This is a genomic window from Paenibacillus sp. Paensp111 (genome assembly GCF_059492195.1).
In genome coordinates, this window is the sequence record NZ_CP168527.1 from 1156200 (window position 1) to 1271542 (window position 115343).

At 48.4% G+C, this 115343-nt stretch carries 109 protein-coding genes, 4 tRNA genes and 1 other annotated feature (1 of these 114 only partly in view); of the genes, 88 read left to right on the forward strand and 25 right to left on the reverse strand.

Annotated elements, in window-relative coordinates:
• The first annotated feature begins 116 nt into the window (after positions 1–116).
• Together recQ and ACEN86_RS05385 are read left to right on the forward strand one after the other, a co-directional pair.
• Positions 117–1991 (forward strand): DNA helicase RecQ, encoded by a 1875-nt coding sequence (gene recQ, locus ACEN86_RS05380; RefSeq protein ID WP_495633316.1) that lies wholly within the window; start codon positions 117–119, stop codon positions 1989–1991.
• A 266-nt stretch (positions 1992–2257) separates the two neighbouring features.
• Positions 2258–4030, forward strand: a complete 1773-nt coding sequence (locus ACEN86_RS05385; protein WP_495633317.1) for a B12-binding domain-containing radical SAM protein — start codon at positions 2258–2260, stop codon at positions 4028–4030.
• Between the two features lie 156 nt (positions 4031–4186).
• Here ACEN86_RS05385 and ACEN86_RS05390 read toward each other — a convergent pair whose 3' ends face one another.
• The 4 genes from ACEN86_RS05390 to mnmL are packed head-to-tail and all read right to left on the reverse strand — an operon-like array spanning position 4187 to position 7135.
• Complete coding sequence (locus ACEN86_RS05390; RefSeq protein WP_495633318.1) at positions 4187–5128, reverse strand: alpha/beta hydrolase; 942 nt, start codon at positions 5126–5128, stop codon at positions 4187–4189.
• 26 nt (positions 5129–5154) lie between these two features.
• Positions 5155–5553, reverse strand: coding sequence for a VOC family protein (locus ACEN86_RS05395; protein WP_495633319.1), 399 nt, complete (start codon positions 5551–5553; stop codon positions 5155–5157).
• Positions 5554–5598: 45 nt separating this feature from the next.
• Entirely contained in the window at positions 5599–6180 is a 582-nt protein-coding gene (gene mnmM / locus ACEN86_RS05400) for a tRNA 5-(aminomethyl)-2-thiouridylate-methyltransferase MnmM (RefSeq protein ID WP_495633320.1), read from the reverse strand.
• Position 6181: 1 nt separating this feature from the next.
• Positions 6182–7135, reverse strand: coding sequence for a tRNA modification radical SAM protein MnmL/YtqA (gene mnmL, locus ACEN86_RS05405; protein ID WP_495633321.1), 954 nt, complete (start codon positions 7133–7135; stop codon positions 6182–6184).
• A gap of 435 nt (positions 7136–7570) precedes the next feature.
• On the opposite strand from mnmL, the gene trmB reads away from it, so the two are divergent.
• Complete coding sequence (gene trmB / locus ACEN86_RS05410) at positions 7571–8278, forward strand: tRNA (guanosine(46)-N7)-methyltransferase TrmB (protein WP_495633322.1); 708 nt, start codon at positions 7571–7573, stop codon at positions 8276–8278.
• A 46-nt stretch (positions 8279–8324) separates the two neighbouring features.
• Here the strand turns inward: trmB and ACEN86_RS05415 are convergent, their stop codons facing one another.
• Both ACEN86_RS05415 and ACEN86_RS05420 read right to left on the reverse strand, forming a co-directional pair.
• Entirely contained in the window at positions 8325–9464 is a 1140-nt protein-coding gene (locus ACEN86_RS05415) for an MGDG synthase family glycosyltransferase (protein WP_495633323.1), read from the reverse strand.
• 52 nt (positions 9465–9516) lie between these two features.
• Positions 9517–10044: a phosphatase PAP2 family protein gene (locus tag ACEN86_RS05420; protein ID WP_495633324.1), complete on the reverse strand. Its 528-nt coding sequence runs from the start codon at positions 10042–10044 to the stop codon at positions 9517–9519.
• 695 nt (positions 10045–10739) lie between these two features.
• Here ACEN86_RS05420 and ACEN86_RS05425 point away from each other — a divergent pair.
• The 5 genes from ACEN86_RS05425 to ACEN86_RS05445 all read left to right on the forward strand — a co-directional run bounded on the left by ACEN86_RS05425 (position 10740) and on the right by ACEN86_RS05445 (position 13853).
• Positions 10740–11978 (forward strand): glycosyltransferase family 2 protein, encoded by a 1239-nt coding sequence (locus ACEN86_RS05425; RefSeq protein WP_495633325.1) that lies wholly within the window; start codon positions 10740–10742, stop codon positions 11976–11978.
• A 298-nt stretch (positions 11979–12276) separates the two neighbouring features.
• Positions 12277–12771 carry a translation initiation factor IF-3 gene (infC, locus tag ACEN86_RS05430; protein ID WP_127200582.1) on the forward strand — a complete coding sequence of 165 codons (495 nt, stop codon included), beginning with the start codon at positions 12277–12279 and terminating at the stop codon, positions 12769–12771.
• Between the two features lie 34 nt (positions 12772–12805).
• On the forward strand, positions 12806–13006 hold the full coding sequence (gene rpmI, locus ACEN86_RS05435) for a 50S ribosomal protein L35 (protein ID WP_127200583.1): 201 nt from the start codon (positions 12806–12808) through the stop codon (positions 13004–13006).
• A gap of 30 nt (positions 13007–13036) precedes the next feature.
• Positions 13037–13396 carry a 50S ribosomal protein L20 gene (gene rplT, locus ACEN86_RS05440; protein ID WP_127200584.1) on the forward strand — a complete coding sequence of 120 codons (360 nt, stop codon included), beginning with the start codon at positions 13037–13039 and terminating at the stop codon, positions 13394–13396.
• A gap of 130 nt (positions 13397–13526) precedes the next feature.
• Positions 13527–13853 (forward strand): hypothetical protein, encoded by a 327-nt coding sequence (locus ACEN86_RS05445; protein ID WP_495633326.1) that lies wholly within the window; start codon positions 13527–13529, stop codon positions 13851–13853.
• Positions 13854–13860: 7 nt separating this feature from the next.
• Here the strand turns inward: ACEN86_RS05445 and ACEN86_RS05450 are convergent, their stop codons facing one another.
• The gene (locus ACEN86_RS05450; protein WP_495633327.1) at positions 13861–14319 is read right to left on the reverse strand and encodes a GNAT family N-acetyltransferase; all 459 of its coding nucleotides are present in this window, start codon (positions 14317–14319) and stop codon (positions 13861–13863) included.
• Between the two features lie 558 nt (positions 14320–14877).
• On the opposite strand from ACEN86_RS05450, the gene ilvB reads away from it, so the two are divergent.
• The 16 genes from ilvB (at position 14878) to ACEN86_RS05530 (ending at position 32648) form a co-directional block, all read left to right on the forward strand.
• A complete protein-coding gene (gene ilvB, locus ACEN86_RS05455) occupies positions 14878–16623 on the forward strand; it encodes a biosynthetic-type acetolactate synthase large subunit (protein WP_495633328.1) in 1746 nt (581 codons plus the stop codon).
• On the forward strand, positions 16623–17108 hold the full coding sequence (gene ilvN, locus ACEN86_RS05460) for an acetolactate synthase small subunit (protein WP_495634223.1): 486 nt from the start codon (positions 16623–16625) through the stop codon (positions 17106–17108). Before ilvB ends, ilvN begins: the two co-directional genes overlap by 1 nt.
• A 197-nt stretch (positions 17109–17305) precedes the next feature.
• Positions 17306–18298: a ketol-acid reductoisomerase gene (ilvC, locus tag ACEN86_RS05465; protein ID WP_495633329.1), complete on the forward strand. Its 993-nt coding sequence runs from the start codon at positions 17306–17308 to the stop codon at positions 18296–18298.
• A 110-nt stretch (positions 18299–18408) separates the two neighbouring features.
• Positions 18409–19935: a 2-isopropylmalate synthase gene (locus tag ACEN86_RS05470; RefSeq protein ID WP_495633330.1), complete on the forward strand. Its 1527-nt coding sequence runs from the start codon at positions 18409–18411 to the stop codon at positions 19933–19935.
• A gap of 195 nt (positions 19936–20130) precedes the next feature.
• Positions 20131–21207 carry a 3-isopropylmalate dehydrogenase gene (gene leuB / locus ACEN86_RS05475; protein WP_495633331.1) on the forward strand — a complete coding sequence of 359 codons (1077 nt, stop codon included), beginning with the start codon at positions 20131–20133 and terminating at the stop codon, positions 21205–21207.
• Between the two features lie 190 nt (positions 21208–21397).
• On the forward strand, positions 21398–21943 hold the full coding sequence (locus ACEN86_RS05480) for a peroxiredoxin (RefSeq protein ID WP_495633332.1): 546 nt from the start codon (positions 21398–21400) through the stop codon (positions 21941–21943).
• A gap of 225 nt (positions 21944–22168) precedes the next feature.
• The gene (locus ACEN86_RS05485; protein WP_495633333.1) at positions 22169–22594 is read left to right on the forward strand and encodes a hypothetical protein; all 426 of its coding nucleotides are present in this window, start codon (positions 22169–22171) and stop codon (positions 22592–22594) included.
• Between the two features lie 275 nt (positions 22595–22869).
• Positions 22870–23982, forward strand: a complete 1113-nt coding sequence (locus ACEN86_RS05490; RefSeq protein WP_495633334.1) for an ATP-binding protein — start codon at positions 22870–22872, stop codon at positions 23980–23982.
• A 198-nt stretch (positions 23983–24180) separates the two neighbouring features.
• Positions 24181–25143: an aldolase catalytic domain-containing protein gene (locus ACEN86_RS05495; RefSeq protein WP_495633335.1), complete on the forward strand. Its 963-nt coding sequence runs from the start codon at positions 24181–24183 to the stop codon at positions 25141–25143.
• Between the two features lie 119 nt (positions 25144–25262).
• Positions 25263–27383 (forward strand): putative bifunctional diguanylate cyclase/phosphodiesterase, encoded by a 2121-nt coding sequence (locus ACEN86_RS05500; RefSeq protein ID WP_495633336.1) that lies wholly within the window; start codon positions 25263–25265, stop codon positions 27381–27383.
• 77 nt (positions 27384–27460) lie between these two features.
• Positions 27461–27537: transfer RNA gene (locus tag ACEN86_RS05505), tRNA-Pro, on the forward strand.
• A gap of 10 nt (positions 27538–27547) precedes the next feature.
• A tRNA-Gly gene (locus tag ACEN86_RS05510) sits at positions 27548–27621 on the forward strand.
• Between the two features lie 284 nt (positions 27622–27905).
• Positions 27906–28934, forward strand: coding sequence for a BMP family lipoprotein (locus ACEN86_RS05515; protein ID WP_495633337.1), 1029 nt, complete (start codon positions 27906–27908; stop codon positions 28932–28934).
• A 149-nt stretch (positions 28935–29083) separates the two neighbouring features.
• Positions 29084–30619, forward strand: a complete 1536-nt coding sequence (locus ACEN86_RS05520; protein WP_495633338.1) for an ABC transporter ATP-binding protein — start codon at positions 29084–29086, stop codon at positions 30617–30619.
• Positions 30612–31688 (forward strand): ABC transporter permease, encoded by a 1077-nt coding sequence (locus tag ACEN86_RS05525; protein WP_495633339.1) that lies wholly within the window; start codon positions 30612–30614, stop codon positions 31686–31688. Before ACEN86_RS05520 ends, ACEN86_RS05525 begins: the two co-directional genes overlap by 8 nt.
• Positions 31689–32648 carry an ABC transporter permease gene (locus ACEN86_RS05530; protein WP_495633340.1) on the forward strand — a complete coding sequence of 320 codons (960 nt, stop codon included), beginning with the start codon at positions 31689–31691 and terminating at the stop codon, positions 32646–32648.
• 167 nt (positions 32649–32815) lie between these two features.
• On the opposite strand, the gene ACEN86_RS05535 is transcribed toward ACEN86_RS05530, so the two are convergent.
• Complete coding sequence (locus ACEN86_RS05535; protein ID WP_495633341.1) at positions 32816–33010, reverse strand: YwbE family protein; 195 nt, start codon at positions 33008–33010, stop codon at positions 32816–32818.
• A 493-nt stretch (positions 33011–33503) separates the two neighbouring features.
• Here ACEN86_RS05535 and pheS point away from each other — a divergent pair, with 493 nt between their 5' ends.
• The 3 genes from pheS to zapA all read left to right on the forward strand — a co-directional run bounded on the left by pheS (position 33504) and on the right by zapA (position 38669).
• Positions 33504–34538, forward strand: coding sequence for a phenylalanine--tRNA ligase subunit alpha (gene pheS / locus ACEN86_RS05540; RefSeq protein WP_495633342.1), 1035 nt, complete (start codon positions 33504–33506; stop codon positions 34536–34538).
• A 25-nt stretch (positions 34539–34563) separates the two neighbouring features.
• Positions 34564–37011, forward strand: a complete 2448-nt coding sequence (gene pheT, locus ACEN86_RS05545) for a phenylalanine--tRNA ligase subunit beta (protein WP_495633343.1) — start codon at positions 34564–34566, stop codon at positions 37009–37011.
• A 110-nt stretch (positions 37012–37121) separates the two neighbouring features.
• Entirely contained in the window at positions 37122–38669 is a 1548-nt protein-coding gene (gene zapA, locus ACEN86_RS05550) for a cell division protein ZapA (RefSeq protein ID WP_495633344.1), read from the forward strand.
• Between the two features lie 50 nt (positions 38670–38719).
• Here the strand turns inward: zapA and ACEN86_RS05555 are convergent, their stop codons facing one another.
• On the reverse strand, positions 38720–39094 hold the full coding sequence (locus tag ACEN86_RS05555) for a cupredoxin domain-containing protein (protein WP_495633345.1): 375 nt from the start codon (positions 39092–39094) through the stop codon (positions 38720–38722).
• Between the two features lie 211 nt (positions 39095–39305).
• Here ACEN86_RS05555 and ACEN86_RS05560 point away from each other — a divergent pair, with 211 nt between their 5' ends.
• Positions 39306–40382: a GGDEF domain-containing protein gene (locus ACEN86_RS05560; protein WP_495633346.1), complete on the forward strand. Its 1077-nt coding sequence runs from the start codon at positions 39306–39308 to the stop codon at positions 40380–40382.
• Between the two features lie 76 nt (positions 40383–40458).
• Here the strand turns inward: ACEN86_RS05560 and ACEN86_RS05565 are convergent, their stop codons facing one another.
• Positions 40459–40806: a phage holin family protein gene (locus ACEN86_RS05565; RefSeq protein ID WP_495633347.1), complete on the reverse strand. Its 348-nt coding sequence runs from the start codon at positions 40804–40806 to the stop codon at positions 40459–40461.
• Positions 40807–40986: 180 nt separating this feature from the next.
• Between ACEN86_RS05565 and ACEN86_RS05570 the strand changes: the two genes are divergently transcribed.
• The 13 genes from ACEN86_RS05570 (at position 40987) to ACEN86_RS05630 (ending at position 51604) form a co-directional block, all read left to right on the forward strand.
• Complete coding sequence (locus tag ACEN86_RS05570; RefSeq protein WP_495633348.1) at positions 40987–43353, forward strand: endonuclease MutS2; 2367 nt, start codon at positions 40987–40989, stop codon at positions 43351–43353.
• Between the two features lie 19 nt (positions 43354–43372).
• A complete protein-coding gene (locus ACEN86_RS05575; RefSeq protein ID WP_495633349.1) occupies positions 43373–43792 on the forward strand; it encodes a DUF350 domain-containing protein in 420 nt (139 codons plus the stop codon).
• A 147-nt stretch (positions 43793–43939) separates the two neighbouring features.
• Positions 43940–44473: a hypothetical protein gene (locus ACEN86_RS05580; protein ID WP_495633350.1), complete on the forward strand. Its 534-nt coding sequence runs from the start codon at positions 43940–43942 to the stop codon at positions 44471–44473.
• Positions 44474–44604: 131 nt separating this feature from the next.
• Positions 44605–44838, forward strand: a complete 234-nt coding sequence (locus tag ACEN86_RS05585) for a hypothetical protein (RefSeq protein ID WP_495633351.1) — start codon at positions 44605–44607, stop codon at positions 44836–44838.
• 17 nt (positions 44839–44855) lie between these two features.
• Positions 44856–45200, forward strand: a complete 345-nt coding sequence (locus ACEN86_RS05590) for a spore coat protein (RefSeq protein WP_495633352.1) — start codon at positions 44856–44858, stop codon at positions 45198–45200.
• A gap of 185 nt (positions 45201–45385) precedes the next feature.
• Entirely contained in the window at positions 45386–45886 is a 501-nt protein-coding gene (locus tag ACEN86_RS05595; RefSeq protein ID WP_495633353.1) for an Lrp/AsnC family transcriptional regulator, read from the forward strand.
• Positions 45887–45899: 13 nt separating this feature from the next.
• Positions 45900–47114, forward strand: coding sequence for an aminotransferase class I/II-fold pyridoxal phosphate-dependent enzyme (locus tag ACEN86_RS05600; RefSeq protein ID WP_495633354.1), 1215 nt, complete (start codon positions 45900–45902; stop codon positions 47112–47114).
• A gap of 138 nt (positions 47115–47252) precedes the next feature.
• Positions 47253–47519, forward strand: a complete 267-nt coding sequence (locus ACEN86_RS05605) for an aspartyl-phosphate phosphatase Spo0E family protein (RefSeq protein WP_495633355.1) — start codon at positions 47253–47255, stop codon at positions 47517–47519.
• An 85-nt stretch (positions 47520–47604) separates the two neighbouring features.
• The gene (locus tag ACEN86_RS05610; protein ID WP_495633356.1) at positions 47605–48171 is read left to right on the forward strand and encodes a cob(I)yrinic acid a,c-diamide adenosyltransferase; all 567 of its coding nucleotides are present in this window, start codon (positions 47605–47607) and stop codon (positions 48169–48171) included.
• Entirely contained in the window at positions 48168–49130 is a 963-nt protein-coding gene (locus tag ACEN86_RS05615) for an RluA family pseudouridine synthase (RefSeq protein WP_495633357.1), read from the forward strand. The genes ACEN86_RS05610 and ACEN86_RS05615 overlap by 4 nt, the downstream gene beginning before the upstream one ends.
• A 13-nt stretch (positions 49131–49143) precedes the next feature.
• Complete coding sequence (locus ACEN86_RS05620) at positions 49144–49509, forward strand: arsenate reductase family protein (RefSeq protein WP_495633358.1); 366 nt, start codon at positions 49144–49146, stop codon at positions 49507–49509.
• A gap of 76 nt (positions 49510–49585) precedes the next feature.
• Positions 49586–50494, forward strand: a complete 909-nt coding sequence (locus ACEN86_RS05625; RefSeq protein ID WP_495633359.1) for a 5'-3' exonuclease — start codon at positions 49586–49588, stop codon at positions 50492–50494.
• Positions 50495–51604 (forward strand): phosphodiester glycosidase family protein, encoded by a 1110-nt coding sequence (locus ACEN86_RS05630; protein WP_495633360.1) that lies wholly within the window; start codon positions 50495–50497, stop codon positions 51602–51604.
• A 209-nt stretch (positions 51605–51813) separates the two neighbouring features.
• On the opposite strand, the gene ACEN86_RS05635 is transcribed toward ACEN86_RS05630, so the two are convergent.
• Positions 51814–52368 (reverse strand): phosphatidylglycerophosphatase A family protein, encoded by a 555-nt coding sequence (locus ACEN86_RS05635; RefSeq protein ID WP_495634224.1) that lies wholly within the window; start codon positions 52366–52368, stop codon positions 51814–51816.
• Positions 52369–52518: 150 nt separating this feature from the next.
• Between ACEN86_RS05635 and ACEN86_RS05640 the strand changes: the two genes are divergently transcribed.
• From ACEN86_RS05640 to ACEN86_RS05650, 3 genes are all read left to right on the forward strand, one after another.
• Positions 52519–53595: a GerMN domain-containing protein gene (locus ACEN86_RS05640; RefSeq protein ID WP_495633361.1), complete on the forward strand. Its 1077-nt coding sequence runs from the start codon at positions 52519–52521 to the stop codon at positions 53593–53595.
• A gap of 136 nt (positions 53596–53731) precedes the next feature.
• Positions 53732–54490 (forward strand): ribonuclease PH, encoded by a 759-nt coding sequence (gene rph, locus ACEN86_RS05645; protein WP_495633362.1) that lies wholly within the window; start codon positions 53732–53734, stop codon positions 54488–54490.
• Positions 54487–55116, forward strand: coding sequence for an XTP/dITP diphosphatase (locus ACEN86_RS05650; RefSeq protein WP_495633363.1), 630 nt, complete (start codon positions 54487–54489; stop codon positions 55114–55116). Before rph ends, ACEN86_RS05650 begins: the two co-directional genes overlap by 4 nt.
• A 140-nt stretch (positions 55117–55256) precedes the next feature.
• On the opposite strand, the gene ACEN86_RS05655 is transcribed toward ACEN86_RS05650, so the two are convergent.
• Entirely contained in the window at positions 55257–56024 is a 768-nt protein-coding gene (locus ACEN86_RS05655; RefSeq protein ID WP_495633364.1) for a class I SAM-dependent methyltransferase, read from the reverse strand.
• Between the two features lie 128 nt (positions 56025–56152).
• On the reverse strand, positions 56153–57997 hold the full coding sequence (gene asnB, locus ACEN86_RS05660; protein WP_495634225.1) for an asparagine synthase (glutamine-hydrolyzing): 1845 nt from the start codon (positions 57995–57997) through the stop codon (positions 56153–56155).
• A 140-nt stretch (positions 57998–58137) separates the two neighbouring features.
• On the opposite strand from asnB, the gene ACEN86_RS05665 reads away from it, so the two are divergent.
• Positions 58138–58446 (forward strand): hypothetical protein, encoded by a 309-nt coding sequence (locus ACEN86_RS05665; RefSeq protein ID WP_495633365.1) that lies wholly within the window; start codon positions 58138–58140, stop codon positions 58444–58446.
• A gap of 28 nt (positions 58447–58474) precedes the next feature.
• Positions 58475–58831: a hypothetical protein gene (locus ACEN86_RS05670; RefSeq protein WP_495633366.1), complete on the forward strand. Its 357-nt coding sequence runs from the start codon at positions 58475–58477 to the stop codon at positions 58829–58831.
• A 56-nt stretch (positions 58832–58887) separates the two neighbouring features.
• Here ACEN86_RS05670 and ACEN86_RS05675 read toward each other — a convergent pair whose 3' ends face one another.
• Positions 58888–59196: a magnetosome magnetite crystal formation protein family gene (locus ACEN86_RS05675; protein ID WP_495633367.1), complete on the reverse strand. Its 309-nt coding sequence runs from the start codon at positions 59194–59196 to the stop codon at positions 58888–58890.
• Between the two features lie 138 nt (positions 59197–59334).
• Between ACEN86_RS05675 and ACEN86_RS05680 the strand changes: the two genes are divergently transcribed.
• Positions 59335–59408, forward strand: a tRNA-Arg gene (locus ACEN86_RS05680).
• A gap of 248 nt (positions 59409–59656) precedes the next feature.
• Here the strand turns inward: ACEN86_RS05680 and ACEN86_RS05685 are convergent.
• The 8 genes from ACEN86_RS05685 to ACEN86_RS05720 form a co-directional block, all read right to left on the reverse strand.
• Positions 59657–60172 carry a DinB family protein gene (locus ACEN86_RS05685; protein ID WP_495633368.1) on the reverse strand — a complete coding sequence of 172 codons (516 nt, stop codon included), beginning with the start codon at positions 60170–60172 and terminating at the stop codon, positions 59657–59659.
• An 82-nt stretch (positions 60173–60254) separates the two neighbouring features.
• Positions 60255–61172, reverse strand: a complete 918-nt coding sequence (locus tag ACEN86_RS05690) for a helix-turn-helix transcriptional regulator (protein WP_495634226.1) — start codon at positions 61170–61172, stop codon at positions 60255–60257.
• Between the two features lie 39 nt (positions 61173–61211).
• Entirely contained in the window at positions 61212–62576 is a 1365-nt protein-coding gene (locus ACEN86_RS05695; protein ID WP_495633369.1) for a sensor histidine kinase, read from the reverse strand.
• Complete coding sequence (locus ACEN86_RS05700) at positions 62573–63271, reverse strand: response regulator transcription factor (protein ID WP_495633370.1); 699 nt, start codon at positions 63269–63271, stop codon at positions 62573–62575. Before ACEN86_RS05700 ends, ACEN86_RS05695 begins: the two co-directional genes overlap by 4 nt.
• 102 nt (positions 63272–63373) lie before the next feature.
• Entirely contained in the window at positions 63374–63724 is a 351-nt protein-coding gene (locus ACEN86_RS05705; RefSeq protein ID WP_495633371.1) for a hypothetical protein, read from the reverse strand.
• A gap of 94 nt (positions 63725–63818) precedes the next feature.
• Positions 63819–64481, reverse strand: coding sequence for a TetR/AcrR family transcriptional regulator (locus ACEN86_RS05710; protein WP_495633372.1), 663 nt, complete (start codon positions 64479–64481; stop codon positions 63819–63821).
• Between the two features lie 66 nt (positions 64482–64547).
• Complete coding sequence (locus ACEN86_RS05715) at positions 64548–65576, reverse strand: ABC transporter permease (protein WP_495633373.1); 1029 nt, start codon at positions 65574–65576, stop codon at positions 64548–64550.
• A complete protein-coding gene (locus tag ACEN86_RS05720) occupies positions 65573–66304 on the reverse strand; it encodes an ABC transporter ATP-binding protein (protein WP_495633374.1) in 732 nt (243 codons plus the stop codon). The genes ACEN86_RS05715 and ACEN86_RS05720 overlap by 4 nt, the downstream gene beginning before the upstream one ends.
• A gap of 239 nt (positions 66305–66543) precedes the next feature.
• Here ACEN86_RS05720 and ACEN86_RS05725 point away from each other — a divergent pair, with 239 nt between their 5' ends.
• Complete coding sequence (locus tag ACEN86_RS05725) at positions 66544–67644, forward strand: DUF1648 domain-containing protein (protein ID WP_495633375.1); 1101 nt, start codon at positions 66544–66546, stop codon at positions 67642–67644.
• 240 nt (positions 67645–67884) lie between these two features.
• On the opposite strand, the gene ACEN86_RS05730 is transcribed toward ACEN86_RS05725, so the two are convergent.
• Positions 67885–68265 carry a PilZ domain-containing protein gene (locus ACEN86_RS05730; RefSeq protein ID WP_495633376.1) on the reverse strand — a complete coding sequence of 127 codons (381 nt, stop codon included), beginning with the start codon at positions 68263–68265 and terminating at the stop codon, positions 67885–67887.
• Between the two features lie 296 nt (positions 68266–68561).
• Between ACEN86_RS05730 and ACEN86_RS05735 the strand changes: the two genes are divergently transcribed.
• The 4 genes from ACEN86_RS05735 to pstA all read left to right on the forward strand — a co-directional run bounded on the left by ACEN86_RS05735 (position 68562) and on the right by pstA (position 72831).
• Complete coding sequence (locus tag ACEN86_RS05735) at positions 68562–70001, forward strand: stalk domain-containing protein (protein WP_495633377.1); 1440 nt, start codon at positions 68562–68564, stop codon at positions 69999–70001.
• A 35-nt stretch (positions 70002–70036) separates the two neighbouring features.
• Positions 70037–70900 carry a phosphate ABC transporter substrate-binding protein gene (locus ACEN86_RS05740; RefSeq protein ID WP_495633378.1) on the forward strand — a complete coding sequence of 288 codons (864 nt, stop codon included), beginning with the start codon at positions 70037–70039 and terminating at the stop codon, positions 70898–70900.
• A gap of 93 nt (positions 70901–70993) precedes the next feature.
• Positions 70994–71953, forward strand: coding sequence for a phosphate ABC transporter permease subunit PstC (gene pstC / locus ACEN86_RS05745; RefSeq protein ID WP_495633379.1), 960 nt, complete (start codon positions 70994–70996; stop codon positions 71951–71953).
• Positions 71950–72831: a phosphate ABC transporter permease PstA gene (pstA, locus tag ACEN86_RS05750; protein ID WP_495633380.1), complete on the forward strand. Its 882-nt coding sequence runs from the start codon at positions 71950–71952 to the stop codon at positions 72829–72831. The genes pstC and pstA overlap by 4 nt, the downstream gene beginning before the upstream one ends.
• 60 nt (positions 72832–72891) lie before the next feature.
• On the opposite strand, the gene ACEN86_RS05755 is transcribed toward pstA, so the two are convergent.
• On the reverse strand, positions 72892–73368 hold the full coding sequence (locus ACEN86_RS05755; protein ID WP_495633381.1) for a glutathione peroxidase: 477 nt from the start codon (positions 73366–73368) through the stop codon (positions 72892–72894).
• Positions 73369–73570: 202 nt separating this feature from the next.
• Here ACEN86_RS05755 and ACEN86_RS05760 point away from each other — a divergent pair, with 202 nt between their 5' ends.
• Genes ACEN86_RS05760 through ACEN86_RS05770 form a run of 3 tightly spaced genes read left to right on the forward strand, consistent with a single transcriptional unit; the run spans position 73571 to position 75806 of the window.
• Positions 73571–74350: an amino acid ABC transporter substrate-binding protein gene (locus tag ACEN86_RS05760; RefSeq protein WP_495634227.1), complete on the forward strand. Its 780-nt coding sequence runs from the start codon at positions 73571–73573 to the stop codon at positions 74348–74350.
• A gap of 26 nt (positions 74351–74376) precedes the next feature.
• Positions 74377–75045, forward strand: coding sequence for an amino acid ABC transporter permease (locus ACEN86_RS05765; RefSeq protein WP_495633382.1), 669 nt, complete (start codon positions 74377–74379; stop codon positions 75043–75045).
• 11 nt (positions 75046–75056) lie between these two features.
• Positions 75057–75806, forward strand: a complete 750-nt coding sequence (locus ACEN86_RS05770) for an amino acid ABC transporter ATP-binding protein (RefSeq protein ID WP_495633383.1) — start codon at positions 75057–75059, stop codon at positions 75804–75806.
• A gap of 335 nt (positions 75807–76141) precedes the next feature.
• On the opposite strand, the gene ACEN86_RS05775 is transcribed toward ACEN86_RS05770, so the two are convergent.
• A tRNA-Arg gene (locus ACEN86_RS05775) sits at positions 76142–76215 on the reverse strand.
• A 236-nt stretch (positions 76216–76451) separates the two neighbouring features.
• Between ACEN86_RS05775 and ACEN86_RS05780 the strand changes: the two genes are divergently transcribed.
• The 33 genes from ACEN86_RS05780 to ACEN86_RS05940 form a co-directional block, all read left to right on the forward strand.
• The gene (locus ACEN86_RS05780; RefSeq protein ID WP_495633384.1) at positions 76452–77279 is read left to right on the forward strand and encodes a hypothetical protein; all 828 of its coding nucleotides are present in this window, start codon (positions 76452–76454) and stop codon (positions 77277–77279) included.
• A gap of 180 nt (positions 77280–77459) precedes the next feature.
• Positions 77460–78818, forward strand: coding sequence for a trigger factor (tig, locus tag ACEN86_RS05785; RefSeq protein WP_495633385.1), 1359 nt, complete (start codon positions 77460–77462; stop codon positions 78816–78818).
• 283 nt (positions 78819–79101) lie between these two features.
• Positions 79102–79692: an ATP-dependent Clp endopeptidase proteolytic subunit ClpP gene (clpP, locus tag ACEN86_RS05790; RefSeq protein ID WP_495633386.1), complete on the forward strand. Its 591-nt coding sequence runs from the start codon at positions 79102–79104 to the stop codon at positions 79690–79692.
• A gap of 17 nt (positions 79693–79709) precedes the next feature.
• Entirely contained in the window at positions 79710–80966 is a 1257-nt protein-coding gene (clpX, locus tag ACEN86_RS05795) for an ATP-dependent protease ATP-binding subunit ClpX (RefSeq protein WP_127200986.1), read from the forward strand.
• Positions 80967–81074: 108 nt separating this feature from the next.
• Entirely contained in the window at positions 81075–82187 is a 1113-nt protein-coding gene (ispG, locus tag ACEN86_RS05800) for a flavodoxin-dependent (E)-4-hydroxy-3-methylbut-2-enyl-diphosphate synthase (RefSeq protein WP_495633387.1), read from the forward strand.
• 164 nt (positions 82188–82351) lie between these two features.
• Positions 82352–84061 (forward strand): ATP-dependent protease LonB, encoded by a 1710-nt coding sequence (gene lonB / locus ACEN86_RS05805; protein ID WP_495633388.1) that lies wholly within the window; start codon positions 82352–82354, stop codon positions 84059–84061.
• A gap of 159 nt (positions 84062–84220) precedes the next feature.
• Positions 84221–86560 carry an endopeptidase La gene (gene lon / locus ACEN86_RS05810; protein WP_495633389.1) on the forward strand — a complete coding sequence of 780 codons (2340 nt, stop codon included), beginning with the start codon at positions 84221–84223 and terminating at the stop codon, positions 86558–86560.
• Positions 86561–86575: 15 nt separating this feature from the next.
• Complete coding sequence (gene yihA, locus ACEN86_RS05815; protein WP_495633390.1) at positions 86576–87214, forward strand: ribosome biogenesis GTP-binding protein YihA/YsxC; 639 nt, start codon at positions 86576–86578, stop codon at positions 87212–87214.
• Positions 87215–87418: 204 nt separating this feature from the next.
• Positions 87419–88006, forward strand: coding sequence for a non-ribosomal peptide synthetase module (locus ACEN86_RS05820; protein ID WP_495633391.1), 588 nt, complete (start codon positions 87419–87421; stop codon positions 88004–88006).
• A gap of 228 nt (positions 88007–88234) precedes the next feature.
• Positions 88235–88636, forward strand: coding sequence for an adenosylmethionine decarboxylase (speD, locus tag ACEN86_RS05825; protein WP_495633392.1), 402 nt, complete (start codon positions 88235–88237; stop codon positions 88634–88636).
• A 250-nt stretch (positions 88637–88886) separates the two neighbouring features.
• Positions 88887–90275 carry a glutamyl-tRNA reductase gene (gene hemA / locus ACEN86_RS05830; protein ID WP_495633393.1) on the forward strand — a complete coding sequence of 463 codons (1389 nt, stop codon included), beginning with the start codon at positions 88887–88889 and terminating at the stop codon, positions 90273–90275.
• Between the two features lie 119 nt (positions 90276–90394).
• Positions 90395–91117, forward strand: a complete 723-nt coding sequence (gene ccsA / locus ACEN86_RS05835) for a cytochrome c biogenesis protein CcsA (RefSeq protein ID WP_495633394.1) — start codon at positions 90395–90397, stop codon at positions 91115–91117.
• An 8-nt stretch (positions 91118–91125) separates the two neighbouring features.
• Positions 91126–91776: a precorrin-2 dehydrogenase/sirohydrochlorin ferrochelatase family protein gene (locus ACEN86_RS05840; RefSeq protein ID WP_495633395.1), complete on the forward strand. Its 651-nt coding sequence runs from the start codon at positions 91126–91128 to the stop codon at positions 91774–91776.
• A gap of 21 nt (positions 91777–91797) precedes the next feature.
• Positions 91798–92751: a hydroxymethylbilane synthase gene (hemC, locus tag ACEN86_RS05845; protein ID WP_495633396.1), complete on the forward strand. Its 954-nt coding sequence runs from the start codon at positions 91798–91800 to the stop codon at positions 92749–92751.
• Between the two features lie 7 nt (positions 92752–92758).
• On the forward strand, positions 92759–94306 hold the full coding sequence (gene cobA / locus ACEN86_RS05850) for a uroporphyrinogen-III C-methyltransferase (RefSeq protein WP_495633397.1): 1548 nt from the start codon (positions 92759–92761) through the stop codon (positions 94304–94306).
• Positions 94307–94363: 57 nt separating this feature from the next.
• The gene (hemB, locus tag ACEN86_RS05855; RefSeq protein ID WP_495633398.1) at positions 94364–95368 is read left to right on the forward strand and encodes a porphobilinogen synthase; all 1005 of its coding nucleotides are present in this window, start codon (positions 94364–94366) and stop codon (positions 95366–95368) included.
• A gap of 44 nt (positions 95369–95412) precedes the next feature.
• A complete protein-coding gene (hemL, locus tag ACEN86_RS05860; RefSeq protein WP_495633399.1) occupies positions 95413–96714 on the forward strand; it encodes a glutamate-1-semialdehyde 2,1-aminomutase in 1302 nt (433 codons plus the stop codon).
• Complete coding sequence (locus ACEN86_RS05865; protein WP_495633400.1) at positions 96711–97616, forward strand: RluA family pseudouridine synthase; 906 nt, start codon at positions 96711–96713, stop codon at positions 97614–97616. The genes hemL and ACEN86_RS05865 overlap by 4 nt, the downstream gene beginning before the upstream one ends.
• A gap of 111 nt (positions 97617–97727) precedes the next feature.
• Complete coding sequence (locus ACEN86_RS05870; RefSeq protein ID WP_495633401.1) at positions 97728–99170, forward strand: LysM peptidoglycan-binding domain-containing protein; 1443 nt, start codon at positions 97728–97730, stop codon at positions 99168–99170.
• 112 nt (positions 99171–99282) lie between these two features.
• Positions 99283–99547: a binding site (T-box leader), on the forward strand.
• Between the two features lie 125 nt (positions 99548–99672).
• A complete protein-coding gene (locus tag ACEN86_RS05875) occupies positions 99673–102318 on the forward strand; it encodes a valine--tRNA ligase (RefSeq protein WP_495634228.1) in 2646 nt (881 codons plus the stop codon).
• A gap of 436 nt (positions 102319–102754) precedes the next feature.
• Positions 102755–104119 carry a bifunctional folylpolyglutamate synthase/dihydrofolate synthase gene (locus ACEN86_RS05880; RefSeq protein WP_495633402.1) on the forward strand — a complete coding sequence of 455 codons (1365 nt, stop codon included), beginning with the start codon at positions 102755–102757 and terminating at the stop codon, positions 104117–104119.
• A 5-nt stretch (positions 104120–104124) separates the two neighbouring features.
• Positions 104125–105504, forward strand: a complete 1380-nt coding sequence (murC, locus tag ACEN86_RS05885; protein WP_495633403.1) for a UDP-N-acetylmuramate--L-alanine ligase — start codon at positions 104125–104127, stop codon at positions 105502–105504.
• 128 nt (positions 105505–105632) lie between these two features.
• Positions 105633–106790, forward strand: a complete 1158-nt coding sequence (locus tag ACEN86_RS05890; protein WP_495633404.1) for an SPOR domain-containing protein — start codon at positions 105633–105635, stop codon at positions 106788–106790.
• 142 nt (positions 106791–106932) lie between these two features.
• Entirely contained in the window at positions 106933–107535 is a 603-nt protein-coding gene (locus ACEN86_RS05895) for a Maf family protein (RefSeq protein WP_495633405.1), read from the forward strand.
• A 50-nt stretch (positions 107536–107585) separates the two neighbouring features.
• Positions 107586–108275 carry a RadC family protein gene (gene radC, locus ACEN86_RS05900; RefSeq protein ID WP_495633406.1) on the forward strand — a complete coding sequence of 230 codons (690 nt, stop codon included), beginning with the start codon at positions 107586–107588 and terminating at the stop codon, positions 108273–108275.
• A 38-nt stretch (positions 108276–108313) separates the two neighbouring features.
• Positions 108314–109348, forward strand: a complete 1035-nt coding sequence (locus ACEN86_RS05905) for a rod shape-determining protein (protein WP_127201008.1) — start codon at positions 108314–108316, stop codon at positions 109346–109348.
• Positions 109349–109399: 51 nt separating this feature from the next.
• Positions 109400–110272: a rod shape-determining protein MreC gene (gene mreC / locus ACEN86_RS05910; protein WP_495633407.1), complete on the forward strand. Its 873-nt coding sequence runs from the start codon at positions 109400–109402 to the stop codon at positions 110270–110272.
• Positions 110272–110799, forward strand: coding sequence for a rod shape-determining protein MreD (gene mreD / locus ACEN86_RS05915; protein ID WP_495633408.1), 528 nt, complete (start codon positions 110272–110274; stop codon positions 110797–110799). Before mreC ends, mreD begins: the two co-directional genes overlap by 1 nt.
• A 78-nt stretch (positions 110800–110877) precedes the next feature.
• Entirely contained in the window at positions 110878–111540 is a 663-nt protein-coding gene (gene minC, locus ACEN86_RS05920; protein WP_495633409.1) for a septum site-determining protein MinC, read from the forward strand.
• 3 nt (positions 111541–111543) lie between these two features.
• Positions 111544–112338 carry a septum site-determining protein MinD gene (minD, locus tag ACEN86_RS05925; RefSeq protein ID WP_495633410.1) on the forward strand — a complete coding sequence of 265 codons (795 nt, stop codon included), beginning with the start codon at positions 111544–111546 and terminating at the stop codon, positions 112336–112338.
• A 208-nt stretch (positions 112339–112546) separates the two neighbouring features.
• The gene (locus tag ACEN86_RS05930; RefSeq protein WP_495633411.1) at positions 112547–113332 is read left to right on the forward strand and encodes a peptidoglycan DD-metalloendopeptidase family protein; all 786 of its coding nucleotides are present in this window, start codon (positions 112547–112549) and stop codon (positions 113330–113332) included.
• Positions 113325–114179 carry a M50 family metallopeptidase gene (locus ACEN86_RS05935; RefSeq protein ID WP_495633412.1) on the forward strand — a complete coding sequence of 285 codons (855 nt, stop codon included), beginning with the start codon at positions 113325–113327 and terminating at the stop codon, positions 114177–114179. Before ACEN86_RS05930 ends, ACEN86_RS05935 begins: the two co-directional genes overlap by 8 nt.
• 62 nt (positions 114180–114241) lie before the next feature.
• On the forward strand, positions 114242–115343 hold the 5' portion of the coding sequence (locus ACEN86_RS05940) for an Rne/Rng family ribonuclease (protein WP_495633413.1). 128 nt of this gene lie beyond the right edge of the window; the window shows 1102 of its 1230 coding nt (coding positions 1–1102); its start codon is at positions 114242–114244; its stop codon lies beyond the right edge, outside the window.

The window sequence follows — 115343 nt, forward strand, 5'->3', positions numbered from 1 at the left end:
GAGCGGTTGCCCAATCGTACAAACCCCGTTACACTATATGGAATGGAGCTTAAAGAAACGTCAGTTCTTGCTCCATTCCATAGATGGAATGAACAAAGAGTAAGGAGATTTCTTACATGAATACTGAAATTTATACTATAGAGCAAGCACAGGAAGTACTTCAGAAGTATTATGGTTATCCGGATTTCCGTGAAGGGCAGAAAAGAATCGTGGAGAGCCTCCTGCAGGGGGAGGACACGCTTGGAATTATGCCTACCGGGGGCGGTAAATCGATCTGCTATCAGATCCCCGCACTGTTACTGCCAGGCCTTACTTTGGTAGTGTCACCGCTCATCTCCCTGATGAAGGATCAGGTTGATGCACTGACTACGATGGGAATTTCCGCCGCTTATATTAACAGTACTTTAAGTGGAAAAGAAGTAAATGATCGCATCCGCGCAGCAGGGCGGGGCGAGCTCAAGCTCTTGTATGTAGCTCCAGAGCGGCTTGAGCTGGACTGGTTCCAGAACGAAATGGCCGACCTGTCCATTTCATGCGTTGCAGTAGATGAAGCTCACTGCGTGTCCCAATGGGGACATGATTTCCGGACAAGCTATCTGTCGGTGGCTCCATTTGTCTCATCCCTGCCTCAGCGTCCAATTCTTGCCGCGTTTACAGCAACTGCGACACCGGAAGTCATGGATGATATGCTGCGGCTACTTCGCCTCAAGGATCCCGCTGTATTCGTAACCGGACTTGGCCGTGATAATCTGGCCATGTCGGTTCTGCGCGGGGAGAACAAGCGCGAGTATGTCATGAATTATACGGCCTCCCATTCGGCCGAACCCGGGATTATTTATGCGGCGACCCGTAAGGAGGTCGACGATCTATATGAACGGCTGCGCCAAGCCGGAATCCAGGCGGGAAGATATCACGCCGGCTTATCCGATCAGGAGAGAGCCGACAATCAGGAGGCTTTTCTCTATGATGATATTCGGGTGATGGTCGCTACCAATGCGTTTGGGATGGGGATTGATAAATCCAACGTAAGGTATGTCATCCACTATAATATGCCGAAAAATATGGAGGCTTATGTTCAGGAGGCTGGCCGCGCAGGGCGGGACGGCGAACCGAGTGACTGTATTCTTTTGTTTAGCGCTCAGGACATCATGACCCAGAAGTTTCTGATTGAGCAGAATCCCCAGGAAGGGGACCGGAAGCGCAATGATTACCGGAAGCTGCAGCAGATGATAGAATACTGCTACTCCAATCGCTGTCTCAGGTTCGCCATGCTGGAGTATTTCGGGGAAGAGCATGATCAGAAGCCCTGCGGGATCTGCAGCTCCTGCCGTGACGAGAGGGAGCTTACCGACATGACGAGAGATGCCCAGGTGATATTCTCCTGCATCTACCGGATGCGGGAACGCTTTGGGGTCTCCATGGTGGCCTCAGTGCTTAAAGGATCACAGAACAAAAAGGTGCTTCAGTACGGGTTCGATAGTCTGCCTACCTACGGCATGATGCGGACAAGAACCGAGAAGGAGATCTCGGAGCTAATTAATACCTTTGTTGCAGATGGTTACTTGAGCCTATCGGAGGGCCAGTACCCCGTCGTGCGTCTCCAGCCCGTAGCTGCGGATGTCCTGAAAGGGAATCACCAAGTGATGATGCGTGCACCGCTGCCTTCTGCTTCTGCCGCTGCTTCTGGCAGCTCCCGCCGCAGAGGCTCGTCTTATGATACAAGCCCATCGGCGGTGAATGAGACCGTGTTCGAGCAGCTTCGGCTTATTCGCCGTGAGCTGGCCGAGCGCGAGAGAGTGCCATCCTACATTATTTTCAACGATGCCACGCTGCGTGAGATGAGCGTGGTCTGCCCGCAGTCGGAAGCGGCAATGCTGAAGATTAAAGGCGTAGGTGAATTGAAATATAAGAAATACGGCCAGCCGTTCCTTGATTTCTTCCAGAATCAGGGCGGCGCGCCGGATATGGATACAGACGATTATTTTGAATAAATTGTTCTTGTGCAAAGCTTGCACATTTTTTTGAATCATTAGCTCTGTGCTCCAGCACCAGCGGAGAGGGCGGAATCGTCCTGAAGAAGCGAAGCGTTCGCCTTTGCTCCCGGATTCCATCACTAAAGTGATGATCATAAGGAATCTGGGAGCAACAGCGATCGTAAGGACGATCCGCCCACGGAGCGCTGCACCATGCACCCAAGGACGATCTGCCCACAGAGCACTGCACCATACTTTTTCAAATCAAAAGAAGGTTGTGAACCATGAAAGTTATCCTGTCAACGCTCAACGCCAAATATATTCATACCTCCCTGGCCATCCGCCTGCTCAAGGCGTACAGCGATCATGAATTCGATATTCAGCTAGCCGAATACACCATCAAGGACCCGGCCATGAACATTGTGTCCGATCTGTTCAACAAGAAGCCCGATGTGGTCGGATTCTCTTGTTATATCTGGAACATTGAAGAAACGCTCAAAGTTGTAGAGATCTTGAAGAAGGTCATGCCGGAAGTCACAGTCGTCCTGGGCGGACCCGAAGTGTCCTACGATACGGAGTATTGGATGAACCGGGCGCAGCATGTTGATTTTATCGTGATGGGCGAAGGGGAAGAGGTGTTTCACCGGCTGCTTCAGGAGCTGAGCGGAGAACGGAAATTCCACTTTGTCTATGGCATTGCCTACCGCAAAGATCACGAAGTCGTTCTCATGCCTGGTCATCCCAAAAGCGATCTGAACACACTCCCGTCCCCACATCGGTTCCAGGAGGACATTCCGAATTTGGGCAAGCGAATTGTGTATTTTGAGACAAGCCGGGGATGTCCATTTAACTGTCAGTTCTGTCTGTCGAGTATCGAGGTCGGAGTGCGTTATTACGATATTGAGCGTGTGAAATCGGATATTCTCTATCTGATCAGTAACGGAGCCAAGATTATTAAGTTCCTGGACCGGACTTTCAATATTAACAGGGCCTATGCCATGGAGATGTTCCAGTTCCTGATTGAGAATCATCAGGGCTGTGTTTTTCAGTTCGAGATTACGGCCGATATCATGCGTCCCGAGGTCCTCGAATATTTGGCCGAGAATGCGCCTCCTGGGATCTTCCGGTTCGAAATTGGGGTTCAATCCACCAATGATGACACCAATGAACTGGTTAAGCGCCGCCAGAACTTTACCAAGCTGACACGGACCGTCACTACGATTAAGAACAGCGGGAAGATCGATCAGCATCTGGATCTGATCGCAGGTCTGCCTGAAGAGAATTATGATTCGTTCCGCCAAACCTTTAACGATGTATTTGAACTAGGGCCGGAGGAGCTGCAGCTCGGCTTCCTCAAGATGCTTCGGGGGACTGGACTCCGGAATGATGCCAAGAAATACAACTATACTTATATGGACCATGCTCCCTATGAAATTTTAGGCAATGATGTGCTTCCTTTCTCTGACATTGTCAGACTCAAGCGGCTGGAGGATGTACTGGAGAAATACTGGAATGCCCATCGTATGGACAATACCTTGAACTATCTGATGAAACACGAATTTGACTCTCCGTTCGATTTCTTCCAGGATTTCGGCAACTACTGGGAAGAGCAGGGCTGGCAGCGGATTGGACATCAGCTTGAGGATTTGTTCACGAGACTCCAAGCCTTTCTGGATTACCGGGGACTTAAGCGTCCTGAAGTCGTAATGGGGCTGATGCAGCTCGATTACTTCCTGGGTCACAAGTATAAGCCGCGGAAGATCTGGTGGGAGACCGGTGTGGATAAAGACCGCAGAAGTGCCCATTTTAGAGCACTGACTGAGAGGGCAGACCAGGTCTCCGGTGATTTTGCGAGCCTTGGAGTTCAGGACCGGGAACTGCAGAAATTTGCAGTAGTCGAGGAGCTGCTGTTCCCGCTTGATAAGGTACTCGGGGACGAACCTATCTCAGGTTCCGAGAACGAGAAGACACTGCTAATTGTTCTGTATCAGCAAAATGATGCAGAGATTCCGGTGTTTTACACGATGCCGCTGCTTGAGACAGCTGCGCTTGACTAGGAACTGATACAGAAGCGGTCATTTTAGTGAATAGCAAGAAGACAGCCTATGCTCGGTTCTCTCAGGATCCATGCATAATTAAAAAAAGCAAGTCGCCCGGATAACGGGAGACTTGCTTTTTGTTTTTCTTTTACAGCAGCCTGGCTACAAACGTTATCAACTCGTATGATCGTTAATCCACCTTAGCAGATCATTCGTCACTTCATCCCGGTTAATTTCGTTCAGCAGTTCATGGCGTGCACCGGGGTACAGCTTGAGCTCCACGTCCTGTATGCCCAGATTATGATACTGTCTGTATAGACGACGGACCCCATCGCCTTTAAGGCCGACAGGATCTTCTTCGCCGCTGAACAAATAGATCGGCTTATCCTTCGGGATCAGGGCCATTCGCTCAGGCTTATGAATTTCCTGAAGAAGACGGAAGAAATCCCGGAAGAAGCCCGTACTGCTTATTGCGCCGCATTCAGGATCCTCGATAAATTTGTCTACTTCCTCCTGATCGCGGGTTAACCAGTCAAATGGAGTGCGAATCGGCTTGAACGAACGATTATAAGGGCCAAACACCACAGCATTAAGCAGGAGACTCGGATGGCGTTCGCCCTGCAGCATAATTTGCAGCATAGCCAGCTTCTCGCCGATTTCCAGCATTCCCCGCTTCCCGCAGGTCCCTGAGAGCATAAATCCTGAATAATATTCATGTCCTGTGTACATGACCTTTTGGGTTAGGAAAGAGCCCATGCTGTGACCGAGGAGCAGGACCAGCAGATCTGGATGTCTGTCTCTGATCACACTTCCGAGTAAAATCATATCGTTCACCATGGCATTGAAGCCGTCTCTGCCGAGCTTACCCAGTTCATCCAGACTGCCTGCTGTACGGCCATGCCCGCGATGATCGTTGGCATAGACAATATAGCCCTGCTTGGTAAGCTCACCTGCAGCACGCTCATACCTCCTGGCGGATTCAGCCATGCCGTGTGCAATCTGGATCACCCCGCGGGGGCGCTCCTCGTTTGCAATGGACGGAAGCCAGTTATAGACATAGATATCCTTGCCGTCAGAGCTGAGCAGATTGAAATGATTCGATTCTATAGAGGCCATCCTCCTTCAGCAGTAGCTTGAATGGTTCACAAAGTGCGCGCAGGTTCAAAGAACTCAATACGTTCCCCATCCGGTCCATTAAAGAAAAAGAAACGGTTCCCATTAGGAAGTGTGCGAATCTCCGGGTCGCGTCCGGATAATCCAAGCTCAGCGATCCGGGCGTACTCTCTATCGATATAGCTTACCGTAAATGCCAGGTGATTCACACGCCCTTCACTGGCGAGTTCAGGAGCATCCTTGATGTAGACCAGCTCAATCTCTACACTTTCCTGTCCTGGGAAGGAAAGAAAAGCAAGACGAAGGTCCTCTCCAACCTCACCTATAGTATATAGCAGCTTCAGTCCCAGCACTCGTTTATAAAATTCAATAGAATCCTCAAGGACCGATACCCGAATTCCAATATGTTCAATCTTGTGTACACTCATGGATAAGCCTCATTTCTTAATTGGGTTGAATCTTCCGTTATTGTGTTATTTCTTCTCAATCGCAATTAGATACGGTGCGGCAGCTTTCTGCAGCTGCCTGTATATTATGGACTGCCCTTTGGCCAAGGGCAAGGAAGCGGCCCAATCCTGAACTGCAGCGGCTTCATCTCCTCCGCCAGGGTGACCGGGATAGAGAACGGCCGTTATGATCCCCTTCGGGCGAAGTAGCTCCATAGCGGCTTCAAGAGCAGCCAGGGTACTGCCGGGCTCGGTAATCAGCGAGGGATCGGCACCTTCTGCCGGAAGATAGCCCAGATTGAACATCACGGCCCCAAGGCGGCCGTGAAAGCTCGTGGGTATGGCCTCTGCCATCTCAGCATGACTGCGCTGCAGCAAAGCTACCTGGGCCAGCTTTCCCTGCTCCTCCTTGGCCAGACGCTGCTCCGTTAATAAGAGCGCCTCTGCTTGTACATCAAAGCTGAAGACCTGACCCTTGCGCCCGCAGGCAAGCGCCAGGAACAGGGTGTCTGCACCGGTGCCGGCCGTTGCGTCAATAGCTGTGTCTCCAGGCTGAAGACGGGCAGCTGCCAGCTGATGGGCCATACTCAGCACGGATTGAAAGCCCATTCTAACGCCCCCTCCAGAACTTGCCCTGCCAGGTATCGCGGGCCTTGAGTTCATCATCTATCGCGTTCAGAACTTCCCATTTCTTCAGACTCCAGAGCGGCCCAATCAGAAGATCTCTCGGAGCATCTCCGGTTAGCCGGTGGACGATCATTTCCGGAGGGAGGAACTCCAGCGTGTCCACGATGAGCTTCACATATTCATCCTTCTCCAGAAAGCGGAGCAGTCCTGCTTCGTATTGTTTCACCATGGGTGTCTTTCGCATCAGGTGAAGGAGATGGATCTTAATTCCTTGTACGTCCATGGCCGCCACAGCTCGTCCTGTGTCCAGCATCATTTCATGAGTCTCAAGCGGCAGCCCGTAAATAATATGCGCACAGACTCTGATGTTTCGTTTGCGAAGCTTCTCAACAGCCTCAAGGTAACACTGGGTATCATGGGCGCGGTTGATTAACTGCGAAGTGGATTCATGGACGGTTTGTAGGCCCATCTCAACCCATAAATAAGTCCGCTCATTTAGTTCCGCAAGGTAATCAATGACATCATCAGGGAGACAGTCCGGCCGCGTAGCAATCGATAGGCCCACTACACCGGGCTGCTGAAGGATAACCTCGAAGTACTCCCGAAGCTCCTCTACCGGGGCATACGTATTGGTGTAGGCCTGAAAATATCCGACATACTTAGCGTTAGGCCATTTCAAGTGCTGTTTGTCCCGAATCGTGTTAAATTGGGTGACCAGATCGTCCCGGCGGCTTCCTGCAAAATCGCCCGAGCCTCGCGCGCTGCAGAAGGTACAGCCTCCTTTGGCAATGGAACCGTCCCGGTTCGGACAGGTGAATCCTGCATCCAACATGACTTTGAACACTTTCCCGTCAAAAACTTCTCGCATTTCCGTGTTCCATGTATGAAATCTTTTACCCCCCCACGAGGTTGGGGGCGAAGGCATTTGTATGCTCATGTTAACTCCTTTGTATTTAGAGATGAGCCAAATAATTTGTTTATGTTTGACCGCTCTTTTCTTATGTTACATTGTATCAAAAAACACAAAAAAAGGGGAACCGGAGGGTGGTTTGTTGAATTCATCGGCCTATTGTGATATTTTAATATCAGTCAACAGCTCTGGTAACTAGCCGGCTGCTGAATATCCTGCATCTTATGAACGTCCTATATGAAGCGGATCCAGCTGAAAATGCGGATCTTAAGAATCGTTGGACCCCAATTCCAAATATAGTGAAAGAGGAATCCTTGATCGTTTCCAGCGGTCATCTGGATTCCTTTTTCCATTTCGGGCCCGGTCTTTGGTCTTTACTTTTGGGGAAATCTTAGGCACAATAATGCAGGAGTATTAAATGTTCAATGTGCTGACGGCACATGATAAAGGCGGAGGAATGAGATGCGTTTACGCGGCAGAAAAGGGATACGGGAAAGTTTGGAATCACAGCAGGATATAATTACACTGGATCCCCGGGAATATAAAGGACGCTGGGCGGAATGGTTCGGCAATGATCATCCGATCTATATTGAGCTTGGAATGGGTAAAGGTCAGTTCATCAGCGGGATGAGCGTGAAATATCCGGATTGCAATTTCATCGGAATGGATATGTATGATGAATTGATCCGCAGAGCAAGTGAGAAGGCGCGTGGAATCTGGATGGAGCAGGGCGTGGACTTGCCGGTTAATGTGAAGCTTGCCCTCGGGAATATTGATTCATTGGAGGAGTTTTTTGCTCCGGGTGAGGTGGAGCGGATTTATCTGAACTTCAGTGATCCTTGGCCAAAATCAAGACACGGCCGTCGCCGGCTGACACATCCACGCTTTCTGGACAAGTATCGCACGGTTCTGAACGAGAAGGGTGAAATCCATTTCAAGACGGATTCTTTAACCTTGTTTGAATTTTCACTCAACTCCTTTGCAGCATCCGGTCTGCAGATGAATAATATTTCGTTAAGCTTACACCGGGAAGGGATCAATGAAGAGCATGTGATGACCGAGTACGAGACTAAATTTGTCGGACAAGGGATGAACATTTACCGCTGTGAAGTTATGGTAGGGGATGAAGCTCTCCGTAAGTATCAAGAGCATAAGATGGATCAATTCTAGATACAGAAATTTGAATAGAAGAAGGGGCTCTTCTTAGTCAGTTTGACTAATGAACAGCCCCTTCTTTTTGTTCCAGTACATCAATAATGGCTTGAGCGCTTTGCATCGGATGATAACGTTTGATCTGTTCAATCACACGCTGCCGGTTGGATCTCACTTCCTCATAATTATCCGTCAGCTGGCGGATCCATTCCGTTATAACATGTAGACCGGTAATCGGTGTTCCCCAGCCCTGTGAAGCGAAATACTGGGAATTCTCTTCTTCTTGCCCTGGGAGAGGCTTGTGGAACAGCATAGGAATTCCTTTGGCCAGACCTTCCGAGCAGGTCATCCCGCCTGGCTTGGTGATCAGCAGATCGGAGACCTCCATCAGCTTATCGATTTCTTTCGTAAAGCCCATAAGGTGGATATTCGGATGCTTGAACCTTGGATCCTCTTCCATCTTCTGGAGCGACTTAGTGTTGCTTCCGAAACAGAAGATCAGCTGAATCTGTTCAGAGTAACGAGCAAGAAGAGTGTTGACGGCTTCATCCTTCATAAAGCCCCAGCCGCCGCCCATAACCAGCACTGTTGGCATATCTGCCAGACCAAATTTGTTTCTGATGTCATCTTTGCTGTGATGTCTTTCCCAGAAGCTGGGATGAACGGGAATTCCGGTAATCCGGATTCTCGATTCCTCAACGCCGCGCTCTAGGAGCCTGTCTTTGACCTGATTGGTCGAGACCAGGTAGCAGTCGACTTCCCGGCTCACCCAGGTTCCATGCGCATCGTAATCCGTTATTACGGTACATAATGGAACATCAAGCCCGAGCCGCTTCATCCGGGAGATTACCGCACTGGGTATGGGATGAGTACATACAATTACATTCGGACGAATCTGCTTGACCAGCTGTGTGGTATGCGTATAAAAAATTCGATGCAGCGCAAGCGTCGTCAATCGGTTTAATGATTTTTTATAATTGCTGCGGTACATCATTCGTACCAGCCGGGGTTGGGAACTGAGCGTTTTCTTATACGCTGTAATAATTAGCGGGGCCATTCTCGGATTCAAAAAACTTCCAAGCTCAAGAACCTTGGTCTGCACGTGAGGCGACACCTTGCGCAGACTGCTTGAAAGCGCGTAGGCTGCCTGGGTGTGCCCTGCACCAAATCCTTCAGATAAAAGCAGTACTCTTTGTTTTTGCACGTTAGTTTCACCTTTTCCTGCAAGGTTTTACCATAACCTAACAATATCCCCTTTAGGTCCATAATGCAACCGTGCCAAGTGCGACTCCGGTCCCGATCACAGCTCCGGCCAATACATCAGAAGGGTAGTGCAGACCCAGGTATATTCGGGATAAGCCTACCATCATGGCTATAGGAGCGAGTATAAAGGATGTTACAGGCTCCATCACCATAAAGGGCATGGTAACTGAGAAAATGGCTGTAGTATGGCCTGATGGGAACGAATGGTCTGTCAATGGATCACGGAATGTATGGGTGCCCGGAAGCGTTAGGTAGGGCCTCACCCGCGGGTAAGTCTTTTTGGCTATTGCAACTGGGATATGACTGATGGCCAGTGAAGCAGCTGCGATCAGGGCAGTCTGTCTCCAAGGATCTGGTGTAAAAATCCACAGCAGTATCGTAGCTGCAATTGTAAATGTTGCTCCTCCCATATGGGTCAGGTAAAAGAGCCAGAAGTTGAGAAAGCTGCCGTGAAGACCGGTATTTATAGCTACAAATAATCGCTGGTCCAGGTGTGTTAGTCTTACAAATAATCGCTGCATACAATCCCTCCGCTTTGGATAGGCCGGCGAAGCCAGCCCTAATCATCCCTTATTTATGGAGTGTGGTGTGTAATCCATATAACCAGCGGAAGCTGGCCTGAACAACCCTCAGCAGCAGATTGCCGTTATTTTCAGGATAGGATAATCATATTTTTATTCTACCGTCATTTCAAGGTCAGTTTGTTTTATTTTCTGCTTTAGCTGATGCCCTTTTTTGACTTATCAACGGTACACCTACTACAATGATTCAAATGATATCAAAAAAGTTTAAAAAAATATCAGGTTTTCCGTAAACTTTTCCTGATTAATCCCGTTTGATTTAATATAACCTTTACGTTTATTGATTATTTTAGGCAAAGGGGGAAGACAGGGAAATAAAAAACGGCTAAATGGATGAAAATAAGACCTAACCGCTATGAATGCAAGGACGAGGTACCGCAGTACCCTGATATAGACATTCTTTGGGCGTAATTTACACGTAGAAGAGAAATTAGCCTTTTGACAAATCGGGCGAATTCGTAGAGAATCTTAATGTCTGACTATTTGTACCCAGATATAGATAAGGGACAAATGGAGTTACCATGCTTCACTAAATTACAACTGAAACAAGGGTCATTAGAAACTGCGATAACAAATTGTAGAGAGAAAAACGTAGTTTAATTTCATGAGGGTTAAAAGGGGGGTACCAGGGAATCATGTTGGATGCCATTCTAGTTGGACTGCAGGTTATCCTTGCAGTCATCGGTGTGTATCAATTCGTGTTCTCTTTGTTTGGTCTGTACAAGAAAAAGAAGAAGCAGCATTTTCCTCCAACTAAATCCTTCGCTGTCCTGGTGGCAGCACATAATGAGGAGCAGGTCGTTGGAGCTTTAATGGAGAACCTAAAACTGCTCAACTATCCGCAGGAGCTTTACGATGTATTCGTTATTTGTGATAACTGTACGGACGGCACTGCCGATATCGTGCGCAGTCACAATATGAATGCTTGTGTGCGTACCAATCCGAACCTTCGTGGTAAAGGATATGCAATTGAGTGGATGCTGAAAGAGCTTTGGAAGATGCCGCGCCAGTATGATGCGGTTGTTATGTTTGACGCCGACAACCTGGCTCATCCGGACTTTCTGAACGAGATGAACAACGATCTTTGCAGCGGTGCCCGCGTGATTCAAGGTTATATTGATACCAAGAATCCTGAGGATTCATGGGTTACAGCGGCTTACGGAGTATCATATTGGTATGTGAACCGCCTTTGGCAGCTGCCTCGTCATAATCTGAAGATGGCTAACTTCCTGGGCGGTACAGGCATGTGCTTTGAGACCGAGCTCTTGAAAGAAATCGGTTGGGGTGCAACCAGCCTTGTAGAAGACCTGGAATTCACTATGCGTTGTGCGAGCAAAGGAATCTACCCTGTGTTCAACTATGACGCCAAATTGTTCGATGAGAAGCCGCTATCGTTCAAGGCTTCGGCCCGCCAGCGTCTGCGCTGGATGCAGGGTCACTTTACCGTAGCACGCCGTTACTTCTTCCCAATGCTGTGGAAGAGTATCAAAGAGAGAAGCATGATCAAGTTCGACCTGGCTCTGTACGCAGTGAATGTCTACATCGTGCTTTTGACATTCTTGCTTACAGCCTTTATCTGGGCGGATCAATCTTTGTTCAATGGACCGCATATCTCGACCATGTACAGCTACCTCCCGTTCTGGGTATCGCTTCTGGCGATTGCCGGTAATGTGTTTATTTTCCTGGCAGCAATGATCTTGGAGAAGATTACGTACAAGAAGGTGTATCTGTACCTGATTCTGTTCCCGGTGTACCTGTTCTCGTGGTGGCCGATTACGTTCTATGCCTTCTTCACACAGAACAACAAGCAGTGGAGCCATACCGAGCATACACGTGTCGTTCGTCTGGAAGAAGTTCAAAGCAAGCAGGGATAATCTCCCTGCTTTTTATTTTTTAATTTTTCTTGACCTGCTTGTAATGTTGTGATATATTAATCAAGTATTTGCTGTTAGCAAGCTTTTGGATTGCAAGCAGAGGCCCTGGCTTCTCACCTGTCTGACTCCGGTTGGCTGGTTTTGATCCGATGATTTATGAATGTGAATGTTCATGATGAATTGATGATCAATAATGGGATGCGGGTGGTAACCTGTATCCCTTTTTATTTTGCTTATTTTGGTCAGGACAGTATGGCAACAGACCATTTGGAGGTGGAGAATTATCAGTAAGGAACATTTGATCAATGATGAAATACGGGCGAAGGAAGTTCGTTTGGTTGGTGCAGAAGGTGAGCAGATCGGGATTAAGCCGATTCGTGAAGCGCTGCAGATGGCTATCGATCTGAATCTGGATTTGGTGAATGTAGCGCCGACGGCTAAACCGCCGGTATGCCGGATTATGGACTACGGCAAGTTCCGTTACGAGACCCAGAAGAAAGAGAAAGAAGCTCGTAAGAATCAGAAAATCGTCGATATCAAGGAAGTTTGGTTTCGCGCTAATATCGAGGAACATGACTACCAGACGAAACTGCGTAATGTGATCAAATTCTTGAAAGACGGCGACAAAGTGAAATGCTCTGTGCGTTTCCGTGGCCGTGAAATCACACATGCCGATATCGGGAAGAAGATTTTGGACCGCGTCAAGGAAGAAGTTACTGAAATTTCTACCATCGAGCGTCTGCCAAAATTGGAAGGCCGCAGCATGATTATGATTTTGGCACCGAAAAACTAAGCGATAAGCTTACAACCTATAAGGGGGAAGTACCATGCCTAAAATGAAAACTCATAGCAGCCTTAAAGGCCGCTTCAAAATTACTGGAACTGGTAAAGTGAAACGCTACAAAGCAGGCCGTAACCACTTGCTCTCCGGTAAATCCAAAAGCACAAAACGTGTTTTGGCCGGCAATCCAGTTATGTACGCAGGTGACGTTAGACGTTTGAAACAAGGTCTGTCTAATCTTAAGTAGTAGAACACACTTTCTGGGAGGTTTTTTGATATGGCAAGAGTAAAAGGCGGATTCGTCGTTCGTCGTCGTCATAAAAAAGTATTGAAGCTTGCTAAAGGTTATTTCGGTTCCAAACACCGTATTTTCAAAACAGCTAATGAGCAAGTAATGAAATCATTCCTGTATGCATACCGTGACCGTCGTCAAAAGAAACGCGATTTCCGCAGACTGTGGATCGTGCGTATTAACGCGGCAGCTCGTCTGAACGGCTTGTCTTACAGCAAATTGATGCACGGTCTTAAATTGGCTGAAGTGAACATCAACCGCAAGATCCTTGCTGATCTGGCTGTTAATGATCTTACAGCGTTCAATTCTTTGGCTGCAGTTGCAAAAGAAAAAATCAACGCGTAAATCGCGTTTTATGTACAGAAACAGGCGTCCCAACCGGGGCGCCTGTTTTCTTTTTCTCAAGGCGAGGGTACAGGCGTCCTTCACCTCCATGGAATATGTTAGGGAGAAGACACTTGGAGGAGGGGAACGCATGAATTCGTCCACAATGAAGAAAGAAGCACAAAAGCTTGTAGGCAAAAATATCGTAGCTTATAGAAAAGACGGCAGTATGGTTACGGGTAAGCTCGTTAAGATCAGCGGGAATCGCCTGATCCTGGCACCGAAAAAAGGCAAGAAGGTACACACCAAAGCGATATTGCCACTGGCCCTGTTCGATCTGCTTGCGATTGGTACTTTGCCATACTCTTACGGGAATTATGGGCCTGGCCCTTATGGCGGGGGCTACGGCTATAGCGGTGCGTATGGTGGGTATAACTACGGATACAGCGGAATCTATGGCAGCCCGTTTCTATTCTAGAGTAACGCTATAAGCGAATTGAACGCAGGGGTTTGTTCATTTCGTAGCATAGAGACAAGGGGATGAACCTCGAAGTCACATACCCCAGCCTTTGGTAGAACAGCCGTGCACGCTCATTGCCTGCATCGACCATTACTTTGGCTCTGCTGCACCCACGTGAGGCGGCGAAGCTCTCGGCTTGCGAGAGCAGTGTCTTCCCATGACGCTTACGCTGATGCGCGGGTGCAACGGCCATCATATCGATGTATAATAAATCACCGTGGATCATAAAATGGATAAAGGCGCAGGGATCCTCCTCATAGGATGAAGAGGCAACCAAAGTTACGCCCCGGCTCAGTCTCAAGGGAAGGTCTTTCCTTACCGCTTCCAGATCTGTATTTGACAGGTGCGAATAGGGGACAAGCTCGTTTTCGATCAGCCGGTAAATGACAGGGTCATCCTGCTTCGGTCTCCGGTAACGGATCATTGCTGATTCTCCTCCTCACCGTACATATTTCTGGGCCATGTACTTTATCATATGGCGAGGGAGAAAAAGGGTTACTGAAGGCTCGGGTGAATCGATTTGCAAAAAGTGTTGACTACGGCATCCAGGAATCATATAATGTTTCTAAACATTTTAACGCGATAACGCGATACGAAATCGGCAATGATGAGGACGAAGTGTTAGGGGCTCTTTTGATCAGAGAGTGGATGGATTTGCTGAGACCACCACCATTATCCCTTAATGACGAGCTCACCTCTGAGCTGTTCTCCTGAAAAGTTCTTCTTACCGGTATAACCACGCGCGTGGAGAAGAAGAAGCTATTAGGGAGAATCGTAAGGTCTACGTTACGGACCATGAGTAGGGAGAGATCCTTTACTCGCCAAGGCCTGGGTTTGCGAAGATCCGGGTGAACATGGGTGGTACCACGGAAGCGATAACCTTTCGTCCCTCGAAGCAGAAATCTGTTTTGAGTGACGGAAGGTTTTTTTGATGTTATAGACCTAGGCTATGTGAATGGTAATTTTGAGAGGAGGATGACTGATGAACGCTCGAATTCCAGAGATGCGCTCTACAGAAGAATTACGTGAGAAATGGATGAAGCCGGAAGTGATTACAGGTTCGGATATTTTGCTCAGAAGCTTGGTGCTTGAGGGGGTCGACTGTGTCTTCGGCTATCCGGGTGGAGCCGTATTATATATTTACGATGCGCTTTATGGATTTAACGATTTCCATCACTTGCTGACCAGACATGAGCAGGGCGCTATTCACGCAGCAGACGGTTATGCTCGTGCCAGCGGCAAAGTGGGAGTCTGTATCGCTACCTCAGGTCCAGGGGCAACGAACCTGGTTACCGGAATCGCGACCGCATATATGGACTCAGTGCCGCTTGTAGTTATCACGGGGAATGTAGCAACTACCTTAATTGGTACAGATGCATTCCAGGAAGCGGATATTACAGGGATTACAATGCCGATCACGAAGCACAGCTACCTTGTACGTGATGTAAATGATCTTCCGCGCGTCATTCATGAGGCGTTCCACATTGCGAACACAGGACGTAAAGGTCCGGTATTGATTGATATTCCGAAAGACGTGTCGGCGGCCAAGACGCTGTTTAATCCGGTTGAGAGCGTGAATCTTCGCGGATACAATCCAACAGTTCAGCCGAACCGCCTGCAGCTTGATAAGCTTCAAGCGGCGATTCGCGAAGCGGAGCGTCCAGTAATTATTGCGGGAGGAGGCGTCATCTACTCCGGTGGCCATGAAGCCTTGTTCGAATTCGTGAACAACACAGGAATTCCGATTACGACCACCCTGCTTGGACTTGGCGCATTCCCAAGCGGCCACGAACTATGGATGGGTATGCCGGGAATGCACGGAACGTTCACAGCGAACCATGGTATCCAGGAAGCCGATCTGCTTATCAATATCGGTGCCCGCTTCGATGACCGCGTAACAGGGGCTCTGGGGGGCTTTGCTCCACTGGCCAAGATTGTTCATATTGATATTGATCCGGCTGAGATTGGCAAAAATGTACCTGCTGACATTCCAATTGTCGGCGATGCTAAGACGGTTCTTGAACTGCTCAATCAAAATCCGGTTTATGCCGAGAAGGCTGATGCCTGGAGACAGACCATCCAGACACGCAAGCAGGAGAAGCCGCTGAAATACATTGATTCGGATACCGAGCTCAAGCCTCAATGGGTTATTGAACATTTGAATGAGACCACTCACGGTCAAGCGATTGTAACTACCGATGTAGGTCAGCATCAGATGTGGGCAGCCCAGTACTACAAGTTCAATCAACCTCGTTCCTGGATTACTTCAGGAGGGCTTGGTACGATGGGCTTCGGCTTCCCTTCAGCGATTGGTGCTCAAATGGCTCATCCTGAACGCCTGGTAATTTCAATCAACGGAGATGGCGGTATGCAAATGTGCTCGCAAGAGCTTGCCATCTGTGCGATTAACAAAATTCCGGTGAAGATCGTTGTTATCAACAATCAGGTTCTTGGCATGGTACGCCAATGGCAGGAACTGATCTACGAGAACCGTTACAGCCACATTGATCTGGCTGGAAGCCCTGATTTCGTGAAGCTCGCTGAAGCTTACGGAGTGAAAGGACTGCGGGCAACGAACAAGGAAGAAGCCAAGAAGATATGGCAGGAAGCTCTGGAGACTCCTGGTCCGGTACTGGTTGAGTTCGTAGTACACAAAGGGGAAAATGTATATCCGATGGTTACGCAGGGCTCCACCATTGATCAAATGTTAATGGGGGATAGCGAATGATGACTAAAAGCCATGCAATTGCCGTTTTAGTAAATGACCAGCCGGGAGTTCTGCAGCGTGTGTCCGGATTGTTCGGACGCAGAGGCTTCAATATTGAAAGTATCACCGTGGGCCAATCCGAGGAGCAAGGCTTGTCGCGTATGGTTATTGTCACTCACGGAGATGACAAGACACTGGAGCAGATTGAGAAGCAGCTGTACAAACTGATTGATGTCATCAAGGTTGTCAATCTCAGCTCCAAGCCCATGGTTGCAAGAGAGCTTGCGCTTATTAAAGTCAAGTCTGAGCCATCCGAGCGCCCTGAAATCATGGGACTGGTTGAGACCTTCCGCGCTGCTGTTGTGGATATCGGTACTCACAGCCTGATGGTTCAAGTTGTTGGTGACACAGAGAAAATTGATGCTATGATTGAACTGCTGGCTCCATACGGAATCCGGGAGTTGTCCCGGACCGGAGTAACCGCAATGATTCGTGGTAATGCCTAATTTATAAATACGATCATGCAGATGAAGAACCCGCCATAATGAGCGGGGGCTTGAAGGGATCAAGCAGCTCAAACAGGTCCTTTGAAGCACCCGTTCATTATGTGGAGGGTTTATACAATCGGCGATAGCTGAAAGGAACCGGAATTTAGGGGAACCGGCAGGCATCGACCAATACTATTTTAGGAGGACGAACGAAAATGGCAGTAACATTGTACTATGAACAAGATGCAGAGCTTAGCTTATTGAAAGGAAAGACCATCGCAATTATTGGATACGGAAGCCAAGGGCATGCCCATGCACAGAACTTGCGTGAAAGCGGACTTAACGTAGTAGTGGGTCTTCGTGAAGGTAAGTCTTTTGATAAAGCCAAAGAAGACGGTTTTGAAGTATTGCCTGTTGCTGAAGCAACTCGCCGTGCGGATGTAGTTCAAATTCTTATGCCAGATGAAACACAGGCTTCTGTGTATAATAGCGAAATTGCTCCTAACCTCAAAAAAGGTGCAGCTCTTCTGTTCGCACACGGATTCAACGTTCATTTCGGTCAAATCGTTCCTTCTAAAGACAACGATGTACTGCTTGTAGCGCCTAAATCCCCAGGTCACATGGTTCGCCGTACTTATGTTGAAGGATTTGGTGTACCAGGACTTATCGCTGTACATCAGGATGCAACTGGACAAGCCAAAGAAATCGGACTTGCTTATGCAAAAGGAATTGGCTGTACTCGTGCAGGAGTTATTGAAACTTCCTTCCGTGAAGAGACAGAAACCGACTTGTTCGGTGAGCAAGCTGTTCTCTGCGGTGGCGTAAGCGCCCTGATCAAAGCTGGATTTGAAACATTGACTGAAGCAGGTTATGCTCCAGAAATGGCATATTTCGAGTGTCTCCATGAATTGAAGCTCATCGTAGACCTGATCTATGAAGGAGGTCTGGCTACTATGCGCGATTCCATCTCGAACACAGCGGAATACGGTGACTATGTAACAGGTCCTCGCGTTGTAACTGAAGAGACGAAGAAAGCTATGAAAGCTGTTCTTTCCGACATTCAACAAGGTAAATTTGCACGTGACTTCATTCTTGAGAATCAGTCCAACCGTGCATTCTTGACAGCTACCCGCCGCAATGAAGCTAGTCATCCAATTGAAGTAGTTGGTGCAGAGCTTCGCGGATTGATGCACTGGATCAAGAAGTAATACTCATCTATATAGGTTCGACCTTTCAATGCGGCCATGCATAAGCGTGAGCCGCATTGAAGGTTTCTAGGTGCTTAATCAGTTAGTTGAAATATTCAGGAGGTGTAGTTATGCGGAAGATTTATGTGTTCGATACGACGCTGAGGGACGGGGAACAGTCACCGGGAGTTAACCTTAATACCCGTGAGAAGGTGGAAATTGCTCATCAGCTGGAGAAGCTTGGTGTTGACCGGATTGAGGCTGGTTTTCCGGCTGCATCCCCAGGTGATTTGGCTTCTGTAAATGCGGTTGCTCGCGCACTCAAAAATTCCAGTGTTATTGGTCTTTCTCGTTCACGGACCCAGGATATTGATGCGGTAAGAGAAGCGCTTCAGGGAGCTGAGGATCCGCGTATTCACATTTTCCTGGCTACTTCACCGATTCACCGGAAGCACAAGTTGAGAATGGAGAAGGAGCAGGTTTTGGAGACAGCCGCAGCGGCACTTCGCTATGCGCGCAAGTATTTCTCCAAGATTGAGTTCTCCGCAGAAGATGCAGGCCGTACAGAAATCGACTTTCTCTGTGAAGTGACAGAAATGGCGATACGTGAAGGCGCTTCTGTAGTAAATATTCCGGATACAGTCGGTTATTTGAGCCCTTATGAATATGGTAATATATTCAAGACGCTGAAAGAGCGTGTAAATGGGATTGAGAAAATACAGCTTAGTGCACACTGCCATGATGATCTTGGTATGGCAACCGTGAATGCGCTCGCTGCGATCCTCAATGGAGCCGATCAGATCGAGGGAACGATCAACGGGATTGGTGAACGCGCAGGGAACACCGCAATCGAAGAGGTTGCTCTGGCGCTCGAAACCCGTCAGGACTTCTTCGGCGCCAAGACCTCTCTGCAGCTGACTGAGATTGCCCGGACAAGCCGCCTGGTCAGTAAGCTGACAGGGATGGTTGTCCCTGGCAACAAAGCCATCGTAGGGGCAAATGCATTTGCCCATGAATCCGGAATCCATCAGGATGGCATGCTCAAGGAGAAGACCACTTACGAGATCATTACTCCGGAGACGATCGGACTGAAGGAAAGTAAATTGGTACTTGGGAAGCACTCAGGTCGTCACGCTTTCCGTGAGAAACTCGTGGACATGGGGTATGTACTTGAGGATGAGCGGCTGAATGAAGCTTTTGCCAAATTTAAGATCCTTGCAGACAAGAAGAAGGATGTCACAGATGAAGATATACTGGCTATTCTTGAAGAGAAGCTGACGGATACACCAGAGGTATTTCATCTGGAGACGATCTACGTTTCTTATGGCAATGAATCTACACCTAAGGCTAAAGTGCGTATAGCTGTTCAAGGCAAGGGCATCACCGAGGAAGAAGCAGAAGGCAACGGCTCTGTGGATGCGATCTATAATGCGATTGATAAAGCGTCCAAGGAAGACGTTGAGTTATCTGACTACTCCATCAAATCGATCAGCCATGGTAAGGATGCTCAAGGGGAAGTGCACGTCGTGCTCACCCAGAATGATGTATCCGTCCAGGGGCGAGGCGTCAGTACAGATATTCTTGAGGCAAGCGCCCGGGCTTATGTGGATGCGCTGAATCGTCTTTTTGATAAAAAGAAATCTGTATCTTCCCACTAATCGGGTACAGACAATAAGAGGCTCTTTCGCAGCGGTGATCCGCTCGAAGGGGCTCTTATTATATATGCAGCTTGGCTGCTTATAGCCATAACCTATTAACGTCATAGATTCTATATCTTTGTCTAACCAATCCAGATATGTTACAACTGAATGAGTATGTTATTGGACTGAGCCTAACTAAGGGAGTGGATGAATATGTCAGAAGTGAAGAAAATTGCGGTCATCGCCGGAGACGGGATTGGACCCGAAGTAGTAGCAGAAGCAGAGAAAGTATTGAAACGTACGGAGGAGCTGTTTGGCTACCGTTTTGAGACTGAGCATGCCTTGTTCGGCGGGATTGCGATTGATGAGAAAGGAACCCCGCTTCCAGAGGATACACTTGAAATTTGTAAATCTGCAGACGCTGTATTGCTGGGCGCTGTTGGCGGACCTAAGTGGGATACGAATCCGAAGGAGCTTCGTCCCGAGACAGGACTTCTGGGCATTCGCAAAGCACTGGGCTTGTTCTCCAACCTGCGTCCTGCTGTAGTATTTGATTGCCTGAAGGATGCTTCTACACTGAAGCCTGAAGTACTTGAAGGCACTGATCTTATGGTTGTTCGCGAATTGACCGGAGGTATTTATTTCGGGGAGAAATTCCGCCGCGATACCGAAAATGGCCAGGAAGCTGTAGATACTTGTGCTTACAATGTATCTGAAGTGGAGCGCATCGTCCGTCAGGCGTTTGAAATTGCTCAAAAGCGCCGGAAAAAGCTGGCTTCCGTTGATAAAGCGAACGTGCTGGAAACCTCCCGCCTATGGCGTGAAGTTGTCATCCGTGTAGCTCCAGAGTATCCGGACGTGGAACTTGAGCATGTGCTTGTAGACAACTGTGCAATGCAGCTCCTGAGACGTCCATCAAGCTTTGATGTTATCGTAACCGAGAATATGTTCGGAGATATTCTAAGTGACGAAGCAGCGATGCTTACGGGATCCATCGGAATGCTCTCCTCTGCATCTATGGGTGAAGGAAGCTTTGGTCTGTACGAGCCGGTACATGGTTCTGCTCCGGATATTGCTGGTCAGAATATTGCTAACCCGATTGCTACGATTCTGTCTGTAGCTCTTATGTTCCGCTTGACCTTCGGTTATGCCGATGCTGCAGATGCGATTGAAGCGGCTGTTGCTGAGGTATTGGATGCAGGCCACCGTACAGGAGACATCGCTGTAGATAAGAGCAAGGCAATCGGCACAACTGCGATGGGCGATCTTATCGTAGCGGCTATGAAGTAGTAAAGATTGGGAACGAATCAGATTTAACAAAAACAACTTATTTATAATTATTATAAAAAAGAAATTCTTCTAATCTTGACTTTGCATTTTACCGATGATACCATTTGTATGTAATCAGTAATTGCATAAGTTGATAAAGGGAACAGCCCTTGGCTAGTTTTCTTACATATTTTCAAAGGAGGATTTTGAAATGGCAGAACGTTTGGTTGGTAGACCCGCTCCGGATTTCGATCTTGAAATTGTGACTGGAGACGGAAAAGAATTTGGTCGTAAGAAGTTGACAGATTACCGTGGTAAATGGTTGGTATTCTTCTTCTATCCGCTTGACTTTACATTTGTATGCCCTACAGAGATTACAGCACTTAGTGATGCTTATGAGCAGTTCAAAGCATTGGATACTGAAGTTCTGGGCGCGAGCACAGACTCTGTACACAGCCACAAAGCATGGATCAATACGCCTAAAGACAGCAATGGTCTTGGACAATTGAACTTCCCGCTTGCTGCTGACATCACAAAGAGCGTTGCTCGTGAATATGGTATTCTGATCGAAGAAGAAGGAATTGCCCTGCGCGGCTTGTTCATCATCGATCCAGAAGGAGAGCTCAAGTATCAAGTTGTTAACCACAACGATGTGGGACGCAGCGTGGAAGAGACTCTTCGTGTGCTTCAAGCTTTGCAATCCGGCGGATTGTGCGCTATGAACTGGAAGCCAGGCGACAAGAACCTTAACGTATAATTTGCAGCTGGACAAGTATTAAGAAAGCCCCCTCTTGGTGTCTACACCTAGCGAGGGGGCTTTTTATCCCATAAAGTAGGACTATTTCCTTATTTGTTCAAATATGTGCCGTAAATTCCTCACTTTGAAAGGAATTTACATTTCACTTCGCGAATACCTTAAAGGAAATGGAAATGAAGCGCTTTATATCCTGTTATTGAACCTAATTAAGGAAGGTGAAGGGGAATGAGTTTTTGCTGTGGAGCGAGTATGGTTGGCACGAAAGGAACATTGAAACATTATCGTACGCAAGTCCATAATGTTCCCCTGCTTTTCTGTCCGGTCTGCCATCGGGTGGAGGTTCATTATAAAGTAGAGAATGAGTATGAGATATTGGCTGAATACGCTCACGATGACGGGGCTGCTGAGGTGGACTTTCAAGACTTTGTAATGGAAGACGAGGAGTCGATCTTCGGCAATTGTGTCAATTACGAGAGCGAGGACCCACTCGATATCGTTCAGAGTCAGATTGACATCTCATTGGATCTGCTCACGGTAGCGAAGCAGATTGAGGATGAGAAGTGGGAAAGAGAGCTCAAGAAGCGGCTTGCGGTCATGAGTCAAAGACGTACCAAGCTGATTTACAATAAGAGTAAAGGCAGCACAAGGTAGTCTCCTGTCCAGGAGGCTATCTTTTCTTTTTGGGAAAATGAGATAGAGACGGGGAAATCCTGCTTTTTTCGACAGTTTCTCTGATTGACGGTTCCGGGCATACTTAATATGATGATTACAGAAGTTTTCTAGGTTTTTCCAATGTCGGACTAGCCCCATAGAGTGAGAGGATAGAGAGAAGGTTCGTTGCAAGAGTTAGTTTAACTTCTTTCGTTAGATGATGGAATAATGTCGGATAGGCAGGTACATCATTAATCAGAAAAGGGGGGGTCAACTTGTTGAGTGAATTTCAAGAAACACTGCTTCAGTCAGTTCAAGCATTTCAATCGACCCAACTTGTCAAAAATAAGTATGAGAATGTGCTGCAGCATCTTGATAGCGGTATTCTTCTATTTGATAGTGACGGTGTTCTAACTTTCATCAATGTTCAGATGGCCAAGCTTCTCGAACTTCCTCGTCAGTCCCTGATCGGCTGTAATCTTCTTCAGCTCCTGCGTCATCCCTATCTAAGCCGTTTCAAACAGAAGAAGATTGCCAGAATCTACAGGGAGACTATCTTTCACCGCCGCAAATACCATGAGTTAATTGATGAGTATGGAAGGCACTGGCTCATTACCGTTACTTATGGAGATCAGATGGATGGAGATTTCCTTCTGAGCGTAAAGGATGTATCTGACTACAAGCAAATTGAACAGACCGCTTATCAGAACGATAAGCTGGCGATGCTGGGCAAGATTTCGGCGGCCATTGCCCATGAGATACGAAATCCTCTTACTGCAATCCGCGGTTTTATCCAGCTGTTGCGTCCGCACCTTCTTCAGCTTGGGAAAGATGAGTATGCTCGAATTATACTGATGGAAATTGATCGTGCGAATGACATCATCCATGAGTTTCTAAATTCCTCAAAGCCCTCAGCCCCCCAAAAGACGGTTGTAAGTGTACCTTCCTTATTGAAGGATACTCTCCTGCTTAGTGAGAGCGAAGCTCTTATGAAGGGATGCGAAATGAGACTTCAACAGATTAATGAATCGTTATTGGTCTCAATTGATGTCAAACAAATCAAACAAGTAATCCTGAATATTATCAAGAATGCGATGGAAGCTATTGAAGAAGTGCAAGGTGACCACGCAGGAATGATTGAGATAGGTGCAAAGCAGGAAGGCAGTTATGTGAATATCTCGGTTAAGGATAATGGGAACGGAATGGATAAAACTTTGCTTACACGCCTATTTGATCCTTTTTTCACCACGAAGGAGAAGGGAACGGGCCTAGGGCTCTCTGTCAGTTACAAGATCATCAAGAATCATGGAGGAACGATTTTGGTGGACAGTATGAAGGGAGAAGGCACTGTATTTATGATATCGCTTCCATTAACGCACCAGGTCTAAACCGCGCTTTTGATTAAGATGAGATAGTCCAATAACGTGCGCCTATGCATTCATGCATGGGCGTCTTTTTGCTAAAGTGGGCCAGGGAACACGGAATTGTGCTGAATCGGTCAAATAACTTTGGATATAACCTTTACTTTTGCTTTTAGCTTCAAGTAAGATGAATAGTAAAACAGATGAGAGAAGGTACCTTTGCGGATGAAGACGAATAATAGTAAAATTGTCGATTGCACTATACGGGACGGAGGTCTCGTGAATAACTGGGATTTCAGCGTGGAATTCGTTCAACAACTCTACGCAGGCTTGAATGAAGCAGGCGTTGATTATATGGAAATTGGATATAAGAATTCTCCAAAACTGCTGTCCGGAGCTGATTCTGCAGGTCCTTGGCGTTTTCTGAATGATGAATTTCTACGTAAAGTGATCCCTCAAAAAGGCACAACCAAGCTGTCCGCCCTCGTGGACATTGGCCGTGTTGATGAGAATGACATCCTGCCCCGCTCAGAAAGCATGCTGGATCTGATCCGCGTAGCTTGTTACATCAAAGATGTGGACAAGGCGCTTCAGCTGGTTCAGACATTCCATGACAGAGGATATGAGACAACACTGAACATCATGGCGCTGTCCAATGTAATGGAGAACGAATTGGTGGAAGCCTTTGAAATGATCAATGAAAGTGTTGTAGATGTTGTATATATCGTGGATTCCTACGGAAGTCTTGATTATAAAGATATGGAATATCTGGTACAGAAGTTCAAGACTCATCTGCCTAACAAGCGCTTGGGTGTACATACCCATAACAACATGCAGCTCGCTTTCTCCAATACGCTTGTGGCTGCTCAAAATGGTGTTGAATTCCTGGATGCTTCGGTATATGGGATGGGACGTGCGGCAGGAAACTGCCCAACAGAGCTATTGGTAACACACTTGAAGAATACCCATTACAAGCTTCGTCCTGTGCTTGAGGTGCTTGAGAACCTGCTGATTCCTCTGCGCGAGAAGGAAGAATGGGGATACCTGGTTCCTTACATGATCACTGGAACATTAGATGAACATCCGCGTTCGGCTATGGCTCTCCGAGCTTCTGCAGACAAGGATAAAGTGGTAGGTTTCTATGATAAGTTAACGACTCCAGAGGTTAGCTTCGAGAAAAAACAATAGGTTACTCGGGAACCCGGCAGAGCTCTGCCGGGTTTTTTTGCCAAAAAAGAAGGAAAAACGCGAAAGATGTGGAATTATTGTCACATAAGCTGATATATCATCTGGGGGTCAGAAGGCAAATGCAGATCAGAAAAGCAGAGAAGATGACAATATTTAAAGGATTGTGTGGACTTGTCGTCATGATCTGGGTAAGCATGATCTCCACGGCTTCGTTTGGCGGAGCTCAGATGAAGGAAGTACTGCAGGGACTGCTCTTGTCGGTAGGATTCTTGTCTGGAGCGATTTGCTTCGCGATTTTTGCACAGGGGTGCATATTTTTTTCGAACAAGCTGTCCACACACCGGTTATACAGTGCTGTTCTTTTTGCTGCAGTCGGTATTATTGATGTCTTGTATAAGATATCTTTTAGTGGTGTTCAACTGCTTGGATTGCAATTTGAGACTAATACGCTCGTGTGGATGGTCATGCTATCTCATGGAATCGGTGCCGCAGGAGTACTTATTATATTTAGCAGTAATGACAAGGAGGTTGGCCGGACTCAGAAGGTTACCCTGCTTGCCATATCCTTAGTAATAGTTACATTAGGTCTGTACTTGATAGGTCAATACCAATCCAGCTTACCCTTGTTGTTTGGCCGTAATGGTACTAGTTCATGGCAGCTGCTTGGGAGTGTGGGCATACAGCTTCTGTATATTGGTGCACTGTCTGCTATTTTGTACAAGAATCGCATAGGACGTTCCACGGCCATTCTTTCCGTTATTAGTGCACTGATCTTTATGATGATGGGGCATTATTTAACCTTCATTTCAGAACCGGGTTCTCTGGGGATTGCGCATTTGACAGGCGAAATACTAATGATGCTTTCTTATTATTATATATTGAAGGGTATATATAAGCTTACGATTGAGGAACCTCTTCGTTACAGGCAGCTGGCTGAAGAGAGGATAACATACCTGGCTTATCATGATGATCTTACCGGACTGCCTAACCGTAGACAATTGAAGGAGACGCTCAAGAAGCAAATTGAGTTCTCGAGCATTTCAGGCGTTTCAACTGCAGTGATTATCGTGAATATTAACCGGTTTAAGGCAATTAATGATTCCCTGGGTTACAGCGCAGGTGACCGTATTCTTAAAGTAATGGGAGAACGCTTGGTTCGCAGCTGCACTCCTGCCGAAGAAGTATTTCGGATGGGCGAGGATGAGTTTGCTGTTATTGTGCCAGGGATATCGCACGCCAGCGATATGCATGAACGAATGGAGCAGCTTCTTGCTGCTCTGGAATCAACAATGGTAATTGACAATTCGGAGTACCACCTCTCCGTCAGTCTTGGTCTCGCTATACATCCCGAGGATGGACAGACGGCAGACCAGCTACTGCAGAATGCGGATATGGCCGTTCATAACGCGAAGGAGCAAGGGTTAGAATCCAGCCGATACATGCCGTCTATGCAGGTACAGGTACAATCCCGTCTCAAATTGGAGAACGACCTGCGCAAAGGAATTGAAAGACAGGAGTTCTTCCTCGAATTTCAACCTCAAATCCATCTGGATACCGGTAAAATTGTGGGTATGGAGGCACTTGTGCGTTGGAATCATCCTCATCGCGGCCTTATTCCTCCGGCGGAATTCATCCCATTAGCTGAAGAGAGCGGACTGATTGTCCCTTTAGGAGATTGGGTGCTGCGCACGGCCTGTACTCAGAATAAAAATTGGCAGATGCAGGGCTACGAGCCTATCTGTATCTCTGTAAACTTATCGATGCGGCAATTCCGGCAATCTCATCTTTCGGAGCATATCAGGGATATTCTCGCGGAGATCGAGCTTGACCCCGGCTATCTTGAGCTTGAGATCACGGAAAGTATGACATTCGATAGAGAAGCGGCATTTGACCAGTTGAGACGGCTCAAAGAGCTGGGGGTTCACATCAGTATCGATGACTTTGGTACGGGATACAGTTCACTTCATTATCTGAAGAGCCTGCCCATTGACCGATTGAAGATCGACCGCTCTTTTGTAAAAGAAGTGATGCAGGACAATAATGATGCGGCTATTGTGTCGACCATTACATCGATGGCTCATCATTTAAAGTTAAAGGTAACGGCAGAAGGAGTAGAGAATCAGGAGCAGCTTGAGTTCCTGAAGCTTCAACGCTGCCATGAGGGTCAAGGGTATTTATTCAGCAAGCCCTTGGGTGCACAGGATATTGAAGAACGCTTTCTGGGTCGGGTAGCGGGTTGATTGTAAAAAGTACTTGCAAAGTGTAAATAAAAATGATATATTTATTTTTGTCTTTACGAAACATATAGGCAAGATAACGGGACGTAGCTCAGCTTGGTAGAGCACCTGGTTTGGGACCAGGGGGTCGCATGTTCAAATCGTGTCGTCCCGACCATTATCATTTTGCGGGTGTAGTTCAATGGTAGAACTTTAGCCTTCCAAGCTAATAGCGTGGGTTCGATTCCCATCACCCGCTCCATACGCATATTCAAGCCCTTCCTGGTGAAGGGCTTTTTTATTTGTCAATAAATGATGAATTGGATCACTTTGGGGAATGCTAATATCGGATACTCGTAGAGGTTTAGGGAGCAGAGGCTCTCTTAAACGAACATAGCAAGTTAGCTATTGACAATTAAGCGTTTGCATGCTTTCAAATCCGTAAATTTATTGACCTTCGTTCATTAATGTGTGGATTTTAATCTGGTTTAATTGTATAATTTGGTCGACAGACACGCTTCAAATTTCTAAGGGGGATTATAAACAATGAAAAAGACTTTTAAATTGTCGATTGTTATGCTGCTTGCACTTACTGTAGTACTAGCAGGATGCGGTAACAAGAAAAGTGAAACAAACGGCAGTGCAGGCACTTCCGAAGGTTCATCCAAATCCGATATCAAAATCGGTATGGTTACTGACGTTGGTGGGGTTAACGATAAATCGTTCAACCAGTCTGCTTGGGAAGGTCTGCAGCAATTACAGAAGGATAAAGGCGTTAAAGCAGAATATTTGCAAAGTACAAAATCAGACGATTACAATACAAACTTGAATAAATTTGTTAAAGGCAAGTACGCTTTGACTTGGGGTATTGGTATGAGCCTTGGCGATGCAGTAGGTACTGTGGCTAAACAAAACCCGGATGCCAAGCTTGCGATTATCGACGCCGTAGTGGATGCTCCGAATGTTAAATCGGTAACTTTCGCTGAAAATGAAGGCAGCTTCCTGGTAGGTGTCGTTGCTGGTAAAATGACAAAAACAAACAAAATCGGCTTCGTAGGCGGAATCAAGCTTCCGGTTATCGAGCGTTTCGCAGCTGGATTCAAAGCAGGCGTGCTTGCAGTTAATCCAAATGCTGAAGTGAACATCAACTATACAGGTGCATTTGATAAGCCAGACCTGGGCAAAACAGCAGCAGCTACCCAGTACAACAATGGGGCAGACATCATTTTCCAAGCAGCTGGTGGAACAGGTACAGGCGTATTTAACGAAGCTCTTGGCCGTGTGAAGAGTGGTCAGAAGGTATGGGTTATCGGCGTAGACAAAGACCAATCTCTGGAATTCCCGGATGTAACTTTGACTTCCATGGTTAAGCGTGTAGATGAAGCGGTTAAGCGTGTCAGCCAGGAAGTTATCGACGGTACATTCAAAGGTGGTCAGGAAACTCTGACTTTGAAGGACAATGGTGTAGGTATTCCGGATACTTCCAGCAAATACGTTCCAGCTGACGTGCTTAAGCTTGTAGATGATTACAAAGCAAAAATCATTAGCGGCGAAATCAAAGTTCCTGAGAAATAAGACCGATTTGTAGTGAATTACAGTTACAGACGAAAGTAATATAGGCTATATTTATAGAGCAAGGCTGGTTATCTAACTAGCCTTGTTCCCTTGTTAACAAGGTTATTTTCACGAACTGTCCAGACTATCTTTATGAGAAGGGTGATCTCATGTCAGCAGCACCTCCGGTTCTGGAGCTAAAGGAAATTACCAAGCGGTTTCCTGGTATTGTAGCTAATGACTCCATTAGTTTGAAGCTGAATAAGGGCGAAATTCATGCGCTTCTCGGTGAGAATGGAGCGGGTAAGTCTACTCTGATGAACATTGTGTTCGGATTATATCAGCCGGATGAAGGAAGTATTCATATTAACGGTCAACCTGTACTTATTGATAATCCTAATAAAGCGATTGATCTTGGTATCGGAATGGTCCATCAGCATTTCAAATTAGTGGAACCGTTTACGGTGACCGAGAATATTATTTTGGGCATGGAGCCGCGCAAAGGTCTCAATCTGGATTATAAGACGGCATCTGCCAAGATTAAGGCCTTGTCCGAACAGTATGGGCTCAAGGTGAATCCGCATGCCAAGATTCACGATATTTCCGTGGGCATGCAGCAGCGCGTTGAGATTCTTAAGACACTCTACCGCGGAGCGGATATCCTGATTTTCGATGAGCCGACAGCGGTTCTGACACCGCAGGAGATTGCAGAATTGATGGAGATTATGCGCCGGCTGGTTGCTGAAGGCAAGTCGATTATTTTGATTACACATAAGCTTAAAGAAATCATGCAGATATCCGATGTTGTTACGATCATCCGCCGGGGGAAAGTAATCGACACGGTAAAAACTTCGGAATCTAGTCCCCACGAGCTGGCAGAGAAGATGGTAGGAAGAAGCGTATCCTTTAAAGTGGACAAGAAGCCGGCTGAACCGAAGGAAGCGGTGCTTCGCGTTGATAATATTTCGGCCAAGAATAAGGACGGAGTCCCTGTATTGGATGGACTCAGCCTTACGCTGAGAGCCGGTGAGATTCTCGGGGTTGCTGGAGTAGATGGTAATGGACAAAGTGAACTGATTGAGGCTTTAACGGGCCTTCGCAAAATCGACAGCGGATCCATTAAGGTCCTGAATCAGGATATCTCGAATCTGCCTCCGAGAAAAGTAATTGAGAGCGGCGTGTCCCACATTCCGGAAGACCGTCATAAGCATGGTCTTGTTCTTGATTTCTCGATGAAAGAGAACATGGTGCTGGAGACGTATTACAAAGAGCCTTATAACCGAAAAGGATTTCTGAATTATGATGCCATTGGTAAGCAGGCAAAACGTCTGATCGAACATTTCGACGTCCGTACCCCAAGCATGGATACGCTGGCGAGATCCTTATCTGGCGGGAATCAGCAGAAAGCAATTATAGCCCGGGAAATAGATAAAAACCCTGATCTTCTGATCGCTGCGCAGCCTACCCGGGGTCTGGACGTAGGAGCTATCGAGTTCGTGCAGCGCCAGCTGATCGCACAGCGGGATCAAGGGAAAGCTGTTCTGCTGATTTCGTTCGAACTGGATGAGATTATGAATGTATCTGACCGGATTGTGGTTATCTATGAAGGCCGAATTGTTGGCGAAGTCTATCCTGAATCAACCAACGATCAGGAACTCGGTCTGATGATGGCAGGCAGCACGGCGGGAGGTAAGGCGCATGAGTAAATTGTACAAAATTTTTACCGGAAGTATTGTGGTCCCTCTGGTTGCCATTATATTTGGCTTGATCGTCGGAGCGATTATTATGCTTGTCGGCGGATATGATCCACTGCTTGCCTACCAGTCTCTGTTTGAGCAGGTGTTTGGGAATCTGTATGACTTTGGGGAGACCCTGCGCGAGATTACACCGCTGATTTTGACAGGTCTAGCCGTTGCCTTTGCATTTAGAGCGGGTCTCTTTAACATCGGTGGTGAAGGCCAGTTCATCGTGGGGATGACTGCAGCTACCTTTGTCGGAATTAAAGTGACCGGGCTACCCTCGATCATTCACGCTCCTCTTGCATTGATTGCCGGAGCGCTCTGCGGTGGCTTGTGGGCTGCCATTGCAGGCTATCTGAAGGCTAAGAGAGGCGTAAATGAAGTTATTACAACGATCATGCTGAACTGGACCGCACTATATTTGGGGAACTATATCGTGAATAGCTTTTTGCTTCCAGAAGGAATGGACCATTCGGAGGAAATCCAACCTACGGCTTCCATCTCCATTCAAAGTCTGGTTAGTTTCTTTAATGATGCCCGTATGCACTGGGGCATGCTCCTTGCAGTCCTTGCATCCGTGTTCTTCTATTACTTCTTGTGGAAGAGCAAGCAGGGCTATGAGCTTCGTGCCGTAGGATTCAATCCTAATGCAGCTGAATATGCAGGAATGAATGTGGGCCGTAATGTCGTTAAAGCGATGTTTATTAGCGGCGTGTTCGCGGGACTGGCCGGAGCGGTACAGGTTCTGGGGGTATTTCATTATCAATCGATCATGTCCGGATCGCCGGGGATTGGCTTTGACGGTATCGCTGTCGCCCTGATTGGGATGAATCATCCGTTTGGTATTTTGCTGGGAGGATCACTGTTCGGAATTCTGACTTACGGATCTGCCGGCATGAGCTTTGGTGCGGGTGTACCGCCGGAATTAATTCGAATTGTTATTGGATCCATCATCTTCTTCATTGCCGCTCAAGGCATCGTACGCTGGGTCCTCAAACCTCTTTACTCCAAACGCAAGAAAGAGAAGGTGTTGTAAATGGATTGGGTAACTACTTTAGGCCAGTTGATCAATACGACGCTAGTATTCTCGACAGCGCTTATCTTTGCGGCCTTGGGCGGCATCTTCTCAGAGCGTTCAGGGGTAACCAATATTGGTATTGAGGGTCTAATGACCTTCGGGGCCTTCTCTGCGGCAGTAGCTACTTACTATGCTGAACAGTCGGGCATGGGCGGAGGAGCTCCGTGGGTTGGTCTTATTGCAGCGGTCATTACGGGGGTACTTGCTTCATTGATCCATGCTTTGGCGTCAATTACGTTCAAAGCGGATCAAATTATAAGCGGGATCGTGATCAACTTCCTGGCAGCGGGCAGCACCTTGTATCTGGTTAAGCTGATTTTTAACGGGAACGGTGAGACTCCGCTTCTGCAGGTAGTAAGTAAGTATCCGATCCCGGGTCTTTCCCAGATCCCGATTATCGGGGAAGGCTTGTTCAATAATTACCCTACGACGTATTTGGCCATCATTCTGGTGTTCGTGGCTTACTATGTTCTCTACAAGACTCCATTTGGTCTGCGTCTGCGTTCTGTGGGTGAGCACCCAAGTGCGGCAGATACAGTGGGAATCAATGTTCGTCGTATGCGATATATCGGTGTAATGATCAGTGGCGCTCTTGCTGCTCTAGGTGGGGCGACGGTTACGTTAACCACAACAAGCACTTTTGCGCACAATACTATCTCGGGTCAAGGATTTATTGCGATTGCAGCCATGATCTTCGGGAAATGGAATCCGATCGGCGCATTCGGGGCCGCAGCGTTCTTCGGCTTCTCCCAAGCTATTCGCAGTTATGTGACCTTGTTCTCCTGGTCCAGCCACATTCCAATGGAATTCATCTACATGCTTCCATATGTGCTGACCATTATCGTCTTGGTGGCTGCGGTAGGACGTTCTTCGGCTCCTTCTGCACTGGGGATTCCTTACGATCCGGGCAAAAGATAAATCGAGTGTATCAAGCAGAAAGGGACCGTCTACTGGACGGTCCCTTTCTGCTTGATAGTGTTCATAACGCTTGAGAATAGATGCTGACTCTTGCCTCGCCAATAGTATCGTTGAATTTCTTGGAATGCTACAGCAAAGGAAGAAATCTACAACAATGAGTGATGGGATTAGATGTGGACGGTCTTCACTCGTCCGACCTGTCCATCCTCCAAGCGGACTTTGATTCCATGGGGATGAGTGGGAGAGTTGGTGAGAATGTCTTTGACAATCCCTCGGGTAAGCTTGCCGGTTCGCTGATCCTGCTTGAGTACGATATCCACGGTTCGTCCGGGGATGATGTTTTTGCGTTCTGTTCCATTCATGGGGTTCACGTGTCTCCTTTAGGTATATAATACAAACATATCATAACGGAAGGTGAATCCAAAGCTTAGACAGGATTCGACTTGCCAATAGGTGCATGTTTTGCATATAATATTGAACATAAGAAAGCAGGATAACCATGATATGAAATGCTGAGATGGAGAAGAGTAAGCAGTGCCTCTTTACAGGGAGGAAGCGCCGTTAGATTGAGAGCGTTTCTACAGAATCAGGCTGCCGAAGTTCACTCCGGAGCAGCGCCTTGAACCGGTAGTCCAGAGGACTATGGCATTAGAGGCTGCCGGCTACGAACCGTTAATTCGATGAGTGAGAGAGGTATCTCTAGGCAGATACCGATCTAACAAGGGTGGTACCACGGTCTTTTCGTCCCTTACGGGAGAGAAGGCCTTTTTTTGTTGTACTTGGGAAATGCCCGTCATGTGACAAAGGATTCAGGGGTTAGGTATCTTGGAACTTAAACTTTAAGGAGGTTCATAAATGAAAGAACGGTTGGAGTCGTTAAAAGTCGAAGCGTTGGATCAGCTGAAGGAAGTTGCTGATGCCGGGCAGCTCAATGATCTCAGAGTGAAGTATTTAGGTAAAAAGGGGGCTCTTACAGAGATTTTGAGAGGGATGGGAGCCCTTAGTGCAGAGGAGCGCCCGGTAATCGGGCAGGTCGCCAATGAGGTGCGCGCGGCTATCGAAGAAGTGATCGAGCGTCAGCAGCTGGAGTTCCAGAATCAAGAGACCGAGCAAAGACTCGCAGCTGAGAAGGTAGATGTGACTCTACCGGGCCGGCCGCTTCGCCAGGGAAGTGTACATCCGCTGAACAAGGTCATTCAGGACATTGAGGACATCTTCATTGGTCTGGGATACCGCATTGCGGAAGGTCCCGAAGTAGAGACCGATTATTACAACTTTGAAGCCCTGAATCTGCCGAAGAACCATCCGGCCCGTGATATGCAGGATTCCTTTTACATCACAGAGGACATTCTGATGCGGACGCAGACTTCTCCAGTACAGGTTCGCACGATGGAAGCTATGGAAGGTGAAGTGCCGGTTAAAGTCATTTGCCCAGGTAAGGTCTACCGCCGTGATGACGATGATGCAACCCACTCCTTCCAGTTCAACCAGATCGAAGGTCTGGTGATCGGCAAAGGGATCCGGATGAGTGATCTGAAGGGCACGCTGCTCCAGTTCACACGCGAGATGTTCGGACCTCATACACAGATTCGTCTGCGTCCAAGCTTCTTCCCTTTCACCGAGCCTAGTGCTGAGGTAGATGTAACCTGTGTGAAGTGCGGCGGTTCAGGCTGCCGGATGTGTAAGCATACAGGCTGGCTTGAAATTCTGGGCTGCGGTATGGTTCACCCGCGTGTGCTTGAGATGGGCGGCTACGATCCAGAGGAGTATACGGGCTTTGCCTTTGGAATGGGCGTAGAGCGAATTGCAATCCTCAAATACGGGATTGATGACATCCGTCATTTCTACAGCAACGACTTGCGGTTCCTGCAGCAGTTCGCTCGAAATTAATTATCGAAGGGAAGGGACATATTCTATGAAAGTATCAACCGAATGGTTGTCGGATTATATATCTTTGGACAATGTGGTTACGGAGGAACTGGCTGAGCAGATTACGCGTTCCGGGATTGAAATTGATTCTGTGGAGAAGAGAAGCCCGGGCGTTAGCCAGGTCGTTGTGGGTTATGTGAAGAGTATGGAAAAGCACCCTGATGCGGATAAGCTCAATGTATGTATCATAGACGCGGGACTTGGCGAGGACCTGCAGATCGTGTGCGGAGCCAAGAACGTCGATGCCGGGCAAAAGGTACCTGTTGCTCTGGTAGGCGCCAAGCTTCCGGGTGGACTAGAGATCAAGAAGGCGAAGCTGCGCGGCGTTGCTTCCCAGGGAATGATCTGTTCGGCCAAGGAACTCGGCCTGAATGAGAAGTTCGTACCGAAGGAGCAGCAGGATGGAATTCTCGTTCTTCCTGACGATACAGCAATCGGCATCCCGATTAACGGCGTGCTTGGTCTGGATGATGAGGTTCTTGACTTTGATCTGACGCCGAATCGTTCGGACTGCCTTAGCATGCTGGGAGCCGCTTATGAAGTGGGTGCGATTCTAGGACGGGAAGTGAACATTCCTGAGCCGTCCAAGAAGCTGATCGAAGTCGCTGAAGCCGCCAGCAATCACATTGCAGTTCATAATGAAGCTCCTGAGCTTTGCAACCACTATGCAGTGCGGTATTTCTCCAATGTGAAGATTGCCCCTTCCCCGCAGTGGATGCAGAATCGTCTTGCGGCAGCAGGGGTACGACCGATCAATAACATTGTGGATATCACGAACTATGTCATGATGGAATACGGTCAGCCATTGCATGCTTTTGATGCGGATCAGATTGCAGGCGGAACCGTTGGTGTACGCCAGGCAGTAGAAGGGGAGACCCTGGTGACCCTGGACGGTCAGGAGCGCAAGCTTGAGGCGGGAGCTCTACTTATCACAGATGGTGAGAATAAGCCGGTGGGCCTTGCAGGTGTAATGGGCGGCCTGAATTCCGAGGTTACAAGTGAGACCACCAATATTGTGCTGGAATCGGCACATTTCAGTGGGGGCAGTGTCCGCAAGACTTCGCGTCAGCTTGGCCTTCGTTCCGAAGCGTCTCTTCGCTTCGAGAAAGAAGTCGATCCGAATCGGGTCATTCCTGCACTGAACCGGTCTGCAAGTCTGATTGCGCAGTATGCCGGGGGAACGGTACATCAAGGGATTGTAGAATCTGTAATTCAGGCACCAGAAACTAAGAAAATCATGCTGTCGCTTGCCAAGCTCAACGGATATCTCGGAACAGATATCTCTATGCTCGAAGTCAAGACGATCTTCACCAGGCTGAATTTCGAAAGTGCTGAACGTCAAGGAGAGATTGAAGTACTGGTTCCATCACGCCGCGGAGATATTACCCGTGATGTGGATTTGATTGAGGAAGTGGCCCGTCTGTATGGATATGCCAATATCCCTACAACCTCAATCGAAGGCCCAACCACAGCGGGTTCTTATACAAGAGAGCAGTTCCTTCGCCGCAGCCTGCGTACGCTGTTAACACATGGCGGCTGGCAAGAAGTAATCAGCTACTCGTTCACCTATGAAGCTTCTGTGGGCTTGTTCCCGACTCTATCCGAAGGAAGCCGTGCTGTGAAGCTGGCTATGCCGATGAGCGAGGACAGAAGTGTGCTTCGTACAAGTACTCTGCCGCAGCTGATTGATATTGCATCCTACAACCGGAATCGTAAACAAGATACTTTGTCCATATTTGAAATTGGCAGTGTATTCTGGACCGAGGAAGATAAGCTGACCCGTCAGCCTAAGGAGCTGCCTGTGCTAAGCTTCCTGCTGACAGGTCTTCGTCAGGAGAAACAGTGGAACATCCCAGCCGAGAAGGTGGACTTCTTCGATCTGAAAGGTGCTGCCGAGAGCGTGATTGAATATCTGGGTCTTCGTGACAAGGTTACTTATGCTGCTGATCGTCCGGAAGGTTTCCATCCGGGACGCTCCGCCTCCATTTATCTGCAGGCTGGAGAAGAGAAGATCCGGATTGGCGTACTTGGACAGATGCATCCGAATCTGCAGCGGGATAAAGACCTGGAAGATACTTATGTTGCCGAGCTTCTGCTAACACCTCTGTACCAGCATGCAGAAAGCAATATTGAATACAGGGAGCTGCCAAGATTCCCTTCTGTTGAGAGAGATATTGCTGTGGTGGTGGGCAGTGAGGTGGAAGCTGGAGCCTTGATTCAGGCGATTCAAGATACTGCAGGTGAACTGCTTACCTCCATTCAGGTCTTCGACGTGTTCACAGGCAGTAAATTGGGAGATAACAAAAAGAGTGTAGCCATCTCTATGGTATACCAGCATAAGGATCGCACCTTGACCGAAGAGGACATTACGACCGTGCATGATCGTGTGCTTGAAGTCCTGGAACAATCTTTTGCCGCGGAACTTAGAAAATAGCAGGAAATTACAGAAGTCACATCGAATCCTATAGCAAGCAAGATTCGATGTGGCTTTTGCACAAATAACACATCTTGGACCAGACAGAAGAATTGAAGGAGGTACTTGCTTTGACTAAATCCGATCGAACTAGTGTAACCGTAGAAATTTACGGCACTTCTTATAAAATTGTCGGCAGCAGCGCTGAATACATGAAGCAGGTTGCCCGTCAAGTTAATGACCGTATGCATACCATTGCTAAAGCTCATACGCATTTGGATATTCCGCGTATTGCGGTTCTTGCCGCGGTTCATATGGCGGAGGAAGTTGTCAAGATGGATGCTGTAGAGCGGGAGCTTGCTTCCGTCTCCGAGCAGAAGAGGGTACTTGAAGAGAAGCTTAATGCCCAGGGCAATCTCTATAATGAACAGCAGATTAAGCTCGGAACCCTTCAAGAGTCCTTTAACCGCCTTCAAAGCGAAAAGTCTGGGCTCGAAGAATCATTGAAGAAATCCAATGAGACTTTGAAAGTAAAGGAAAAGGAAGCATACGATCAGACTGCGCGGATTCAGGAGCTGGAGAAGCAGCTAAGCAATGAGCGTGAAAGCCGCAGCAGTCTGCAGGACAAGCTCAGAACAACTGAGCAGCTGTTGACCAAAGAAAAAGAAGACCGGGCCAAAGTGGATGAACAGTACAAACAGTCCCTTCGACGGGAAGAGACTTCTGCCGTGGAAGTGAAGAAGCTTAAAGAAAACGCGGCTTTGCTTGAGAATCAGCTTAATCAGTCCCTTGAAGCTTCAAAGGCTGTTCAGCAGAAGGCGGCGAGCCTGCAGCAGGCTCTTCAGAATGCCAAGTCGCTTGAAGAACAGCTTCGTGCAGAGGCTGCCAAGACTGCTGAGGAAGCTGAATCCCGGCAGAAGCTGGCTGAGAAACGGCATGAGCAGATTGGCCGTCTGGAAGATGAACTGCTTCAGGCTGCTGAACATAATGAGGCTTTAGAGCAGGGTCTGCGAACCTCTCAGGATGAAGTGGAGTCTCTGAAAGAGCAGCTGAACAAAGATAAGATTGCCAGCAAGGAAGTAGAGGAAGAATTAGCTTCGCTACAGGAGCAATTCCGTTCTCTTAAAGATTCCTATGAGAATACACTTCGCCGTGAACAGAAGTCGGAGGAAGCGGTACAAGAGCTGAAAGCCGAGGGAGACCAGCTGAGACAGCAGCTTATCGATCTTCAGGAGCAGCTTAAGATGAATCAGGACCTGGTACAAGAGAGGACCAAGACTCTGGAAGAGGCCGAGAATCGGGAGCTGGAATGGCAGATTCGCTGTGAGACCGCTGAAGAGCAGTACAACGGACTTCGTGAATCCGAAGCAGTTCTGCGCCAGCAGCTGGAGGATTGGCAGCAGCAGTGCGCGGCTGCAGGGGACACTGCAAGTACACTTGCTGAGGAGAAATCCAGTCTGGTTCAAGAAAGAGATCAGCTGGCGGGCCAGCTGGAGGAGATTGGCGGGCAATTCGAGATGATCTCGCACGAATACCGGCTGATGCAGACCGAGCGTGAGATGGAGCGGGAGCGCATACAGAAGATTCAGGAAGAGCACGCCAAGCTCAAGGAAGAGTACGCCAAGCTTCAAATGGAGTACAATGAATGGATCGAGTTAATTGAACAGGATCAGACCTGATAAGATGAATCATATAGAAAAGGACAGCATGGGTATGCTGTCCTTTCAGCTTATTCAACTACGATTTTGGCGATCATCTGACTATGTCCTGTACCACACATAATTGAGCAGGCGATATCGAATTCCCCAGCTTCAGTTGGAGTTACCACAGCAGACTCGTGCTCGCTATCAAGCTGAAGATTCAGCTTCGGAATCATTACACCGTGATTGCCGGATTCGTTCTTGAAGACAATCTTGACCGGAACGTCCTTCTTCAGGTGATAGACTTGTTGATCGAACTGATAATTAGTAGCTTTGATTACGAGCTCGGCTTTGGGGGTCACATTGGACTCTCCGGCTGAGTTATTGTTAGTTTGTGTGCCTCCGCAGGCAGATAGAATGATTAGTAACATAGTTGAGAATAAGAGCGCAATTGTCTTTTTCATCGGTATCCCCTTTTCAACATATTCAATTTACAGCATCTACATTATCATAACGCAAAAGAGGGATAAGAGGGAACATAGGGTATGAATGATTCGTGAACTTGGAATTAGGCGAAGCTGGACATGGAAGCAGAATAAGCGATATAATTCTTTCAAAACATACTAAAAGTAGGGGATACACATCAATAGCGGTCGCAAACATCCGGGAATCAGATTGACATGGAACCGAAGATTGATGAATGGCTACTGGGCTTCAGCGATCATTTTACTTACTGCTCAGTGGATACTATCTGATAATCATTCAACCTTGTCCCCTGACATCTACGAGTCAACATTTGAGCTGAGATATCTGGCTTCGGATTTCATGATTTTTTTATTCTTGATTATAAGTGAAGTATGGCTAAGAACCCGGCCGGGGCATGTAGAGAGAATCGTGCTGGTCTGCGGGCTTAGTGTTAGTTATCTGGCATTTTATGTCCTTTTTCCGTTTCTTAACGGAGCTGAAATTGTACTCATTTTACCGATTCTGCTCTCACTGGTCTATTTTAGCTGGAAGGCATTGTACATCTCAGGCTTACTCAGCCTGCTGTTCTTGTGTCTCACCTATTTATTCGCACATCCGGATAATCAGGGAGTGGACTGGTTCGGATTTGTTATGGCTGCTATCTATATAACTTTGGTTATATTGATTGGGCGAGCTATACTGGCACGTTCCCAGGAGCTAAGGAAGAACATGGAGTCGCTGGTGAAGTCCGAGCAGAAGCTGATTGTGGAGAAAGCCATTTCAGACAAGCTGATCAAGATGGATGCTCTGACAGGGCTTTATAATCATAAGACATTCCATGAATATCTGGAGAACCTGATTTTACATTGTGAAACCAATGGAGTCTCCCTGCACTTAGCACTTATCGATATTGATAATTTCAAAAAAGTTAACGATACGTATGGCCACTGGGTTGGAGATATCGTTCTTAAAGACGCGGCGGGCTGTATTACTGAGCTGCTTAACCCGAACAATTTCGCTGCCCGCTATGGCGGAGAAGAGTTCGCCGTCATATTCACGGATACAACAGCGGAGGAAGCCGCTGAGCAGGCTGAGCAAATTCGGCTCAAGATTGAGAGTCTTCCCTTGTCCCATTCGAGGGAACAGCCCGTAACCGTGAGTATTGGCGTATGTACCTATCAGCCTGGAAATGGCAAAGAGTTACTGTTCCGCAATACGGATAATGCCCTTTATACAGCCAAACGAGCCGGAAAAAACCGGGTTGTTTTTCATCAGCCTGCGGAATAATGGAATCTGATCAGAATAAGAGGCCCCAGTTCCAGGAACTGGGGCCTTGTTAATTTAGAAGAGTTCGTGCAGTAGTTTAACGTGAACGGTTGAACGGCGTCGCTTGGGGAGCGAACAGGTCAATAATTCCGATAACCAGGGCGGCAAGCAAAGCCCCGATAATTGTTACGGATACGCCCGAAACAATGAACTGTGCGAACCAGATCACTAGAGCACTAGTCAGGAAGCCTACGATGCCGCGGCCAAATGGGGTCACTCTAGAACCGAAGAGTCCTTCAACAATCCAGCCCAGAAGGGCGATTACGATGGCCAGCAGAAGTGCGCTGCCGAATCCGCCGACCGTAAAATGGGGAACCAGCCAGCCCACAAACATCAGAACTAACGCAGATACAATAAAGCGGATAATATGTCCAAAAAATAGCATGGGAATAGAGCCTCCTTTCCTGATCATCAGCCTGCTTCAAATCTCCGGCATTAGGATATACCCTCTAGATTAACTTTATGTGTTTTAAGGGTGCTTTTATATATCCCGCTGGCCTAAATGGCGAAAGATAAGTCAGATCGTTTATAATATATGCATACCCGAGAGGAGTTGTGAACGTCCTTGGACGAGAAAATTTTACAAACCTTAGAATATCGAAAAATTATAAATAAATTAGCCGGATTCACTCAGACGTCACTGGGTAAGGAGCGTGCTGAAAGACTGCAGCCGGTCACTAATCTGGAGGATGTGAAGCAGCTTCTCCAGGCCACGGATGAAGCCTTTAAAGTGGATCGGCTCAAAGGTGCTCCGCCATTCGGAGGAATTGTGGATATCACCATGCCCATTAAGCGGGCTAGAATTGGCGGGACACTGAATCCCCATGAGCTGATGGGAATATCGACCACGCTGTCAGGTGCACGCCGTCTGAAGCGATATATCGAGACTATACATGATGATGAGGAAGTGCCTCTTCTGTATCATCTCTGCAGTGAGCTTAGTGAGCAGAAGCCTCTGGAGAATGCCATCAAGCTCTGCATTAATGAGAATGCCGAGGTAGTGGACTCGGCTAGTGCGGAACTGGCCCAGATCCGCCGCGAGCTGCGCGGAGGCGAAGTGAGAATTCGGGAGAAGCTGGATGCGATGATTCGCTCCTCTTCAGTGTCCAAGATGCTTCAGGACCAGCTGATCACCATCCGCGGCGACCGGTTCGTTATACCGGTGAAGGCGGAATACCGGGCACATTTCGGAGGAATTGTGCATGACCAGTCCGGATCCGGTGCAACTCTGTTCATCGAGCCTGAATCGATTGTGGCCATGAATAACAAGCTGCGGGAGACCCGGCTGCGGGAAGAAAGAGAAATCGAGGTTATCCTTCAGAAGCTGACTGCCCTTGTGGGTGAACAGACCGAGCTGCTTCAATATGACTGCGATGTGCTCAGCCAGCTGGATTTCATTTTTGCCAAGGCCCGTCTGGCTCGTGAAGTCAAGGGAACTCTTCCTATGATGAATGACCGCGGTTTCATGAAGCTGAAGAAAGGCCGCCATCCGCTTATTCCTTTGGATAAGGTCGTTCCGATTGAAGTGGAGCTCGGCAACCAGTATACCTCCATTATTGTAACGGGTCCGAATACGGGCGGTAAGACGGTTACGCTGAAGACTATTGGTCTGCTCAGCCTGATGGCGATGTCGGGATTGTTCGTGCCGGCAGAGGATGGGAGTCAGCTCTGTGTCTTTGATGCGATTTATGCAGATATCGGAGATGAGCAGAGCATTGAACAGAACCTCAGTACCTTCTCCAGCCACATGACCAATATTATTTCGATTCTCAGCAAAATGTCTCCAAAGAGTCTCGTCCTGCTGGATGAGGTAGGAGCAGGTACAGATCCGGCAGAAGGCTCTGCCCTTGCTGTGGCGATTCTGGAGCATATTCATTCGCTGGGGTGCCGCATGGTTGCGACGACCCACTACAGTGAACTCAAGGCTTACGCCTATGAACGCAAAGGCGTTATTAATGCGAGCATGGAGTTTGACGTGAATACTCTGAGCCCAACCTATCGGCTCCTGATCGGCGTGCCTGGACGAAGCAATGCGTTCGCTATTGCCGAGCGGCTAGGGTTGCCTGGAAGTATTCTTGATTTTGCCCGTGGAGAGGTTAAGGAAGAGGATCTGAGGGTTGAACACATGATCGCCTCCCTTGAGGAGAACAGACTTGGGGCCGAGCAGGAACGCGAGAAGGCGGAGAAGCTTCGTCTTGAGCTCGAAAGTCTTCGCAGCCAGCACGAGGCGGAACTCGAGAAGCTGGAGCAGCAGCGTGACAAACGTCTGGAGAAGGCGGAAGCCGATGCCCGGAATATTATTGATAAAGCGAGAAGTGAAGCTGAGAAGATTATTGATGATCTGAGGAAGCTTGCCCTGGAAGAAGGAGCTTCCGTGAAGGAGCATAAGCTGATTGCGGCCCGCAAGCAGCTGGACGAGGCAGAGCCGGCTAAGCGGAAGAAGGCGGCGGCAGTGCGTAAAGCGGCCAAGCAAGCAAGATCGATCGAGCCTGGCGATGAGGTTAAAGTGTACAGCCTGAATCAGAAAGGCCACGTGGTTGAGCTGTCCGGCAAGGAGGCCGTTGTTCAGCTCGGAATCATGAAGATGAAGGTGGCGCTTGATGACCTGGAGCTGATCCAGCAGGCTTCGGCAGGGGCTGCAGTTCAGCAGCGTACCGTAACGAATCTGAAGAGAACCCGGGATGACCAGACCCGGTCCGAGCTGGATCTCAGAGGTGCGAATCTCGAAGAGGCATTAATGGAGGTAGACCGGTTCATTGATGAAGCTTTTCTGAGCAATTTGGGTCAGGTATATATCATCCATGGTAAAGGAACGGGAATTCTGCGCACGGGAATTCAGGAGTATCTCCGCAAGCACAAAAATGTGAAGAGCTACCGGATTGGCAATTACGGTGAAGGCGGCACTGGGGTTACTGTTGCGGAATTGAAATAACGATGGAGGAGAATGCCTGTTGAAGGAATCCATTGATCGGCTGCTCGAGTATCCTTTGGGCATGACTTTAGGCTTGTTCTCGGTTGCTATACTGGAATTGATCGTATTTCTTTACTGCTTTGAATTCGCGGCCCGCTATCGGTGCTGGGATGAGATCAAACGCGGAAATATGGCAGCTGCACTGGCTACAGCAGGCAAAATAATTGGAATAAGCAATATTATCCGCTATGCTGCAGCGCTTCATGGGACTATCTACGATTTCATGATCTGGTCCTTCACAGGTACCCTGCTGCTGTTCATCTCCTATCTGTTATTTGAATTTGTAACGCCGGTATTTCGGATCGATCGGGAGATTGCTGAGGATAATCGGGCTGTGGGCATCATTGCTCTAGGAATATCCATCTCGTTGTCCTTCGTGATCGGAGCAAGTCTTGGATAGTTCACGGATAAAATGTAAAGCGCATTAGGAGGATACATGATAAAGAATCTGGTCCGGGTATTGTTTGTGGCCGCAGTGCTTTTTATTATCGCAGGCGTCATATTTTTAATGCGGGCTTAAATCTGACAAGAGGAAGGAAAGTCTAAAATGGAAACCACTGTATGTCCTTGGTGTCTGACAGAAATTGTATGGGATGAAGAGATTGGTCCCGAAGAGGAATGTCCACACTGCCATAATGAACTGAAGGGCTATCGTACTCTTCAAATTAACCTGGGAGAAGAAGAGGAGGATGGGGAAGACACGGACACCGATGCAGAGGAAAGCCAGGATACTCTGGGCTTTTGGGATGCTGATGAAGAAGAGAGCTCCGGTGTGGTGCGCCGGGTGAATTCTTTTGCCTCTGCAGGAGCGGATCTGCTTGAATATGAATCTGCGGTCGAACGAATTCTGGATGCACAGGATGAGGTCCCAGAATGTCCGCACTGCCGGGAGTATATGCTCCATGCCGGTCAGGAGCAGGTGAACGCGAATAGCGGTGCAGGGCAGCAGAATGCTCCACTTCTTAAAGCTCCGTACACCTTGAACGTATACGTGTGCTCATCCTGCTTCTCGGTAAGCCGGTTCCTGTCGGAAACGGACAGACATCAATTCATCCGCAGTATTACAGCTGCCAAGAATTAAGCGTGGTTGGCAAGAACTTAACACACAAGGCCTGCTCAGAATGCTCTGAGACAGGCTTTTTTGTGCATCATAAAATAATAAAGAGGCCATAATATGGGGGTGCAAATATTACCGAGGAGGAATGATTAACCGTGAATTCAAGTTCTCTTCAGCCGCTAACTACCAAAGAGCTGAACTACATTGCAGATTCGATCATGAATGAAGACCTGCTGATTAAGCAGAGCGCTGCGGCTGCGGCCGTATCCCAGAATGCCAACGTCCAGCAAGCACTTTCCCAGTATATTCAAGCCCACCAGCAGCATCTGCAGCTTCTGACCAACACACTCAAAGAACATCAATCGATTGCGCCTACACAGGTGCAATAACCAAGGAGGAAGGCACTGTGAATAACCAAGTTAATTTGGCTGAACAAGATATCCTGAATACCATTCTGGCAGATCTCAGAAGGACTGCTCGTGAATATACGACAGCAACAACGGAGTCCTCATGTCAGACGGTACGCCAAATGTTCAACCAGCTTACAGACGGTACACTTCGCCTTCAAGGCGAGCTGTATCAATTGATGAAGCAGAATGGTTCTTATGAGTCCCCTTTCCAAGCCCCGCGTCAGGAAGTGGACAAGCTGTATCAGCACGCTACCGATACTCAGCAGAAGATTCAGCAGTACGCCCACATGACTTCAGGACATGGGAATGCTTCCCAGGATCAATCCTTGCACATGAGCTGAAGAGCTCTTTAGCCTTGTGAAAGCTGCTCTTACAGAATCCGTCCCTACCGTGATAGCACTCACGGAGGGACGGTTTTTGTTTGCAGATGCTCTGAAATCATGTAAGATAGATACAACGAACTTCTGATTTCCCGAGCAAGAATGGCCTGAATGAAGGCCAGGGGAACAGGCATTGGAGGTATTATATGAAAGCGCTAAGTGAACTGAAACTTAAAGTCCTGGATCTGCTCCGTGAGGATGCCAGACGGGGCCCTGAACTGCTGGCTACCCTTCTTGGTGCCTCATTGGAAGAAATCAAGACAGCCATTCGCGAGCTTGAGGAAGATCACATTATTGTGAAATACGCGACCGTGGTTAACTCCAGCAAGATAGATGACGAGAAAGTAACCGCGTTGATTGAGGTACAGATTACACCTGAGCGCGGGCGTGGATTTGATGCCATTGCCGAACGAATTTATTTGTTCTCTCAAGTTAAGTCCGTATATTTAATGTCGGGTGCATATGATCTTCTTGTAGAAGTGGAAGGTCGTAACCTGAAAGAAGTCGCAAGCTTTGTATCGGATAAGCTGTCCCCGCTGGAATCGGTTCTATCTACCAAAACTCATTTTATTCTCAAAAAATACAAGCAGGACGGTATCATCTTCGAAGATCATGAAGAAGATCATCGTCTTGTGATTTCTCCGTAAAGGAAGTCATGTCATGATAGTAAATCCAGGTCAGAGATCAGAGCAGGAAGTCAGCAAATCGATGAACTCGTACTTGGCACCCCTGGTGCGGGAGATCCAGCCATCGGGAATTAGAAGATTTTTCGATTTAGCGAGCGGTAACAAGGATATTATTACGCTCGGTGTTGGGGAACCGGACTTTATCACGCCTTGGCATGTCCGGGAAGCAACGGTACACTCGCTTGAGAGAGGATATACCAGCTATACTTCGAATTCAGGCACACCTGAACTCCGTGAGGCTATCGGCCAGTATTTATACGATAGCTTTCAAGTGGCCTACGAGCCTTCCAACCAGATACTGGTTACCGTAGGGGGAAGTGAAGCCATCGACTTGGCTCTTAGAGCCTTGATTTCTCCCGGAGATGAAGTACTGGTTCCTGCACCATGTTATCTTCCCTATTCTCCGCTCACCTCCATTGCTGGCGGAGTTCCGATAGAGATTGGGACCTATGCGAAGGATAATTTCAAGTTAACCGCAGAGAACCTGCTGGAGAAAATCACACCCAAATCCAAAGTACTGATCTTGAATTACCCGAGCAATCCAACGGGCGGTATCATGACTTATGAGGACTGGCTCCCGATTGCAAAGGTTGTGGAGGAGCATGATCTTATTGTTATTTCCGATGAGATCTATGCAGAGCTGACCTACAGCCAGAAGCATGTCAGCTTCGCATCTATTCCGGGTATGATGGACCGCACGATACTGGTGAGTGGATTCTCCAAAGCTTTTGCCATGACAGGCTGGCGTATGGGATATGTATGCGCCCATCCGGATCTGATCTATGCGATGCTTAAGATCCATCAATATACCGTGATGTGTGCACCTATCATGGGTCAAGTGGCTGCTCTTGAAGCGCTCACTAACGGAATTGAGGAAAAGGATCGGATGATCGATTCTTATAATCAGCGCCGGAGGTTGGTGGTTCAAGGACTGCGTGACATAGGGCTCGAGTGTCATGAGCCTCAAGGTGCCTTTTATGCTTTCCCAAGTGTGGAATCCACAGGTCTTTCTTCGGACGAATTCGCGCAGAGACTGCTGGTGGAAGCCAAGGTAGCTGCGGTTCCGGGTAATGTCTTCGGTCTAGGCGGAGAGGGTTTCCTCAGATGCTCGTACGCAACCTCTGTTGCGAACCTGACTGAAGCGATCAGCCGTATGGGTGACTTTGTAAATAAGCTGAAGCAGGGCTGATTTAGCAGAATTTTCATATTTTAATTGATTATTGGATGACTCTAATGGTATAATTTTGTTTTGTGGGAGCTATTACAAGGTAACATCCCATGTAAGAGAAAGTTTACTAGATTTCTAACATTCAAGGAGGGATTGCGAATGCGAAGCGGAGAATACAACCTGTTCAATCAAACCGATTACTACGTTGCCGAAGATCACAAATCACAACAGTGGACAACGAAAGACAACCCTCTCGCTTCATCATCCATTTCCGAAACCTTGGAAGACGAAATTTTAGCTCTCCGTAACCGGATGGAGAGGCTCTTCATGCAGGAGCAATCCTTTACCTCCGATATTGTCATCGAGATCAGCAGTCTGCTTGATCTAAAGATTAATGAATTTATGAAAAGTAATAAGAAATACTAAATATATATTTAATTCAAGGAGATCCTCCAGAGGGTCTCCTTTTTTCGGAAGAGGACTTAATAACATAGAGGGGGCCACTAAGAATATGTCTATTTATACACGTACAGGTGACGAAGGCAAGACTTCCGTCATAGGAGCCAGAGTGATGAAGGATGACGAGCGAATTGAAGCCTACGGAACGATTGATGAACTGAACTGTTTTGTAGGCCAGGCGATAAGTCAGGCGGAACCGGATATTTTCGAGGATTTAATTCAGCATTTGCTTCAAATCCAGCACGAGCTGTTCGACTGTGGTGCGGATCTGGCTTTTGTAAAGTTAAATGAGTCCCGCTTCAAGGTAAGTTCAGCAATGGTTGACCAGTTGGAGCAGTGGATAGATGCTTACGAACAAGAGAACCCCAAATTGGAGAGATTCATCCTGCCTGGAGGTACGGCGTTGTCTTCTACACTGCACATCTGCCGTACAGTCTGCCGCCGGGCTGAGCGCCGGACGGTGTCACTTGGAGCGAAGCTTGAAATTAATCCGGATGTTCTAAGATACTTGAACCGTCTGTCGGATTTCTTCTTCGCTGTCGCCAGAACAGCTAATGCCAGAGAGAAGACGGCCGATATAGAATATGAACGCAGTGCGAAGGTGTTCCGTAACCAATGACAGATTACTATGCTCCTATAGAATATGAAGTGAAAGAAGAAGACAGCGGCATGCTGCTCAAGACGGTACTTCAGCGCAGACTGGGCGTGTCCCGTAAGCTTCTGTCCAGGATCAAACTGACGGAACAAGGGGTAATGCTCAATGGAGAACGGGTCTACATTAGTGTCAAGGTAAAGCAGGGGGACCGGATCGCCATTCGGATGGAGCAGGAAGAGTCGGATGATATTTTGCCGCAGCCTATTCCGTTTGAAATTGTGTATGAGGATGAAGCCCTGCTGGTTGTGAACAAAGAACCGGGAATTATCGTGCATCCTACCCATGGTCATTATACCGGGACGCTTGCGAATGGGGTGGTTCACTACTGGAAGGAACGCGGCGAGAAGCTCCGATTTCGGCCCATACATCGGCTTGATCAGGAGACCAGCGGTGTGCTTGCCATTGCCAAGAATGCGTATATCCATCAGCATATATCGGAGCAGCTGATTGCGGGGCAGATAACCAAGCGGTATCAAGCTCTGGTTCACGGAACTCCATCCACTGAAGAAGGAACGATAGACGGGCCCATAGACCGTGACCCGGTTGAACCCCATCGGCGTATCGTTACGCCTGAAGGATACTCTGCCTTAACCTATTATAGCGTCGTTGAGAGGTACAGTGCCGCGTCGCTCTTGGACATTCGGCTGGGCACAGGCCGGACTCACCAGATCCGCGTACATATGACCTCGGCAGGATGTCCGCTTATCGGGGACAAGCTCTATACCTATCCGTCCGAAGAGAAATTGTCAGCAGACAAGCGGGAGAAGATAGATCAGCTCAATCTTCTGATCGGGCGTCAAGCGCTGCATGCAGCAGAGCTGGGGCTGCGGCATCCGCTAACAGGCCGGGATATGCTTTTCAAGGCGCCCCTTCCTGAGGATATGAACAAGTTAAGAGAATTTTTAGTAACAGATCACGGATAACTGGAGGTTCATCATGAGTGAATTAATCGTATATCAATACCCGAAATGCGGAACTTGCCGCAATGCAGTGAAATGGCTGAATTCAGCGGGATACCAGCTTGATACTAGACATATTTTTGAGGCACCGCCAAGTAAGGACGAGCTTGCAGCTATAATTGAGCGCAGCGGGCTTGAGCTCAAAAAGTTTTTTAATACGAGCGGTGAGGTCTACAAAGAGATGGGATTGAAGGACAAGCTTGCAGGACTCTCGGCTGAAGAGCAGATTGAGTTGCTGGCTTCTAACGGTCGACTAATCAAGAGACCGATCGTTACAGACGGGAAGAAAGTGACTGTAGGGTTCAAGGAAGAGATGTTCGAACAGGCATGGGGAAGACATTAGTTATCGAAGACGTACTGCTCATATGATACACTAGAGTATATACAATCTGGATGCATGAGTTATATAGAGTTCAGGAATGAATGAAGGAGAGAGAACGTTGACGACGAGTAATAAAGAGACCTTATTGTTGGTAGATGGAATGGCACTCATGTTCCGGGCCTTTTATGCATCCGCAGCCAGCGGATACATCCGGCGCACCAAGGCGGGTCTTCCCACCAATGCAATATATGGCTTCATGCGGTATTTCTGGGACGCTGTAGAGAAATTCTCCCCGTCCCATGTAGCCTGCTGCTGGGATCTGGGAAGCAAGACCTTCCGTACAGAACAGTTCGCAGCTTACAAGGGCAACCGCTCGGAAGCACCGGATGAGCTAATTCCCCAGTTCGCTGTTATTCTGGAGGTTATGGATAGCCTGGGCATTCCTAATATTAGCGCAGAAGGGTACGAAGCTGATGATTGCATCGGCACACTTGCCTCGATCTACTGCCAAGACATGGATGTGCTGGTCCTGACCGGAGATCATGATATGCTCCAGCTTGTCAATGACTGCACGAGCGTCATTATAATGAAGAAAGGCCATGGGAATTACATGGTCTATACCCCGGACAGCCTGATGGAAGAGAAGCAGCTTCTGCCTCGGCAGATCATTGATGTCAAGGCACTGATGGGCGACGCCAGTGATAATTATCCGGGGGTACGCGGAATTGGCGAGAAGACAGCTGTTAAGCTGGTTCAGGAGTACCATGACGTCGAAGGGATTCTAGCTAATTTGGAGGCACTCTCCAAAGGGGTACGGACCAAAATCGAGACCGATTTGGACATGCTTCACTTATCCCGTCAGCTTGCGACCATTAAGTGTGATGTACAACTAGCTTGCCAGATCGACGAATGCCGGCTGGAACTGAATCATGCCTTAATTGCTTCCAAATTTGAAGAACTTGAAATGAAAAGTATATGCGCATGGATGGGAGTTGCCGTTGTTTAGATGAAGAATTATAACCAACATAACCGCACTTATCTGTTGAAAAGAATGCTGCTGGCCATTGCCGCCGTACTGCTGCTGACCTCAGGAACACTGAGCCCCTTCACGGCAGAGGCGAAGCCGGGGATCAAGGCTTCCTCCAGCAAGGTTAAAGTCGGAAGCAGAACCTTCACGGTCTTAACGGTCTCCATCCCCAAAGGAACCCCTGTTACGCTCGGACTCGCGAAGCGTCAAGTGGGACAAGTGGAGGCTTTCACCTCCATTGTGAAGAATTATCATGCGGAAGCCGCCATCAATGGGGCCTTCTTCAATGCCTACGGCGGTCCTACAGATCCCTATGGTACATTCATTATTCAAGGGAGATTAGCCCACTTTGGGGGATATGGGACAACCCTTGGCTTTCTGAAAGACGGTACTGCCATGATGGCTCCACTTCGCAACTCGCTAACGGGTACGGTCACCAGCGACAAGGGAAGCTCGATTGGCTGGTATGCCGTATTCCTCAATCGTACTCCTGCGAGCGGGGCAAGCACGATTATCAAATATACCCCGGATCGTGGAAGCCGGGTTGGGTTTAGCGGCGGGATAGCCGTAACCATTGTGGATGGTGTGGTCACGAAGAAGGAGACGAATGCGAACAGTCTGATTCCGAAGAACGGTTATGTGCTTGTTTTTACAGGGAATGAGAAGAAGAGCTCGGATCGCTTTGTTACTGGATACCAAGTTCAAGAGAACCTAGTCTACAAGGACGATAAAGGAAATGCGATTCCATGGCAGAATGTCGTCACGGCAGTAGGGGCAGGTCCGCGGCTGGTGCGGGATGGCAAGGTGGATTTGAACGCGAAGGCGGAAGGCTTCAACGATCCGAAGATTCTGTCGAGCTCGGCGGCGCGCAGCGGGATTGCCATTATGCCGGATGGCTCGATTCTTCTGGCAACCGTATCCGGTGCTACCATGCAGCAGTGGGCGGGAATCATGAAGGCGCTGGGCGCGAAGCAGGCCATGAACCTGGACGGGGGAGCCTCATCTGCTATGTATGCGAATGGCAAGGTGCTCACACAAGCAGGGCGGCCATTAAGCAATGTGCTGGTGTTCGGCAGCAATGTGAAGTAGTGTAATTCATAGGGGCTATCCCATAAGTCATCTTAATGATGACGATGGGATAGCCCCTTGTTGCAATCTAGGGCAGAGGACGCGATGCACGGTGCATTTTTCACATGCTCACGACCGATAGGGCTTCAAAAGCTGCGGCAGCCTCTCACAGACAACAGATGGCGTTACGGATCGCAACATCCATAACGCCATCTATGCCATAATTAGGCTTACCTAGCCTGATCGGTAGATTCCTCGCCCTTCTCAATTTCACGCTCCGCCTGTTTGCGGTGGGCAATCCGGCTGCTTGCCGATGCGGCGATCGCCCCTACAATATCGTCGAGGAACGTATGGACCGGACCCAGGCTTTTATCATTCAGACGTTCGAGGACGCCCGGCTTCAGCTTATCCACGTAACCATAGTTCGTAAATCCGATACTTCCGTAGACGTTGACAATGGAGAAGGCAAGAATCTCATCGACACCGTACAGCCCTTCATCATTTGAGATCATTTCCTGGAGCTCGGGAATTAGCAGTTCCTTCTCGGCGAGAATATCCAGCTGAATCCCGGTTAGCACCGCATTTTGGACCTCTCTCTTGGTCAGGACCTGCTCCACGTTGTGGATGCATTCCTCCATCGTAAGGTCGGGATAATACTTCTGCTGGAGAAGCATGACGAGCTCGGCAATCTCAGAAATTTTGACGCCCCGTTTATCAAGCCATTCTCTGGTCGCATCGGCCACCTTTTTACTGTTCAAGCTGTAAGGGATCTTCGCTTTATCCATGACCTTCACCTCAACTCCTAACATATTCATGCTGCCTCTGATATGTGCAGTGTGTCCACTTCCCGGAAATAATAGTTATTTTTCGAAGAGGGGGCTCGTATATATAGTAATACAAACCACAGAAAAATGTTAGGGAGGCACGAAGGAACTATGAAATCTTTTCCAAGGATACAGACCATTGCAGCAGTCGGCTTACTCGCTATCCCTTTATTGTTATCAGGGTGTGGAATCTTCGGTTCACAGAGTGCAGCACAGATTGATCCGCCTCCTGCGGATGTAGAGGCACAGATGCTACAGTCTGCAGATCAAGTGAATCAGACAAGCTCCACCGAAAAGACAAGTACAGAGAACACCAATCAGGCTACAGTCTATTTGAAGAATGAACAAGGGCTGCTTGCGCCGGTATCTCTGAATCTGCCGAAGAGTAGTAAGGAAGGGAAGCTGAATCAGATCATGGAGTCGCTCGTGCAGGACGGGACCTATGCGTCAGCCATTCCGGAAGGCTTCCAGGGGGTTCTTCCCAAAGGAACACAGGTTACCAGCGTATCCGTGGATAAGAAGCAGAAGATGGCTGTCGTGGAATTCACCAAGCCTTTCATGAATTATGACGTCAAGGATGAACGCAAAATTATGGAGGCTGTAACATGGACATTAACGGACAACCCTGATGTGCAGAACGTTCAGCTATGGGTGGACGGGCAGAAACTGAGTGAGATGCCGGCAGCCCATACGCCTCTGAACCAGCCGCTGAATCGCACAGTGGGAATTAATCTGGAGCTCACACCTGGAGCGAATGTCTCACAGACCAGTCCGGTTACGGTATATTTCTCCTCATCCACGAAGAGTGGAGTACCCTATTTCGTGCCTGTCACCCGGTTAGTTCCAGCTGGCGAAGATGCGGTTAAAGCAGCCCTTGCCCAGCTGATCCAGGGTCCTGCTCAAGGTGATGGACTCCAGCAGGTGTTGACCTCGAACACGTCGGTCGAGCAGGTAGAGACGGCCAAAGACGGAGTGGTTACCGTCTCGCTGAAGGACGACATGTTCCAGCCGGGCGAGAAGGTGCCGGCGCAGCTTCTACAGTCACTTGTTCTGACTGTAACGGAGAATACCAAGAGTGACAAAGTACGCATCTGGATGAATGGCAGCAAGGACGTTGTCGGGGACGACAACCAGAAGTACAGCGAGCCGGTCTCCCGTCCAGAGGCACTCAATCATATTCCTATCTGATGTCAACCGGGGCCAGCTGCTCAGCGGCTCCTTTTTCTGTATCGGTAAGGGATTTTCTTCCTAAGGTGCTTTTGCAGCATCTCTTTGGTAAAATAGGGGAAGTATAGACAGGATGAAATGTAGGAGGCACATACTCATGAGAATAAACGAACGACTTGCGGATCAGCGCAGGCCCATGAATTTAACGGTAAATCCCAATAAATATGCAGAAGGTTCTGTATATATTGAAGTCGGTGATACAAAGGTCCTGTGCACCGCAACCGTGGAAGAGAAGGTTCCCCCGTTCATGAAAGGTCAAGGCCGGGGTTGGGTAACGGCGGAATATGCGATGCTGCCGCGTGCAACCCAGACGAGAAACCAGCGGGAATCCGCCAGAGGCAAGCTCACGGGCAGAACGATGGAGATTCAGCGCCTAATCGGGCGTGCGCTTAGGTCTGTTGTGAATCTTCAGGCGCTTGGAGAGCGGACGGTCATAGTGGACTGTGATGTTATCCAGGCGGATGGAGGAACGCGCACGACCTCGATCACAGGGGCCTTTATTGCGATGTCCATAGCTGTGAATAAGCTGGCCCAGAAGCATAATTTGGCCGTATTTCCGGTGACGGATTATTTGGCCTCGGTCAGTGTAGGCGTAGTAGGAAATGAGCTGCTGCTCGACTTGAATTACGAAGAAGATTCCAAAGCCAAGGTAGATATGAATGTAGTCATGACCGGCGACGGCAGATTCGTTGAAATTCAGGGTACGGGCGAGGAAAGCCCCTTCTCTCGTGATGAAATGAACGGAATGATGGAGCTGGCTGAGAAGGGAATTCGGGAGATGATCGCACAGCAGCAGGAAGTGCTTGGGCCCATCGCTCTTAAGATCGGATCTGGCCAAGCAGGGAAGTCGGTATGAACCCTTTTAAAGATACGGTAATTGTGGTCGCTACGAAGAATCAGGGTAAGGTGAAGGAGTTCGCCTATGCACTGTCCGAGCTGGGCGGCACGGTGAAGAGCATGTACGATTATCCGGAGCTGCCTGAGGTTGTGGAGGATGGAGATACCTTTGCCGCCAATGCCCGCAAGAAAGCGAAGACCGTGGGGGACGCACTTGGCAAGCCTGTTCTCGCCGATGATTCCGGATTATGTGTAGACAAGCTCGGCGGAGCGCCGGGAGTCTATTCCGCACGTTATTCGGGTGAACACGCAACAGACGAAGAGAATAACACTAAATTGCTGGATGAACTGCAGAAGCTGTCCGAGGGGGAAGATACGGAGCAGCCGCTTCTTAGTCCTGCCCGTTTCGTATGTCACTTGGCCCTTTATGACCCGGGAACCGGGGAATTTGTAGAAGCCGAAGGCACTGTAGAGGGAATGATATCCGCAGAACCTGCCGGGAGCGGTGGATTCGGTTATGATCCGATATTCTATGTCCCAGCTTACCAGAAATCCATGGCCGAGCTTACGCTGGAAGAGAAGCAGGCAATTAGCCACCGCGGAGCCGCGCTGCGCATCTTGAAGGATCATCTTGGAGTGAAGTAATCCTACAAGAATGAACTTGTAGACTTGGACTGAAGAGATAGTATATGGACCAAGAAGTGATATTTGAATAAGGGACGGCTGCCTGACAAGGCTGCCGTCCTTTATTTATGATCCTGCAATTGTGCGGGACTTCGGTATTATTAAATTTTGACCGCGGCCACAGTGAGTCTTTTGTAATCGGCATACATGGAACCTTCGTGCATCAGCTTGGGAACTAATCTTTCTGTAACTTTCGCGTAAAGGGCGGTTTTCTCTTCCTCTGAGAACCCGTTCAGGAAGTCGCCTCCGAAATTAGCAAGCCAGCCGTCCAAGCCTTCCTTATTATCACTCAGCTTCGTAGGTCGGTCGTAATGACGCATAAAATCTACTTTGAAGCCATGTTCTTCAAGGAGCAGGGCATATTCTCCGATGCTTGGGAAGTACCAGGGGTTAAGCGTAGAAGCATCTATGCCGTATTCCTCTTCGAACACCTCATATATTGCCTGAATTATGGTCTCCACGTTGCCTTTGCCGCCGAATTCAGCTACAAATCTACCTCCAGGCTTTAAGGCTTGATGGATCGAACGGACGACACCGTGCGCGTCTTTCATCCAGTGAAGAGCTGCATTTGAGAAGACCGCATCGTAAGACTCTTCGGTAGTAAAGCTCTCTCCGTTACTTATAGCAAACTCCAGCCCAGGGTATTTCTTACGAGCTGCTTCAATCATACTTGCTGAATAATCGACTCCCGTTACCTTAGCTCCGGACTCGGCGATCTGGAAGGTTAAGTCACCGGTTCCGCAGCCCAGATCCAGGATCTTTTCGTTCTGCCGGGGAGCAAGCAGTTCAATCAGGCTTTTTCCATACTCTGACACAAAGGCAAGCTTGTTATCATAAGATTCCGGATTCCAGATATTCTTTGAACTCATCTTCAGCAGCTCCTTCGAATTAAGTTACATTCATTGTTGCACGAAGCCACTTATAAATGAAATATATAATTGATATAGAAGTTATAGGTATAGACTATAGGGGGGTAGTTTATTATATGGTTCCAAGACTACCGGATGGAGACCTTATACGTCTTCAGCCAATGGTTAACCTGAGCCAGATAAGCAAATAATTGAGGACCCGACATCAACTGCCCGAACCAGGGAAGATTGGAGGAGGCTTCCGTGGAGGAAGCAATTTCGCGAATTTTGTCCTGGTTGATCAGGGGAAGAATAGGAGACGTACTATCATCCAGTATATTCAGCACCTGCTGTCTCACCACATTCAGATAGGCAGGGTTATGGGTCTTGGGATAAGGGCTTTTTTTCCGGTAGAGCACGTCATCTGGCAGAACTCCTTCAAGTGCTTTGCGAAGAATTCCCTTCTCGCGGTCTCCAGCGGTCTTGATCTCCCAAGGGATATTCCACACATACTGAACAAGCCTATGATCGCAAAAAGGTACACGCACCTCCAGCCCTGCAGCCATACTCATTCTGTCTTTTCGATCCAGCAGCGTCGGCATGAAGCGGGTAATATTCATATACGACATGATCCGCATTTGGGCTTCTTTTCCCGTCTCTCCCTGCAGCCTTGGAACTTCATTCACCGCATCCTGGTAGCGATCCTGGATATATTCCTGCGGAGAGACCCATTCCCGGATCTCGGGTGCCAGCAGCTCAGAGCGAAGCCCCGTCGCCACAGACCAAGGGAAAGTGCCCGAGTTCAGCAGTTCATCCCGGTGGAACCAAGGATATCCCCCAAAAATCTCATCCGCCGCTTCCCCGGATATCGCAACCGTTGCGTCCTTCTTAATCTCCCGGCTGAATAAGTAGAGTGAGGAGTCCACATCCGCCATCCCTGGCAGATCTCTCGCCTCTGTCGAGGCATCCAGTGCTTCGGCGAGCTCGGGAGTATCAAAGCGGATCCAGTGATGTTCAGTGCCGAGCTCGGCAATCATTCGCTCTATCCAGGGGGCATCAGCGCCTGGCTGGTAACTATGGGCCTTGAAATATTTATCGTTGTCTACATAATCGACGGAATAAGTATGAACCTGGCCCTGCCCGCTTCTCTTGTAGTAATCCACGGCCAAGGCAGTCAGCGCACTGGAGTCGAGTCCCCCGGACAATAGGGTGCAGACAGGAACGTCGGAGAGAAGCTGCCGTTCAACCGTATCCTGCAGGAGCTCTCTCACCTTGGCGGCGGTCTGGGCCTCATTATCCTCATGTGTATACGACTCAAGCTTCCAGTAGGTGTAAATTCTCAGGCCGCTGCGGCTGTAGATCATGGCATGCCCCGGACGCAGCTCCTGCAACTGCGTATAAACCCCGTGACCCGGAGTTCTGGCCGGACCGAGGATGAATATTTCAGCAAGTCCTTCAGCCCCTACAACGGGATCAACTTTAGGATGCTCCAGAATAGCCTTGGGCTCAGAACCGAAGACGAGTGTGCCATCCCGGTCGCTGTAGAACAAAGGCTTGACGCCAAGCCGGTCCCTTGCAAAAAAAACATGCTCCCGCATACTGTCCCAGATCGCGAAAGCAAAGATCCCGTTAAGCTTATGAACGGAGTCCGGTCCCCACTCGATATAGGCCTGCAGCAGCACTTCCGTATCACACTGCGTTCGGAATTTGTAACCTCTGTGCTTTAATTCTTCTCTTAGCTCAGGCGCGTTATATATTTCCCCGTTGTAGACAACGGTATATACATGATCGTCGTCCTGGATGACCATGGGCTGTGCTCCGTTAGCAGGGTCCATGACACTGAGCCTTCGGTGTCCGAATGCACAAGGGCCGGATATCCAGGTACCGCGGGCATCGGGTCCTCTTTTCCCCAATGTCTCGGTCATGGTAAGCAGTAAGGCAGATTCGGAAGTCAGGTCTCGGTTCCACTCGATAAAACCGGTAATTCCGCACATATATGGATTCATCCTCTCTCTTCGTTACTCTAAATATGCGGTTCGTGCCGCCGGTGATACAAATTATGCCGAACCTAGGCATAAAATGTCTGTCCTTTATGGAAAACTATGCTTTGGAAAGAATGGAAAGGAGGATGTTCATGAAAAAGACTTTTTATGTATCGGTTCAGGGCCGTTCGGTACTTGAAGACCCCGGGGCAGCTGCTTACGAGTGGGTTATAGAAGCTGCACCGGAGGAAGCAGAAGAGCTTGGGCGTATCTTATCTTCAAGTGCCGAGGCTGATGAAGACGAATTCATGGATTTCGTGTTTCCTTGGCCAGATACTCCAGAACATGGACGTCACGCAGAATATTCAGAACGAATGAATCGGGTATATCAGACGATTTACCGGCTCGGCACAGCGGAGACCCGAAGTCAGATGGCCATTTCCAATCTAATTCATGCATGATATTAATGTTAAAAAAGGAGCGCTCAGCATGTATTCCATTAAAGACGCGAAGGTGGCAAGAGCCACGGAACATAATGGCACGGCTTGTGTGGAGATTGAAGTAACTCCGGAGGCGTCAGAAGCCCCTGGATTGCTTGTTTATGTGGCCCGGTCAGGGAATGGGGAGGACTTTGAGATTGTCCGCATGATTCGGAATGAATCGAACCTCGCCATAGACTGGTATAATAATAATCTGCATAATGCTTATGAGGAAATTGCCGAGGAGAATTTCGGTGATGAAGGGGTGCTGGATGCCCCGCAGCAAAGAGAGCAGTTCCGTCAAAGCCTACTCACTTCTGGAAGTATCTCGGCTCAGCTGGAGCAGATGCTCCCTAAAGGCAGCTGAGGCTGGTAGCAGCGGAGTATAGAGAAAGCCCTCCCGGTTGCGGGAGGGCTCTTAAGCTAGTACCGCTGAGGCCAATTTGCGTTAGCGAGGACGCGAATACCTTGAATGATGTTATACAGAAAGGCACAGAAATAAATAATAGCAAACACTATAACATACATGAAAATCGAGGCAATATAATGAGCTGAGAACATAAAATAAAGAAGCGGAATTGCGGCCAGTACCGGAAATACATGTGAGAAAAGAGCCCGGCCTGCGTGCCTGCGAAGGATGGCATCATCCGAGATGAACCATATGATTACAGGGAACAGGAAAGGGGCGAAGAAGATGCTAAAGTAGGATAGCGATGCCAGGATAGATCGCATATGTAGTTCACGCTCCTTAGGGTTCTTTTCTCTATATTACCCAAATTTCATAATTCCCTTTGACATTAACCCAAGATACGTTATAATAAATAACGCATCCTTTTTTCTCTTCGGGATCTTCCCTGAAGAACTACATATGTCTCAGTAGCTCAGCTGGATAGAGCAACGGCCTTCTAAGCCGTCGGTCGGGGGTTCGAATCCCTCCTGGGACGTCAAAGAAATCTCTCCTTATGGAGAGATTTTTTGCGTGCCGAGGGATGAGAACCCCAGAGTAGGGTTCGTCGGAGTAAATCCCCCCATGCCGGCTGGCAGGGGGATGAACGGAGTCTCGAGCGAAGTGAGAGTATCCCTCCTGGGACGTCAAAGAAATCTCTCCTATGGAGAGATTTTTTGCGTTCCGGGGATGAGAACCCCCAAGTGGGGTTCGTCGGAGTAAAGCCCCCCATGCCTGCTGGACGCTCTAAATTGTTTTCGCAGGCTCCTGATACCAAAACAGTGCGTAGTCGTTCATGGTAGAAGCATGGCCCAGCTGACGCAACATAGTGGAGATGTTGCCTCTGTGATACGTCCCGTGATTGACCACGTGCAGCACCATTTCCGACAAGCGGGTTTGACGGATGCCCGCGTAAGGATTGTCCAGGAGAAGGGTCTGCTCCAGATCGGTCTGGCCTGCAAGCCATCCTTCGAATTGTCCTGCTAACTCGGCAAAGTTATGGACGTATTCATCCACGGAAGCCAGAATGCTCTCATTGAGAGGTTGGCACATGTGCAGTGCCTCTGGCATGCCTGTGCCTGTCAACACCAGATACCACATCTTATCTACCGCATAAATATGGCTAAGAGCATGAGCAATGGTGGGAAAAGACGTGTTCACTTCCTGACTCAGAACAGAGGGTGGGAGCTGCTTGATTCTCCCCAGGATCGTTTGGTTGGCCCATGTGTGGTATTTAAACATTTCTACCGAATGATTCGTCATTGTGATCGTCTCCTTTTGAATGGGAATGGATTTGTATTTGGATCTGTTGTAATTATAAAAAAAGAAGTATGACAGCAGTCTGTCATACTTCTTCATAAAGTTTGAGTGTATTTCTAAGCTGCTCTCTTAAGATCCCTCGCAGAGCAGAGGGTTCCAGGACTTCGGCGCCGCTGCCAAAGCTCAGCAGAATGGACCAAAGCCAGCGCGCTTCCAGCGGCTTGTATACAGCAATTCGCATCGTCATGCTTCCATCCGCATTAAAGTGCTTATCTACATGGTGAAACTGATCCATCACTTCGGCCATAGCTTCAGGCTTCACCCGAATCACCACGTCCTCCACCTGATCCTGCCATGCCGAGTATGAATCCCCGTCCTCTTGCGGTATCTCTTGATGGGGCTGAAAGTTATCTTGGGACAGCGACAAGTTCATCATCCGCGATAACCGGAACTCCCGATAATCCCGCCTTGTTTGGCAGTAACCATATACATACCAGTTGCTGTATTTAAAATGAAGCCTTACTGGTTCCATATCACGGGTCGTGCGTTCATTTTGTCCATTGATGTAATCAAAACGAATGACATTCCGCTGCATAATGGCTGTGCGTAATAGTGGAAGTACGTCTGGACTAATCCTGTGGGTTGCCAAGTCCACAGATAGACTGGGGGTTTCATAATCGGGTCCAATCGTTTGCAGTCGTTCAATGGTTCCTTTCACACGCTCGTCATCAAATACGGAGGAGAGGCTGCTTAGCACGGTGATCAGGGAATAGACATCGTAGGAACCGAGTAAACTTCGGTCCATTTTGTAACCGTCCATCATGCCATATCCGCCATGGATCCCCTGATGCGATATGACCGGGAACCCCGCTGCACAGATCACTTCGATATCCCGGTAAATGGTTCTTTGGGAGACTTGGAACTCCTCAGCCAGCATGGAAGCTGACAAAACTTCGTGATTCAGCAGCTTGTAGATCATAGCGATCAATCGTTCTAATTTCATCATCCTATCCCCATTCATCCCGATCAATATGAACCTCTCTTATGGAGAGGTTGTGTGCGTGCCCGTTACGACGAAGCTGAAGCGGGCTCCGCCAAGCGGAGACCTTCCGCACACCATCCGGGCTCCCATCCGTTCCGCGATTTGATAACAAATGGCCAGTCCCAGGCCTGTTACGCCCTGCTGGCCCTTATAGAACCGATTGAAGATAGCTTCGTATTCTTCCTCCGGTACTCCGTCTCCGTCATCGTCGATATGAACACTCCAATTGAGCTGTTCAAGTGAGGCTTGGCTGTTAGCGGCAGGCTCAGCTTCTATCCGAATGACAACGCGGCTGTGCGCATGCCGGACAGCATTCTGCAGCAGGTTCACCAGCACCTGGAAGATCTGCTCCGCAGGCAGTGTGACATTGACCGATTCGCCAGCAACCTCAAGAGTAACCTGGTTCTCTGAAGCCGCGGGAGCGAGCAGATCTGCGGCCTGCTCCGCCATGTTCCTAAGATCTTCTTGACTCAGCGTCCAGGGGTCATCGAGCGACTCCAGCCGTGACAATTGCAGTAAGCGTTCGACCATATGAATCATTCGCCGCGCTTCCTTGCTGATCACATCCAGGCCTTGATCGACGGTGACTACCTGATCCTTGATGGCCATGGCGTAGCCTTGAATCGACATCAGCGGTGTTCTTAGTTCATGTGAGACATTCTGCAGGAATTCGATTTGGTAGACCTGATGCCGATCGATTCGCTGAGACATTTCCTGAAAAGTAGCGATAAGCTCGCCGATTTCCGTCCCATCCGCTGTAGGCAGCACCGGATTATGAGGCCGATAGGGCTCATATTGGCTTACCGCCTCGGTCAGTTTTTTTAATGGACGTGTGGTTTTCCACACAACAAGTAGGCCGATCGCCAGGACGAATAGAAAGCTGCCCAGAATGGCGTAGATGGTGGTGCTCAGCAGCTGCCCGACAATTGCCCGGAGGGAAGAAAGGGGCGCGAATACGACGATCTGAAGGGAGGGCTCCCCTTCGAGCTTTTTGGTGGCATAGAGCATCTCCCTGTTGTCGAGCACCACCACACCATCTTCCTCCAGAAAAGGAACGTGTAGCTGGGCATTGATTTTCCTCGGGTCACTCGCCGCAATAATGACATGTTTATCATTCAAAATCAAGAAATCTGCATCATACAGCCGATCCTTGAACCTCAGCTTTAAGTCCTTGTCATCAATGTCCGAGATATCTCCATCGTTAAGAATCCGTACGGCCTTGTCGATCTGGCTGTGCAGCTCGGTCTTGGCCTGGTCCACCGTAAGGCTGTGAATCAGCCTGACAAACAGAAATACCGTGATGCCCACGGTGATGAACATCCCGGCAATCAAAGAGAGCAGCACCCGGCCCCTAAGTGTTCTCATCCCGTTTTTACCAGGGCTTTATAGCCATATCCCCATAAGGTATCAATCTGGAATGAGGCTGCGTGCTCGGAAAGCTTCTTCCGAAGTCTCTTGACCAGATCATCAACCACTCTTACGTCCCCGAGATAATCAAAATGCCAGACCTGCTGGATGAGCTGTTCGCGGGTAAAGGGCCTTTCCAGATGTTTTGCGAAAAATACCAGCAGTTCATATTCCCGGGAGGTGAGCACCAGATCGGTCTCTTCCACGGCTACTTTACGGAACTCCTCATTCACCTTTAAATTCCCGGCCTGAATGACTTTGGAGGGTGCCCCGGTATCCTGATCCTGTCCCAGCCGGACAAGGCGAAGCATGGATTTCACCCGGCCCACAAGCTCCCTGGGGTTGAAGGGCTTGGTGAGGAAGTCGTTACAGCCCAGTTCCAGTCCGATAATCCGGTCCATTTCATCCCCGCGGGCGGAGATCATAATGATAGGCATTTCCGTAAAAGTCCGCAGCTCGGTCAGCAGAGTTAATCCGTTAATGCCCGGCATCATAATATCCAAGACCAGAAAATCCGGCTTCTGCATGCGCACTTCCTCAACTAAGTGCTGTCCGTCCGGATATTCCGTAACATGAAAATCCTCTTTGCGCAGATACTCAGAGATCAGCCGCAGAATGGAAGGATCATCATCGACCACGAAAATGCTTGTCATCGCCTAACTCCTCCTCTCCCAGAATGTACTAGACTCTTGTTATAATCTACCAAAAGCAAGCAAAAACGGGAAGGCTTTAAGCCTTCCCGTCTCTAGCTCAGCCTATTTTTTTGTAGTTTTCTTGGCGATTGATTTCTTATGGGTAGTGTGCTTGGCTGATGCTGTTCTATGATGAACTTTCTTTACATGCTTGTGGTGCTTCTTGTGAGTGACCTTGGCTGTTTTCGCCTTTTTCACAACCGCCTTTTGGGTTGTCTTCTTCACGGCTTTCTTCACAGCAGGTTTGGCAGCTGACTTAGTCTTGACGAGCGATTTGGCTGAAGCGGTTACTGCCGCCTTGGCCGCAGGCTTGATGGCTGGAGATTTAGCCGGACTGGCCATCGCACTCGCCCCGCCTCCAACCAAACTAACAACCGTTAATAGAGCTACCAGATTCTTTTTCCAATTCAACATGGGTCTCACCTCTTTCTAAGATTAATCTTATCTTAGCAAGGCCTGGTGAGAGGCCCGTGTGAGAATTGTGAGAAAAGTATATGAATTAGCGTGCCTATCTGGCGGCCAGACCGTGAAGTATGAACTGAATCGTCTGCTCAATCTCCTTCTCTTCATCCCACGGAAGCTCGGGTGCTAGGAGGAGGTGAAAGGCAAACAGACCGACAGCGGAGGAGACGGTAAAGCGGATCGCCGCGAGAGTAGGCACTTCCACCAGTTCCCCTTTGTCTTGAAAATGCTTCACCATCTCCTGGAAACGACCGAAAACTTTGACGCCGATGTGCTCTATGAATTGCTCCTTCAAGGCAGGCTGAAACGGAATCTCCTGAAGCATAATTTTGATAATCTTGAGATGCCTGCGGGCAAAGGATAGGCGATTCATCAGGACCGCTCTCAGGAAAGCCTCGAAGGTTGGATAATCCTTCTCCAGCACCTCATTGAAGTTATTAAGAATGAAGGGGGCAAGCAGCTTGCCCATCATGGGAGTCACGATGGAGAGCAGCAGATCCTTCTTCGTCTTGTAGTGACGGAAGATCGTTCCTTCTGCAACCCCGGCCATCTGTGCTATTTCACTGGTTGAGGCAGCGGCATATCCCTTTTGCGAAAAGACTTCAACAGCCGCCTCGATAATTTTCAACTGTTTCTCAGTTACTTTCCGGCCCTCTGTGTGAAGCAGATCTTCCAGCCATGGTTCAAGCGGTTCTTGTTGCTGCGGCATAAGGTCAACCTCCTGGATTAGGTATAAGGATTAATCAACGTATTCTATCACATCGAACTCATGTGTTTAAATCTTGCGGTATTTGCGCAGGGCTAGAATATTAAGAAGAATGAACAAGGCGGAGAAGCCGGCGAGCACATAGACATCCAGAGCAATCGCATCCCACCCCTGGCCCCGGATCATCACATCGCTGAGTCCCTTTGTACCATAAGTAAGCGGCATGATGACTTCCAGCTTGCGGAGCCAATCCGGAAGGGTATCCATCGGGAACAGACCCGACAGGAATAACTGCGGCACGATAATGATTGGGACGAACTGAATCATTTGCAGCTCATTGTTGGCATACGCAGAGATAAGAGTCCCTAAAGTCAGGGCGCTCAAGGACATGAGCAGGGTCAGCAGAATGACCAGACCAAAGGAACCGACCATCATGATTCCGAGGACCTTAATACAGTACCACGAAATAAGAAGGGCTTGAATGATGGTGAATATCCCGAACCCGCCTACATAACCGAGTACAATTTCATACCGCTTAAGCGGAGTGGCCAGTAATCGTTCGAGGGTTCCTGTCGTTCTTTCTCTAAGGAAAGAGACACCCGCAATCAGAAATACAAAGAAGAAGATAAAGAACCCGATCAGAATAGGGCCGAACTGGTCGATGCTTGTCATATCCTCCGAGCCATGAAGATAAGTGATGACGGGCTTGATGGAAGCTGTCTTGTTCTGAAAATGTTCCGACGCCTTCTGCACCACCTGAAGCACAGCACGGTTGACAGCGGGCTCGCTGCCTTCAAGCTTTACTGCGGGTATTCTGCCGTCAATGGTTATGAGTGCATCGATCGTCCGATCGTTCAGCGCTGCCTCAGCCGGGGCCTTCTCATCATATTTGATGATATTAGCTCCCTCTGCCTGAAGGCTGGATGACAATAGAGTTGGAGGATTCAGCAGACCCAGCGTGGGCTTGTAGTCCTTCCCGTTAAAGACAAGGTTCATCAGAGTCAGGACGAACAGGGGAGCAACTAACATCAAGGCAAGAGTCCGTTTGTCCCGGCGGAATTGTCTTAGAATTCGAATGACGATGGCGGATATCTTCATGCTTGATGACCTCCATAATATACAAATGCCTCTTCAATAGACTGGGTGCCCGTCTTGGAGATCAGCTCCCCAGGTGTATCAACCGCCAGCAGCTTGCCTTCCCGGATCATGCCCAACCGATCACATTTCTCGGCTTCATCCATGACGTGTGTGGTCAGCAGGATGGTTGTTCCTTGTTCATTTAACAATTTAAGCTCCTTCCAGATCGCCTGACGTAGCAGGGGATCGATCCCGACGGTGGGTTCATCCAGTACAAGAATGGGAGGTTGGTGAAGCAGGGCGGCAGCGAGGGACAGCCGGCGCTTCATTCCCCCGGAGTATTGATCTACCCGTTTATCTAGATGGCTCCCAAGGTCAACAATCTCGGCTACCTCCCTAATGCGCGTACGCAGGGAAGATCCTTTTAGTCCATATAGCGCACCGAAAAACTCTAGATTCTCCTTCGCGCTGAGTTCCGTATACAGGGCGTCGGACTGAGCCATATAGCCGATCTGATTCAGCATGGAGAGCTTAGGCATCTGCGTACCTTGAACATGAACCTGGCCTGTTGTAGCCTGCAGCGTTCCGGTAAAGAGTTTGACCAGCGTGGTCTTTCCGGACCCCGAGGGTCCCAGCAGACCGAAGGTCTCTGCGGGGTGAATCGCAAGCGTAATATCCTCCAGCACCGTCTTGTTCCCGAAACGCTTGCTGACCCCTGCGGCCGTAATGACATCTGAATAATCAGACATATAAACACTCCTCTGCACAAAATAATGAGTGAGCACTCACTTTTTGTTTTGAGTATATCCGACGTTCCTTAAATTGTAAATGAACAAAATCCAAGATGCCGGCTGAATCAGCAATCTTGGATTAAATTTTATATTACTGGATATAATGTAAATTTTACCCTTATAGTTACAAAAATCGTTTATAATTAAATTTATGTTCAAGTCGATTACCTATCCTAAGTTAAGAGGAGGCGATTGATATGACAATAACGCCTGTTATAGTAATGATCTTTGTATTTGTACCAACCATTGTACTCATGGTAAGCATGCCTTATTTAACAAGAGAGACGATTAGTTTTGGGGTTACAGTCAGCACTGTACAATTCCACAGTGAGCCTCTGCGCCAGATGCGGAAGTCATATGCTAGGATTAGTTCTACCGTGCATACCATCCTATTCATTATTTGTATCATCTGCCTAATATACGGTGATAAATATTCCAAGCAACAAAGTTGGATCATTATCACTTATTCACTCGCCATGGTCGTAATCTCCATAGTCATAAACATTAGCTATCATGTCAGAATGAAAAGTTTACTACCTAATCTGCCTATTGCTCCGGAAACATCAATCATCACAGTGGACACTGAATTTCGGAAAAGAAACATTGGCTTGTCTAGTCATTGGTTCCTCATTCATGGTTTAATTATTGTTTCTAGTATTGTAGCTGTACTACACAACTACGATCAGATTCCTGATCAGATTCCGATCCATTACAACAGCAGTGGGAACGTAGACGGCTATGCAGCCAAATCTTATAGAATTGTGTTTATACCTACGATAGCCCAAGTGTTCATAACACTTTTGTTGATCTTTGAGAATTGGAGTATTCGCAGAGTGAAGCAGCAGGTTCAACCCACTGATCCTAGCCGTTCCATCAGACAAGACGTAACTTTTCGCCGTGCTTGGTCATGTTTTATGATTACAGCAAGCTTCTTACTAGTTCTCTTGTTATCCGTCGTGCAACTAGACATGACATCTCTGCTTATCGACAATTTCGCTATCCCCATTGTCCTAATCATAATAGCCTTAATCACTCTATACGCCTTCTTCTTATCGTTCTGGGCTGGTCAGGGCGGAAGCCGCTTGGAGCCATCTGCCGATTACTCCAATGTCAGATCTGTCCATGATGATGATAAATGGCTATTAGGTATGATTTATTTCAATCGCAAGGACCCAAACTTAATCATCGAGAAAAAGTTTGGAGTCGGCTGGGGATTAAATTACGGTCACCCAGTAAGCTGGCTGATTTTGCTCGGAATTATTGTACTGTTAGTTGTGGTAACAAGGCTTGGAGGTTAGTACTCACCGGAGTATTCTAACCTTCAATAGATAAATAATTTAGCTTTCAAATTAGACGCCAACCACATTAGACAATTCATCGTGGAATATATCAACGGATAGATTGATAGTGATATTCACCTCTGCACAAAATAATGAGTGAGCACTCACTCCCCTCCCTGACTAAACCCGAACATTCCTTAAATTGTAAGTGATAAAAAAGACTGCCGTATGAAATCGGCAGTCTTCGGTTCTTAAGCCTTAGTTCACTTTAATTTTCTTGTTCCCAGCGAGTGTTCTTAACTCGGCGTTAATCTTCTCCTTCTCGTCCGCTTCAAGCATTAGAGACAGACCGTAATGGAAGAAGGGAGGTTCGATTTGGCGCTGCCAGCGGATCTGGGCATTGAAGTCGTGTTCCTCTTCGCTGAGTTTGAGACGCAGCACTCCTTTAATGGAATTCGAAGAGGCGTGAAGATCAAGCGGGGTCCGGATTTTGCAGCCCCCTTTGCTAATATCGATTAAGTCTACCTCAGCGAGCTTACTTGTGATGACCGTTCCATTAATCTCCGAAATCCGAATCCAGCAGCTCATAGGTTCTTCCATAGAGTAGCGGAAAGGTTCTTTTCTATTATTGTTGCTCATAGCCCCTCCAGAACATAGGTGTATAACGCCATTATATCTAATATTTGGATTCTATTAAACTTTATAATTTTTTATATAGGTATACCTATATGGAATGAACTATAGATTGGATATGTATAGTTCATTCCATATATATCATATTTTAAATATATTTCCTTGGTCTCGGGTCTATTCTCCTAAATTTATATATATTTTTTCAATAATTTAACAATCCGTTACACAATCCCGGAATTCTTTTAACATTCTTATACGAAAATGACCTTATAGCACTTATGTATTAGGAAAAGGGTGAGCTGATGAAGAAGGGTAAAGTATTCAGTATGTTAGTAGCTTCTGCACTGGTGACTTCCACTTTAGCAGGAACTGCAGGGGCGGCTGCTGCAAAAACAGCAACTCCGGCCAAAAAGGCTGCATCGAAACAAACAGCAGCCAAATTTAAAGTGATTAATTCAGGGCTCCAAGTAGATGGCGACAATGTGGTGCTGAAAGCCATTGAAGTGAATGGAACCAAGTTGTACTCGATCCGTGATCTGGCTGATGCACTTAACGCAGGACTGAAGCTGGAGAATGGAAGTGTGGTACTGAATGATTCTCATGGGTACCATTCTGTATCTATCAAACCTAATATTAAGAGCCTGCAGGTAGATGGAGCTACCCAAGATTTCACTGTAGCCCCTAAGCTTCAGGATGGCAATATTTATGTCGAATTGAACACAACTGTAGACGCGCTCGGTGCTGAAATTGTAGGCAGCGGCAAGATCTACAAATTAAAACGGGCTGAAGGCCAGTTCTCTACAATTGGTTTTGATGAGAACGGCAGCATTGTGGCTACCAAAGAAGATGGAGAGGCTCTGCAGGTCTTCAAACTGAGCTCTTCACTCGGGACTCCATATGAGGTGTTCTCTTCCAACGAGGGTGCTGCTACTGCGGTAATTTCTCCTGATCACAAATGGGGGGCTTTCACGAATGACAATGGCCAGTTGTTTGTCTACGATCTGGGAACCGGCTTAACGAAGCAAATCGGAACGGACAGCACGGTGAAGACGGATCTTACCTGGTCTGCTGACGGCAAGAAAGTGTACTTTATCCAAGGTGACAAGCAGGAGAAAATTTCATACATAACGGTAGACTCGGGCGTTCTTACCGAAGTCCTTGCAGATAAAGTGGAGAACAAGTCTGATCTTCAAGTCTCGAGTGATGAGAAGAAGATAGCTTATCTGGTTAACACAACAGGCGTAGCCAGTAATGATGCTGACAGCACGGAAGATTCCCTTACTATTGATTATTCCGGCGCTGGCGCTCAGGTCTACTCTTTGGATCTTACAGCCAAAGGTGCAAAGCCAGTACAGTTGACCAAAACAACGGACAACAAGCTGCTGCCTTCTTTCCTGTCGGATGGAAGTATCGTCTATGTAAGTGCAGATCCGGATGGGAAAGACGTGAACAGTGTACTGAAGAGCATTTCCGTGGATGGAACTAAAGTTACGGATTTGGTGTCGGATATTGATGTGAACCTTGATGTGGTAACAAAGGATGGCAAATTGCTGGTGGCTGGCTTGAAAGCAGATGGTTCTTCACACCTGTATGAAGTAACGGGGGGAACCAAGAAGGAGCTTTACAGCACTCCGAATGTAATAACGGAAGTTGCAGTATCCAAGGATGGAAAGATCGCTCTGATCAGCGATGGCAAGGTTGTTGTAGTTGAAGGCGGAAAAGGCACTGAGCTAACTAAATAACTATAATTTGAGAATTCGAGAGGAGTAATTCAATCATGAAATTGTTCAAAAAAATCTCTTTGGTGGCTGTAGCCGCTGCATTCGTTCTATCTTCCGCAGGTATAGGTTCTTCGGTTCAAGCTGCTGGTTCTGTATCAGGTAAAATCACGATTAATGGTTCCACTGCACTTCTTCCATTGTCCCTTCAGGCTGCAAAAGAGTTTCAAAGATTGAATCCAAAGGTGAAAATTGCCGCTTCCGGTAAAGGTTCAGTAACAGGTCCTCAAGCCGTTAAAAAAGGCATTGCCCAAATCGGAGCTTGCGACTGGGATGCGAGCACGGATGTTCCGGGATTTAAAGCCTTCGCAGGTCAAGTAGCTAACAAAGTAGCGGTAATTCCTTTTGCAACCGTAGTTAACAAAAATGTAGGCGTGGATAACTTGACTTCAGACCAGCTTAAAGGCATTTACAGCGGTAAAATCACGAACTGGAAAGAAGTTGGCGGCAGTGATGCAGATATCGTGGTCATTACTCGTGCGTTCGGTTCCGGTACACGCGTGAATTACCAAGCCAAAGCACTTGGTGGCGGAGATATCGTGAAGAAAGCGAAGAACTACAAGGAAGTTGGATCCAGCGGTGACATGAAGACAGCTGTATCAACAACTCCTAACGCCATCGGATATATCGACCTTGTGTATGTAAGCGGTGGAGACCTCAAAGCAGTTAAATTCAATGGGGTTGCTGCAAGTACGGATAATGTAATTAAAGGTACGTACAAAATTTGGTCTTATGGCTATTACATGACAAAAGGTCAACCTACTGGCGCTACTAAAGCCTTCATCGATTATGTACAAAGCAAGAAGTTTCAGGAAGGTTCATTGAAAAAGCTTAAATTCATCCCGATTTCTGCTATGAAATAAGAAGTAAGCTAGCTGCATTAGAATTCAAAATGTTACGTTAACCAGCCAGCCCCTGTTCGGGGCTGGTTGCTCTATGGGAGGAAGCAGAACGAAATGAGCACACCAGTTCATGATTTACCTGCACAGAAGGGTACTTTATTGCAGAAGCCGGTTCAACCATCCAGGTGGAAGCAGGGCCGCGGAGCACGAGTGCGGTTCACCAACGGGTTATTCAAATATTATTTCCTGTTCAGCATATTGGCACTTTGTCTGGTACTGGCCTTGGTTGTTTTTTTCATTGGCAAAACAGCCATCTTGACCTTCAAGGACATATCACTTGCCCAATTCTTTTTGTCTTTTGATTGGACCCCGGAAGAAGGTAAATTCGGAGCAGCTTCGTTCATAGTCAATACGATATCCTTAACAGCTCTAACTTTACTCTTTGCAGTTCCCATTTCGATTGGAATGGCGATTCTGATTGCTGAAATTGCCCCGAAATGGCTGAAATCCTTTATACGTCCGATTCTCGATCTGCTGGTAGGTATTCCATCCGTCGTCTACGGCTATCTTGGACTGACCGTACTAATCCCGATTATCCGCAATCTAAGCGGGGAGAATTTGGGGGACGGTCTGCTAGCAGCATCTCTGGTGCTGACGATTATGATTCTGCCTACGGTCAGCCGGATTAGTGATGACGCCATCTCGGCTGTACCCAAGAAATATCGCGAGGCGGCTTATGCTCTGGGGTCTACCCGTCTGCAGGTAATTATGAAAGTTGTGCTGCCGGCCGCTGCGAGAGGAATAGCGGCTGCCATTATTCTGGGCATGACACGTTCTATCGGAGAGACGATGGCGGTGGTTATGGTTATCGGGAACACCGCTCAGCTGGCGACATCCTTGTTCTCCCCAACTTCAGTACTGACGAGTAATATTGTGATGCAAATTTCCAACGTGGAATTTGATTCTACTTGGAACTACGCCCTTCATATGATGGCGTTCCTGCTGCTGATCATCTCTTTTGGCTTGATTATGATCATCCGTCTAATTAGCAGAAAGAGAGGAGATGTGGCATGAGCAGCTTCACACCGACACGCAAGAACAAGCGCGCACTGATCTGGGATAAGGCGGCTACGGGATCTTTTTATGTCCTCGGGGCGGCTGTCCTTCTGTTCATATTCTGGCTGCTGTATACCATTCTCAGCAAAGGCCTTCCAGGGATCAATCTACAGTTCCTGACCAAGCTGCCAGAGGAGATGGATGTGGGCGGAGGTATAGGACCTGTCCTGTTCAACTCCTTCTACATTCTTATTCTGTCTCTGATCATTTCTATCCCGATCGGGCTAGGGGCGGGGATTTACATGGCGGAATATGCACCCAAGAACAAATTTACGGAAGGGCTGCGGATATGCGTAGAGACCCTTTCCTCAGTTCCTTCCATCGTATTCGGAATGCTGGGGCTAGCTATTTTTGCCGAATATTTCGATATTGGACTTACGATTCTGGGCGGGGCGGTCAGCTTGGCGTTTCTGAATCTTCCAACCCTGGCCCGTGTCACGGAAGAAGCCGTAAGAGCTGTTCCGGTCGAACTCAAGAATGCTTCTTATGCGCTTGGAACCACTAAGTTCCAGACCATTCGTACGGTCATCCTGCCGGTATCGCTGCATGCCATTGTTACGGGGGTCTGCCTGGTTGCAGGTCGGGCCTTCGGAGAATCTGCGGTGATCATCTTGACAGCGGGTCTAAGTACATCGGGAGAAATGTGGGACTTCAGCTTGTTCTCGCCGGGCGAGACCCTTGCGGTTCATCTGTGGTATGTTCATTCTGAAGCCATCGTAGAGGATGCCCAGCAAATCGCTGACAAATCTGCAGCGGTTCTGGTATTTGTGGTTCTCTTCCTGAATTTGCTGTTCCGCGTGCCGCTTTGGTTCAATAACCGCAAGCTCAAGAAATAGGCAAAATCCACCCATAAATCAAAGAAAACACCCCTTCAAAAAAGGGGTGTTTTTGTGCGTTTACAGAAGGCCCTTGATATCAGATTCAATAGCCTCCGGTTCTGTCCGTGCGCTGTACTGCTTAATTACATTCCCTTCGCGGTCCACGAGGAATTTGACGAAGTTCCATTCAATGTCTCCTGTGTGGTAAGGGGCAGGGGTATGATCGACCAAATGTACAAATAAGGGGTGGGCGTGCTCGCCTTTAACATCAATTTTGGAGAAAAGAGGGAACGTGACCTGATAGTTAAGCTCACAGAACTGCTTGATCTGTTCTTCGGTTCCAGGCTCCTGGCCGGCAAATTGATTGGAAGGGAACCCAAGCACCACGAGTCCCTGATCCTTATAAGTCTCGTATAAAGACTGCAGCCCCTTGTAATGCGGGGTAAGTCCGCAGCCGCTGGCTGTATTTACAATAAGCAGTACCTTACCTTTGTACGATTGCAGGGTAGTCTGCTCACCGTCGATTGTGGTTACTTTGAAGTCGTAAATTGACATTTTCGAACCTCCCTGTAATAAGAAATCATCAAGGTTATTCTACATGATGGAGCACACGAAGCTCAAATAAGTGGGGCTAACTTAGCATGATTTCAGAGAGCATAGTACATGCTATGTTTGCTGAGAACATGATTAGGACAAGGGGATGTTAAGTATGAAAAGGGTAAGCTTGGCTCTCATGGTACTAGGGCTGTCAATCGCTATGTCGGGCTGTGGTCAAAGTAATAATTCATCCAAAGCGAATCAGGGACAAAATAATACTTCCGGCAAAGCCGCGCAGACGGCATTAGAGACAGTCAAGGCAAGCGGTAAGCTCAGAATTGGCACAGAAGGAACCTATGCGCCGTTTACCTTCCATGATAAAACGGGGAAATTAACTGGATTTGATGTAGAGATTGCCGAGGAGATTAGCAAGCGAATTGGAGTTCAGCCTGAATTTGTGGAATCCCAGTGGGACAGCCTTATTGCAGGACTGGATGCTAATCGCTTTGATACTGTGTTTAATGAAGTATCCATCACGGATGAGCGAAAGGCGAAATACGCCTTCTCCGATCCCTATATTGTGTCCAAAGCCGTACTGATTGTGCGGGAGGATAACACGGATATCAAGAAATTTTCCGATCTGAAAGGGAAGAAGGCAGGACAGTCTCTCACAACCAATCTCACCAAGATCGCCAAAGAGAACGGTGCCCAGATTGTAGCTATCGAAGGGTTCAATCAGGCTGTGGATCTGTTAACCTCCAATCGGATTGATGCCACGGTTAATGATCAATTGTCTTTCCTGGATCTGAAGAAGCAGAAGCCCCAAGTGCCAATTAAGGTAGTGGATACAGCAAGCGCGGCCTCCCAAAGTGCAGGCTTGTTCACTAAAGGAGCGGATGACCTCGTCACGGCCGTGAATAAAGCCCTTGCCGAAATGAAGAGCGATGGAACTTATCTGAGAATATCGCAGAAGTATTTTGGAGAAGATGTCTCGAAATAACTCGATGTTAAAAGGATGCCTGCCCCATGGATGAGCGTAAAATGCAGATTTTGATGGACTCCTTGCTACCGCTGTTGAAAGCTGCGGTAGCTTTTACCGTTCCGCTGTCTTTGATTTCATTTGCTTTGGGACTTGCTCTGGCGGTCATTACCGCCTTAATCAGGTTATCTCATTGGAGAATTCCCAGGCTTATAGCCAGGTTTTATGTCTGGATTATACGCGGAACCCCGCTGCTGCTGCAGCTGTTTATCATCTTCTTCGGACTTCCCAGTATAGGGATTATCCTCGATCCGTTCCTAGCTGCGGTGATCGGGTTCTCCTTGAGTGTAGGAGCCTATGGCTCGGAAATTGTTCGGGCAGCAATACAGTCTATTCCTTCGGGGCAGTGGGAGGCGGCATACTCTATTGGTATGACCCGAATGCAGGCGCTTAGACGAATCATTTTACCTCAGGCTGCAAGGGTGTCCGTACCTCCTCTGGCGAACTCCTTCATAAGTCTGGTCAAGGATACCTCTCTTGCTGCCAGTATTACCTATGTTGAAATGTTTCGGACTGCCCAGGAAATTGTGGCGATCACTTTTGAACCCCTGCTTTTATACTCGGAAGCCGGATTGCTTTACCTGATGTTAAGTACCCTATTGTCAGGACTTCAGAATTATCTGGAGAGGCGGTTCAGCCGCTACTCCACAAGATAAGGAGATATACCATGATCAAGGTGCGCGATTTACATAAGTCTTTTGGTTCCCAAGAGGTGCTGAAGGGTGTGAACTTGAAGCTGGACAAAGGGAATGTGCTGGTCATCATTGGGCCTTCAGGTTCAGGAAAGACAACGCTGCTGCGCTGTTTCAATCTGCTAGAAAAGCCCGATCGGGGAACTCTGCAGGTGGGTGACGTGGTGCTGGAATTCAAAGAGGGGTTTACACCGAAGCAAGAACAGATCCTTAAGCTCCGCAAGCAGAGCGGAATGGTGTTTCAAGCCTATCATCTGTTCCCACATATGACTGCTTTGGAGAATGTAATGGAAGGCCTGATCACGGTACAGAAGAAGAGCAAATCGGAAGCAAGGAAGATATCGCAGGAGCTTCTGGGAAGAGTTGGACTTGAGCACAAGACCGATTCCTACCCTCAAATGCTGTCTGGAGGCCAGCAGCAGCGCATAGGCATTGCCAGGGCTATGGCTGTAAATCCTGAGGTACTCTTATTTGATGAGCCAACATCAGCTCTTGATCCCGAGCTCGTGGGTGAAGTGCTCCGTGTAATGAAAAGTCTTGCCGCGGGCGGGATGACGATGATCGTCGTTACACACGAGATGAAATTTGCCGCCGAGGTAGCTGACCAGATCGTCCTAATGGATGGCGGCCGCATTATAGAAGAGGGTTCACCTCAGGAAGTATTCCATCGTCCGAAAAGTCCGCGGGCTGCTCAGTTTCTGAACATTTTGACAGAAAACAAATAGGTAAAAGCAAAAAACTCTCCATTTGGAGAGTTTTCTTTGTCGTCCCAGTCGGGATACTCTCGCAACGCTCGAGACTCCATTCATCCCCCAGCCAACCGGCATGGGGGCTTCACTACGACGAACCCCACATGGGGTTCTCATCCTCAGGACGCAAAAAATCTCTCCCAAAGGAGAGATTTTTGATGACGTCCCAGGAGGGATACTCTCGCAACGCTCGAGACTTCGTTCATCCCCCAGCCAACCGGCAAGGGGGGCTTCACTACGACGAACCCCCAATATGGGGTTCTCATCCTCAGGACGCAAAAAATCTCTCCCAAAGGAGAGATCTTTGATGACGTCCCAGGAGGGATTCGAACCCCCGACCGACGGCTTAGAAGGCCGTTGCTCTATCCAGCTGAGCTACTGGGACATATAATAAAAATTCAAGCAAAAAAAATTTTACCACAAGCTGGCTTGCTAAGCAACTAGAAAATCAAGAGAATTTAGCCATTGTTTTTTTAATTCGCTACTCACTATGCTATAATCTACGAATATTGAATACGGAAGAAAGGAGGGACATTTATTAATACGCATGGACCCGAGGGAAGGGATAACGTTGTATTGTTTCCCAAGACACTGGATTTTTATCAGATGGAGCTTACAAGGATGCTGGAGACTGAGCGCTACGGAGAAGCAGGAGAACTGCTGGAATTTCTGCTGCAGTGCCAGGGTCAGGAGCCCAGACAATATGAGGAATGGAAGGCTTTGCTCAATTGGCTGAGAGATGCTTTTCCCGGCGTGGTAGGTGAAGGCAAGGAACCTGACTTCTATGAAGAGAATGAAGAATCCCTGGCTCGCCTGCATATCGAGGCCAAGGTTGCTTTGGACAAGGACTACGGGAACAAGCTGCTTAAGGCCGCTATGGAAAGTCCTTTATCCGAGCACTCTCTACTGGCGCTTGAGCAGCTGTCGTATCTGGACATGCCGGAGATTGATGATGCCCTGCGCAGCTGGCTGAACCGCAAAAATGTCCACCCGCTGATACAATTTCACATTCTGCAGACTTTGCGTAGGCGTGGAGCACAAGGAATCGTGTCGTTCGTCCGCGGACAGGAGCCGGTTGAGGTTGAGATCGAGACCGTGCCGCTAAAGTCAGCTGATTTTCCACCGCAGGTGCAAAGGATCTTGGAGCGTGTGGGGGATCAGACTCAAGTTCATAATCCGACTCTCTTTTATTTCGCCCAGGAGTTCTGGTTCCAATTTATTATGGGGGTTTACGGCACCAGGGATTATACTTCCATTCTGTCCGATGATGACAGTACGGCGGATATCTGGGCTGCGGCGCTGCATCAGACGATTTCCGAGAGCCTTCCAGATGGCAAAAGTGACAGCGAAATCAGGCTGGTGTACGGGATTACCGACGCGCTTCGGCTCCGTTTTGAGCAGGTATATCGTTCTATGAAACAGTTCGTGCATTCCGGACAGGGAAGATAATCGGCGGGATCCAGCTTTTCCTGCTTCGCCCAGCCGTGGAACACTTGTAAAAAGCTGTATTGTTGTTTATAATGTAGTGGTTGTTCTTGTTCTGTACGTGAGTAAGGAATAATGAAATTGAAGCCGGATACATATCAGGATTCAATATATGTGAACTTATTTTGGAGGGGAAAGCATAAAATGAAAGCAACTTGGGAAAAAATAGAGAAGAACCTCGGCGTTCTCGAGGTCGAAGTGGATGCGGATCGTGTATCTGCAGCGCTGGATAAAGCTTTTAACAAAGTAGTAAAGAAAGCAACTGTACCTGGATTCCGTAAAGGTAAAGTGCCACGGCCAATTTTCGAAGCGCGTTACGGGGTTGAAAGCCTCTACCAAGACGCCATCGACATTTTGCTCCCTGAAGTATACAGCGAAGCTGTTGAGCAGACTGATATCTTCCCTGTAGATCGTCCTGAAGTGGACGTTGAACAGTTTGGCAAAGGACAAGCTTTCAAATTCAAAGCCAAAGTAACCGTTAAGCCAGAAGTGAAGCTTGGCGACTACAAAGGTATCGAAGTTGCAGCTGAGAACGTAGAAGTTACTGAAGAAGAAGTGGCTCAAGAGCTTGAGCGTCTTCAGCAGCGCCATGCTGAGCTTGTTGTAATCGATGAAGAAACTGCTCAGAACGGTGATACAGTCGTAATCGACTTTGACGGTTCTGTAGACGGAGTTCCATTCGAAGGTGGTAAGTCTGAGCGTTATTCCCTTGAGCTGGGCAGCAACACATTCATCCCAGGCTTTGAGGAACAAGTCGTAGGCCTTGCAACAGGTGACTTCAAAGATGTAACTGTTACTTTCCCAGAAGCTTACCATGCAGAAGAATTGGCAGGTAAGGAAGCCGTATTTAAAGTGAAAGTTCATGAAATCAAGCGCAAGCAGCTTCCTGAACTCGACGATGAGTTCGCGAAAGATGTAAGTGAATTTGATACTCTTGAAGAATATAAAGAAGATTTGAAGAAGCAGCTTGCTGATCGCAAATCGAAAGAGAACGAAGCTGCTCGTGAATCCTACCTTGTTGACCGCGTGGGAGAGAAAGCAGAAGTTGAAATTCCATCTGCGATGATTCAAGGTGAAGTTCAGAACATGGTTCGTGATTTCGACAACCGTCTTCGCACTCAAGGTATGAACCTTGAAATGTTCCTTGGCTTCTCGGGTCAGACTCTTCCTGAGCTGCAAGAGCAAATGCAAGGTGATGCTGAGAAGCGTGTTCGCAACAATCTTGTTCTTGAGCAAATCGCCAAAGAAGAGAACATCGAAGTTACTGAGGACGAGCTTAATGCTGAGCTGAACACTATGGCTGAAGCATACAAACGTACTCCAGAAGAAATCCGCAACATCCTTGCGGCTAACGGTTCTCTGGGAAGTATGCGTGAAGAGGTTCTGCTTCGCAAAACGATTCAATTCCTTCTTGAAAATGCAAAGGAAGTTCCAGCTGACCAGCTGCAACCATCCGCTGATGCAGCAGAAGAAGTGAAAGAAGAAGCAGCTGAAGAGAAGTAATACCTGACTCGGCCAACAAGCCGAACCAGCATATAGGCAGATTATACAGGGTTGAACCTTAAGGCACGTATTTCAAATGCGTGCCTTATTTTTCACTAATGGAGGATACATTTTCTTCCATAAGAATAGAGTTCGTGAAGGGCATAGCTATCACTGGACTGAAAAATGACAGAGGTCCTTGAACATGGTAAAATAGGAATTGTAATATACAGAATGACCTCAGTGTATTTTCTTCGTGGAGTTCTGTATAGATAATACGAATAGAGAAAAGAGGCTTGGGATTATGAGTATCGTACCTATGGTTATAGAACAAACGAGTCGGGGAGAACGATCTTACGATATTTATTCCAGACTTCTCAAGGATCGTATTATCTTTCTCAGTAACGCAATTGACGATGAAGTAGCGAATATCGTGATTGCCCAACTCTTGTTTTTAGCAGCTGAAGATCCTGAGAAAGACATCCATCTATACATCAATTCGCCTGGTGGTTCTATTACAGCAGGTATGGGTATATATGATACAATGCAGTTCATTAAACCGGATGTTTCTACCATCTGTGTTGGTATGGCAGCGAGTATGGGTTCTTTGCTGCTTACTGCAGGCGCACCTGGCAAGCGTTTTGCTCTGCCAAATAGTGAAGTCATGATTCACCAGCCTTTGGGTGGTGTACAAGGTCAGGCGTCCGATATTAAGATCCATGCCGAATGGATCATCAAGACAAAGCAAAAGGTCAACCAAATATATTTGGAACGTACCGGTCAAACTCTGGATAAGATTGAACGGGATACAGACCGCGATTTCTTCATGAGTGCGGAAGAAGCAAAGGCCTACGGGATTATTGACCAGGTCATTAATAAACCCATTAAATCTTAAAGGGGTGTATACCATAAATGTTCAAATTTAATGAAGAAAAAGGACAGTTGAAATGTTCTTTCTGTGGTAAGTCACAGGAACAAGTACGCAAACTTGTAGCCGGACCAGGCGTTTATATATGTGATGAATGTATCGAGCTTTGCACGGAGATCGTAGAAGAGGAGCTCGGTCATGAGGAAGAGCTTGATCTGAAGGAGATTCCAAAGCCTCGTGAAATTCGTGACATTCTTGATCAGTACGTGATTGGACAGGAACAAGCGAAGAAATCTCTGTCAGTAGCTGTGTACAACCATTACAAACGGGTGAATACACAGAGCAAAATTGAGGACGTTGAACTTCAAAAGAGTAACATCCTGCTTCTGGGACCAACGGGTTCCGGTAAGACTTTGCTCGCTCAGACTATGGCTAAAATTCTGAATGTTCCTTTTGCCATTGCGGATGCTACATCCCTCACCGAAGCAGGTTATGTGGGTGAAGATGTAGAGAACATTCTGCTCAAATTGATTCAAGCTGCCGACTATGATGTAGAGAAGGCAGAACGCGGGATTATTTATATCGACGAGATTGATAAAGTTGCCCGTAAATCCGAGAACCCATCGATCACTCGCGATGTATCCGGTGAAGGCGTTCAGCAGGCTCTGCTCAAGATCCTTGAAGGCACGGTAGCTTCTGTACCTCCGCAAGGCGGACGTAAGCACCCTCACCAGGAATTCATCCAAATTGATACAACGAATATCCTGTTTATTTGTGGCGGTGCCTTTGATGGACTGGAACAAATGATCAAGCGCCGCGTGGGCAAGAAGGTCATCGGATTTAATGCAGCTGCTGACGGCCAAAAGGATCTGAAGCCAGGTGAATATCTGGGAATGGTCCTTCCAGAGGACTTGCTGAAATTCGGTCTGATTCCTGAATTTGTAGGTCGTCTGCCGGTTATTTCCACTTTGGAACCGCTTGATGAGAATACACTGGTGCGTATCCTGTCTGAACCGAAGAATGCTTTGGTTAAGCAGTATCAGAAGCTTCTTGAGCTTGACAATGTGAAGCTTGAGTTTGAACCTAAGGCACTGGAAGCCATTGCTCGTGAAGCCATCAAACGGAACACAGGAGCGCGGGGTCTTCGCGCCATCATTGAAGGAATCATGCTTGATGTGATGTATGAGGTTCCTTCCCGTGATGATATTACGAACTGTGTAATTACCGAGAAGGTTGTTGAAGAGAAAGTGATTCCTGAGCTTCAAGTTCAGAAGAAGAACAAACAAGAAGAGAGCGCCTAAAGCAGACTTTCAAAGGGCTTGATTAAATAATATGCTGAATCTCCACCCTAATGGTCCCAAAGCGGCCAGCGCTAGGGTGGAGTTTGGCGTTATGGGAGAGACCTGAACATGACATTCTTGAGACAAGATACCCGGCCTGTCAAAGTGGGGAATCTAACCATTGGCGGCAGTAATGAAGTGCTCATACAAAGTATGTGTACCACGAAGACAGCAGATGTTGAAGCAACCGTAGCAGAGATTTTACGTCTGGAAGAAGCAGGTTGTCAGCTGGTTCGTGTAACTGTAAATAACGAAGAAGCGGCTGCAGCAATCAAGGAAATTAAGAAGAGAATTCACATCCCTCTAGTTGCTGATATCCATTTCAATTATAAGCTTGCCCTTCAAGCGATTGAGAACGGCATTGATAAAGTCCGGATTAATCCGGGAAATATTGGCCGTAGGGAGAAGGTTGAAGCTGTAGTTAAAGCTTGCAAAGAGCGCGGAATCCCTATCCGTATCGGGGTGAATGCAGGCTCGCTGGAAAGTCATCTGCTTGAGAAATACGGTTATCCGACTCCGGAAGCTATGGTGGAAAGCGCGCTATACCACATAGGTATTTTGGAGGAGCTTGATTTCCATGATATTATCGTGTCCTTGAAGGCTTCGGATGTGCCTATGGCCATTGCCGCCTACTCTAAGGCAGCTGAGGTTATACCTTACCCGCTTCACCTTGGGATCACCGAGGCAGGGACCCTGTTCTCCGGTACAGTGAAGAGCGCTGCAGGTATTGGCGCACTGTTATCCATGGGAATTGGATCGACTGTGAGAATCTCGCTCAGTGCCGATCCGGTTGAAGAAGTGAAGGTAGCCCGCGAGCTGCTGAAGACATTTGGTCTGATCTCAAATGCAGCTACGCTCGTATCCTGTCCGACCTGCGGACGTCTGGATATTGATCTTTTCTCGATTGCCAACGAGGTTGAAGAGTATATATCCAAGATCAAGGTGCCGATCAAGGTGTCTGTACTTGGCTGTGCGGTTAACGGACCGGGGGAGGCCCGTGAAGCGGATATCGGGATTGCCGGTGCGCGCGGTGAAGGCATGCTGTTCCGTTACGGAGAAATGATTCGCAAAGTGCCGGAAGCGGAGCTTCTGTCTGAGCTTAAGAAGGAAATTGACCATATTGTTGAAGTGTTCGAGGCAACTGGTGAAATACCTGGTCGTAAAGAACATATTCTACGTTAAAGATAATAGCCGTGAGCGGATCAGAACCGTTCACGGCTATTTTTTTGCCGACTTATTCTGCCTGTTCGTACCTATCCCAAAAAACCTGAACATTGGCGTTTACCCTCAATCAAAAAGGCTATACTACCAAGTAACAGGTTATGATAATGGGAGGTTGGTTAGGTATGGATTTAAGCATGATTATTATGGCGGTACAGCTGTTCTTTGCTGTGGTTATCGGTATCTATTTTTGGAATCTGCTGCGGAGTCAGAAAGGCAGCCGGAGTGCGGTGGACCGGGAGTCCCGCAAGGAGATGGATAAGCTGAGGAAGCTTAGAGCCGTCTCGTTGACCAAGCCTTTGGCCGAGCGTGCTCGTCCTGCAACGATGAGTGATATTGTGGGTCAAAAGGATGGTCTCAAGGCGCTGAAGGCAGCTTTGTGCAGTGCCAATCCCCAGCATGTCATCATATATGGACCGCCGGGGGTGGGTAAGACGGCAGCTGCGAGAGTTGTGATGGAAGAGGCCAAGAAAAATCCCTCGTCCCCGTTTCGTTCAGACGCCAAATTTACGGAGATTGACGCGACCACGGCGCGTTTTGATGAGCGGGGAATTGCGGATCCTCTGATCGGATCGGTTCATGACCCGATTTACCAGGGAGCAGGGGCCATGGGTGTGGCCGGTATTCCTCAGCCAAAGCCGGGTGCCGTGACTAAGGCTCACGGAGGCATACTGTTCATAGATGAGATTGGTGAGCTGCATCCGGTTCAAATCAACAAGCTGCTTAAGGTGCTGGAAGACAGGAAAGTATTCCTGGAAAGCGCATATTATAACTCGGAAGACAACGGAACCCCGGCTTATATCCATGATATTTTCCAGAACGGGCTTCCCGCAGATTTCAGGCTGGTGGGTGCCACGACACGCTCTCCCCAAGAGCTTCCGCCAGCTCTAAGATCCCGCTGTATGGAGGTATTTTTCCGTCCTCTTCTCCCGGATGAAATTGCCCAAATTGCGGAGGATGCAGTGAAAAGGATCGGACTTGAACCGAGAAGTGAAGCCGTCGATGTAATCAAGAAGTTTGCCACGAATGGCCGGGAGGCCGTGAACATGGTGCAGCTTGCGGCCGGACTTGCCCTGACGGAGAAACGAAACCATCTGCTGGCTTCGGATCTGGAATGGGTAGCTACGAGCAGCCAGTTGGTACCTAGACCTGAACGCAAAATTTTTGAACATCCTCAGGTGGGTGTAGTGAATGGTCTGGCTGTATATGGGCCCAATATGGGGGCCTTGCTGGAAATAGAAGCAACTGCTGTGCTGGCCGAGAAGGGAATGGGAAGCTGTAATATTACGGGAGTTGTGGATGAAGAGGAGATCGGAGGGGGTAACCGGACGCTTCGCCGCAAGAGCATGGCCAAAGGTTCAGTGGAGAACGTCTTGACCGTGCTCAAGAGCATCGGACTTGACCCCTCGCACTATGATCTACACATCAATTTTCCTGGCGGAACGCCAATTGACGGTCCGTCTGCCGGACTCGCTATTGCAACGGCGATCGCTTCCGCGATACGAAACATCACGGTGGATAACCGGATAGCGATGACAGGCGAGCTAGGCATACATGGCAAGGTCAAGCCAATCGGCGGAGTTGTGGCCAAGGTAGAAGCGGCCTTTCAGGCTGGAGCGACAACTGTGTTGATCCCGAAAGAAAATTGGCAGAGCTTGTTCGAAGGGTTGAATGGGGTTAAGGTCATTCCGGTTGAATCTTTAAAAGAGGCTTTCCAGCATGTATTCGGCGCTGAAGCCGAGCGCAGCTTTGGATTCACAGCGGCAGAAGAGGTTTTCGCCCCGCCTGCACAAGCATTTTTTCAGGTGGATTCACCCCATACGGAATCACTTTAAGGATCGAGCGGCTGTCTGGCAGCCGCTCTTCGTTGGTGTTTTAAAGGAACATTTGCTAAAATAGGAATAATATCTCCTGAGAAACCTGAGTTTTTTAAGGGGGAACCATCAGGCAGACGCAACATATTAAAGCTGAGAACCATTGGAGGTGCGAAAACGATGGGAACCCACAAATTAGGAAAAGGTCGTCGTTTTCCTTTGCTGCCACTGCGGGGATTGCTAGTCTATCCTAGTATGGTCCTGCATTTGGATGTCGGACGTGAGAAGTCTGTGAAGGCACTGGAAAAGGCAATGGTGGACGATAATTTAATTCTCCTTTGTTCTCAATCTGAAGTGAACATCGAGGACCCTACCCAGGAGGACATCTTCCGAATTGGTACGGTGGCTAAGGTCCGCCAAATGCTGAAGCTTCCGAACGGAACGATTCGCGTTCTTGTCGAGGGCATGGAAAGGGCCGAAATTATTCATTATCTGGATACGGAAGAGTACTACGAAGTCATGGCAAAAGAACTGCCTGAGGAGGAATCTGCGGACCCTGAGGTCGATGCTTTAATGCGTACGGTTCTTACCCAGTTTGAACATTATATTAATTTGTCCAAGAAAGTAACTCCAGAGACGCTTGCTGCGGTCTCCGACATCGAGGAGCCAGGGCGTCTGGCCGATGTGATTACAAGTCACTTGTCGCTGAAGATCAAAGATAAGCAGGAAATTTTGGAGACGATTGAGGTTCAGAAGCGGCTTGAGAAGCTGCTTGATATTCTGAATAATGAACGTGAAGTCCTCGAGCTGGAGCGGAAGATCAGCCAGCGCGTCAAGAAGCAGATGGAGAAGACGCAGAAAGAGTATTATTTGCGCGAGCAGATGAAGGCGATCCAGAAGGAGCTTGGCGAGAAGGAAGGCCGTGCGGGTGAGGTTGAGGAACTGCGCGGTCAGATGGAGGAGAAGCAGCTCCCCGAGAAGGTACGCGAGAAAGTGGAGAAGGAAATTGACCGACTCGAGAAAATGCCGGCCAGCTCGGCAGAAGGAGGAGTCATCCGTAATTATGTGGATTGGCTGCTCAGTCTGCCTTGGTCCAACCAGACCGATGATGACCTGGATCTTGCGAAGGCAGAACAGGTTCTGAATGACGATCACTATGGTCTTGATAAGCCCAAAGAACGTGTGCTCGAGTACTTGGCTGTGCAGAAATTGGTCAAGAAGCTGAAAGGGCCGATTCTGTGTCTTGTTGGACCTCCGGGTGTCGGTAAAACTTCCTTGGCGCGCTCCATTGCGCGTTCGCTCGGCAGAGAATTTGTTCGGATCTCCCTCGGGGGTGTCCGGGACGAAGCGGAAATTCGCGGTCACCGGAGAACCTACGTAGGCGCGATGCCTGGACGTATCATTCAAGGAATGAAGACAGCCGGGACGCTCAATCCTGTCTTTCTGCTTGATGAGATCGATAAGATGGCATCAGATTTCCGAGGTGACCCTTCTGCTGCGCTGCTTGAGGTGCTTGATCCTGAGCAGAACAACACATTTAGTGACCACTTCATTGAAGTGCCGTTTGATCTGTCTAACGTGATGTTTGTAACAACAGCTAATGCCGTTCATAACATTCCGCGTCCGCTTCTGGACCGGATGGAGATGCTCTATATTCCGGGTTATACGGAGCTTGAGAAGCTTCAGATCGCCTCGCGTTATCTTTTGCCTAAGCAGAAGAGAGAACACGGGCTGGAGCCGGAGCAGCTTGTGATCGGGGAAGAAGCCTTGCTGAAGACAATTCGGGAGTATACGCGAGAATCGGGTGTCCGTAATCTGGAACAGCAGGTGGCCGCACTTGCCCGTAAAGCTGCCAAACGAATTGTCTCGGAAGAGTTGGGTTCAATCGAGATCCTGCCTGATAATATCAAGGATTACTTGGGTGTTCCCAAATTCCGCTACGGCGTTGCTGAGCTGGAAGACCAGATCGGTACGGTAACCGGGCTTGCCTGGACTGAGGTTGGCGGCGAAACTTTGACAATTGAGGTTACGGTGGTTCCGGGGACCGGAAAGCTTATCTTAACCGGGAAGCTTGGAGATGTCATGAAGGAATCTGCCCAAGCGGCATTCAGCTATACGCGCTCCAAGGCGAAGGAACTGGGGATCCCGGCAGATTTCCATGAGAAGAATGATATTCACATCCATATCCCTGAAGGAGCTATTCCCAAAGACGGTCCTTCGGCCGGTATTACAATAGCTACCGCGCTGATCTCGGCATTAACGAACCGGCTGGTCTCCAAGGATGTAGCCATGACTGGGGAGATTACGCTTCGCGGCCGCGTGCTGCCGATTGGCGGCCTAAAGGAGAAGTCGCTGGCGGCTCACCGTGCAGGCTATAAGAAGGTTCTGCTGCCTAAGGATAATGAACGTGATCTTAATGATATTCCAGAGAGCGTTCGAAGTGACATGACGTTCGTACCTGTGTCACATATGGATCAAGTATTGAAGCATGCGCTTACTGAACAAGTTGAAGTGCACTAGAGAGGAAACACTAGAATGAAAGTAACAAGCTCAGAATTTATAATCAGCGCCGTAAGGCCTGAACAATACCCTGAGGACGGCTTGCCAGAGGTAGCTCTGGCAGGTCGTTCCAATGTGGGGAAGTCCTCATTGATCAATCGTATGATTAACCGCAAAAATTTAGCCCGTACCAGCTCAACACCGGGCAAGACTCAGCATTTGAATTATTATCGCATCAACGATGCTCTGTATTTTGTTGACTTTCCCGGATATGGCTACGCCAAGGTATCTAAGGTACAGCGGCAGGTCTGGGGGAAGATGATCGAGGAGTTCCTAACGGTTCGGGAACCGCTTAAGCTGGTGCTTCTCATTATCGACCTGAGGCATCCGCCTTCCAAGGACGATGAATTGATGTACGACTGGCTCAAACATTATGATCTGCCGGTATGCGTGGTCGCGACGAAAGCGGACAAGATCCCGAAAAGTCGCTGGCAGAAGCACATCAAAATTATCAAGGATGCTTTGGTGATGCGTGCAGGCGATGAACTTATCATGTTTTCCTCAGAGGCAGGTATAGGGAAGGATCAGCTTTGGAGTTTGATTAGCCGTCACATTGAAGATCAAGATGCGGAGGTTCCGGAGGTTCCGGAGACCCTTCCTTCTTCGGACGAATAAAAGTGACTAATCCGCGAATTTAAGAGGGAACGGGAGAACTTCCAGCAGGAAAGTGAGCATGCTAAGGTATTTTTGCTCCTTAACTAGCCAAATTCCGTTTTTTTCTAAAATTCGCTGAAAAATCATGATTTAAATACCGCGCATTTGCTTTAATGAGTAGTGTATAATTAACTACAAAGGATTAAAAGAATTGAGGAGATTTTTATGGCTCAGCGGTTAGCCACAGAGTACATTAAAGCCAGTTTGCGATTGACGGAAGTTCAAATGGCCGAATTTATTCACAGAATTGATGATCCTCACGTAAGACAGCGGATTAAAGTGCTGGACGGGGGAGGACAGGAAGTAGTTCTGGAAGATGACCAGGGAGAGGAACTTCATCTGCCTTTTGATCGTAAGGACGGTTATTATATCTGTGAAGCATCATTCCGCTTAATAAATCCTCCTATTACCAATGTTATGCGCCGATTGTTCGCAGCCTATAAAGGATCGGGTGTAGTGAACCGGATCTATAACGGATTTGTGGTCATGTATCAGTATGAAGATGGTCAGGTACGCAAAATTACGGAATACAATGGTGACACATATAAACTCGTATATGAGTATAAAAATACAGTCGAGGAGCTGCAGCGGCTGTTCCGCTCAACCGAAGTTGAGATGGAGATCGGACGGATTCACCGTCTGGTTAATGAATTGCTGGATCACCGTCTTGCCTTGAAGGATGAGCAGCTTATCACACACATTGATGAGGAACTTCGCCAATATACACGCCGATTGTTCGTATTAGAGGCGTAACAAAGTCCGCCCTGGGAAATGGGCGGTTTTTTTTTGATTAATGTTCTAAAAAGTATTGCATTTGTCCTGAATAGATGTTATTTTTAATCTCGTTGAAAAGAATATAGGAACCAGGATTCACTCAGGACATTATGTTACGAGAGATTTTTCCCTCGGGAAGTGAATGACGTAGGTCCTAGCGGATGAAATTTTTCAAACATTTTATTCCTAGGAAGGGGGAACCGGAAGATGGAATATTCAACTTTCGGAAGACACGTTGCTGTTGATACTTGGGGAGTCGATTTTGAGGTGCTGAACAACGCAGAGCTATTGCAAGCTCATTTGGTGGAAGCCGCCGAAGCGTGTGGTGCAACGGTATTGTCCGTGCAAGCCAAGCAGTTCGAACCACAAGGGGCTACGGTCCTTGTAATGCTGTCAGAGAGCCATCTCTCGATTCATACTTATCCTGAGAGAGGTTTTGCAGCTGTTGATTGTTACACATGTGGAGAAACAGTTGATCCACAGCTCGCCATTGATTACCTGGTATCCATTTTGAAACCGGAGAAAGCTTACGCGAAGAAGTTGATTCGTGGACTGGGAGAACTTAAAGTTGAGACTCCTGCTATGGCTCAGCAAGCTGAGCTGGTGTAACCGGGGATTTATTTAACTAACGATAACATTTGTATGTACTTTACACATGAGTATGTGTGGGACAATGAAGTAACCATGGATTATTCCATGGTTATTTGTTTTAATACCTGTCTATTCTGTTACTAAGACTCCATGAGAACTTCATAAACAATTCATAAAAAACGCAGAGTAATGCTAAGCGAATGTGATATAATTAACAAGGTGAGAGATAATAATCTCGCTGAATTATCTAAAGGCAGGAGGACTTGCAATGCACATTGTCGTAGTCGGGTTGAACTATCGAACGGCGCCTGTGGAAGTTAGGGAACGTTTTTCATTCGCAGACAAAGATATGCCGGCAGCGCTGTCGGAGTTGAAACGTACCAAGAGTGTATTGGAAGGCGTTGTAATAGCCACCTGCAACCGCACAGAGATCTATGTTGTCGTTGATCGGCTCCATATGTGCGGGTACTTCATCCGCAGCTTTATCGAACAATGGTTTGGGGTGTCCAGACAAGAGTTCACCCAACATTTATATATGTATGAAGACGAACAAGCAATACGTCATTTATTCCGGGTAGCCTGTGGACTGGACTCTATGGTGCTTGGAGAGACTCAAATTTTGGGTCAAGTGAAGTCGAGCTTTTTGCAGGCCCAGAGTGAGAAGGCGACAGGAACCTGGTTCAACATGCTGTTCAAGCAGGTGATTACGCTGAGCAAGCGGGCACATTCGGAGACGGCCATTGGAGAAAGTGCCGTTTCTGTAAGCTATGCAGCAGTAGAACTCGGCAAACGGATTTTTGGTAATTTTAGTGGCAAGCGTGTGCTGATTCTTGGAGCGGGTAAGATGAGCGAGCTTACGGTTAAGCACTTGTACGCCAGCGGGGCTGAACAGGTGCTTGTAGCTAATCGTACGTTTGCACGTGCGCAGGAGCTCGCAGGGAAGTTCAATGGAACACCGTGCACTATGCAGGAGGCCATGGAGCATTTGAAGGATGTAGATATCATTATCAGCTCTACAGGAGCTGAAGGTTATGTCCTTACCTCGTCACAGGTAGCCCAGAGCATGAAGAAGCGTCCTTCACGTCCGCTCTTTATGATCGATATTGCCGTTCCGCGGGATATTGATCCGTCTATTTCGGAACTTCCGAATGTATTCCTCTATGACATTGATGATCTTGAAGGCATTGTTGAGAGCAATCTGGAAATGAGACGGGCCGAGGCGCTGAAGATCGAGAATATGATTGAGCAGGAAATGGCGGTGTTCGCGAATTGGCTTCAGACCCTTGGGGTTAAGCCAGTGATTCGTGCCCTCCAGGAGAAATCCTCTTCAATCTACGAAGAGACGCTCGAGAGCATGTTCAATAAGCTTCCTGAGCTGGATGAGCATCAACGTACAGTTATTCGCCGTCTTACGAAGAGTATCGTGAACCAAATGATGCATGATCCGATTAACCGGATCAAAGAAATGGCTGGAGAGAAACAAGGAGAACAGGCATTAGAGATGTTCACCCAAATTTTTGCTCTAGAGAAACAGCTGGAATCAGCAAAGGCCTTGGAGGAAAGTAAGACTCAGGCAGCTGACTCAGCGAAAGCACAGAACGCCTCTAAGGTGTCTATTCCTGACAAAGCGCTAAAGATGGCGCAGGTGTCTATATAAGGCGGTGATCAGCCTTGACGCTGCTAAGTGAAATTTATGATGCGATAATTTATATATATGCCCTGAGCCTTCTGTTTTATTTCTCGGATTGTATTCGCCGCAATGGGAGTGCAAAGCGGATGGGCGCAGGGCTTCTTGCATGTGTATTTGCTTTGCAGTTAACCGGCTTTAGTATGCGGCTGTGGCAGAATGGTACGGATGCACTGCTCTCTAACTATAATTATGTGTATCTTGTTTGTCTAAGTCTTGTTACTGCAGCATTTGTTCTTACATTTCGTCAAAAGACTGAGTTTATGGTGCTTCTGATCAGTCTTGTCGGGTTTGTGCTTACGGTCCTTAACAGACTAAGCTACAGGTCCGTGGATTACTCCTTCCATCACTCTCAGACCTTCAAAGGTCTGATCAGTCTGCATATTGCGCTTGCCGGCATCAGCTACGCAGCTTTGACTCTGTCAGCTGTCTTTGCAGTAATGTATCTATTTCTTCACAGGAAGCTCAAACGAAAGACGTGGAATGATACGGTTAGAAGACTGCCGAGCCTCGAGGCGCTTGAGAATTATATTAATATCTCCATGCGGTGGGGGACTTCACTGCTTGCCGTATCCTTGATTGTCGGGGTATCCACGGTGGCTGCGGAGAACCGGTGGGATCTTTTGGGTGACAAGAAAATGTTCTTCACGTTCATTGCTCTGGTGGTCTACATTCTCTATTTTGCCGGTCGTAAAATGAAGAAGTATAGCGGCCGCGTTATGGCAAAATGGGCCATTGTCGGTTATGTCGTTACCATAGCCAATTACTTGCTGAACTCATGGTCAGCCTTTCATCATTGGGCCGGAAAGTAGGTTCTCAAATGGATAAATATATACCGATTATGCTGAAGTCTAACGGTCTGCGCTGCGTAGTGATCGGCGGAGGGCCGGTGGCTGAGCGTAAGACGCTGCAGCTGATTCAGGCTGGAACGGATATAAAGCTCATAAGTCCTTCTGTAACAGGACCGCTACATCAAGCTGCCCAAGAAGGCAGCTTGATTTGGTATAATCGTAGTTATGAGGAAGGCGATCTTCGGGATGCATCCCTGGTGTATTCAGCTACACACCAAGCTGAAGTTAATGAGCGGGTGGCTGAAGAAGCCGCAAGGCTTGGAATTCCCGTGAATATTTCCGGCCCTGGCCTTGGAGGTACGTTCATCTCACCAAGTGTCGTCAGGCGAGGAGATCTTATTATTGCTGTTAGTACGTCTGGAGCAGGTCCTGCTGCCTCGGTAAGAATAAGCCAAGAAATTGACGATTGTTACGGGGATGAATATGAGGCTTATATTGATTTTCTGAGCACAGTCAGACAGGTAGTTAAATCGGCTGTGACTGACGGAGCAAGGAGACGTGAGCTGCTTAAGGCGGCGGCCGAAATGGATATACTTAGGGATATTCGCCGCGGCGAGTTCAAACCGTGGACTGAACAGGAGATTGAGGCTTGGATTAAGGGTAATATTACTAATAACTGATACATAAAGGAGCTTGGGCAGATGCGTACGATCGTAGTGGGAACTAGGCAGAGTCAGCTGGCACTAACCCAGACTGGACAGGTGATTGAGGCACTCAAGGAGTTGTGCAGACTTCATTCCCTGCCGTTTGAATTCGAGATCAAGAAGATCGTCACCAAAGGAGATCGTATCCTTGATGTGACCCTGTCTAAGGTTGGCGGTAAAGGTCTCTTCGTGAAAGAGATCGAACAGGCTATGCTGGATAAGGAAATTGACCTTGCGGTGCACAGTATGAAGGATATGCCTTCCGAGCTGCCGGAGGGCCTCATGAACGGTGCAGTCCCTAAGCGTGTCGATCCAAGAGACGCGTTAATCTCAAAAGGCGGCCTGTCGCTGGACGAGCTTCCGCAGGGGGCCAAGGTGGGTACTAGCAGCCTGCGCCGCGCCAGCCAGCTCAAGGCTTACCGTCCTGACTTTAACATTGAGCCGATCCGAGGAAATATCGACTCCCGTCTGAAGAAGCTGGAGACTGAAGGATTTGATGCGATTATTTTGGCCGCGGCAGGTCTGTTCCGGATGGGCTGGGAAGACCGAATCACCTCTTACCTCCCTGTAGATATTTGTCTACCGGCGGTAGGACAAGGTGCTCTGGGTATTGAGTGCCGGGAGAACGATGAAGAAGTAAGGCACTTGCTGTCGCTGTATAATGATCCGGAGACTGCCATTACAGTAGCAGCTGAGCGGAGCTTTCTGGGAGCGCTGAACGGAGGCTGTCAAATCCCGATCGGGGCATTTGCTTCATTGGTTCCATCAGGGACTTCCGCTCCCGAAGCTGAAAGCCGGATTGAACTCACGGGACTGGTCGGTTCACCGGACGGCAACGTCATTCTTAAGGAAAATGCAGCTGGCAGTGACCCACAGCTGCTGGGTGAAGAAGTGGCTTCCATCCTGAAATCCAAGGGTGCGGAGGAAATTTTGTCTGAAGTTAGGGGATGAGATAGAGATGGCGGGGAGAGTATATCTTGTTGGAGCAGGACCTGGGGATGCCAGACTAATTACAGTGAAGGGTCTTGCTTGTATTCAGAAGGCAGATGTGGTTGTCTATGACCGATTGGCAAGCCCCAGACTTCTGAAGCATATGAAGCGCGGAGCAGAGAAAATCTATGTCGGCAAACGTACAGACCGTCATACGATGAAGCAGGAGGACATTAATCAGCTGCTTGTTGATCTGGCACTAGAAGGTAAGATCGTTACCCGTCTAAAAGGCGGAGATCCGACTATATTCGGAAGGGTTGGAGAAGAAGCTGAACTGCTTCGCCAGAACGGAATAGAATACGAGATTGTTCCCGGTATTACCTCTGCGATTTCCGTACCTGCTTATGCCGGGATTCCCGTAACCCACAGGGACTTTGCATCCTCACTCTCCATCATTACCGGACATGAAAGTCCGGATAAGCTGGAGCATTCCATTCAATGGGATAAAGTAACGCAGGCTACGGGTACGCTGATTTTTATGATGGGTGTATCCAATATCGGTTATATCAGCCGCCAGCTCATCAAGTACGGCCGGTCTCCCGAAACGCCGGTTGCACTGGTTAGATGGGGGACGAGAGCTGAACAGGCAACCCTGACAGGAACCTTGGCCGACATTGAGCAAAAGGTTCTGGAGGCTAACTTCCAACCACCTGCGGTAATTGTTGTAGGGGATGTGGTCCTTCAGCGTGAGAAGCTGAAATGGGCAGAATCCCTGCCCTTGTTCGGCAAGCGGATTTTGGTCACGCGTTCACGCTCCCAGGCGAGTGAGTTGGTGGAGAAGATTGAAGATCTGGGCGGGGAGCCTTATGAGTTCCCGGTTATTGAAACCCGGCTCCCTCATGGCCAAGAGGATAAGCAGACGGTGGCTTCAGCCATGTCGCAGCTATCTTCATATGACTGGGTGTTCTTCACCAGCGTGAATGGGGTTGAACACTTCTTCGAGCATCTGAACTTGCTGGGTAAAGATATAAGGGCCCTTTATGGCGCGCGTATTGTGGCTGTTGGGCCAGCAACCAGGGACGAACTGCAGCGCAGAGGGATTACAGCTGAAGCTTTGCCGGAACGGTTCCAGGCAGAGGGGCTTGCCGAGGCCTATGGGGAGCAGCTCACAGCGGGTCAGAAGGTCTTTCTGCCCCGAGGGAACATGGCGAGAGCCTGGCTGCCTGAATTCCTTCGTGACAAGGGATTGTCCGTCACCGAGGCCGTCATGTATGAGACCGTGCCGGTAAGTGAAGAAGATGATGAACTGCTGAAATTAATCGAAAAAGGCCGGATTCATGCCATTACCTTCACCAGCTCTTCGACTGTAAGGAATCTGGTTGAGGCTCTCGCCAGAATGGGCGTGAAGGATCCGGTTCATGCCTTGGGGAAAACGGCGGTTGCGTGTATTGGTCCAGTAACGGCGAAGACTGCCGAAGAGTATGGCTTTAAGGTCACCATGGTAGCGGGGGAAGCCACCCTTGATGGCATTATTCATTCATTATGCGAGTGGAATTCGGGGACATTAGATAATTAGCAGACGTGAAATAGATGTGGGTATTAACTTTGAAATTACTAAGGAGGCATCACTACAGTGGCATTTCCAATTGTTAGACACCGCAGATTGCGCCAAAATGCTGCAATTCGGGGACTTGTACGTGAGACTGTGCTTACGGTTGATGATTTGATTCAGCCTATCTTTATAACCTATGGAAGCGGGGTTAAGAACGAGATCAGCTCCATGCCTGGAGTGTTCCATTTCTCCCTCGACACCCTGGAAGAAGAACTGAAGGAAATTGTTGACTTAGGGATTTCTGCCGTGCTTCTGTTCGGAATTCCATCCGAGAAGGACAGCGTAGGTTCTTCAGGTTTTGATGAGAACGGAATAGTGCAGGAAGCTACGAGAGTGATTAAATCCTTGTATCCTGACCTGCTGGTTGTAGCCGACACCTGCCTGTGTGAATTCACCGACCATGGACACTGCGGTATGGTGCATACTTTTGAACGTGATGGTCATGTGCACGGAGATGTTCTTAATGACGAGTCTTTGGAGCTGCTGACCCAGACGGCTGTATCTCAAGCCCGGGCAGGAGCAGATATTATTGCCCCCTCCAACATGATGGACGGATTCGTATATGCGATTCGCAATGGTCTTGATGAAGCCGGCTTCTCGCATGTTCCGATCATGTCTTACTCTGTAAAATATGCCTCAGCGTTCTATGGTCCTTTCCGTGAAGCCGCAGACTCGGCTCCTCAGTTCGGAGACCGAAAGACATACCAGATGGATCCTGCGAATATTCGCGAAGCTCTTCGTGAAGCAGAATCTGACGTGCAGGAAGGCGCGGATATGCTAATGGTGAAGCCAGCGCTGGCCTTCATGGATGTGATCCGCGTTCTTCGGGACCAATTTGATCTTCCGCTTGTTGCCTATAATGTCAGCGGGGAATACTCGATGGTCAAGGCGGCTGCGCAGCAGGGTTGGATTAACGAGAGAGCGATTGTAACGGAAATGCTGCTCGGCATGAAGCGGGCAGGAGCGGATATCATTATTACGTATTTCGCTAAGGATATGGCCCGCTGGCTACGGGAGCGTAATTAGACTGACTTGGCAAATCCAATCATTCAGGTAAGGAGTGTCTAAGCATGAATAATAAGGCGGGAGGCCGCCGTGATGAACAGTCACGCCAGGCTTTTGATGAAGCAAAGAAATATATCCCCGGGGGTGTGAACAGCCCGGTACGTGCCTTCAAATCCGTTGGACTAACACCGATCTATATCGAACGGGGCGAAGGTCCGCGTGTCTTTGACATTGACGGCAATTCGTTCATTGATTATGTGGGTTCGTGGGGGCCATTGATCATGGGCCATGCCCATCCGGAAGTTGTTAAGAACGTGCAGGAGGCAGCGGCCCTGGGAACAAGCTTTGGCGCGCCAACCCTGCTTGAGACGAAGATGGCCAAGCTGGTAGCAGAACGTGTGCCATCGATAGACATTGTGCGGATGGTCAGCTCAGGAACCGAGGCTACGATGAGTGCGATTCGTCTGGCCAGAGGTTATACGGGCCGCAGCAAGATTATGAAATTTGAAGGTTCTTACCATGGACATGCGGACAGCCTTCTTATCAAAGCTGGCTCCGGCGTTGCGACGTTGGGACTGCCCGACAGTCCGGGCGTACCTGAAGGGGTAGCGGCCAATACCATTGCAGTACCTTACAATGATTTGGAATCCGTTAAGCTTGCTTTTGAGAAATTTGGAGAAGAGCTTGCGGCCATTATTGTTGAGCCTGTAGCCGGCAATATGGGCGTGGTGCCTCCGCTTCCAGGGTTTCTCGAAGGGCTCCGGGAGATTACGAACCAATATGGCAGTCTGCTGATCTTTGACGAGGTTATGACAGGCTTCCGTGTTCATTTGAATTGTGCGCAGGGACGTTATGGCGTGACACCTGATCTTACCTGTCTGGGTAAAGTGATCGGCGGCGGTCTTCCAGTTGGGGCCTACGGCGGGAAAAAAGAGATTATGGAGCAGATCGCCCCATCAGGCCCGATCTACCAAGCCGGTACGCTCAGCGGGAATCCGCTTGCCATGACTGCAGGCTTCACTACGCTGTCTCTGCTTACTCCGGAGGTATATGAACGGCTGGAAGTGCTTTCGGCGAGATTAGAAGCAGGTCTTGCGGCCAATGCGAAGGAGAAGGGAATACCTCTATGCATTAACCGTGTCGGTTCTATGGTATGTCCGTTCTTTACGGATGAGAAGGTCGTTAACTATGCAACCGCGAAGACAAGTGATCTTAACTTGTTCAATAAATATTTCGCCGCTATGGTGGACGAAGGAATCAGCGTTCCTCCTTCCCAATTTGAGGGCATGTTTGTCTCGGGTGTGCATACAGAAGAGGATATTGATGCGACGATTGAGGCCAACCGTCTGGCACTCCAGAAGCTATGAGTTATAGAGGAAGTGCGATCAGGCGCGGAGAATGGCTTGAGGTGATGCCGGGTAAGCTTCCTCTGAGTTCAGATCATCCACACTCCGCTGTGCATGAGTGGCTGGAGAGCAAGCTTAAGGTACACCCAAAACTGCTCTCCAGATTGGAACAGCAGGACGGGATCAAGCTGGCGGGAGACCGCATTCGTCTGCGGCTTTTTCCACCCCGAGACTATGGATTTGAGCCTTATTGGACAGAACTGAATGTGCTGTATGAGGACGACTATTGTCTTGTGGTACATAAACCGGCAGGAATCAAGGTTCATCCCACTGGAAATGAACGGCAGCCAACGCTCGCCCATTGGGTAGCGGCTCATTATATGAGCCAGGGCGAGCAGGCTGCCGTTCGCCATATTCACAGGCTGGACGAGTTCACCTCCGGACCTGTCCTTTATGCGAAGAATGAATATGCTCAGCTTATTCTTGATGAAGCCATGAGTGTGAAAGGAATTGAACGGATCTATGTCGCCATGGTTCAGGGTATCGTTCAAAGCCAGGCCTTCAGGATCGACGCCCCGATTGGCCGGGATCGTCATCACTCCGGGCGCCAGCGGGTGTCCGAGACGGGCAAACCTGCAGCAACCCAAGTGACTCTGCTGGAGACGTTAAAGGAGGCGAGTCTGGTGCGCCTAAGGCTGGAGACAGGAAGAACCCATCAGATTCGTGTTCACCTGAGTCATATGGGTCACCCCCTTGTAGGTGATGCGCTGTATGGGGGAAGTACCCGTTACTTCAATTACCAGGCACTGCATGGGGAATCCTTGATTTTCCCGCATCCTCTGACCGGAGAGATGATAGACACTCAGGACCCTTGGCCCGAAGAATTTGCAGAGCTGCATCGTAGGCTTTCCGTGCAATCCTAATGAGAAACTTGCGGGTCTGTCAAAAAGAATGGCATGCTCTCCTTTTTGAAGCATATAGATTAAACGAGTGAAGAAACCTTGTTTGGATATGCGTAAAAGGAGGTTATACCCTTGGCAGATCAATCCTATGGGTTAAGGTTTGATATCTATGAACGTGTTCATTTATCAGAGGAAGTCATTGGCATTCAGGAATTGGTTGAGCTGGAGCTCCTCCCCAGAATTCAGGTCGTCCCGGGTGATGAATATGCGTCCCTGCGGGGCCATTTGCATGTGTCGGGTCTATACCGCGGTGAAGAAGGAACACAAGAACTATCACATCTCATTCCTGTCGAAATTACAGTCCCGCTGAGCCGGGTCAATCGGCTAGAGGATATTACAGTCGAGATTGAGAATTTTGATGTTGATGTTCTGAACCCGCACAGCTTGAACATTACAGGTGTGCTTTCATTGCGTGGCATTGAGACTGCGGCTTTTGTTCCGGGAACAGAAGAGTGGAGCAATGAGGAGTTCTCGGTATCCCATGAGACCGAACGCGAGGAACGGGAGAATAGCTTGGAGTTTTTTGCAGATCAAAGGGATAGTGAGGATGCTCGTGAAGAGGGCGCCTTGCCTCTGGCAATGAACTATGAACCGCCAAGTGCAGACTCTTATTGGTCGCTTCCGGAAATTCAAGAGCAGACAGAGCCTTCTCCTTGGGCCAGGGAGCAGGATGCTGCACCCGCTTCAGAGCCTATATCCTCATTGTCACCGTTATGGGCGGACAAGGAATCGAAGGGACAGCAAGGCTTGATAGGAGATTCAGACGGCGCGCGGGCGTCTTCAGTGGAGCCCCAGTCGAGTGAACCGAAGCAGACGGAACCAAAACTTAATGAATCCAAGCAGAGTGAACCACCGCACAATGAATCCAAGCAGAACGAACTCAAGCAAAATGAACTCAAACAAAATGAACTCAAGCATAATGAACCTAAGCAGAATGAGTCAAAGCATAATGAAGCACCGCTTAATGAACCAAAGGCTGATGAATCCCATTCTTCAGAGGTCCCGACAGTCTGGCAAATAGAGCAGCCTGTCCACGCTCACGTGGAGATAGAAGAAGGCGACAGAGTTTATACGGCTGAGGAATATCTTGAGCATGTTCAGGAACTCGAAGCGGCTGAGCCAGTAGTGGAACCCCATATTGAAGATCGGCCTGAGATGAAGATTGCACTTGGCAGCAAGAAGCTGACCAATCATGCTTCGGATGATCATGTTGCTCTCAGTACACTGCTTCAGTCCGGGCGTCCGCCTAAAGAGCCGGAAGCGCTGGAGACCTTGGTACAAGAAGCTCAGGAGCCCCTTACAGAAGATAAAGAAGATGCTCGCTGGAAGAACTTATTTATCTCAGGTGTTCAGGAGCAGACTCCCTTCCGGCAGGTGAAGCTTGTTATCGTGCAGCGGGAAGAGACCATTGATGTGATTGCAGACCGATATCAGATTAACCCACGCGAACTTCTGCTCTACAACCGTTTGTCCGAGCAGAGTCTGGAAGAGGGGCAGGTCCTCTACATTCCATAATACCTTTGATGAACCTGTGCCTTAAGCACAGGTTTTTTTGTCGTAAATACGGGTTAGAATGCCTATTATTGACTATCGCTGCCATCCAAGTTATTATTATAGGGATAAATAAGCAAAGACATGGAACGGGAATAGTAGGCAGTGTGCCCTTCAGAGAGCGGAATTGCAGCGCTGTGAGGTTTCGCAGGATGCAGCTGACCGAAGTCGCCCGGGAGTCGTCCATTTGAGCAGAGATTTGTCTGTCAGAATGGGCCGGTTACAGCCGTTATCTGTCTGAGTGTCGCGAATAAGGGCTTTCTTTCTGCGTGAAGGAATGCTGACAGACCTATTTGCGAAACAAAGGTGGTACCACGAAAGATAAGCCTTTCGTCCTTTGAGACGAAGGGCTTTTTTTATTTTTTTCACTTATTCCGCTCTTAATATGGGAATAATTGCTGGAAAAAGGGATTTCCATTGAAGCCAAAACGCCCCTAAATTATCGGAGGTATGTGTAATGTCAGAAATGAATCAGGAGACGTCCTCGGTAAATATGCCAACGACGTATGATCCGAAATCTGCAGAAGAGAAATGGTACAGCTATTGGAAGGAAGGCAACTTTTTTGAAGCAGGCAAACGGAAGGATGCGGAGACTTTCACGATTGTAATTCCCCCTCCGAATGTCACAGGTATGCTGCATATCGGGCATGCGCTTGATTTTACACTTCAGGACATTATGGTAAGAGCCAAGCGGATGCAGGGTTTTGACGCCCTCTGGCTTCCAGGTTCCGACCATGCGGGAATTGCTACCCAGACGAAAGTGGAGCAAAAGCTTCGCGAACAAGGCGTAACCCGCTATGATCTGGGCCGTGAGAAATTCCTCGAGAAGGTATGGGAGTGGAAAGACCAGTACGCTGAGACCATTCACCAGCAGTGGGCCAAAATGGGCTTTTCCCTGGATTATACCCGTGAACGCTTCACCCTGGATGAAGGACTGTCCAAAGCTGTGCGCGAAGTATTCGTCAAGCTGTACAACAAGGGATTAATCTATCGCGGCAAACGCATTATTAACTGGGATCCAGCTGCGCGGACCGCGCTGTCGGATATCGAGGTTGAGTATAAAGAGGTTAACGGTCATCTGTACCATTTGCAGTATCCTCTGAAGGATGGAAGCGGCCATATTACAGTGGCTACGACACGTCCCGAGACGATGCTGGGGGATACGGCTGTTGCCGTGCATCCGAAGGATGAGCGTTATGCCCATTTAATTGGACAGTCACTGGTGCTCCCTATTGTGGGCAGAGAGATTCCGATTATAGCTGATGAATATGTCGATAAGGAATTCGGAAGTGGTGCTGTTAAGATTACTCCGGCACATGATCCCAACGACTTTGAAGTAGGTCTGAGACATGATCTGCCGCAAATTACGGTTATGGATGAGACGGGTACGATGAACGCGGATGCAGCCAAGTATCAGGGTCTGGACCGCAGCGAATGCCGCAAACAAATCGTACAGGATCTTCAGAATCTAGGAGTGCTTATCCGAATCGAAGACCATGTCCATCAGGTAGGTCACAGTGAACGATCGGGCGCCGTGGTAGAACCTTATCTATCCACCCAATGGTTCGTGAAGATGGGTCCGCTTGCGGAAAAAGCAATTCAGGCGCAAAAATCGGGCACCGGAGTTAACTTTGTGCCGGACCGTTTTGAGAAAATATATCTGCACTGGATTGAAAATGTACGTGACTGGTGTATTTCCCGCCAGCTGTGGTGGGGACATCGGATTCCGGCATGGTATCACGAAACCACCGGTGAAGTCTATGTAGGTGCTGAGGCACCAGAGGGAGAAGAGTGGCGCCAGGATGAGGATGTACTGGATACCTGGTTCAGTTCTGCGCTGTGGCCGTTCTCAACCTTGGGCTGGCCCGATGTGGAGCATGAAGACTACAAGCGGTTCTACCCTACGGACGTGCTGGTAACCGGTTATGATATTATCTATTTCTGGGTAGCCCGGATGATCTTCACCGCCCTTGAATTTACTGACCAGATTCCGTTTAAGGATGTCCTTATCCACGGTCTGGTTCGCGACAGCGAAGGACGTAAGATGTCCAAGTCGCTTGGCAACGGGGTTGATCCGCTAGAAGTTATTGAGAAATATGGCGCGGATGCGATGAGATACATGATCTCAACCAGCAGTACACCTGGTCAGGATCTGCGGTTCCGTTGGGAGAAGGTAGAGCAGGCTCGTAACTTTGCCAACAAGATCTGGAATGCCTCCCGCTTTGCGCTGATGAATTTGGAAGGCGTTAAGTTTGAGGATATCGATATCAGCGGGGATCTGAGTACAGCTGACCGCTGGATTCTGCACCGCTTCAACGAAACAGCACGGGATATTACCCGTCTGATTGATGCGTATGAATTTGGAGAAACGGGACGATTGCTGTACAACTTCATCTGGGATGATCTTTGTGACTGGTATATTGAGTTCGCGAAGCTCACGTTGTATGGGGAGGATGCGGCTGCCAAGAGCAAGACGCAATCCGTACTTGCCTACGTACTTGATCGCACACAGCGGCTGATCCACCCATTCATGCCATTTATTTCCGAAGAAATTTGGCAGCATCTCCCTCATAATGGAGATACCATCACGCTATCCGAGTGGCCTAAATACGACACCGCCCTCGAGGCGCCGGATGCCGTTGAAGAGATGAATCTATTGATTGATGTTATCCGCGCGGTGAGAAACGTTCGTGCCGAGGTTAATGTTCCCATGAGCAAGAAGGTAGAGCTGATCGTGAAGCCAAGTTCCGACAAGGTTAATGATATTATCAGCCGCAACGAGAACTATGTTCGAAGATTCTGCAACACCTCCGATTTCTCGGTATCCATGGCTGCCGAGGCACCGGACAAAGCGATGAGCGCGATTGTAACTGGAGCGGAGCTTTACTTCCCTCTGGCAGGATTGATAGATATCGGACAAGAAATTGCCCGTCTGCAAAAAGAGTTCGAGAACCTCACCAAAGAGGTCGAACGAGTAGAGAAAAAGCTGGGCAACGAGGGCTTTGTTGCCAAGGCCCCTGCCAAAGTAATTGAGGAAGAAAAGGCGAAGATGCAGGACTACTCCGAGAAGCGCGCCAAAGTACTGGCCCGCATCGAGGAACTCAAGGGTTAATCTGGCGGAGCCAGCCGCCGTGCACCAAAAGAGCAGCCGAATCCCGAAGGGAGAGCGCTCCTTGCACGTAGGAACGCAAGCCACATAACAGCAGCAGTCCGCCGCCGCGCTCGAAAGATCAGCGAATCCCGAAGGGAGAGCGCTCCTTGCACGGAGTAACAACAAAATGCTCCATCCAAGGAGCGCCGGACCTAAAGCGTACCCCCGAAGGGGGCGACAAGCGGCTCGCAGCACGCATGATCCAAGTACGGGCAGGAGCACGAGCATCAAGCGTACCCCCGAAGGGGGTGACAAGCGATCCATGCATCACAGTTCATCAGGCGAACAACAACCTCATCCTCCAACGAAATTTTCGGGTGTCCAGAGGGCGGAAGCCCTTGGGGCCCTCCCTATGGGAGGGTTTGGGAGGGATGAATTCAAAGGAGCAGGTTCACTCATGCAGGACGACATTACATCACCGCTGCAGACGTATGCTGAAGCAGTCGATTGGATTAACGGCTTGATTCCTTTTGGCATCCGGCCGGGTCTGGAACGGATAGAAGCGCTTATGGAGCGATTTGATAATCCGCACCGGAAGTTAAAGTTTGTACATGTTGCAGGCACAAATGGCAAAGGCTCTTCCTGTGCTTTTTTGACCAAGACGCTGGTCGTTAGCGGGTACACGGTGGGGACTTTTACATCTCCGTACATCACTAAGTTCACCGATAGATTCCAGTATAACGGGCAGAACATACCGGAAGAGACGCTGCTTGAGCTTGCGAACCGCCTTTATCCGCACGTACAGGAATTGGCATTGGGGGAGCTGGGCTCTCCTACTATGTTCGAGGTGAGTACAGCCCTAGCCATTCTGTATTTTGGCGAAGTCTGTTATCCTGACGTTGTAGTATGGGAGACAGGCCTGGGTGGAAGAATGGATGTTACTAATATTGTTACGCCGATTGTCTCTCTGATCACCAATATCGGCATGGATCATACGGATATTTTGGGAGATACCACTGAGCAGATAGCCCGGGAGAAAGCCGGGATTATTAAGCCGGGTGTGCCTGTAGTCAGCTGCGTCCATCAGCCGGAAGCGGTTGCCGTCCTCCAAGAGACAGCCGCTGCCCGGAAGAGCACGCTCTATCTGCTTGGGGAGCAGTTCGAATATGAGCGTCATGATCTCACATCAACAGAGCAGCATATCACTTTTAGCGGGCCTTTCCGAAGCTTTGAGTTCAGTATATCTATGCTTGGGGAGCATCAATGTCAGAATGCTGCCGGGGTTATGATGGTGCTGGAGGTACTCAGGCAGTATATGGCTTTTGTGCTTGAGGATGAAGATGTGGCGGCCGGATTCAAGGATACGTTCTGGGCAGGCAGAATGGAACGTGTCTCGGATGAACCGCTGATTGTAATTGATGGAGCCCATAACCCGGAAGGGGCGGAGACTCTCGCGAAGAGCATCCAGGAGAATTTTCGTTACAAAAAACTTAATTTGATGATGGGGATGCTTAGCAATAAGCATCATCACGCCTACTTGAAGCATATATTACCAATAGTGGATACGCTTATTCTTACCGAGCCGGATTTTCGCAGAGCTATGGAAGCGCAGAATCTGTATGAGCTGGTACAGCAGCTGCGGGAGACGGCAGCGAAACCGAACTTGGAAGTTATAGTAGAACGTGACTGGAAGGCAGCTCTTGAGCTGCTGGGGTCGCGAACGGAACGGGAAGATCTTGGGGTGGTTTCAGGCACGCTTTATTTGATTTCCGACGTGCGCGCAGCCCTTTTGCATCAAACCGATTCTGAAAAAGGCTGGTGAACATTTTGTCCAATACAACATTAGAACACGTACACTTTATCGGCATCGGCGGCTATGGAATGAGCGCAATCGCCCGCGTCATGCTGGAGATGGGCTATACCGTCACCGGTTCCGACGTGGCCTCCCAGGAGCTGACTGAGAAGCTTGCCGCCAAGGGGGCAAAAATATATATCGGACATATTGCATCGCAGGTGGAGGGCGCAGATCTGGTTGTCTATTCCACAGCCCTCCCTAAGGATAATGTGGAGCGGGTTGAAGCGGAGAAGCAGGGAATTCCCGTCATTCACCGGGCTCAAATGCTGGCTCGTCTTCTGAATGAACGTAAGGGAGTAGCAGTGGCAGGAGCGCACGGGAAGACGACTACCTCCTCTATGATTGCTCTGGTTATGGAAGAATGCGGGACAGACCCGACCTTTATTATTGGCGGAGAGATTATGAATATTGGGACCAACGCCAAAGCAGGACAGGGTGAGTATGTAGTAGCCGAGGCTGACGAGAGCGATGGATCGTTCCTCCAATATCATCCGGCTCTAGGGGTTGTTACTAATATTGAAGCCGATCATCTAGAGAATTATGACGGTAACTTTGATCGATTGAAGGAAGCTTATGTGCAGTTCCTGAATCAGATCAGACCTGATGGCAAGGCGGTGGTAAGCGGGGATGATGAGAATATCCGTGAACTGCTTCAGAACCTCTCGGGTCAAGTGATTACCTATGGTATCCATCAGCAGTGTGATTATATGGCTACGGACATTGTTCTTGGAGACCGAAAGGTAACCTTCACGCTTAACTCACAAGGGGAATCCCTGGGACAAGTTGAATTGTCCGTTCCGGGTCAGCATAATGTCTATAATGCGATGGCTACCATTATCGTCTGCTTGGAGGCCGGTATTCCTTTTCAGGATATCGTAAGAGCAATTGCCTTATTCACTGGGGCCAAAAGGCGTTTCCAGGTTCTTGGCGAAACACGGGATATTCTAATTATTGATGATTATGCCCACCATCCGACAGAGATTGAGGCAACAATTAACGCAGCTAAAGCTACTGGTAAAAGAATTGTCGCGGTGTTCCAGCCGCAGCGCTATACGCGTACCTTCTTCTTGCTCGATGCGTTCAGCCGGGCTTTCTCGGAAGCCGATGAGGTCATTATTACCGATATTTATTCCCCGGCAGGTGAGAAGCAGATTGAAGGGGTACACTCTTCCAAGCTGGTAGAGCTCATCAAGCAGAACAGTAATGCCAATGCTCGTTATCTCCCTACCAAACAAGAGGTCATTGAGGATCTGGAAGGACGGATTCAACCTGGTGATCTAGTCCTGACTATGGGCGCAGGAGATATTTACAAAGTGGGTTATGCTCTGGCGAGTGAGCTGAAATCCGAATAAGATTACACACCGTCAGGGTCTCCTGACGGTTTTTTTGTTGTATACCCCTAACTTCTAACTACTAGCATAACTCTCCTACCCCGAACATATAGCTTATCTATATAGTTGGGACAAGGAGAGTGTGTCGCGTGAATAAGGCAAGAATGACTTTTCGATTTGATGAGCCGGAGACAGAACCATTTGAAGCTGAAGCTAGACCGCAGAACAAGATCGAAGCAGCTCCAGAATATACGGAACATACGGAGTTAATCGAAGAGAAGACTCCTGTATCTGTCCCCCTCGTTATGAATCCTCTGGAGAACTGGGGAGAATCGTTCCTGGGTCATAGCCAACAGGGAGCTGAATACAGGCCTGATATCGGCAATAGTGAATATTTTGACTTGAATACGACGCTGCGTGATGATATCGCCTCCCATGACGAAGTGTATTATATTTCCCCAAAACGTCCTTCACGTTGGAAGCTGGCCGGCTCCATTTCTGCTGCTGTGGTCACGGGAACGTTGTTCGGATTTGTTGTTTTATCCATGTTCAATAAAGACATATCCCTGCCCATTCCAGGAATAACATCGGTACAATCAGGCAGCTCCGTAAGCCCATCGTCTGTATCCGTGCTGGCTCAAGCGGATGATTCCTCTACTCAAAAGGGCAGCATCCCGACGGTTAAGGCTGTGCTGCCGGAACAAGCTTACTACTTTCTCCAATATGGTGTCTTCAGCACCTCCCAAGGGGTGAAGCAGGCACAGGAAGAACTCCAGCAGTCCGGTGTGGCTGCGGCCAGAGATACGCTGGATAACAAACGGGTCTATGCCGGTGTGTCTCCCGAGAGAGAGCAGGCGAAGCTGCTGAGCAGCCAGCTGAAGTCCAGCGGTGTGAATCTGATCCTTCATGAGATTCTTTTTCCGTCCGAGACTGAAATTGAGTACAGCGGTGATATCGGGGTGCTTGATCAGTATCTAGAGGAAAGTGCAGATCTCGTTAAGCTGCTCAGTGTCACTTCAGCCTCTCTCCTGGAGACGAAGGATGCTCAAAAGCAAAGCCAGGCGGAGGTAGCGAATCTGAAGGAGAAGCACCGGGAATGGACGGAGAATGCTTCAGCTGTTAAATCCGGACTGCCAACGGACAGGAAGAAAACCGCCGATGTTATGGAAAAGGCGATGAACACGGCTGTTGAGGCACTTGGCCAATACAATTTAAATGGTTCCAAAACCCATTTATGGGAGGTTCAAACGGCCATGATGGAATACATCCTGCTTCAGAAGGAACTTCTGGGAATCGACAAACTGTAATCTGCCTGCAAATCCGGATGAGGAATGGAAATACTTCCCCATACCGGATTTGTGTTTGTATTGCTGCAGAATTAACCTTATAATAATAAAGTGTCAAAAAATGGCGAGGAATCCGAATCTACAAAAGGAGGATTCATTTTTTTTGGAAAATAATCAATCACGTCAACTTATTCTAGCCTCTACGTCCCCCAGAAGAAGGGAACTGATTGCAGGCTTACATATTCCATTTGAAATTATTCCAAGTCAGGCGGACGAGACAACTCCAGAGGGCTGGACGCCGGAGCGGATCGTGTCTGAACTTGCACATCGCAAGGCAGTTGCGGTCTACCAATCCCTGATTCCAGCAAGAACAGACTCGGTTATTGTCGGCAGTGATACGATAGTTGTACTGGATGGGAGAGTACTTGGGAAGCCTTCTTCCAAAGAAGAGGCGGCCTCCATGGTACGAGCCTTGCAAGGCCGATCTCATCAAGTATTTACAGGCGTATCATGCATCGACGGAGCGACGGGACGTACTTTAACTGATTACCGCGTTACGAAGGTTAATATGAGAGCTTTGTCCGAGGCTGAAATAGCGTCTTACGCCGAGAGCGGGGAAGGGCTGGATAAGGCCGGAGCCTATGCCATTCAAGGGATTGGTGCTACACTTGTCACCGGCATTGAAGGCTGCTATTTCAATGTAGTGGGTCTTCCGCTCTCGCTGTTAAGCGAGATGCTCAAGCAGTTTGACGTATATGTACTTTAGTCCATAACATCTTGGTGCCGCTCACGAATGAAGGAAGAGAGGGAGTTAAGATGGAACCAGCTGCTTACATGCTGCGTGACATCCCCCATGATGAACGACCAAGAGAACGCATGATGCAATATGGGGCTGGTGCGCTCAGCCATGCCGAACTGCTTGCTATAATTTTGAGAACTGGAACACGCCAGGAGTCTGCGCTGCATATGGCCCAGCGAATTCTGAACCGGGCCGGAGGCCTGCGGAATTTGATGGATCTTAGTGTAGAAGAATTAATGCAGACCAGAGGGATCGGAATGGCCAAGGCGATTCAGCTTAAGGCAGGGTTCGAGCTCGGAATCCGGATGTCTTCAGTAAAAAGTCCGGATCGGATTACCATTCGCAGCCCGCGGGATGCCGCCGATTTACTAATGGAACAGCTGCGTTATTTGAAGAAGGAACATTTTGTCTGTATATTTCTGAATACAAAAAATCATATCATAGCTCAAGAGACACTCTCCATGGGCAGCCTGAATGCCTCGATTGTTCATCCGCGCGAAGTCTTCCGTGCAGCCATTAAATGCAGCAGTGCTTCTGTGGTGTGCGCGCATAACCACCCGAGCGGCGATCCTGCTCCGAGCCCGGAAGATATCCAGATTACACAGAGATTGTGTGAAGCGGGGCAGATTGTAGGAATTGATGTCCTCGACCATATCGTCATCGGGGATGGAACCTTCGTTAGTTTGAAGGAGCAAGGTCTCATGTAATATAATAGCTTAGACACATAAGGAAAGGGAGTTACAACATGCTAGGTGGTTTTACGAAAGACTTGGGAATTGACTTGGGAACAGCGAATACACTTGTTTATATCCGTGGAAAAGGAATTATTGTTAGGGAGCCGTCCGTGGTCGCTCTTAATACTGATACAAAAGCCATTGTAGCTGTTGGCGAATCCGCGAAAAAGATGATCGGAAGAACGCCGGGCAACATCCGCGCGATCCGTCCTATGAAAGACGGGGTTATTGCTGATTTTGATACAACAGCAACGATGATTAAATATTTCATTCGTCAAGCCCAGAAGCAGCGTTCGCTGTTTCAACGTCATCCGAATGTAATGGTGTGCGTACCTTCCGGTATCACTGCTGTTGAACAGCGTGCGGTTGAAGACGCGACGAAGCAGGCAGGGGCCCGCGAAGCTTACACCATTGAAGAGCCGTTTGCAGCAGCTATTGGAGCTGATCTTCCGGTATGGGAGCCTACAGGCAGTATGGTTGTCGATATCGGTGGAGGTACAACCGAAGTGGCGGTCATTTCGCTTGGCGGGATTGTCACCAGCCGTTCTGTCCGTGTGGCAGGGGATGAAGCAGACGAATCTATTATTCAATATATCAAACGTCAATATAATTTGATGATCGGTGAGAGAACGGCTGAGCAGCTGAAGATGGATGTGGGCTCTGCCATGCCACTAGATCAAGTGGAGACCATGGAGATTCGGGGACGTGACCTGGTTACAGGGCTGCCTAAGACGATTACCATTACTTCCGATGAGATCTCAGAAGCTTTGGGTGATACGGTGAATGCGATTGTAGATGCCGTAAAGGTAACGCTTGAGAAGTGCCCGCCGGAGCTTGCGGCTGACATTATGGACCGCGGTATCGTACTTACGGGTGGTGGAGCGCTGCTTCGCAATCTGGACAAACTGCTGGCGAATGAGACAGGAATGCCTGTCATTGTTGCTGAGAATCCGCTGGATTGTGTAGCTATCGGAACGGGCCGTGCACTGGATAACATCCATTTGTTCAAATCAAGAAGCAGTTCAGCCATCAAATCTAGAAGATAGTGTGCGATAAAACAGCCCTTGTATTTGGGAGAGAAAAAGTAAGATAAGAGGGTGTTGGAACTGTTTAAGCTGCTAGGAAACAAAAGATTGTTCATATTATTGATTGGACTTATCCTGTTTGTTGCTGTGATGGGATTTACACTCGGACCACGGGCAGGCTTGTCCTGGCCCGAGAAGTTCATCAAGGATACGGTAGGCTTTGTCCAATCCGTATTCTACAAGCCCGCTCGTGCTGTAGCGGGCTTCTTTGAAGATATCAGTAATCTGCGTTCTCTGCAGGAAGAGAACAAAGAGCTGAAGATTATGATGGCTCATTATTCCCGTGAAATGCCCAAGATCAATGCTCTGCAGACTCAGGTAGAGAGTCTCCAAAATGATCTTAAATTTACTGAAGCTCAGAAAAATAGTAACAAATTCGATTTGGCCATTGTCGATGTGGTCAGCGTCAACAACGATCCTGCCAACCGGACTCTAGTCATCAATAGAGGCAGCAATGACAAAATCAGAAAAGGCCTGACCGTAATTTCAGATAAAGGTATGGTCGGGATTGTTAGTGAGGTTAGCAACTTCACTTCCACTGTGAAGCTGCTAACTTCCATGGATTCCAGAGATATAACTTCGCCCGGCATTGCAGCTACCGCAGTTGGGAAGGAGAATACCTCCTTTGGGATTATAGAAGACTTTGACCAGCAGTCAGGTACTTTTCTAATGACCAAAATCAATCAAAATGATCCGCTTGCCAAAGGGGACCAGATCGTAACATCAGGAGCGGGCGGTGCTTTTCCTAAGAATCTGCCAATCGGTACCGTAGTAAGCCGCCAGCCAGGTAACGGATTAACCTCAACGGCAACAATTAAGCCTGCGGCCAGCTTCGAGAACTGGAAGAGTCTATTTGTTGTAATTACTTGGGAGGTACCGAAATAATGGCACGTCGTTATGTGATGACACTGCTGTTGTTTCTCTTATTCATCGTGGAGACTACGATTGTTCCACTTTTGATTCCAGGGGCTTGGCAGACCCGGATCATACCGCATCTTGTCTTTGTCGTTATCCTGTTTGCGGCAGTCTATGATCATAGATATGTTGCGTTAATGCTCGGACTTGCATTTGGTATGCTCCACGACGTAGTGTTTTATGGAATTATGATTGGTACGTATTCCTTTTCCATGGGGTTGTCGGGTTATTTAATGGGGCTGTTGTTCCGGTCCCGCCGGGCTTCTCTCTTGGTTATGATGATTGTTGTAGTCATCGGCAGTCTGCTGATGGATTCGATGATATTCGGCATATATACGATTTTCAAGATTAATAAATTAACTTACACCTATGCGCTTCGTGACTACATTGTTCCCAACATGATTGTACAGCTGATCTTTGCACTGGCCATTTATGTGCCCCTGCGCCGTCAAATCGACAAACTCGTGAAACGGCGTCCCCAGGAGGAGACTGCCTGACTTTCAGACGTCATTTCAGTGACGAAGGAGGAAATGGGAGGCTCATTCACGAATTGATGTAAGGGGAGGGACAGGCTTATGACAGTGAAATCAAACCATGTAACTATAAAAGGCACCAAAGATGGCCTGATATTCCTGCTTGACGATCAGTGTGAATTCTCAGAGCTCCTTGAAGATCTTCGATATAAACTGGAACACAGCCATCAGAATATACTGACCGGGCCCATCATTCATGTGGATGTTAAGGTCGGTTTGAGAGAGATTACAGAGGACCAGAAGAACGAAATTCTGGATACGCTTAAGCAAAAAGGTAATCTCCTTATCCGTTCAATTGATACACCTGCTTTGGATACGGAGAACGCCGATAAGAATCAATTGACAATTCATTCAGGAATGGTCCGTTCGGGACAAGTTTTTCATCACGATGGGAATTTGCTGTTTCTGGGTGATGTGAATCCTGGCGGTACGTTAGAATGTACGGGGGATATTTTTATAATAGGTGCATTGAGGGGAATGGCACACGCCGGAGTTGACGGGAACGAAGAGGCGATTATAGCGGCTTCATTTCTGGCACCAACCCAGCTCAGAATTGCGGAAGTGATCAGCAGACCTCCGGATGAGTGGGAGAACAGAGAGACAAGCATGGAGTTTGCTTATTTGAAGGACGGAGCCATGCAAATTGACAAAATCACGAATATAGTCCGAGTACGGCCGGATTTAAGCTCATTTAAAGGGGTGTAGATTATGGGAGAGGCTATTGTCGTCACTTCGGGGAAAGGCGGCGTCGGCAAGACTACGACGTCAGCAAATATAGGCACGGCACTTGCGCTGCTTGGCAAAAAAGTGTGTCTTGTCGATACGGATATCGGTCTTCGCAACCTGGATGTCGTGATGGGTCTGGAGAATCGAATTATATATGATCTTTGTGATGTAGCTGAGGGGCGCTGCCGCTTGAACCAAGCTCTTGTCAAGGATAAGCGCTTTGATGAGCTGTACATGCTCCCGGCTGCCCAAACCAAAGATAAGAATGCCGTTTCCCCGGAGCAGGTCCGGGATATTATTCTTGAACTGAAGAAAGAGTATGAATATGTGATTATCGATTGTCCGGCGGGAATTGAGCAGGGCTTCAAGAATGCTATTGCCGGAGCCGATCAAGCTATTGTGGTAACTACTCCGGAGCATGCAGCCGTTAGGGATGCGGACCGGATTATTGGACTTTTGGAAAGTTCCCATATTAAGTCCCCTAAGCTGGTGGTTAACCGGATCCGGGTGAATATGGTCAAGTCCGGTGATATGCTTGATATTGAGGGGATTCTGCAGGTACTGAATATCGATCTGATCGGGATAGTTCCCGACGATGAGCTCGTCATTAAAGCCGCAAATTCTGGTGAGCCGACGGTCATGAATCCGGATTCCAAAGCAGCGATTGCTTACCGTAATATTGCCCGCCGTATTCTGGGCGACACGGTGCCCCTGATGCAGCTTGATCAGAAGAAGGGTGCATTTACGCGCTTTAAGAAGTTTTTTGGAATGGGTTGATAGGATAGGTCAAGTAAATCCTGGGTATGCCTCAGGATATGTATAAGGTCTGAATATACCGGAGTATAGAGGGGTCTGCAGCTGTCTGCAGCTTCCCATCTTGCTCCGGTTTTTTGCTGTTTTGAGGTGCTTGTTCATAATTGGCGGCTTCTCCTCATAAGTATGGAACAAGCTATAAATTATTCAAGCAGCAAAGGGGAGTAGCGCTATGGACTTGAAGTCAAGTGTGAACAAGCGCAAAGAAGAGCGGATCAGGGGGATAATAGACGCGCCGCTGGATCACGGACCTAACCGTACAAGCTTCCCTGATCTTCAGGAGCCTGATCCGGAGCTCATATGGAAACAGAACAGGAATAACTATAAATCGTCCTCCTTTTGGAAAATGTTCTTTATGCGTGCCTTGGTTAGCAGCATAATATTCGGAGCGTTATGGGGCATCTATCGCTATCAGCCTGAATGGTCGCTTCCGATCCGTCATTTCGTAGCCAAGGCGCTTACGGAGGAGAGTGATTTTGGAGCCGCACAGGTCTGGTACGAAGAGCATTTTGGCGGAGCGCCTTCCTTCATTCCTATTTTTGGACAAAGTAAGGACAAGGGACAGAAAGTTCAGAGCCAAACTATATTCTCCGCTCCTATAGATGGCACGGTCACTTTGCCGTTTGCTTTGAATTTAAAAGGTATTGAGGTGCTCCCGTCTGCCAAAAGCCTGAGTTCTGGGGAGACGCAGGTGAAAAGCGTGGAGACGGGGCGTGTAACCGAGGTTTCTCAAGACGTGAACACCGGACTGACCGTGCAAATTCAGCATTCGGGAGGTTACTACTCGATATACGGGCATTTAAGCACAGCCAATGTCCAGCAGGGGGACTGGATTGAGGGAGGAGAAGAAATAGGAAGCTTGAGAAGCTCTGAGGCAGGTAAGCCGAAAGCTCTGTATTTTGCTTTGAAAAAGGACGGTCGCTATATGGATCCGTCTGAATTGGTGCCTTTTGATTAGATTGGCAGGTATCCAGTTCTCCGTTCACCCCTTGTTTGTTGTGGTAATGCTTGCCTCGGTCCTCACAGGCCGGTTTCTCGAGCTGATTGCCCTGTTTGGTATTGTCTTCATTCATGAGCTTGGCCATGTGGCCGCTGCAAGATCGTTCGGAATTCCCGTAGTTTCCGTCACCATGCTCCCCTTTGGCGGCAATGCCGTTATGGAGGACACCGGCAACCTTACAGCTGGTAAGGAGATTGTGATCGCGCTTGCGGGTCCTTTTCAAAACCTGATTCTTATCGGAATTACGCTGCTGCTGCATCAGAACGGAGTATGGGAGGGAGCTTTTCCGGGTTATTTTATACAATGCAACATGCTAATTGCCTTGTTCAATTTGCTGCCTATCCTGCCCCTCGATGGCGGGAAGATTAGTCAGGCTTTATGCAGCTTGTCCTTGCCTTATCATTCGACTATTCTTTGGTGCACTCGGGTGAGTGTACTGTTCAGTATGCTGGTTATTATCTACGCCGTGGGTCCTTGGCTTATGGGCGGTGCCCTTCAGCTTAATTTACTGCTGATCGGAAGCTTTCTCCTATACTCCAATATGACCGATTACCGGAATGTTCATTACCGATTTCTCCGTTTCTTAATGAACAGGGACAAATCGTTCTCACAGCACTTGATCCAAGGCAGCCTTGTACAGCCTATAATTGCGGACACCTCGAAACCTTTGGACCGGATCCTGCGTCTATTTAGACGAGAGAAATATCATTTCATCTATGTGATGAACCATGATGGACAGATTATGGCGGTTATACCGGAGCAGAAGATTATTGCTTCCTATTTGACGGGGAGATCCAATCACTGAGCCTGGTTCCATGGTATAATTTGATGACAACAGATCGGCAGAGCGTAGGCAGGGGTGAGTACATGAAGCAGATGATCGTGCGCTGTGAGCCGGGCTCTACACAGATGGCATTGCTCGAACAAGGGAGACTTGTGGAGTTCGCGGTAGAGCGTGCTGAAGAAAGCGGCTTGGTAGGCAGCCTGTTTAAGGGGCGCGTTATTAATGTCATTCCAGGTATGCAGGCAGCCTTTGTGGATATTGGACAGAAAAAGAATGCTTTCCTTTACATTGATGATGTTCTGCATCCTCATTTGGAGAAACAGCCGAAGCTCAAGCCTTCCATTACAGAGCTTCTCAAGGTTGGACAAGAACTTATTGTTCAAGTTGTAAAAGATGCACTAGGCACAAAAGGTGCCAGGGTAACTACCCATTATTCACTGCCTGGACGCTGGATCGTGTATATGCCTATCTCCGGGTATGTGGCCGTATCCAAGCGGATTGAGAGGGAAAGTGAAAGGAATCGCCTCAAACAACTGGGGGAGGAATTTCGCCAGGAAGAAGAGGGCCTGATCATTAGGACTGTAGCGGAGAATGAGGCGGCTTCAGCTATCGAGGAAGATTTGCAGTTGTTACGGGCCGCGTGGAAGGCGATTCTCAGACGAGCTCATGAAGTACAAGCTCCCGCTCTTCTGCATCAGGATTTGAGCATGGTCCAGAGGTTAATGAGAGATGTATACATTCCGCATACCGGGGAACTGATTCTTGATAACAAGAAGCAGGCGGAAGAGGCGGCAGCTTTTCTGGAAGGGATGCTCCAAGGGGAACTCCCGAAAGTGCATGAATATAAGGATGACAAGCCCATCTTTGAAGCTTATGGCATTCAATCTCAGCTTAACAAGGACTTTCAGAGAAAGATTTGGCTGCCGGGTGGCGGGTATCTGATCTGGGACCGCACTGAAGCTCTGACTGTCATTGATGTGAATACGGGCAAGTTCACGGGTACAGATAACCTGGAAGATACCGTCTTTCAGACGAATCTGGAGGCTGCTGCTGAGATAGCGAGACTGCTGCGACTTCGGGATACCGGGGGAATTGTCATTATTGATTTTATCGACATGGAGATTGAAGAGAACCGCAACAGTGTACTTCATATGCTGGAGCTGAAGATGAGACCTGACCGGACAC

Bases quoted from the DNA above. Each gene is read 5' to 3' on its own strand.
- ACEN86_RS05670 (WP_495633366.1), top strand. From the start codon at position 58,475: ATGTATTCCATTAAAGACGCGAAGGTGGCAAGAGCCACGGAACATAAT.
- ACEN86_RS05630 (WP_495633360.1), top strand. From the start codon at position 50,495: ATGAAGAATTATAACCAACATAACCGCACTTATCTGTTGAAAAGAATG.
- ACEN86_RS05450 (WP_495633327.1), bottom strand. From the start codon at position 14,319: ATGATCCGTTACCGGAGACCGAAGCAGGATGACCCTGTCATTTACCGG.
- ccsA (WP_495633394.1), top strand. From the start codon at position 90,395: ATGGGCGCAGGGCTTCTTGCATGTGTATTTGCTTTGCAGTTAACCGGC.
- asnB (WP_495634225.1), bottom strand. From the start codon at position 57,997: ATGTGCGGAATTACCGGTTTTATCGAGTGGAACCGAGACCTGACTTCC.
- clpX (WP_127200986.1), top strand. From the start codon at position 79,710: ATGTTCAAATTTAATGAAGAAAAAGGACAGTTGAAATGTTCTTTCTGT.
- ACEN86_RS05480 (WP_495633332.1), top strand. From the start codon at position 21,398: ATGGCAGAACGTTTGGTTGGTAGACCCGCTCCGGATTTCGATCTTGAA.
- pheS (WP_495633342.1), top strand. From the start codon at position 33,504: ATGAAAGAACGGTTGGAGTCGTTAAAAGTCGAAGCGTTGGATCAGCTG.
- ACEN86_RS05865 (WP_495633400.1), top strand. From the start codon at position 96,711: ATGAGTTATAGAGGAAGTGCGATCAGGCGCGGAGAATGGCTTGAGGTG.
- rpmI (WP_127200583.1), top strand. From the start codon at position 12,806: ATGCCTAAAATGAAAACTCATAGCAGCCTTAAAGGCCGCTTCAAAATT.
- ACEN86_RS05390 (WP_495633318.1), bottom strand. From the start codon at position 5,128: ATGGCCTCTATAGAATCGAATCATTTCAATCTGCTCAGCTCTGACGGC.
- ACEN86_RS05580 (WP_495633350.1), top strand. From the start codon at position 43,940: ATGGAAACCACTGTATGTCCTTGGTGTCTGACAGAAATTGTATGGGAT.
- ACEN86_RS05685 (WP_495633368.1), bottom strand. From the start codon at position 60,172: ATGACGAATCATTCGGTAGAAATGTTTAAATACCACACATGGGCCAAC.
- ACEN86_RS05690 (WP_495634226.1), bottom strand. From the start codon at position 61,172: ATGAAATTAGAACGATTGATCGCTATGATCTACAAGCTGCTGAATCAC.
- ACEN86_RS05595 (WP_495633353.1), top strand. From the start codon at position 45,386: ATGAAAGCGCTAAGTGAACTGAAACTTAAAGTCCTGGATCTGCTCCGT.
- ACEN86_RS05735 (WP_495633377.1), top strand. From the start codon at position 68,562: ATGAAGAAGGGTAAAGTATTCAGTATGTTAGTAGCTTCTGCACTGGTG.
- ACEN86_RS05710 (WP_495633372.1), bottom strand. From the start codon at position 64,481: ATGCCGCAGCAACAAGAACCGCTTGAACCATGGCTGGAAGATCTGCTT.
- ilvC (WP_495633329.1), top strand. From the start codon at position 17,306: ATGGCAGTAACATTGTACTATGAACAAGATGCAGAGCTTAGCTTATTG.
- ACEN86_RS05780 (WP_495633384.1), top strand. From the start codon at position 76,452: ATGCTGGAGACTGAGCGCTACGGAGAAGCAGGAGAACTGCTGGAATTT.
- rplT (WP_127200584.1), top strand. From the start codon at position 13,037: ATGGCAAGAGTAAAAGGCGGATTCGTCGTTCGTCGTCGTCATAAAAAA.
- ACEN86_RS05425 (WP_495633325.1), top strand. From the start codon at position 10,740: ATGTTGGATGCCATTCTAGTTGGACTGCAGGTTATCCTTGCAGTCATC.
- rph (WP_495633362.1), top strand. From the start codon at position 53,732: ATGAGAATAAACGAACGACTTGCGGATCAGCGCAGGCCCATGAATTTA.
- pstC (WP_495633379.1), top strand. From the start codon at position 70,994: ATGAGCACACCAGTTCATGATTTACCTGCACAGAAGGGTACTTTATTG.
- ACEN86_RS05485 (WP_495633333.1), top strand. From the start codon at position 22,169: ATGAGTTTTTGCTGTGGAGCGAGTATGGTTGGCACGAAAGGAACATTG.
- trmB (WP_495633322.1), top strand. From the start codon at position 7,571: ATGCGTTTACGCGGCAGAAAAGGGATACGGGAAAGTTTGGAATCACAG.
- ACEN86_RS05445 (WP_495633326.1), top strand. From the start codon at position 13,527: ATGAATTCGTCCACAATGAAGAAAGAAGCACAAAAGCTTGTAGGCAAA.
- ACEN86_RS05615 (WP_495633357.1), top strand. From the start codon at position 48,168: ATGACAGATTACTATGCTCCTATAGAATATGAAGTGAAAGAAGAAGAC.
- lonB (WP_495633388.1), top strand. From the start codon at position 82,352: ATGGATTTAAGCATGATTATTATGGCGGTACAGCTGTTCTTTGCTGTG.
- ACEN86_RS05655 (WP_495633364.1), bottom strand. From the start codon at position 56,024: ATGAGTTCAAAGAATATCTGGAATCCGGAATCTTATGATAACAAGCTT.
- pheT (WP_495633343.1), top strand. From the start codon at position 34,564: ATGAAAGTATCAACCGAATGGTTGTCGGATTATATATCTTTGGACAAT.
- ACEN86_RS05640 (WP_495633361.1), top strand. From the start codon at position 52,519: ATGAAATCTTTTCCAAGGATACAGACCATTGCAGCAGTCGGCTTACTC.
- ACEN86_RS05555 (WP_495633345.1), bottom strand. From the start codon at position 39,094: ATGAAAAAGACAATTGCGCTCTTATTCTCAACTATGTTACTAATCATT.
- hemC (WP_495633396.1), top strand. From the start codon at position 91,798: ATGCGTACGATCGTAGTGGGAACTAGGCAGAGTCAGCTGGCACTAACC.
- ACEN86_RS05725 (WP_495633375.1), top strand. From the start codon at position 66,544: ATGACAATAACGCCTGTTATAGTAATGATCTTTGTATTTGTACCAACC.
- tig (WP_495633385.1), top strand. From the start codon at position 77,460: ATGAAAGCAACTTGGGAAAAAATAGAGAAGAACCTCGGCGTTCTCGAG.
- ACEN86_RS05500 (WP_495633336.1), top strand. From the start codon at position 25,263: ATGCAGATCAGAAAAGCAGAGAAGATGACAATATTTAAAGGATTGTGT.
- ACEN86_RS05625 (WP_495633359.1), top strand. From the start codon at position 49,586: ATGAATGAAGGAGAGAGAACGTTGACGACGAGTAATAAAGAGACCTTA.
- ilvN (WP_495634223.1), top strand. From the start codon at position 16,623: ATGACTAAAAGCCATGCAATTGCCGTTTTAGTAAATGACCAGCCGGGA.
- ACEN86_RS05880 (WP_495633402.1), top strand. From the start codon at position 102,755: ATGCAGGACGACATTACATCACCGCTGCAGACGTATGCTGAAGCAGTC.
- ACEN86_RS05470 (WP_495633330.1), top strand. From the start codon at position 18,409: ATGCGGAAGATTTATGTGTTCGATACGACGCTGAGGGACGGGGAACAG.
- speD (WP_495633392.1), top strand. From the start codon at position 88,235: ATGGAATATTCAACTTTCGGAAGACACGTTGCTGTTGATACTTGGGGA.
- ACEN86_RS05820 (WP_495633391.1), top strand. From the start codon at position 87,419: ATGGCTCAGCGGTTAGCCACAGAGTACATTAAAGCCAGTTTGCGATTG.
- ACEN86_RS05530 (WP_495633340.1), top strand. From the start codon at position 31,689: ATGGATTGGGTAACTACTTTAGGCCAGTTGATCAATACGACGCTAGTA.
- ACEN86_RS05930 (WP_495633411.1), top strand. From the start codon at position 112,547: ATGGACTTGAAGTCAAGTGTGAACAAGCGCAAAGAAGAGCGGATCAGG.
- ACEN86_RS05535 (WP_495633341.1), bottom strand. From the start codon at position 33,010: ATGAATGGAACAGAACGCAAAAACATCATCCCCGGACGAACCGTGGAT.
- ACEN86_RS05600 (WP_495633354.1), top strand. From the start codon at position 45,900: ATGATAGTAAATCCAGGTCAGAGATCAGAGCAGGAAGTCAGCAAATCG.
- ACEN86_RS05515 (WP_495633337.1), top strand. From the start codon at position 27,906: ATGAAAAAGACTTTTAAATTGTCGATTGTTATGCTGCTTGCACTTACT.
- hemL (WP_495633399.1), top strand. From the start codon at position 95,413: ATGAATAATAAGGCGGGAGGCCGCCGTGATGAACAGTCACGCCAGGCT.
- ACEN86_RS05620 (WP_495633358.1), top strand. From the start codon at position 49,144: ATGAGTGAATTAATCGTATATCAATACCCGAAATGCGGAACTTGCCGC.
- ACEN86_RS05715 (WP_495633373.1), bottom strand. From the start codon at position 65,576: ATGAAGATATCCGCCATCGTCATTCGAATTCTAAGACAATTCCGCCGG.
- mnmM (WP_495633320.1), bottom strand. From the start codon at position 6,180: ATGGGCTTTCAATCCGTGCTGAGTATGGCCCATCAGCTGGCAGCTGCC.
- yihA (WP_495633390.1), top strand. From the start codon at position 86,576: ATGAAAGTAACAAGCTCAGAATTTATAATCAGCGCCGTAAGGCCTGAA.
- ACEN86_RS05665 (WP_495633365.1), top strand. From the start codon at position 58,138: ATGAAAAAGACTTTTTATGTATCGGTTCAGGGCCGTTCGGTACTTGAA.
- ACEN86_RS05565 (WP_495633347.1), bottom strand. From the start codon at position 40,806: ATGCTATTTTTTGGACATATTATCCGCTTTATTGTATCTGCGTTAGTT.
- ACEN86_RS05520 (WP_495633338.1), top strand. From the start codon at position 29,084: ATGTCAGCAGCACCTCCGGTTCTGGAGCTAAAGGAAATTACCAAGCGG.
- ispG (WP_495633387.1), top strand. From the start codon at position 81,075: ATGACATTCTTGAGACAAGATACCCGGCCTGTCAAAGTGGGGAATCTA.
- hemA (WP_495633393.1), top strand. From the start codon at position 88,887: ATGCACATTGTCGTAGTCGGGTTGAACTATCGAACGGCGCCTGTGGAA.
- ACEN86_RS05675 (WP_495633367.1), bottom strand. From the start codon at position 59,196: ATGCGATCTATCCTGGCATCGCTATCCTACTTTAGCATCTTCTTCGCC.
- ACEN86_RS05740 (WP_495633378.1), top strand. From the start codon at position 70,037: ATGAAATTGTTCAAAAAAATCTCTTTGGTGGCTGTAGCCGCTGCATTC.
- ACEN86_RS05705 (WP_495633371.1), bottom strand. From the start codon at position 63,724: ATGTTGAATTGGAAAAAGAATCTGGTAGCTCTATTAACGGTTGTTAGT.
- ACEN86_RS05420 (WP_495633324.1), bottom strand. From the start codon at position 10,044: ATGCAGCGATTATTTGTAAGACTAACACACCTGGACCAGCGATTATTT.
- minD (WP_495633410.1), top strand. From the start codon at position 111,544: ATGGGAGAGGCTATTGTCGTCACTTCGGGGAAAGGCGGCGTCGGCAAG.
- ACEN86_RS05395 (WP_495633319.1), bottom strand. From the start codon at position 5,553: ATGAGTGTACACAAGATTGAACATATTGGAATTCGGGTATCGGTCCTT.
- ACEN86_RS05770 (WP_495633383.1), top strand. From the start codon at position 75,057: ATGATCAAGGTGCGCGATTTACATAAGTCTTTTGGTTCCCAAGAGGTG.
- ACEN86_RS05700 (WP_495633370.1), bottom strand. From the start codon at position 63,271: ATGACAAGCATTTTCGTGGTCGATGATGATCCTTCCATTCTGCGGCTG.
- ACEN86_RS05495 (WP_495633335.1), top strand. From the start codon at position 24,181: ATGAAGACGAATAATAGTAAAATTGTCGATTGCACTATACGGGACGGA.
- ACEN86_RS05635 (WP_495634224.1), bottom strand. From the start codon at position 52,368: ATGGATAAAGCGAAGATCCCTTACAGCTTGAACAGTAAAAAGGTGGCC.
- ACEN86_RS05760 (WP_495634227.1), top strand. From the start codon at position 73,571: ATGTCGGGCTGTGGTCAAAGTAATAATTCATCCAAAGCGAATCAGGGA.
- ACEN86_RS05905 (WP_127201008.1), top strand. From the start codon at position 108,314: ATGCTAGGTGGTTTTACGAAAGACTTGGGAATTGACTTGGGAACAGCG.
- mnmL (WP_495633321.1), bottom strand. From the start codon at position 7,135: ATGAGCATACAAATGCCTTCGCCCCCAACCTCGTGGGGGGGTAAAAGA.
- ACEN86_RS05610 (WP_495633356.1), top strand. From the start codon at position 47,605: ATGTCTATTTATACACGTACAGGTGACGAAGGCAAGACTTCCGTCATA.
- ACEN86_RS05840 (WP_495633395.1), top strand. From the start codon at position 91,126: ATGGATAAATATATACCGATTATGCTGAAGTCTAACGGTCTGCGCTGC.
- leuB (WP_495633331.1), top strand. From the start codon at position 20,131: ATGTCAGAAGTGAAGAAAATTGCGGTCATCGCCGGAGACGGGATTGGA.
- ACEN86_RS05765 (WP_495633382.1), top strand. From the start codon at position 74,377: ATGGATGAGCGTAAAATGCAGATTTTGATGGACTCCTTGCTACCGCTG.
- mreD (WP_495633408.1), top strand. From the start codon at position 110,272: ATGGCACGTCGTTATGTGATGACACTGCTGTTGTTTCTCTTATTCATC.
- ACEN86_RS05385 (WP_495633317.1), top strand. From the start codon at position 2,258: ATGAAAGTTATCCTGTCAACGCTCAACGCCAAATATATTCATACCTCC.
- radC (WP_495633406.1), top strand. From the start codon at position 107,586: ATGGAACCAGCTGCTTACATGCTGCGTGACATCCCCCATGATGAACGA.
- ACEN86_RS05755 (WP_495633381.1), bottom strand. From the start codon at position 73,368: ATGTCAATTTACGACTTCAAAGTAACCACAATCGACGGTGAGCAGACT.
- ACEN86_RS05695 (WP_495633369.1), bottom strand. From the start codon at position 62,576: ATGAGAACACTTAGGGGCCGGGTGCTGCTCTCTTTGATTGCCGGGATG.
- ACEN86_RS05605 (WP_495633355.1), top strand. From the start codon at position 47,253: ATGCGAAGCGGAGAATACAACCTGTTCAATCAAACCGATTACTACGTT.
- ACEN86_RS05525 (WP_495633339.1), top strand. From the start codon at position 30,612: ATGAGTAAATTGTACAAAATTTTTACCGGAAGTATTGTGGTCCCTCTG.
- clpP (WP_495633386.1), top strand. From the start codon at position 79,102: ATGAGTATCGTACCTATGGTTATAGAACAAACGAGTCGGGGAGAACGA.
- ilvB (WP_495633328.1), top strand. From the start codon at position 14,878: ATGAACGCTCGAATTCCAGAGATGCGCTCTACAGAAGAATTACGTGAG.
- ACEN86_RS05730 (WP_495633376.1), bottom strand. From the start codon at position 68,265: ATGAGCAACAATAATAGAAAAGAACCTTTCCGCTACTCTATGGAAGAA.
- recQ (WP_495633316.1), top strand. From the start codon at position 117: ATGAATACTGAAATTTATACTATAGAGCAAGCACAGGAAGTACTTCAG.
- ACEN86_RS05720 (WP_495633374.1), bottom strand. From the start codon at position 66,304: ATGTCTGATTATTCAGATGTCATTACGGCCGCAGGGGTCAGCAAGCGT.
- ACEN86_RS05875 (WP_495634228.1), top strand. From the start codon at position 99,673: ATGAATCAGGAGACGTCCTCGGTAAATATGCCAACGACGTATGATCCG.
- minC (WP_495633409.1), top strand. From the start codon at position 110,878: ATGACAGTGAAATCAAACCATGTAACTATAAAAGGCACCAAAGATGGC.
- lon (WP_495633389.1), top strand. From the start codon at position 84,221: ATGGGAACCCACAAATTAGGAAAAGGTCGTCGTTTTCCTTTGCTGCCA.
- pstA (WP_495633380.1), top strand. From the start codon at position 71,950: ATGAGCAGCTTCACACCGACACGCAAGAACAAGCGCGCACTGATCTGG.
- ACEN86_RS05650 (WP_495633363.1), top strand. From the start codon at position 54,487: ATGAACCCTTTTAAAGATACGGTAATTGTGGTCGCTACGAAGAATCAG.
- cobA (WP_495633397.1), top strand. From the start codon at position 92,759: ATGGCGGGGAGAGTATATCTTGTTGGAGCAGGACCTGGGGATGCCAGA.